The sequence below is a fragment of the Nitrospira sp. T9 genome (assembly GCF_052156535.1).
Lineage (GTDB): Bacteria > Nitrospirota > Nitrospiria > Nitrospirales > UBA8639 > Nitrospira_E.
Genome location: NZ_JBQKUP010000029.1, coordinates 173,014 through 288,195, shown reverse-complemented (window position 1 = coordinate 288,195; position 115,182 = coordinate 173,014). Strand labels below are relative to the sequence as shown.

The window sequence follows — 115,182 nt, the reverse complement described above, 5'->3', positions numbered from 1 at the left end:
AAGAAGTAATGGAGGATCATGTGCATATATTTCTTTCGGTCCCCCCATGCTATAGTCCTGCCCAGGTAGCGCAGAGGTTGAAAAGTATTTCGGCCCGCAAAGTTTTCCAGGAGTTTCCCGAGGTGAAGCAGCAATTGTGGGGTGGGGAATTGTGGAACGATGGTTATTTTGTCCGAAGTGTAGGGGACCAAGTAACGGCAGAGGTGATTCGTCGGTATATCACGCATCAACATGATCCCAAACAACTGAAATTAGATTTCTAAATCTTAAATGCCTCCCAGCTTGCTGGGGGGTTCTTTACTCTTTCTGATTGGCTATCCATCGTAAAATGACTTGAGAACCTAAAATTTCGCCAATGATAAATCCACCAATCCCTCCAACGATAAGCAGCATAATTCTTACCCACTCAGGGGCAGAGGCAAAGAAAATTTGAAAAATTTGCATGGTAGCCACGATCATCGCTATCCAAATAAAAAGTGAAGTCGTTATAAACAAAAAATATTTTGAGCCGGGCAAATAAAGTATCTGTTTACAGTGTCGGCACCTTACAAAACTCTCTGGTGAGGCCATCATCTGAAAAACCAGAAAATTACCGAAGGGGCTACCACAAGATGGGCAAAACGCTTTCCTTAAAGGCGACTTCATTGTTTGCTATCTCCCGCCCCTTCTTCAATTCCCATTACATATTGTTGAGAGAGGTTAGGGTGTCAAAAGAAAAACATGTTGTAGAATAACAGGCCGGCCTTTTAGTCAATACAATCATGGTGTTTGAACGATTTATGGGGAATATGGAATTCCTGCATAGGTTTCACTGCGGAAGTTCTGATTTCCCAGAAAAAATGCTGTGACCGACAGACATTCCATACCGAACGGCAAATAGCCGGCATAACCGAGGATCGGCATTTCCCCCATCGGGAGTGCGTGGACGTAGGGAATTGAATATTCCCAATGGACCAGGCTGTGGGCATTCCACAATTCCCAAAAGTCTCCACAGACCAGAGCTGCCAGAGCGGAAAGAACCACGGGACTCCAGTTTCCTTTGGTCAATGGGGAGAGTATGGTTGGAACCCTCCGTATTATTTGTATGCCTAACATGATCAGAAGCGGGCTCACCCAGAGAAGAGAAAACAGCAGCGTGGGCCAGATCCCAATCATCAGAAGCCCGAAACAACCAAGGCTGAACATCAGCCATCCGGTGTTCGGGGCATTCACTGAGGAGATGGCCAGCCAATTTTCAAATGGTCCCCTTATCCAGGAAATGGAAGACAGGTATTCATAGGTACCCAGAACGGCGGGTAGAACCGTCGAAAATGAAAGAGTGAACCAGGCATAGGTCAGAGGCGATGAGGTTGATGCCAGGCCCACATAGTGCCAGTTTTGTACATATTGATTAAGGTATTCGAACATCCACCAGAAGCCCGCGCTGAGGAGAAAGAGTTTGAAAAGATAAGCGGGCTGATTGGTGATCATGCACCTGCCGGTTTGAGAAAAGCTTAAGGCGTTGATGACCACGATGTAGCCGAGCCAGAGCAGGGGGAACGTGTAGGGTTGCCATTCTAGGAACCAGGAAAAACGCGTCCAGGAGAGGATTGAAGCGAAAGTCGTCCATACTACGGCCATCCAACCCCACCAGGGAAACCGTTTGCCGGAAGTGGGAGGAAATGTGTTGTGACGCACGCCTGTGCTCAAACGCAAAAGAAAAGGTGTCAGCGTTCCAAGAATGATCAGGGTCGACAGTCCAAATATGGGCCAGGAAAGAGAGGCGTATCCCGGCTGTAGGGGAATGGGTAAAAGAGTCAAATCGTGGGGAAGAGCCTGGCCAGATAAGACCATACCCAGAGGAGGCAGCCCAAGAAGCAAAAAAATAAAGATGGTGCCGTTGATGACCCTTGTGGAAGACATGGGGGTGTAATAAAGATATCTGCGTGTAGCGATTACAAGCACAGATGAAGCCTTGGTTCAGCTTAAACCAGACCGGCCTCCGGAGCCAACGGTAAAGAATCTGAGTCAAGATGGAATAGTCTTGGTTGGACCCGGCTGAATTCTTTTACCGCCTTTCCAGCCCGCACTTCCAGCATGTGGTGAATTCTTTTTGATGCAATTCCCCGCATCCGGAGCAGGTCCATTGTGTTGTTTCAAGAGGTTTAGCCTGCTCCCAGTCTTTGAGTAAAGTCCGGGCGCGTTCAAAGTCCTCGTCTTTCAGCACCCACAATTCGGGGAAAACTTCAACAAATGGGACTTCCCCTCCCAGCATCGCTGAGCGTTGGTTCTTGATCGTGGCCGGTATCCGGGCCTGATCCAACAGTTCCTTTCGGGATTCCACGTCGATGAGGCTTTGCGAGACGTACAGTTTTTTCATGGTTCCATTATATGCCTGGGGTTATCAATAATGAGTGAGTGGGGATTTGCGAGCATTCAAATTTAGGAATTTATTCGTTCTTTGGATGAGGGATAAATTCAAAAAGATAGATTCCACGAAAACCGGCACTAGCAAAGCAAAGGCCTATGGGGATTTCACCCTATGCTATAGGTCCATCCACTCGAATAAGTGCAGTCATTTTTCCATTGGAAAATTCCCACACCCGGATCCCCCATCCCCGGCTCCCAAGACCACCCACAGGCCCGTCGGATCAATGGCACAGCTCGTAACCCAGTTCGTATGGCCCTCCAGCGTCCCTCCTTGGGCCGGATCAGACAGATTCGGCATCGGCCACAGCGACTTGAGATGCGGAAAATCAAATGTTTTTTCAATCCGCTTCGTTTCCTCCTGTAAGAGTGGTTCTCTTGTACCCGGCTTAACAGCGTTGTGTGTACCCCTTCCCAAAATGGTTGTCTAACTAAGAGATGTGCCGATTGCGGAATCAACCGTTGCAGACGTTGGAGACCTTGGTCCTGTTCAGCATCCTGTACGGTGCTCTTGATATCTCCTTCAAAAAGATAAGGAGCTTTTCCAGGCAGGCCTTATCCCGATGGCTATAACTCACAAAGATGAGATCGCGTGTCCCCTGCGGCATAGAAGGTCAGAGAAAAACATTGAAGGGATTGAAACGGTGAACAAGCTGTGGAAGGCAGATTACCGTGAAGGACGAAAATTCACAACATTTAGGAAGAAGTTTGTGAGGGAAAAAGGGAGGCCGATAAATGGCAGTTAGAGTATAGACTCTCCTCCAGTCATACTGCTTTACCTAATGCCCCAACGAATCTGATAAGACAAATCATAACCCCAATCATTGTGTGTCCCTCCCAATACCGATCCGCTGAACGAAATACGATAGAGCCCACTTTCTTGAATGGGAAATGTTATTGTGCCTCTCCCGGATTGAGAAACCATCTTATGGTAGGGCGTGTCCCCAGATGGCACAGTTCCAATTTTATACAGGTTGATGACGAGGGACCCTTTGTGTATCACCGTCTCATACTCAGCGAAAAAATCCTGGCCTTTTACAAAATAAAATGTGTTAAGGCCCCAGGAATAGCCTGATTGAGTATTTGTAAGTCCGTTTCCATTGATGTTACGAGATTCATAGCCCAAGGTCTCCATTATGCCGGTGGCCAACGCCAAAACCATCCCAACTACTAACATGAACAAAACTACAAATCCGCCGAACACGACTTTTCCAGAAATTTGGTTTTGCTTTTCTAGAACAATATTTTCCATATTTATGCCATTTTGAAGTTGGTCTGCCTTTTTCCCATGTCAGATTCCCTGGCTTTTAGGAATTATCGGCCCCATCCCCTACATCCTTAATCTCCACACGGCAATGCCTATGCGGTTCCGGACCAAGGGGGTGGGCGAGGGGACTATCCCGTGATTGCTTGGTTCAGAGCCGAGGGAGGGTCGTGAAGACCAAGAATTTGATGGGTTGGGTTTGAACGGGGCAGGCGACAGCCCTACGATTCTGAATAAAATACGAATGGCACCCCGATAGTCATGACAAAGAGGGCCCACAGGATTTTGAAAATGAAAGGCTTGGGGATACGGTATGGGTGGAGACCTGTGACCTGGACAGGTCCCCTCCACCGAACCAGGCCAGGCCGCTAGCCAAGGAACCCATGATATTGTGCGGGTTCTGTATGTGATGGACTTTCGGATGGGGGCCGTGCATATGGGTGAACAGCATTATGTCACCTATTACCGCAAATCCGGGTAACAGTGTCCGCCGGAACAGGTGAATGAGGTATAAACGTGGCGGGAGTTGTTGCTCTTGCTTATGCACTGTAAAGTTGGAAGAACAACAAAATATTTTGTGTAGATTTCTTCCCGAGCATCAATCATCCCCGTTCGTACCGTGGAACACCATGAGGTCTTTATCAATGTCAAATCCCCACAGGAGGTGGTCCCGAGGTCCCCAGTGTCTATTTCTCTTTATAAGCCAGTCGCAGCAAATCCCGTCCCTATCTTTGTCCTGGATACGTGTATGGACTTAGAGGTGTTACACCTCAATCCCATATTCTTTGATTTTATATTGGAGCGATCTCACACTAATCCCAAGGAGTTTTGCAGCCTGTTCACGATGATGGGTAACTTCCACGAGGGTTCGGCGGATGACTTCCCGTTCAATGTCTTCGAGAGGAGTTCCAAGGGAGATCACCATCCTGCTTCCGGGATTGACACTCGTTCGAATTTCTTCTGGAAGATGATCGGGCTGAATAGCGTGCTCCTTCACCGTCACGACCAGACGTTCAATAACATTCCGGAGTTGACGGATATTACCCGGCCATTGGTACTGAACCAGAAACCTCATGGAGGCGGGAGAGAGGGTTTTAAGGGAAATTCGGTGCTTCCGGGCAAATTCCTTAAGAAAAAAGTCGAGCAGAACGGGAATATCCTCACGACGCTCTCTCAAGGGTGGGAGATGAATCGGCACCACATTGATGCGATAAAAAAGATCTTCGCGGAATTGCCCGGTTTCAACCAACTGCGGCAAATTGCGGTTGGTGGCGGCAATAATCCGGGTATTGACGGTGATCAGGTTTTTCCCTCCCAGTCGCCGGAATTCACCGGTCTCTAAGACCCGGAGAAAATCCACTTGGGCTTTTAAGGGAAGTTCGCCTAACTCATCAAGAAAGAGGGTTCCCTCATCGGCCATCTCAAATCGACCGGGTTTGGTTCCAACCGCCCCGGAAAATGCCCCTTTTTCATATCCAAATAATTCGCTTTCGAAAAGAGACTCTGGAAGGGCACCACAATTCATCGTGATAAATGGGCCATTGGACCGCTGGCTTTGTTGATGAATGGCACGTGCCACCAATTCTTTTCCTGTTCCGCTCTCCCCACCGATTAAAATCGTGACATCATTTTTGGCAACCATTCCAATAACATGGTGTATTCGACGCATTGCTTCACTTTCGCCGATCATCTCCTCGATACGATTTCGTGTCTCGAGTTGGTGACGCAAATCCTGATTTTCGGCGGCAAGCCTGTGACGCTCCAGGGCCTTTTCCACCACAATGGAGAATCGTTCGCGGTCGATAGGCTTGGTGAGAAAATCGTAAGCTCCCAGCCGCATGGCTTCAACGGCCGTTTCGATGGACCCATAGGCGGTGATGACAACAACCTCTGTGGCAGGCCAATGGGATTTTATTTGGGGAACGAGGGCTATGCCCCCGATACCGGGCATTTTTACATCCGTGATGAGAAGGTCACTGGGCGACTCTTTCATGAGGGCCAGCGCGGATTCCGCAGAGTCCGCGGCTCGGGCGAAGTAACCTGCCTTTTCCAATATCGTCACTAATGCATTACGAATATTGATTTCGTCATCGACAACCAGAATGCGAGTTTCTTGTTTCACACATCCTCCACGGGGATGGCTCGGGCATTTACGCATACGGGTAAACTCAATGTGACCGAGGTGCCATTGCCGGGAAGAGCAGTCACGTCAATTCGGCCTCCATGATTTTGTAATATTCGATGTGCCACGGCGAGGCCAAGGCCGGTCCCGGTTTCTTTTGTCGTGTAAAAAGGGTCGAAGATATGGACAAGCGATTGTGGATCAATTCCTTGTCCGGTATCGTGAACCGCAATTTCTACCCAGCGTCGCTCCTGTCGGGCGCGTTCCTGGACGATAATACGGCAGATCCCGCCTACCGACATGGCCTGAAACGCATTAATCACGATATTGATCAGAGCCTGTGCGATCTGTGTTTCATCACCCTGAACATCGGGAAGGTTCGTGGGTACGGAAACCTGAAGCTTCTGATTCCTGTCCTCGGCTTCAAGTTGTAATAACTGCGCGACATGCGACACGAGCGACTGAATGTTGACTTCCTGAAATTTTGAAGGCCGTGATTGGGCATATCGCATAATATTATCCAAAATAGCCGACAGCCGGCTTAATTCGGTGTTCAGTACTTTGAAATAGTCATTGGTCCGACTGGACAAGGCGGTTGTTTCTCGGAGTTCTTCTTCAAGTAAATGAAGATTGAGATCCAGAGCGCTGAGAGGATTGCGAAGTTCATGGGCGACACCGGCTGACAACGTATGCAGTGCAGTCAGCCGTTGGGCTTCATTCACCCGTTTCTCCAGGGCCAGCCACTCGGTCACATCGTGCAGTTGAAAAAGCATCCCTGCTGGTTTTCCATCGTCTCCGGTCAAATTAACATTGCTAATACGGATGGTCCGGACCTCTCCCTTTTTGGAGTCGAAGGTAATCTCCTTGGAACGCATGGATCCGCCATGGTTCAGGATTTGAGCCAGGATCACCTGAATGGGATGCCCTTCCCCAAACACCACACCGTAATGCTTGCCCAAGAGGGAATCCGCCGTGCGCTCGAGAATGGTTTCGGCTGTGGGATTGGCTGCGGTGATAACCCCATCTTCACTAACCGTCAACACACCGGTCGGGATACTTTCCAGGATATGCCGGGCCAACCCCTTGACTTCTTCAAGATTTTCTTTGGTGTTGGCGTAATGCAGGTAGGTCACGACCGCAGTAATGCCTGCCCCTCCGACGAAGAACAGCAGAAGAGTGATGGTAATCAAATTCCGACGGGAATCCCCGACTGCGGCACTCAATGCAGAGGATCCCTCCCGGCCTTCCGTCAGGCTCTCTATGAGGCTTTGATGGTCCAGACTGAACACCAGCAATATGCCAACTACCATGGCCAGAATCAGAAGAGTAGCCAGGATCTGGCGAATGAAAACATGTTGGAAAAACGGTGTCTCTGGTCCAGGACGAAACATCTTTACTTTCTTCTTTTAAAGAGTCCTTCAAGAAACCCCTTTGAAATCCCTATCTATTTCCTCACTAACACCATAGGCCAAGGAAGAGGAGAGGCGCAATGTGAGGCTTTGTGGCCAGGGACGTGTGAATCGGCGGGTCGTTTCGAATCCATATCGGGAAACGTAAGCCTTGTTCCCGAATCGGTTTATGCACGACCCCAAAAGCATCGCGCGCATTTTCCTACCCTTACCTTTGGTTGGTCGCGGCGATGTCGCCTTCGTCGAATATGGTTGCTGGGTCCCATGCGAAACTTGCTCATGACGGCTTTGGCCATAAGGTTATCCGGGTAGATGTTCAGGATGCGTTCACATTCTTCCCTGGCCTTTTCATACCTTCGATTGGCCAAGAGGAGAAACACGAGAAAATAACGATATTGGATCACCGTACAATTTCTGTTGATCACTCTACGAAGCATCGCTTCCTGGCTATTGACCCAGGCTGCATACAAGGGATTCATGTTAAAAGGTGAGAGCATGGTCTTTCCCTTTCTGAGATAAACCAGATCCTTCCCGGACCATGAAGAAGTCGCTTCATAGTGTATGTGGGATTCCTGTTCATTCCTGCTTGTTGCATATAGGTCTCATGAGTCAGGCTTTTGGGTGAGAAATTTCATCACCCGGGTCACCAGCTGATGAAGGTCACAGGTCTTGTTGAGCACCAGGGATGCACCGGCCTTCATAGCCTGTCTATGTAAGGCGTCATCCTCATCGCTGGTCATCATGATGACCAGAGGAGAGTCGCCTGAGTTCTGCCGTTCGGTCAACTGCTTGAGGAATTCCATTCCATCCATCAACGGCATGTGGTAATCCGTGAGAATGAGGTCGAAATGCTCATCCTTGAGTTGTTCAAGAGCCGAAGCGCCGTCCACAGCCTGACGGCATTCGCATCCTTCTGCCCGCAGGGCCCGGCAAATCGACTGCCGGATGGAAAAGGTATCATCAACCACTAGCACATGTTTGGCGGAATAATACACTGCCAAAATTTTCAACCTTCCTTGCCGTCATCCCTTCCTTGAGGGATGACTCATGAACAAGTGTTTAAAGAGCTTGTGATGATTCCACAGTTAGGGCTTCCGGCTGAGGTGTTTGGAGAAACGAGGGCGAGTGGAACCGGATTTGATGACCTGCACCTCCACCTCGTCGTTTTTCAGAAATTCCAGGGCCATAAATCCCGCATGGCTGTCGGCAAAGATCGTATCGGGGCCTGACCCGACAGGTGTGAGTTTGCGACCGGAGCCTCCGCCGCTTACCAACAATAATCCGGCAAAGGTATTCCCGTCTAAAATTTGCAGGCTGTGGTCGTGTCCCGATGCGTACACCAGCGGAGGATAGTGGGAAAAGACGCTTTTTAACTCTTCCACCATGTTCTCATAGTTGTCCCCGCCGAGATCCTGATTGCCGGGGAACAGCCATTTTGTGAAGGCCTTGAGAGGATGAGGGGCAAACCCTCCATGGGGACCATGGGACGCAAGCGGGTGATGGCCCATCACTATCACAGGCCGGCGTTCTGCCTGGGACAAGAGGCGGGTGAGTTCAGCCTGGATCGAGGGGTGGTCGGAAATAGCACATCCGGGATTGTGTTTGTTGTCATTGTCTTCCAACCACCATTCCGTATCGAGAAAAATGAGGCGAACGGGGGCGATATCCAGACTGTCCGGGCCGGGGCATCCCGGTTGTGGCAGGACCTGGCCCGCTCCTCCCAAAAAGTGCTGAATGAAGGCGGTCAGGTCCCGCAGGCGGTCGAAGCCGTTCGCCGAGCCTTTGGCCCAATCATGGTTTCCGGGAATAAAGATCGCGTGTGCCCGACTGTGTTTGATCATGGTTAGTTGACGCATCAGGCGTCGTTCGGCCTCTGGCCGATTCGGGTCTGTCGGTGGTGGCAGCCCCCGGTCATAAATGGTATCCCCGAGGAAAATCAACACGGTCGTCACTTGGGACAATTCGGTCCAAGCCGAGAGCGTGCGTAGTACCGCTTCCTGCGGTTCGGGATCGCCTGTGTCTCCAATGAGCGCGAGGCGAAGGACGACCGGCTGATTGGTATCGGGCGATACAAAGGCTGATGATAACGGGAGTTCAGGAAGGGGCTGAAAGCAAGCGGTCAGTCCAATGCCGTAGAGGGCGAGAAAGGCAAGGCCAGTCACGAAGAACCGGGAATAATGCAGGAGTTGAGTGCGTGTGGTAAACAAGAGATTCCAATTCGAAAATTTTTGCCGGTTGTAGAAAAATTATCGTTGAGAAAAACCTTTTGAATTGATCACCTGTGATTGTATGTTCGGAGAGGAGGCCCTCTACCGATCGAAAGCACAGACCATCAGGCTCATCGTTCCGGTTGTTGCGTCGAACAATTTCTCGCATCCTCTCTTATGGTCCTCATTGACGTTCCCCTAAAGCGTTCTTGACCGTTTCGAGCATTATCCAAAGCAACGGACGTGCCAAATGGCATAGTGAAGGGTAGAGCGTTGTCCGATTAAGCGGGAATGCATTTTTCCGCCTGTTGAACGGATTGAATGCTTTCCTCAGGGGACACTATTGAAAGGATTCATGCAAAATTTGCATGAGACGATGTGGCTTGTGAGGAGAAATTTTAATAAAAACCATGCATTTCCATAAAAATCTGCCAAGTTAGGCTGACAGTTAAACATGCAAAATCTGCATCTTCTCTAGGGAGGTTCTCCATAAACGAACTCTAATTACCTTCCCTTTCCCTCGTATCGCCTTCTTGGGAGTGACGGTCACAGTCTTATATTGAAATGTAGAGTCATGAGTAGGGGTAGTGATCGCTTCCCGTTGGGAAAGGGTGGCCGGGCTATCGGAGGTAAATGAGAGCATGACCATCCGCACAGGTTGTTTTGTCGTACCCGCCTCAAAATCTTTCGCAGATCAGGTTGCCGAATTATCTCCGCAAGAATCTGCAAGCTTTGCAGATTGGGAAATACAAATATTGATATTTTGAGAATATCCCAATTGAACACACTCCTCTTAATATGAGGATTTTTGGCTGAAGTGTTGAAGGAAATTAGTGTGATCGCCGTAAAAATTTTGAAGGTATGCCTTTTGCACTTCTTTGCCTTTTACAACACGTTTTTCGACAAGACAGAAAATGCCAAATATTTACATATACAGAAGAGTCAGTGGGAGGGATGATCAATGAATCTTCAATCAGCCACAACGGAACAACGGATTATCGATGTGGGGCCTGCCGGATATTTTGTTCCTTCGGCGATGGAAATGGGCGTGACTCATCCGGATTCCGGGAAAGGCCTCCTCTATGGAGTATCGGCGCCTGAAGACACTGTGATAGAGGAAGCAGCCCGCCAACTCCTGACCCGAAAAAATCCGACTATTTTCCCCGGTCCGCTCTATCTTTGGGCTTGGGATAAGGAATGGATGACCAAAGGACAATCGCTGCTTCGCCTTGCGGCGGAAATTCCAGGCATCATGATTATTCCCATGCCAGACTATCGTCCGAAGTATCCCAAGGTGGACCCGCAAGAGGCCATTAATCCAAATCACCCCAACCTGACAATCTGTGGGAATAAAATTGAGGTAGCCTTATTCATTGGCATTCATTGTCATTATGCCAATCTGGCGCTTCGAATGGTACGGATGGGGACCAACTGCCTCACGGTCGCGTTTTGCCACGATATCCACGAAGACGCCATGTTGAGCGTTCAAGATTTGGATGTGCCGAAGTTCTCACACATGATCAGCATTTTCAGAAAAGTCCGGAAAGAATTGGGTATCAAATTGCCTGCCGATGGAAAAACCATTTCTTTGACCGGAACTCAAAGCCGCGCCAACCAAGGGAAAAAATGCTTGTCACCGCTCGCGTGTCTCACGGAGGCCGGCGCAGGACAGGTCTGATCAAACTCCGATGGAAAACCGAAAAAGCAGCATTCCAAACGAAAAATCTCCCGAAAAGGAACCATCTCACATTGTTCCAGGAAGGAGGGAAATGAGGAATCCTTGCCTCTGCGTGCCCCTGCCGCGAGGGAAGTCGGCTATGTTGACCTTCAACCGTAAGACGCGTTCATTCGTGACGAACCAGGAAGGATTCTTTCGGATTTTTTTGAAAAGAGGTGTTATGGATTTTGAAGGACATCGTCGTTGCCAAAATGACGGGGATGAGTTTCTGGCCGCGTTGTACGATTGGCTGTTTCTACGCGGCTATCGTGTCATGTGGAAATGGGGCGGACTTCCTGAAGACGGGCACAATCCCCGTCGTTTCTCGAATTAGGCATTTCTTATGTCACCCTTCACCAAATGGCTTCCCAGCCAACAAGAATGTGGCTCTGACCTGATCGTGCAACTGGCTGGAGGGTCCCTCCAAGGGCTTGAAAAAGCCCGAAAAACCATTGAACGGGGACTAGCCCATTTTGGACTTGAAATTGGTGTGCAAGCAGGGGGTGGAGATTTTATAAATCTCCCGGCCGTTCGTCTCAGAATTTCAAATACCCCAATGGCATCCATGGGTCACGGGTGTGATGTGCTGGCCTATTTGGGACCGAGGTTGCCCGAGGGGAATCCGTTCGGGCTTCAAGCCCAAAGCGTACTGTTGAATGAAATCCAGGGGGAGGAAGATGCGATGGGTGTGGGATTTCCTGACGAAGTCATTCGGTACCATGTGCCTTTTTCGGAATTGAACCGCAAATGCGGGTCTATACGGGGCAAGGGGCTGATTGCGGCCGGCGTGCTCACCAAACTTCTGGAGATTCCCCAAGAAACGATGAGGCCGTGGGTCAGACCGGTCAAAGGGGGTCGGCATTTTGATGCAGGGTTTGATTTTGCGACGAAATATCTTCCTAAAAAAGATGTTTATGGACTTCCTGTTCCTGACACCGGGACTACCCGTCTCCTGTTAAATGTCGATCAAGCATTGGTGCTGGGCCTGGGAATCGAAAGTTGTCGTTGCGATGCGGCTTGCATGAAGGAGTTACATCAAGGAGCGGGGGAAGACTGGGTAATGTCCCATGCGCGAGCGGCCTGGCAGGTGGTGATCCCGGTCAGGCAACCCGACGACCCTTCATGTGTATCGAGATTGCAAGGACTTCACCGTCATGTGACGGGAGTGTTGGGCATTCCCGATCCGACAAGCCTGGTCGGAAAGAAGTCCAAAAACCATGGGCTTATCCTGGTTCCGGCTGATGTCTTGGATGTGTTCCGACTCACGAGTCTGTCCCGGTTCCTTCCGACAACATCCAACTCGGTTCATCAGATTGTGATAGACCCCGGTCTCTTCAACCGTTCTCAAACGGTGTCATCGAAGCATGTTGCCGAGTGTATTCGTGAGACGTGTGATGCCAACCGCAAGGCGTCTCTCCGGGCGAGCGTCTTGACAAAGGGGCTGCGTGCCCAACGAGAAGGAGAGATGGCGGCCGATGTAGGCTTTGTGGCTTGGGGGTCAACACAGGGCGCCGTGCGTGAAGCAATCGGGCTGTGCCGAAAATTTGGGATGAATGTCGCCGCGTTATATCCGAAAGTTCTCTGGCCCCTCCCGACCGACGAATTAAAGACATTTGCAACCACAGTCAAGCAACTGGTGGTGGTCGAGCCCAATCGAATGGGGAGCCTGACTCGCCTGATTCAATCCGCGACCGCTCTCCGCCCATTGCAGATTGTTCCGGAAATAGGGCAGCAACTCAATCTTATGGATATTTTTCTCAAGGAAGGGTTTCAGGGACATTTTGCCTGAGCCAAAAGATTACATTATGACAAGAAAGGAGCATTGCGCGACATGGAAACGTTTGAAATGAAACTCGGCCCGGAAGGGTTCCTCCCTCCCTCCGTTTCAACCTTAGGGGTCATCGGTCCCTCGCCGGGACAGGGGCTTGTTCTGGGAAAGCGCGTCCACATGGATCAAGCGATTGAAGAAGCAGCCCGCCGATTGCTCCAGGCCAAAAACCCGACCATTTTCCCGGGGCCGCTCGTCTTATGGGCGTGGAGCGAACAAGCTAAGCAGGAAGCCAAGGCGGTGAAGGCCCTGGCGGAAGCCGTGCCGGCAAAACTGATTCCGATGGCCGATTACCGGCCGAAATATCCGAAAATATATCCCGAGCGTGAAATTAATCCAAATCATCCCAATCTCACCATTTGGCAAAACAATATCGATGTCTGCCTATTTGTGGGTGTCCATTGTCATCAATCGAATATTGCCCTCAAAATCATCCGAGGGGGAAGCAGTTGTTTTACCATTGCGTTGTGCACCTTTAGCGGAGACGACGAAGCCCATTTGACCATCCGTGACCTGACGGCCGAGAAGGTCTGGAAAATAGTTGAGGCGGTAAAACGACTCCAATCTTTATCCTGAAAATTTCCTCAAAAATTTTGGTCTCTTGTTGGAATAGGCAACCTGCCTTTAAACGTTCTCTGTCCATGTGGTGGAAGGAAGGGCTGCTGTAATTAAGGAATGACAATACTTCTGCTATTTGCTCTGCTTCTGGCCTATGTGTCTGGAATGCTTCTTCCGCTCTGCTTTTCAGGTCGACCGCATATTCAGAATGTGATTGCGCATGGATCAGCTGCCGTGGCCGGCGGCCTGGGAATAGTCCTTGGTCTGGTTGGGCTCTTGGCTTCTGAGCCGCTGGTTTGGTTCCTGCCGTCTTCTATTCCTCTTCTGACGTTTTCTCTCCGGCTCGATTCCCTGAGTGGCTTTTTTGTCTTGACGATTTCCCTTGTGGGATTTGCGGTATCCGTATTTGCCAGTGGCTACGTCCGGGAATTTTACGGACGAATTCCTGTCAGTCTTCTTGGCTTCCTTTATAACGGGTTTCTCCTGTCCATGTTGTTGGTTGTCACGGCGGATAATGCCTTTTTCTTTTTAATCGTCTGGGAATTGATGTCCCTCCTCTCATATTTTCTCGTGGTAGCGGAACATGAAAAACCGGACGTCCGTTTTGCCGGATTATTTTATTTAATTATGACCCATGTGGGCACGGCATTTATTCTGGTGACGTTTCTCATGTTTTACCAGGAGACGGGTTCGTTTGCCTTTGAGGCATTTCGAAGCGCCGACCAATCCCTGCAGGAAGGGTTGCGGACCCTGGTTTTTTGGACAGCGCTCATCGGTTTTGGAACCAAAGCGGGCATTGTGCCACTTCATGTCTGGTTGCCCTATGCCCATCCTGCCGCACCGTCTCATGTCTCCGCGCTGATGTCGGGTGTCATGATTAAAACCGCAATTTATGGCCTCCTTCGCGTATATTTTGATTTTCTTGGAGGACCGTTTCCCTGGTGGTGGGGATTTGTGGTCTTGTTGGTGGGCACTGTGTCCGCGCTTCTCGGAGTGATGTATGCGTTGATGGAACATGACCTGAAAAGTCTTTTAGCCTTTCACAGCGTTGAAAACATCGGCATTATTTTAATGGGAATAGGAACAGGCATGGTGTTCTATGCCTATGATATGCCCCATCTGGCAGCATTGGGAATCATCGCAGGGCTCTACCACACTCTCAATCACGCGGTGTTTAAGTCCTTGCTCTTTATGGGCGCGGGTTCACTCCTATATGCCACCCACACCCGGAACATGGAAGAATATGGAGGACTCCTTCGTCGGATGCCCTGGACCGGCCTGTTCTTCTTAATTGGGGCCGTTTCCATTTCCGCCCTCCCACCGACCAATGGATTTGTCAGTGAGTGGCTGGTGTTTCAGGGGCTCTTTTTAAGCTTGGAACTCCCCTCTCTGTTTTTGAAATTGATGCTTCCCATCGCTGGAGCTCTGCTTGCGCTTACCGGCGCGTTGGCTCTGGCATGTTTTGTCAAGGCGTTTGGTATTTCATTCCTGGCTCTTCCGCGAAGCTCCCACGCACGAAAAGCCCTAGAGGTTCCTGTCCCTATGCGCGTCGGGATGGGATTCCTAGCCGGCCTTTGTCTGGTTTTAGGATTGGGCCCCGCAGTCGTGGTGCCCCTCCTTGATCGGGTGAGTGAACCTTTTGTGGGGATATCAATTGCCGGGAGGGTGTTTGAAATGGGTGGCTGGACACTCGCACCGGTAAGCGGAGAGTTTTCAAGTCTCTCCACCCCAGTTCTGGCGATTGTCTTGGCCGGTCTCACCGGATTGGGATGGGGACTCGCCTATGTTCTAGGAGGGAAGGGGAAAACGCGATTCTATAAAACATGGGGGTGTGGGTTGAATGTGACCGCACGAATGGAATACACCGCCACCGGTTTCGTCCAGCCCATTAAGCGGGTGTTTAGCACCATTTATCAACCGACGGTCAAGCTTGAAACAGAATTTCTTGAAGAATCGCATTATTTCGCCAAGCGGAGACACTTCGAATTTTCCATCGAACCCATTTTCCTCAAGTATTTGTATCATCCGATCCTAGAATTTTTTTCAACCCTGGCGGATCGTTCTCGTGTGATCCAAGGCGGAAATTTGTCCTTGTACCTGGCCTATATTTTTGTGACGTTGGTGTTTTTATTGATGGTGATGGGATAAAGCGTACTCATGAGCACAATCGATTTCCTGCTGATTATTTTTCAAATGCTTCTGGTCTTAGGGCTTTCTCCCTTGATTGTGGGAGTCATCCGAAGAGTTAAAGCCCACCAGCAATGTCGACATGGGGCGAGCGTGTTCCAGCCCTACTCGGATCTTGCCAAACTCTTTCGCAAAGAACCGGTAATCTCTACCACCGCCTCGTGGATCTTCCCAGCCACGCCGTACATTTTGTTTTCCTCAACCTTGACTGCCAGTCTGCTTGTCCCGACCATTATCGCGCCCATGCCGCTCAATTTTGCGGGAAACATTATTGCCCTGGTCTATCTTCTGGCCTTAGGGACCTTTTTCCTGATGCTGGCGGGCCTGGATGCCGGATCCGCCTTTGGTGGAATGGGCAGCAGCCGTGAAGCCATCGTTGCTTCCCTGACCGAACCGGCCTTGATTCTGTCCTTGTTTGCCCTGGCTCTCACGGCGGGCTCGGCCAATATCAGCGCCATCGTGTACAAGACTGCGATCTTGCAGGGTATTGTGTTGGACCCTCCGCCTCACTTAATGGCATTGGTGGCACTGTTTATCATTACGCTGGCCGAAACCGGCCGTGTGCCTGTGGATAATCCGGCGACGCATTTGGAATTGACCATGATTCATGAAGCAATGATTTTGGAATACTCCGGGCGATATCTGGCCCTGGTTGAGTGGGCAGCCGGAATGAAACTCATGATTTTTTTGACCTTACTGGCCAACATTTTTGCACCTTGGGGCATTGCCACAACTTTGTCCCCGTCAGCTCTGGGATTGGGGTTGGTGGTTTTTGTGGGGAAAATTGTGGGGTTGGCCGTCGTGGTTGGTGTGTTTGAATGTATGTTTGCCAAATTGCGGTTGTTTCGCGTGACGGAATTACTTGGGGCGGCCTTTATTCTGTCATTATTAGCTCTGGTGTTTTTTTATATCCTGCGGGTGTGACATGCCAACTCTCCCAATCAATATCGGTTCATATCTGGTCAACTTATGTTCGGCCCTCCTGTTGCTGACGTGTTTTGCCATCGTCGCACAACGACGCCTGATGGCCTGCGTGGACTTGTTCGCGTTGCAGTCAGTGTTTTTAGCAGTGACGGCCACGTTAGTGGCGTATTTGACCGGCATTCACCATATTTACCTGGCGGCAGTACTCACCATCGCGATTAAAGCCATGATCCTGCCACGGATTTTAAAGAAGATCGTGAGGCAGTTAAATGTTCAGCGCGAGGTCAGCATGTATGTGAACATCCCAACAGGTTTGTTGATCTGTGGAGGATTAGTGATTCTCGCATTTTTTATTACGCAACCGATTGTTCATCTCGGATTCCTTCTGACTCAGGATTCCCTGGCGATTGCCCTGGCCATCGTGCTAATCGGATTTTTTATCATGGTGTCCAGGTTAAAAGCCGTTACGCAAGTGATCGGGTTTCTCGTGATTGAAAACGGGCTATTTCTCGCAGCCACTGCTGCCGCCTATGGGATGCCGTTGATCGTGGAATTGGGAATCTTTTTCGATGTGCTGGTCGCGGGCTTGATCGTCGGTATTTATACCCATCAAATTCAGGAGGCCTTCGGCAGTGTGGATACCAGTCGAATGAAGGCCCTCAAAGAATAAGTCTCATGATTTGGCCAATTATCTTGCTCATTGCGACCCCGTTCCTCATTGGTGTCAGCGGGCTTGTCGTACGTAATCGGCAGACGCTGGATGTCCTGCATTGCGTGCAAGCCGGCATCATGGTGGTTTCGTCAATATTATTGATCGATGAGGTGTCCGTGAGCGGACCCGTTTCTTTTTTCTATTTCCTTCATGCCGATGCCATCAGCGCATGGTTTGATTTGGTGATCGGGATCGTGGCAGGGACGGGAACCTTATATGCCGTAGGGTATGTGGGGGAGCAGTATGACCGCGGGCATGTGTCCCTCAAACGGTTTCGTCAATTTTTTCTGTTATTCGATCTGTATTTGGGCGTCATGCTGCTGGCCGTCAATGTTGAAAATCTTGGGATAATGTGGATTGCCATTGAAGGGGCGACCTTGTCGGCCGCCTTATTGATCGGATTTGAGCGGAGCAAGGGAGCCCTTGAGGCGGGATGGAAATTTGTGATTCTTAGTTCAGTCGGTATTGCTTTGGCTCTTTTTGGGACGATCCTCGTGTATTACTCCTCGGAGCAACTGCTTGGGATTACCGAAGAGGCGCTGCATTGGGCGAAATTGTACGAGGTCGGGGACCAACTCGATCCTTCCGTGATGAAAATTGCTTTTATTTTTATTTTGGTTGGGTACGGGACCAAAGCGGGTCTCGTCCCGATGCATACGTGGTTACCCGATGCGCATGGAGAAGCACCCACTCCGGTGAGTGCGATGCTTTCCGCCAATATGTTGACCATGGCGATCTATGCGATTCTCCGGTTTAAGATCCTGACCGATCAATCGGTAGGGACAGAGTTCACAGGAATTTTGCTCCTGGGATTTGGATTTTTCTCCGTCGCGCTCTCCGTGATTGTCCTGTTACTTCAAGAGGATTTTAAACGACTGTTAGCCTTTTCCAGTATCGAGCATATCGGTATCGCATTAATTGGCTTTGGTCTCGGCGGCTTGGGAGTATTTGGAGGATTGTGGCATCTGCTCAATCATGCATTGGCAAAATCTGCTGCGTTCTATGGCGCCGGCCTTGTACTGATTACCCATGAACATAAGTTTATCGCTCGTGTCCCCGGTCTGTTACGTGAGCATCCAGCTGCGGGAGTGGCCTTGTTCGTCGCAGGGCTTGTTCTTGCCGGCATGCCTCCCTTCGGATTATTCGTGAGTGAAATCACGATCGCCGCGAATGCCATGGCCACGGCCCCTACGATTGCGTATGCTTTTCTCGGTCTATTGACAGTGGCCTTTGCCACGTTGTTGTTTCAAATCTTGCGAATGGTCTTAGGCGTGCCTCTGGAAACGCAAACCTCCACCGTGGGGCCACGGTGCCGGGCCTTTTCGACCGCCGCGATAGCGGTAAACCTGGGCGCTCTGATTTTCTTGGGCCTGCATGTCCCCGATGGTCTTCATAATCTCATTGGAGCTGTTCTGCCATTTTTTCATGCGGAAGGAGAGTATTTCTAAATGCCGGACCAGAATCATGTTTCGTTGATGATCCTGGCTGCACCGGTTGGTGCCGCAACACTCAGTCTCTTCATCAAAAATATTCGTATGCTTCACGGCTTGAACGTCATGACTATGGTGATTCTGGTGGTGGCCGATCTGGTTCTCTGGGCCACCGTGGTTCGGGAGGAATCCTTTACGGCACTCGGAAATGTGGTGTTTGTTGACAGTCTCTCGATTTTCATCCTCTCAATCGTCGTAGGTGTTGGTTTTTCCTGTTCGATTTATCTGTGGTCGTATTTTGATGATGAGGCGATTCAACAGTTGATCCAGCTTCGTCGCCTCTGGACCTTTTTCCCTCTCTACCACGTATTTATGTTTGCCATGATTGTCGCGACCCTGGCAAACAGTCTCGGTGTGCAATGGGTTGCCGTAGAGGCGACGACGCTGGCGACCGTGTTCCTCATTACATTTTTTAAAAGTCGGGAAAGTTTGGAGGCCGGATGGAAATATCTCATTCTCTGCTCTGTCGGCATTGCCCTCGCTTTATTCGGAACGGTCCTGACGTATTATTCGTCTATTCGTGTACTTGGAGAAGAAAACGCTGCGTTGAACCTGACCAGCCTGTTACCCGTGGCTGCTCAAATGGATGGACACGTGCTGAAGTTGGCTTTCATCTTTATTCTGGTCGGGTACGGTACGAAGATTGGTCTTGTCCCGATGCATACCTGGTTGCCTGAGGCCTATAGCGAAGCCCCGGCCCCGGTCACTGCCATGCTTGCCGGAGTGCTTGAAACCGTTGCGGTGTATGCCGTCATCCGGAGTAAATCCATTGTAGATCAGGCCGTTTTTCCAGGGTTTACAGGGAATCTCTTGATTTTGATCGGATTGATCTCGTTTGGAACGGCAGCGCTATTAATCCTGATTCAACGTGACTACAAACGCCTTTTTGCGTACTCCAGTATCGAGCATATGGGCCTGGCCATGTTGGGGTTTGGTATCGGCGGACCATTAGGAACCTTCGGCGGGCTTTGGCATCTCCTCAATCATGCCTTGGCCAAATCGCTGGGATTTTTTGCCGTCGGGAATATTTTTCGCCGGTATCGAACCCGACAGATTCATGAGGTTCAGGGCATGGCCAAAGTCCAACCCATTACTGCTATCGCATTTCTTGCCGGGGGATTGGCTCTGGTGGGAATGCCCCCGTTTTCACTCTTTAATAGTGAACTACTAATGATCACTTCGCTGGCTCAAATGACCTTTCAATTTGATTCGTTTCACCTGGGACGGTTTCTGACCATTACGGTATCCCATGAAATTCGAAGCCTTGGAATCATCATGGTGATCGTCCTGCTATCGGTAGCGTTATTTGGAGGATTTATCTACCGGCTGACCGGCATGGTATGGGGTACACCACCTGCAGGAATCAGGCAAGGTGAGGCCTGGCACATCGGGCAACTCCCATTTGCCTTATCGGTCTTCGCGTTGGTGTGGATGGGGTTTTATCTTCCCGCCCAGGTTGAAACTCTTTTACAACGGGCCTCCTACGTGGTGATAGGAAGGTAGCCAAACATGGAACCGGTATTTAATCCAGTTGAACTCTTGCAACGCATATTTGGTCCGGCGATTAACCGTGTATCCACTAACCACGGGATTCCTGTCGTCCATGTGCACACTAATCAGATTTCGGCGATTACCAGATTTATTCATGCCAACGAAGAACTTAAAGGAACCCTTTCTTTACTATGGGCTGTGGATCGCCGTCCTCGTGACTTACGCTACGAACTCCGGTACTTGTTTACTCTCGGTGAACACAAGGACTGGCTTATTGTCTCCACGAATCTCCCGGGGGAAGAACGGCTCTTTGAGTCCATCACACCCAAAATTCATGCGGCCAACTGGTATGAGCGGGAAATCCGGGATATGTTCGGTCTGATCGCCCAAGGGCATCCGGACCTTCGGCGCCTGGTCCGGCACAATCATTGGCCCAAGGGTGTTCACCCGTTACACAAAAATTTCCCATGGAATTCGATCTTGCAATGGCGCCAGCCTCCCGGATCGGTCGATGGTCATTTTATTCATGGGGAAGGCGTGTTCGAAGTGCCCGTGGGTCCCATTCATGCGGGAATCATTGAACCCGGGCACTTCCGGTTTACTGTGGCCGGAGAACCTATCATGCACCTCGATCTCCAACACTTTTGGAAACATCGTGGTGTGGAAAAGGTGTTTGAACAACAGACGTTATCTGGTGGAGTGGCATTGGCTGAGCGAATATCAGGGGACACTACCCTTGGCCATAGCCTCGCCTATTGCCAGGCCGTAGAAACGTTATGGGAGATTCACGTCCCTCGTCGGGCAAGATTTCTCAGAAGTGTGTTCCTGGAATTGGAGCGCCTCCACAATCACATTGGTGATGTGGGAGGTATTTGCAATGACACGGCCTATGCGTTAGCCCATGCTCACTGCAGTCGGTTGAAAGAACGGGTGATGCAACTGAATGATCGACTGACGGGTTCGAGATTTCTTCGAGGGGTGAATTGTGTGGGAGGGGTAGGCATTGACCTTTCGACGGATCAGTTTTCCGACCTGGTCACCGAACTGGAACACATTGAAAAAGATTTTACCGAACTGGAACAAATTATCGCCGTCAATGCGTCGTTGATCGACCGGTTTGAGAGTACGGGGATTCTCAAGAAGCAGACCGCTTGGGACCATGGGGTCGTCGGAGTGGTTGGTCGGGCTTCGGGCATCGATCGGGACCTCCGAAGAGATCGGCCCTTTGCAGCCTATGATGAGCTTTCGGTATGTGTGGCCGGGTCTTCACATGGGGATGTGCGAGCCAGAGTTCAGGTCCGGGTGAGTGAAATTCATGAATCAATCCGGCTTATTCGCGAGATTCAACCCATGCTTCCTGATGGTCCGCTGAAGGGTGATCGCCAGGTGGTTCCTGACCCCGGAGCGTGGGCGCTTTCTGCGGTTGAGGGTTGGCGTGGTGAAATTTTGTATTTCCTGATGATTGGCGAACATGAACAAATTCATCGCTGTAAGGTCCGTGATCCCTCGTTTGTCAATTGGCCGGCCATTCAAATGGCGGTGATCGGGAATATTATTCCCGATTTTCCTCTCATCAATAAAAGCTTCAGTCTTTCTTATGCCGGGAATGATTTGTAAGAAATTACAAGAGGTGCAACGTGAAGGGTCGGGGATGGGTGGTAAGCAGGAAACACAAGCAGCGTGATGACAGGAAGGAGGGACAGGGGACTCCTATTTTCCACCTGACGTCTCAGAGGGTTATGAGCCGCAACAATGAGGAGAGACCATGTTTAAGATTCTCAAAAAAAGTTTCAAGACAGGAATAGTGACAGGACAATATCCCCCTGCTCCTGCCGGGCAGAAATTTTCTGTTGCGCCGACAGCGCAAAAGAAGGCCGAACTGTTTCGAAAGTCACTAACCATTCGTGAAGTGGATACCGGTTCATGTAATGCCTGTGAGATGGAAATGAATGCCTTAGCCAATCCGGTCTATGACATCGAACGCCTCGGAATTCATATTGCCGCGTCTCCTCGTCACGCGGATGCCTTGGTGGTGACCGGTCCGGTTACGGTGAACATGGAAGGTCCGCTGAAGGATGTGTTTAAAACCACGCCCAATCCAAAATTAGTCATTGCCTTAGGTGATTGTGCCATCAATTGTGGAATCTTCAAAGGAAGCTATGCGGTGACCGGTCCGGTCGACCAACATATTCCGGTTGATGTTCGCATCCCCGGATGTCCTCCGCGCCCGGCTGAAATTATTGAGGCCTTGACCGAACTTCGAAAAGGCGTCACGACGTTTACCAGGTGGTTCAAAAAACTCTCCGGGGAGTCATGAGGAATTTGTGAGTCACGGGCAACTGATTCTTGAGGCGTTTTGTCTGTGACCGGAAATCGACTTTTAATAATGGACCGGTAATGGCCGGTTGCCGGATTTAGGAATCTCTAGCGTTTGGGAGATTATCATGAAGTTATCATTACCCTTACTTGCCATGTTTTTAATTCTTACGGTAGGTCCGTCCTGGGCCTACGAAGAAGTCCACGTCCTTAATGGAGGCACGATTTCCGGAAAGGTGATTATTGAAGGAGAGAAGCCGAGAGCGATGGCCTTTAATTTGGTCACGATTCCTGATCCCGTATATTGCGGGAGAATTTCCACGGGAACCGGTTGGCGTCTGGTGGAAGATTTCTTCATTGGGCCTGATGCGGCTCTCAAGGATGTCGTCGTCGTTCTCAAAGAGGTTTTAAAAGGCAAACCTTTTAAGGGAATGTCAACCCGGATTGAGGCCATTGATTGTGATTTTTCCCCGTTTGTAAATGTGGTACGGGATCAAATGGAAATTACGGTGGTCAATATGGATCCCATCGAACATGATATCCAGGGGTATGAAACTGCTCGCACTCGCGGTGCGCGGGTCCTCTTTAACCGGCCGTTACCCATGAACCCTTTTCATAAAGTCGCAGGGGTTTTGGGTCACCAACATTTGGCCGGGGAGCCCATGGTGGAATCGATTCATCTCAGAAAAGGCCGCAATGTCTTTGTCATGCAATGCGGATTTCATCCTTATATGTTCTCCTGGGGTTTGGTCGTGGATAATCCGTACTATGGCATCACGGGAGAGGATGGGAAATTTGAAATCGGTGATATCCCGCCGGGAGAATTCACACTTTCCGCCTGGCACCCCGGTGTCAATACCTTCATTGAGCAATTCGTTACGGTAAAAGCCAATCAGTCGGTTTCAGTTCAGATAGCATTTGAGACTCCCAAGGGGAGAAGGAGTGTTCATGAAATGGCCGAGAATCCACGATTCGGCCTGGAACTCCTCGGAGAAGAAGAAATTCATCCATCGCTTCGTGTGCAAAAACCATAAGCTGCTTATCGATGACTTCCAGAAAAGATCTCCTCATGCCCCATTCAATCCCTCTCCCCGAAGGAGCATCTTTAAATAACCATATCAGACCCAGGAATTCTCTTTCTGGCTGGTTCAAGAGGTAAATTTATGTCCGTTGGTTGGAATAAAGTTCGAACGGCCTTGGCGGATTTTAATCCCTGGCCACGGATCCGTCTCATGTCTACAAATATCGTCCCGGACATTTTATCGGGAATTACCGTAGCGTTTATTGCGCTGCCGTTGGCACTCGGTTTTGGAGTTGCCTCAGGACTTGGGGCCATTGCAGGCATGTATGGAGCGATTGCCGGCGGGCTGTTGGGGGGACTCTTTGGGGGATCAAATGTCGGAGTCAGCGGACCCACGGGTCCCAAAACCGTCCAATTGGCTCTTATTCTACAGGAACATCAGCTTCCCGATGGAACGCCCGATATCACCTTTGCTTTTGGTTGCGTTCTTTTAAGCGGACTTATCATGATTGCACTGGCCTTTATGAAGGTAGGACGATTTATTTATTACACACCCTACTCGGTGATTTCAGGATTCATGTGCGCCATCGGGGCCATTTTACTCATTCAACAATTCCGCCCGTTCATCGGATTGCCCATTCTTCCTGATATCAGGGAGGCTTTCGTCAACATACCTTCGGATGTGTTGAACTTCCAGGGAGAAGCCTTATTGGTTTCTTTGGTCACCTTGACCGTCATTCTTTTATGGCCCAGATTTGTCAAAAACGTATGGCTCCCGTCTCCGCTCATTGCACTGTTGGCGGGAACGCTGCTCGCGCAGGTGTTTCACTTTACCGTTCCGTACATTCCCGAAGTTCCTACTGGTTTACCAAGTTTTCATATTCCCACTCTAGATATGGTTGGAGCGATGTTTGTTCCGGCGGCAGCACTTGCCGGTCTGGCGGTGTACGACTCGCTGCTCACCTGCATTGTGCTTGATCAAAAAACCTCCGAGCGTCACAACAGCGATCAGGAAATCTTCGGCCAGGGGGTAGCCAACACGGCAGCAGGATTAATGGGGGGACTCACTACTGCGACGGCCACTATTCGCAGTTTGACGGTGATTGCCTGCAATGGAAAAACCATTTTGTCGACTATGACCCATGGGATCATCCTCTTGTCATTGGTGTTAGGATTAGCACCCCTAGCCACCGCAATTCCCCTTGCTAGCCTTGCTGCCATTCTCTTCAAGGTTGGATGGGATATTTTGGATTGGAGATTTTTCCCGGTATTACGCCGGGTGTCCCGAACCGACAAGATTTGTTTTTGGTCGACATTCCTCGTCACGATGACCGTCGATTTATTGGTCGCTGTCGGAATAGGTTTGTCCATTGCATTTTTCCGGTTTGTCAAAGAAATGAGTGAATTAGGGGAACCCCAAATAGTCAGTCTTCAAGATCCAAAGGATCCATACCCTGGTAGTCATATGTTGGAGGCAGGGCTCCGCAGTCGCATCGGAGTCGTACAACCGGAAGGTCCTCTTTTTTTTGGTGTAGCCGATAAAGTATTTCGCATGAGTGAATTTTTTGGTCCGTATGAAGTCGTCATTCTGTCATTGAAACGTGTGCCGATCATGGATATATCGGGAGCCTTCGCCTTAGACGATTTAGTCGAATATGCCCTCAATCGTAAAACGAAAGTGCTCATCACGGAAATGATAGAACCTATTCAACAGCAGATGGAGAATTTGGGGATCCTCAAAAAAATCGGACAGCAGGCATGTTTTGACAACTTCAACGAGGCGCTGCAACAGGCCATCAATCTGCTTCACGAAAGGGATCATCCTTCTTATCTACCTGAAAATTCTGAGCCAAAATCTACCGGTCTCCAATAATGTGAACAAGAAACCGTATGTATTCTTATTTTCTTGGTGACCAGAATCACATGGGGGAGTCAGCATGTCCAATTTTTTGGTTGTGAGATCTTCAAAGGAACCTAGGCGGTGATCTGTCCGGTCGACCGGCACCTTTTCTTTGGTTTTCAGGTGCCTGGCTGCCTGGCGTGTCCGGCGGAGATCCATAAGGTCTTGGTCGAAATGAAAAATCGTCAACAAGGTGAAATAGTCAAAAACCAGATAACGAAGGAGAGCGATGTTTTCCTCGAATGTCGATATTAAGGCCATTCTCGGAGATTTTGTCATCGAAGGGATGATGTTCCGCTACAGCAGCTTTATGGGACGTCTGTACAATTTTTGTAGAACGTTGGGACTTGAGAAAGGGAAGATGCTTCCATCCCGTGCTTTCTGTTCGGACGAAAACCAAGGCTACCCGATTATTTTAATGGCAAAACATTTTGGAACCTTTCCCTTTAATCACGGTCGCGTGGGAGGTATTGTTTCGACCGATCGACATGGCCCCTATGCCGAGCATGGCAAGGATCTCGTGCTCATTCATGCAAGCCATGTCGGGTATGATCCTGGTACTCACGCCTTTGGACCATACCGACGCTTGCAGACGGAATTTTCTGAAACGCGACCTACCTGTGGGAAGATCGAGAATGTCCTGCAATGGTATGGGAATGAGTATACCTTTGCGAAGGAAAATATTTTTCTGGAACGTCATGACGAATATTTTATGGTCACTATCGATAATCAGTTGCTTCGGGAAAACAGGCGTGAGGGAATTTTTCTCAATATGGAGAAAATCGTTCTGCCGGACAATAGGGGAGAATGTCATCCTCTTAAATCCTACAGCACGTCAAAATGTTATCCGGCTTCCGAGGAATTTCGTGGACTGCTCGGAGAATCCAGGTGGCCCGTCAGTGGCCGTCGAACCATTGGTGATTGGCTATTGCCGGAACTCTTCCGATTTAAACGGGACATTCCTGATGATCCGGAAACGCATGGCTATCTTGAGCAAAATCTGCTCAATCCCATGTCTCAAATCGTGACTTCTCAATTCCCTTTGTTGACCGCGGCCCAAGTCAATACACAAGTCGAGTTCGATCGGACATATCGGACTCTTGTCAAAGCTGACGGCTATTCGGGTAAACAGGCGATTCTTATCTCAGGATTAAATATTGATATTTCGCCGAGAGAAGGGCAGGTTTTTCCCCTCACAAAATTCCTCCCTTGGGCTGCCTTCGTCAAAGAGAAAAATGGGAAGGGGCATCTATTCGAGCAAAAGGAACTCTTTAATGAATTGCTCAATCAAAGGGAAGACAACCCGGATGAAGTTGACCTCGAGGGCGCTATCCAAAAAATGGAAGACGAAGATGAAATCAAAATAAAAATTTCTGGCTGATACGACCGAATTTTAGATTGCCATTGGGGTCCGTTTCCAAAAGGGATCCATTTGATTGTTTGTTTTGATGCCATCTTTCATTCCTCGGGAAAACGAAGAATCCATGAACCCTAAAAAATGCTCCGAATGATTTCCCCGGAGTATTACCCCAAGTTAAAATTTTAGATTGGTGGGAGAATCCCGGAAATTCATGGTGTTCGGATTGTGTCCTGATCCTCATGGTGAGTGGGGGGTTGCATCTTTATGGTGTGGAGGATGCAGGGTGAAGGGGGTCCTGGTTGAGAATACGAGACGGTATTGGGCGCTCATCAGACTGCCTTTGAATTTGGCGTTGGTCCCCATCGTCAGTTCATGCGCCGAATGATGTCACGCATTAGCGGTGTTGGTATGCGGTATGAGGTTTATCAAGGAGTGGGTTCCTCTTTATTTCTATGTGGCGAGGGAATTTCATTAGGACTCTGAGTAGAAAATTAATTGTACGCCGATGGTAATGACCAGGAGAGCCCAGAGGATTTTCAATGCAAATTGGATGTGAGAGGTGGTCTGTAACGCCGCATGGGATCGTGGTATGAGCTCGCCGGCAAACCAGGCTAGGCCACCCGCCAAGGCCAATGTGCCCATGATGTTATGGTGAGTCTGAATGTCGTGGCCACCTGGATGGAGGCCATGCATGTGGCGAAACAACATAAGGCCACCGACCAGTGCAAAACCCGGCAGAAGTGATCGCCAGAACAGGTGAGAAAATTTCCCAGCCCGAAGGAACCCTTCCACCAGGCCGACAGTTAGGGCCAGGATACCGAATATTTTGTGTTGCAGCATTTCAGGATCTTTCCCGGATAAGGTTTCGGCTAATGTCCATGAGCCAATGGGCCATGCCAAATGATCGCTCCAGATCAACAGAAAGATTCCTGATCCAATTAGTGAACCCGGCAAGAGCCAACGAACCCACATTAATGCCTGCCAGCCCATTACTCTTTGCCATTCACTGAGACCCATCAGTAGGACACCGACTCCAACGAACGCATGGTTAAATTCGCTATAGGCAATCCCTTCCGGGGAGCCTTCCCATTGCCCGACCTGCGGAGCAGCGTCCTGATGGTGGACGGTGTGATTGTGGTGAATTTCTTCCTCCGAAATGCTGTGTGGTTCGGCCCAGGCGGAAGGTAGTCCAAGGTGCAGTTCGTGGTTTATTGGTTCCCATAGGCCTTGAATTAACAGTAACCCGACAAAAATTCGATAGAGCCAGGTAAACAGGACGGTAGAAGGCATGATGCTCACGTGTTCCTCACTGAAGAATTTCCTTGGGTTATGGTTTTTCCAATGTAGGAGGGTTGGAGAATGATCTCTTGCTGAAACTAGAAAGTAGGATTCGAGCATTTCGCTAAATATGATTGGTCATATCGCTTATTCAGAGTAAGGAGGTAATCATCTGATGGTGTGCGGTGATTTTAACGTGTGAAGAGGCATTCTAAAGTGGTGCCCTTCGATCCATCCGTTCTGCATGGGAGAAGGTGACCAATTCCTTCCCTTCTAGGCTTTGCTGAACCAGCTTGGGAATGTCGAGGGCTTGCTCGACTTTGAGGATATGGGATAGCTGGCATCGTGTTTGTGGATGTTTTGGGACAAAGAGGGTGCAGCAGTCTTGGTCCGGTTCGATGGAGGTCTCGAACGATCCCAGCGCTTGAGCCTGTTGCGTGATTTCCAACTTATCCATTCCGATGAGCGGACGAAGAATGGGAAGTGACGTGGATTCGTTAATGACAGAAATATTTTCCGGCGTTTGGGACGCCACTTGACCCAGACTGTCTCCGGTCGTGAGGGCCCATGCCTCCTCCTGCTCGGCAATGCGTGCAGCGATGCGGAGCATCAAGCGACGGTAAAGCACGACGCGCACGGGTGGCGGCGTGCTGATGACGATTTGGCTTTGAATATCCCCAAAGGGAATGAGGTGAAGACGGGAAGACAGTTGGTATTTCGTGAGCAACGCGACCTGATCGCGGACTTTTTCCTCAGAAACCCGTGAAAGATATGGCCGACCGTGAAAATGTACAAAGACGGCTTTACAGCCACGTTTCATCATGCGATAGGCTGCCACTGGAGAATCGATACCCCCGGATATGAGGCAGATGACTTTTCCTCCGGTTCCCGTCGGTAGGCCCCCGGGTCCCGCGTCCCGTTGACAGGAGTAGTAGGCGTAGGGCGGGACTAACTCTACCAAAATCGTCATATCGGGGTGTGAAAGGTTGACTCGCTTGCCGGTATGGTCGGCGACGGCGGCCCCGATTTCTCGTTCCACGTCCATTGAAGTTTTGACGAATCGCTTGTCTGCCCGTTTAACACTGACCCGAAAGGTGGCATAGGGATGAGTGGGCAGGTGCGCAACGATCGCGTCTTTGAGAACCGTGAGATCGGATTGGTCGTAAGCCAATGGCACGGCTCTGGTCAAAGAAAAATTGACGATACCGAATACGCGCTTGATCTGTTCCTGCAAGCGAGGCCACGCCGTCTCATCCTCGAAGCTCACCCGTATTCGCCCCTGGAGTGCTTCGACATGCACATGTGCCAGGGGTTTCAGGGCTCCTCGCAGATGGTGGACTAACCGGTATTCGAAATGTTTCCGGTTTCCTCCCTTGAGAGCGAGTTCATGATAATGCACTAAGACATGAAGCATTAGTGGAGTGATTCTAGATATTTCTCGGCGTCGATCGCTGCCATGCATCCCGATCCGGCCGCCGTAATGGCCTGGCGATAATGTGAATCCTGCACATCACCTGATGCAAAAACGCCGGGGATGTTGGTGGTAGACCGATTTGGCTGAGTGCGGATGTAGCCTTGCTCGTCCATATCGATGATTCCGGTAAACAGGCTGGTGTTCGGTGTATGGCCGATGGCAACGAAGACGCCAGATACCGGAATCTCTTCAACCTGGTTGGTTTGTACGTTGCGGACCCGGATTCCTTTCACGACGTCATCACCCAGGACCTCTTCAAGAGCACTATTCCATTGAAAGGCGATCTTTTCATTGTTGATGGCCCGGTCCTGCATAATTTTTGATGCGCGCAATTTATCGCGACGATGAACGAGGGTGACTTTTGTAGCGAATTTGGTCAGAAATGTCGCTTCTTCCACGGCACTATCACCGCCGCCGATGACCGCAATCTCCTTGCCACGGAAAAAGAATCCGTCGCAGGTGGCACATGTCGAGACGCCATGACCCATGAGACGGCTTTCGGAGGGCAGGCCCAGTAAATTGGCCGAGGCTCCGGTCGCAATTATCAGGGTTCGGGTTTCCAGAGTGACTTCGTCGTCAACCGTGACCTGAAAGGGGCGCACCTGGAGATCTACCTTGGTGACATGCCCCTGGCGAAATTGCGTGCCGAATCGTTCGGCTTGGGCCCGCATATCTTGAATGAGTTGAGGTCCCATGATGCCTTTGGGGAATCCGGGAAAATTTTCCACATCGGTGGTGATGGTTAATTGTCCGCCGGGCTGCGAACCATCAATGAGCAAGGGGGAAAGATTGGCTCGAGCGGTATAGACGGCGGCGGTTAATCCAGCCGGGCCCGATCCCAGAATAATGACGTCATGCACCATGCGTGGACTCCTTATAGTTAGACATGTAGGTGAACGGTCTATGGGGTATTGAGGCTGCGGCGGGCCGTTTGTGACCTCGCCTCACTGACATATGTCCTATACAATGACTCGACCGCATGGCGCAACCGGGTATGTGACCATGTTCCATCCAATACGGCGTCGGCATAGTCGAGTTTGTGACGAAGGGGCATTTGTTGTCTGATTCGCCGGAGGGCTTGGGCCTTGGTCAGGCCATCACGCCGGCAGGCGCGGGCGAGTTGAGTGGCCCGGTCGGCGGTGACCACGATGACATGATCCATACGCCGGTGTGCACCGGCTTCCAATAATAACGCAGCATCATAAATGATAACCGCATGGGGATCTTCGTGTCGCATGCTTTTAACCTGTTTGGCCTGTTCTCGGGCGACACGGGGATGAATGATCGCTTGCAGAACGTGTAATTTCTTAGGGGATTTAAACACGATATCGGCGAGAGCTTGGCGATTGATGGTGCGGTCTTTGGCAAGCACTTGTGTCCCGAATTCCTTGACGATATCCCTCCAAGCCGGTTTTCCAGGTTGGACAACGGCTCTGGCCAGTTCGTCGGCGTCAATGATACTTGCTCCAAGTGATTGAAATATCTTGGCGACGGTCGTTTTTCCTGATGCCAATCCTCCAGTTAACCCGACGACGACCATAGCCAACCATAGCATAGGGGGTTGGGAGCAACAATAAATGAGGAAAAATTTTGGCACCAGCTTGACCCTGCCAAACCCCTTGGGTTATTGACTCGAGGAGAGTCCTTTCCTTTGGGTGAGCCGATCGACGGCCAAGAGCATGACAGGGGAGAATGAACACCGTGAGAGTTCAAGACGTGCCGACCACCATTCGACCAGTTTTCTTTTTATGTGCCCTGATTCTGTGTGTCCTGCCTGGATTGGCGTCTGCCAATATGGAGGAACTTGCCCCCTCTGAGGCCGTTGTCTCGTCGGTATGGCAGGTTGCCCTGGATGGATCAGGGCATTTCACCTCGATTCAAGAAGCGATTGATCAGGCTGCATCAGGTGATACGATTTTGATTAAACGGGGAGCCTATGCCGAGGATGTTACTGTGCATAGCAAGGAGGGTTTGTCGATTATCGGTGAAGGCATGGACCTGGTCGTTTTGACCGGGAAAAAGCGTGTCGGCACTCTTCATATTGGTAAATGGCCCTATGGGGCAACGAACGTGACGATTCAAGATCTGTCCGTGATTCAACATGGAGGATTGGGCGTTGGGATTTTTAATGGCAGTGGCGTGCGATTAACACGGATTCGTGTCAATGGAATGGTGTTTAGTCAACAGGTGCAGGATGTTCTTTTGGAAGATTGTGTGATTGGTGACAGTGAGACAACAGGTGTGGCATTTGCGGATTCTACAGGCACCCTATCGGGCAATCTGATTTACCATAATGACCATGGCGTGGCTATCGGAGGCAACTCTGATGTGACCCTCCGACAGAATGTGATAACCCGAAGTCTGTATGAAGCCGTGTTAATGACTGATCAGTCCAAAGCCCGGTTGATTCAAAATACCCTGGCTCAGAACGGAGGTGGGGCGGCTTTTCATGACGATGCGCAAGCCGATGTGCAGGGAAATATTATTAGTCAGAGCGCAGTAGGCTTTTTATTTTTTCCGGGAAGTCACACCACGCTGGCCTTTAATGCCTTGTCGGGCAACCAGGGGGATTATGTCATGCCCGGCACTCCACCCACACCGGCTCCGGATCGGGCAGGGAAAACCGATGTACAATTTCCCCCAGGCTTTGTCAGTCCTGAAAAAGGTGATTTTCGTCTTCAGTCCGATTCTTCCATGATCCAAGTTGGTGCCTTTCCATATTTAGGGGCTCTGCCTCCGGTTACTTCCAACCCATAAATCCCTATTCAGCTCCACCTGTCAAAGTGTCTGCGGCCTTCTCTTCGAGAGGTCTCACTGCATGATTGGACGAGTCTTTTTCAACACTCCATGAATTTTCTTCGGTTGGTTTTTGTCACCCATGCGTGAATGAGAAGATGAGAAGACCGAATATTTACAACCTTTGAGAGTCCCCTTTGTGGAGGGACATCATTGGCGCAGGAATCTATAACCTACCCCTCGCTCGTCTCGCACCAAGGCTTTGCCACACAGATCCGGGGATTCTGCACATCCCGGAACTACAATGTTTTGGATTAGGGTTTTTGCTTGGGACGGAGAATCAATTGAGCATGCTCCGCATCCAGCGTAACGAGAAAGTGTTTAAGGAAGGACATGCCGAGCAGACCCTCGATGTGTTCCGGAATATCCGGGAGATCGTGAAGTGCTACGGCGACATTGGTGGCCCGTGCGGTTCCGACCGTGATGGAAGAGAGATAATTCATGTTGACTTGGACTGACCCTCCTGCGGTATTGACGGTCAAGAGTTCATTGTCGGTTGTTCCCAGGATTCCGAGATCAATGGCGACCTGAGTCGAGAGGACTGTCATGGAAGCACCGGTATCCACAATGAGTTGGGCCGGTCGTTCTTGATTCAACATGACAGGAACGACAAATGACCCTCCACTTTTGGTGAGGGGTATGGTGATTTCCTGATTGACAGGTCTGTCCTGCTCTTCCTCATTCAACGAAGACACCTGAGTAGAAATCTGGGTGTCAGGAGGTGCCGGGTCGGGAATGGATTTGGGGATTTCTTGAAGTGTTGCAGGCGTGGATGACGCTTGATTACTGAGAGAAGGACTTTGTGTTGGCAATAGCGTGCAGTTAAATAATTGGGCTGGATTGTCTGTTAACACGCGTGTTCCGGATTCATCAAAACAGTCATATGTCTCTGAATGCCCTGGAGACACCAATAGGGCAGTGTATATCATCAATCCTGGCACCCACCAAAAGGTGGTGTGGTGAGGATTCCTAAGAAACGAAACACGGCGCCATTCATACATAACGGGAAAAGAATACCAAGATGCGAGGGGAAAAGGCTATGAAGGCAATTAACCGCTGGTATCGGGTGTTAAGGGAATGGTGGCCTGCACATGCGAGCCGGTTTCCAACACCTGGGTGGACAGAACTACAGTTTCTGGTTCGATCCTGTTCACCTGCACCCGACCTTCCAACATCTCTCCCTGTTTGACGATATAGATGGCCTCTCCATTGGTGAGGAAGGCCTGACTTTCACCCCCTTTGGTTAAATACCCCAGGAACCGGAATTGGTTAAGTTGTTCCCTGGCCCGTTGCCCTGCAAGGTCGGCCATGGAGGGACCTGGGGGTGACGGTTGGGGCGGAGCCGGGGAGGGCGCTGTTTCGGAAGGGCGAGAAGCGGGGGCTTTGGCAATTTTTTTTTCGTGGGCGACTTGGGACATGCCTAGAGGTGCAAAGATGTTGCGGGGTAGAGAGAATTTTGCGGTTTGGCGAGGGTTAGAAAATTCCGGATCTAACTTCAGGTCTTTAATCGGGGGAAGTGGGACTCCTGACGTGGCAGAGGAAAGCAGGGGATCTGTTGGCGTAGAATCCCACATTTGGAAGATCGTCACCATTCCCCAGGCCAATAATAAGCCTCCTAACACCAGCCATTTTCGTTGATTCGTCATTAGGCTTTTGTTTTTTTACCCGGTTCAGGAAATTCTTTCAGAAAGGTGGAGACCTTCAGTTTAAAGATAACCCCTTTCTGTTTTTTAGATGTTTCAACGGACAGTTTTTCGATAAAGAGATAGGGCCAGCGTTGCTCCAGTTCGAAAATGAATTTTCGAATAGCTTCATAGGGGCCTGCAGCTTCAAACGCAAACGTGCCTTTTGTGGCCAGTTTATGGGCGAGGGGCTTGAAATCATATCCCATGCCAGGAATTTGTACGTGATTTTGTTTCGCCAAATCGGCAATGTCTAAACTTAAATCTGTGAATTCACCGGAATCCGGAAGCGCATTCCACATGGTGGATAGAATGGTTTGGGTCTGCCGGGCTGTCTGCATGGTTGTCTGTGTATGCAAGGACGCTTGATTCAAGGCCGTGATGTGTTGAAAACGGTCCTGGGCGGGGTAAAAGATAAAGGCAAACATCCCGACCGATGACAATCCGGCAAGGACCGTCACGATAAACAGCGGACCTAAATATTTTGAAATCCGGATCGTCGTCTTTGATCCCTGTATGATCTGGAAAGAATTCATCGTTGTTTGGGAACCCCTGTCAGGTGAGAAGTTGGGTGTCGGGCATCATAGGTGACGGTGAGCGAAAATACGCTATGTGAGTCCACTTGCTCCTCTTTGGTCGTTTTTGTGGAATGCTGCGATAGCAACACATTCTGAAAGGCTGCGTGCTTCTCTAACTGGTGAATGAGTCGATTGAGGTCTGGTAAAGATGCTGCCGATCCTTGGAGAAGGATGGTGTCGGTTTTTTCATTGAGAGACACTGAATTCAGGGTGATATCTGAAGGAATCGCTGTTTCCAGATCCGTCAATAATTGTGTCCAGGAAAATCCCACCCGTTCACGAACCTGTTTCACAAAAGTGACTTTTGAGGGAATACTTCGAATGGCCTGGTGCGAAAGGTCAAGCCCGGCCGCCCTGGCTTGGGCGACCAATTGTTGGTTGGCCGTCTCGACACCCGCGGCTTGCTCTTCTAGGACATCAATCTGTTCATGTAATGCGTTTCCTTCCCACCAGAGTGAAGCCGTAAGGGCGAGGGCACCGGCGGTGAGAAGGGTGAGTCCGAATTGAGACAATTGAAGAAGAGGAATACCGGGTGCAGATAAATTCCTATGTACACGTGGGATCATCATGCCACCATGAGACTGGCATAGCCTGGCAATGCCGCTTCTTCCAGGTGGCTCACCGCCAGGTGTGTATTTAAGAGATGAAAATGTGAGGCCGGGGATAGTGAGGTAATTCGAATGTGAGGCACATGTCCTCCACTGGCCTTAAGGGTCTGTTGAATGTGGTCGAGAGGCGGCATAAGGCTCTGTCCGAGGGTTAGATCAGTGGTCATGAACAGATTAACCGGGGAAGATGCCGTGGCAGCAGATACGGGAAACATCTCGAAATAATATTGCAGTGTGGCCAGAATTTCCTTTTCCACCTTCATAGCGGTGTATGAAGGGTAGGGAGAATTTTTTGTGGCGCAATTTTGATGGGTGTCAGAAGAGGGATCTTCTGACGATCTCGAAGGATGATCTCTGGTCTCCCTGTGCTTCTCCGACTCAGGATCCAGTGAAGGCTCCTGATGATCATGGGTCTCCGTTTTGATGGCAAGAGCCTTTGTGCGAATGAAGCGTGGGCTGCCATCCTGAAAGGCCAAAAATGAAAATCCCCAATGACTGATGAAGAGGAACATGAATGTTGGGGGAGGAGAGGTCCGAGAAGAGTTTTCAGCCGTGAGCCGGTCCTGGATGTTGGGGCGGTACAGATCAAAGACATCGAGCCCCGACATTCCAACCGAAGTTGGAATGAGATCTGCCTCTAAGCACAGGTTCTCATATTGTTCAATAATTTCATGGCGAATGGCCGTGCCTAACACTCTGACATGTTCTGTGGTATCCGGGGGAAGAGAATCCCTGACCGAGGCGGACACATAGAGACCGAAGGCCAGCCGTGATTGGGAGGTATCCAGTTTGAGGTCCTGTTGAAAACGCCAATTCACGAGTGCCGTCTGCTCCGGTTTTTTTGTGGGAAAGGATGCAAAATCAAAAATGCTCGTCCTGGCGCATATATCCGGAAGACTGAGTGCAATGGAAATTGGGCGACGATAGGGCTTGGCCAGCGCCTTGAGTTGAGTAAGAAACTCATCGGTATTGGCAATATTGAGTTTGGTCGAAGAGAGGGTAAGGACTCCCGGGGAAAGCGGGAGTCTGGCGATGTGTCGGAGCGAACTTTTACGCCAATGTTTTTTAATTTCCACCAGGCATAGCTCTTCATCTGAAAGAGAGAGTGCGACGGTGGGGGCGGAGATGGGGAAAAAATGCATTAGATTTCCTCGATCGGAGTGACCCGATTAATTTCTTTGAGCGTCGTTTCTCCTCGGTAGACTTTTTCAAGAGCTGCTTGCCGTAGCGAGGTCATCCCCTGAGCCATAGCGGCCGTGCGAATTTCTGAAATAGATTTCTCGTTTAAAATCATTTCCTTGATGGAGTCGGTCATATCCAAAAATTCTGTAATGGCTTTTCGACCTCGGAAACCTAAACCGTGGCATTCATTGCATCCTTTCCCTTCGAAAAAGGTCAGGTGTTTCACGTCTTCATATTCAATGCCGGATTCCTGGCATTGCTCAGGATGTATCTGAACGGGGATCCGGCAGGTTGGGCAAATGGATCGCACCAGGCGTTGGGCGAGAATACAACTCAAGGAAGCTACAAAATTGTACGACTCAATGCCCATATTCACAAACCGGCTAATGACATCAAAGGCATTATTCGCATGCACGGTAGAAAAGACCAAATGCCCGGTGAGTGCCGATTGAATGGCAATTTGTGCCGTCTCTAAATCCCGAATTTCTCCGACCATAATTTTATCAGGATCATGCCGCAAAATGGATCGAAGCCCTCTGGCAAACGTGAGCCCCTTTTTTTCATTGACGGGAATTTGTACGATCCCCTTTAATTGATATTCCACCGGATCTTCAATGGTAATGATCTTATCTTCGTCGGAGTGCACCTCATTGATCGCGGCATACAGGGTTGTTGTTTTTCCGCTTCCTGTGGGTCCGGTCACCAGCACCATGCCATAGGGGCGGGTGATGGCTCGCCGGAATCGCCGAAGGTCTTCTCCGGTATACCCAAGGGCTTCCAGGCGCAGCCCCTGGACCCCTGCGGATATATGTTGTTTATCCAGAATTCTGATGACCACCGATTCTCCGTACACACTTGGCAATATGGAGACCCGGAAATCAATGGTTCGGTGATTCAGCAGCAGCTTGAACCGACCATCTTGCGGTGTACGACGTTCCGCAATATCGAGTTCCGACATGATTTTAAGCCTGGATATGAGAGAGGGGTGAATGCCGGTATCAAAAGGATCCATGGCTAAATAGAGGACGCCATCAATCCGGAACTTGACCTCCACCGTGCGTTCCGTGGGCTCAATATGAATATCACTCGCCTGCTTTTGCAGGGCGGTTAAGATAATCGTATTGACCAGTTTGACGACCGGGCTGAGGTCCTTGGTGATCCGTTCAACGGAGAGGATTTCTTCGCCTTTCTCGTCTTCTTTAATCAGCACTGGATCCAATTCCGCTTTGATGCGTGTGAGCACTTGGCTATTGCCTTCACTATTGCTCAAGGCTTCAACGATAGCCGAGTGAGATGTCACCACTAATCGCAACTCAAATCCCAATTGGTGCTCCAATTCATCGATCATACGCAGGTCTTGTGGTTTTGCGAGAGCGATGGTCAGAATCTGGCCTTCTTGTTCAATGGGCACGAATTCATACCGATGCATGAGTTCGACCGGAATGGACTCCATGAGCGGTGAGGGGATACGAAATTCCTTAAGCGTATTCCATGGTAAACCATATTGATCAGCCAGGACCTGGCCGATCACCTCTTCTGTGTGGGTGCCTCGTTCTAACAAAATGGTGGGAATAGTCTGATTGGTTGATCGGGCCGTTTCGATCAACGTCTCTTTTTCCCGTTCCAGGATGAGCCCCTTTTCCACCAGGAGGTCTTCGAAGGGCATGCGTTTAACTGGTGTGGTCATGGTTTTTTTCTCGTCGAGGTCACTGGGTCGTTACACCGCTCCTGCCATTTGGAAAATAGGAAGATAGAGGGCAATGACCACACCTCCTAAAATAACGCCAATCACAATGATGAACATAGGCTCGATCCATGTCATCAATCGGGATAATTGAAAATCCAATTCTCCTTCATGAAATTCGGCCACCTCAAAAAGCATGGCTTCCAGTGAACCGGTCGTTTCACCGACTTCAACCATTTCCAGGGTGAGGCGAGGGAGAAAGTTTTCTTTTTTTAATGCCGCGGAGAGGCTGGTACCTTCCCGAACATGAACAATGACTGATTGGAGCGCTTTGGCAAAGACTTTATTGGGCATGGATTTCGCTGTGACTTGCAGGGCCGATAGCAACGGGATTCCGCCTCCAAGAATGGTTGACAGCGTTCTGGCTAACCGAATCACTTGATTTTTTAAAAACAAGGGCCCAAGTATCGGAGCGTGGAGAAATAACCAATGTATTTGCCATTGACCTTGAGGGGTGTTTTTCCACCAATAGATCACTATCCCCGCAAGCCCGATGAAAATCAGCAGTCCGATCATCCATTGAGTGGCGGAATGGGTCAGATCAATCAAGAGCTGGGTGGCCCAGGGCAATTCCACGCGACTTTCTTGATAGACTTCCGCAAATGAGGGAAGCACAAAAAATAACAGACCCACGGTCACCAGGAGACCAAACCCCAATAAAAATATAGGGTAAATGGTCGCTTTCACGACTTTTTCCCGAACCCCAATAAGCATTTTTAAATACGCAATATATCGGCTTAGGACTTCAGGAAGGTTGCCAGCCTGTTCCCCGGCTCGTAAGGAAGCTTGATAGAGTTCTGGAAAGTAGGTTGGGTGATGGGTCATGGCTTCTGAAATGGCCGATCCTCCTCGAATATGCTCTCGTACGGATTGCAGAGCTTGTTGAAACCCCGCCTGGGTGTTTCGTTCTGCCAGAAGATCAAAGCACCGCAACATGGGCAATCCGGCTTTGAGCAGAGCTAAGAATTCCTGATTGAAAATCAGGAAATCTCTAAGTGCTAAAGGACGCGGCCGTTTTTTTCGTGAGACGATCTGCCTGGCGCCAGAGCCTGCCAGGTCAAGAACCAGCAGTCCTTGAGCCTCAAGTTGAGAGCGAAGGCTTTGAGATGTCTCGCCGTCCCCATCGGTTTCAATAATCGTTCCATCCGGACGAGCGGCTTTGTAATGAAACCGGGGCACTAGGGTGACTCAGGTAAATGAGGATTGCCAAGTGAGAGTATATGTTTTGGCTCAGGGGCACTTTCCACACGATTGTCCTGTATGGGAAGCCTTTCATGTTGTACCGGTTCAGCCAGGGCCTCTGGGATGGCAGAAGAATCGGCTGGCTCGCTTGGATGACTCGAAGTGCTTACCGCATTCGGCTGAGATGCCATGGGGGAGGTGACCTGAATTTTGAATCCGGTCATAATCACATCAGAATCGAGGTCATTCCATTCATGTAATTGGGCAATGGAGACATCATACATTTGGGATAATTTCCAGAGGGAGTCGCCACTTTGAATGACGATCCGTCCTTGGGAATCCGGCACGCGTTTATCCCGCGAAGAGGATGGTGGTTTGGGGATTGAGAGTTTCGTTTGCAGGGGTTGTCCTTTACCTGATGACTTGTGGAGTTCCTGTTTAATCAGCGTGATATCAGTGGAAAGCTGTTTCATGCTCGTCATAATTTGCTGGAATGATTGGTTGAGGATTTGAATATCTGACACGAGCTGCGTGGTATCCGGCATGCTGGCAACCTGGCCCTCAAGTTCCATGTTGTGCTTTCGCAGTTGATCTCGCTCGGCCTGAGTGTCCAGAAGTTCTCCACGAATATGTTGCAGTTCAAGCCCTTGATCCTGTTCCCGATGCTGAATGGATTGCGTACGACCTTTCAGCGATTGCAGTTCACCCGCTTGTTTGGCCATGAGAATTTTCAATGCCCCTATTTCAGCTCGCAAATTTTCATTTTCTAGCCTTGCCTCTTGAAGGAGAACCTGTTGGTGAGAAGTCTGGGAGGCATACTCTATCGATGAATCGACCGCGACCGGTTTGGTCGGTTTTTGAGCACAGCCGCCTAAAATCAGGATAAATGTTCCGCTCAGAATCATGTGCGTCCAATGATTACATTTCATTTCCTACCTACCATTCTGTATAGGGAGTGCCATTCAGCGATTGACCGTCACTCCCACTTTTAACATCAAATATTCCAGCAGGAGAGTCCTCGCCCTCCTCCTGTTCTTCATAAATTTCGGTCCATGTGGTCGAGGAGTGGGTAAAGGGATCCACGGGGATGGCTCGAAGATACTTCTCTTCCACCAGGTCCTCTAAGGTCGCCGGATATTCCTTTCTATCCGCATAAAATTGATCAATGACCGCTCGCATTGTGAATAAATTTTGCTTCAGAGCAGCTTCCTTGGCTTTTATTGCCGTATGTTGAAACGTGGGAATCGCGATAGAAACCAGAATCCCCACGATTGCCACGACAATCATGAGCTCCAGCAAAGTGTAGCCCTTTTTGCCAAAAACTACAAAGTGGGTCATTACCATTCACGATAGGGGGTGCCATCAATTGCCTTTTTTTCGCTGGTGGTATAGATGTCAAAGACATCTTCCCCGCACCACCGGGATTCGTCTGGTTCATCCTGGAAACACCGTAGCCCCCATTCAGTGGTCTCTGTTATGGGATCAAAGGGGATTTTCCGGAGGTATCGTCGAATTTTTGGTCCCTCACCGAGTTGGGCTTCGTCGCCGGTTAATTCAACCTTTAAAAGGGTCTCAAGCGTTTTGGGATACCCCGTTATCCCGGTTTCCTCTTTGCAAGTTAATTTATTTTTGACACATAACGGTCCCAGGAGGGTAGCGCCATCTCTCGCCCAATCTAGTTGAAATGCATCAATAGCAGTTCGTACCGTTCGTAAGGTGTGGCGAAGCTCCAACTCTTGCGACCGTTTAATGCCGACTTTCGCAATGGGTAGGGCGACGGAGGCTAATATGAACATAATGACCAACGTGACCAGGAGTTCGATTAAGGTTACCCCCCTTTGAGCTGACGAGGGTTTATTCCACCAACACTCTGCCATGTTCCACCATGACCGGGATAGATTGGCCATTGGCTCCCAAGAACGTTGATTGTTGAATGTGAATGTTTGAGGTTCCCGGCCCCGTGGCTTCAAAAACCACCGTGGCAAGTGAGCCGCTTCCTTGGACGGCTGTTCCTTCCTGACCCATCTGGAGAACCAGTTGTCCTAAATGTGGCACGGCGGAGACGGTCATACTTGGAACCATTTGCTGAGATGTCCATACTGTTCCTTCATTGGCCTGCGCAAAGGAGAGGACCGCTGGGTCATAGGTCAGCGTGAGAGAGGTTTTTCCGACCGATGACAGGTTTTCCCCTTGAATGGTGATGGATATTTGCTCTCCGACTTTAACTGACGCAGCGGTCGGCAGGACTTGTAGGCGAGACCTATCGGTCACAGGCTGCGATGCATCCGCCGAGCCTGGTTCCACGGATGTTGAATCGGATGTCATTCCATCAGTTAATGAGAAATCTTTGGGGAACGCTGCCGATTCGGAAGAATCGGTCGTGTCTGTGAGCAAGTCCTGGGTGTTCAGAAGAGACACAGCCGGGTCGGGTTGTGAAAACATCGGCTTGGTGGTGTACTGATTGGCCGTGCCGGACCAGAGAGTCTGTTTCGCTAACTGCTGAGGTTGGACGTTTCGGACAATATGAGGGGTAATCACCAAAATGACCTCGGTCGTAATTTTTTCCTTATTAGTGTTACTGAGGAGGTCACCAAGCCCGGGAATGTCATCGACCCCGGGAACGGAATCCCGCGTCTTTGAGTCCTCCTCTGAAAGGAGCCCGCCGAGCACGACGGTCTCACCATCCCGCATATTGAGGGCGGTGTCCGCGGTACGGGTTCCAAACTTGAATTGGGTAATTAAGGGAGAGACTTGAAGTATTTCCCTAGCTCCCAGGCGGGTGACTTCTATCTGTAATCGCAGGGAAATGGTGTTGTTCAAGTGGATGGTCGGCTCAACGGTGACTTTGATGCCCGTATCCTTAAACTCAATGGAGGTCACGGTCGATGTGGTAGGTGTTCCTCCCGTGGTGGCTTGACCCGGTAAGACATTGGTCGTTGAGAGAAGAATGGGCTGTTTATCCCCGACATTGATGGAGGCCTTTTGATTATTGAGCACTCTGAGTTTAGGCGAAGCCAGGGTTTTTGCCTGGGACTCCTGTTTGAAAAAATTCAGCAACACACTGCTGGGAAAACGAAACAGATAAGAGCTTTGACCAATGCTCGTGAGTTCCTGGAATGTCCATGATGTTGCAAGTGTGTCAAAGGTTCCTTTTATAGGTCTAGTAGGATCCGTTGAATCGAAATTTGGCGGAAAAACTCCAAAGCCAGCTTCTTTGGCAAACTGTAAACCCAGGTTTTGTCTGTCGGTGCGGTTGACTTCCAGGACTTCCACTTCAAACAGGACTTCCGAGTCGCTACGATCATTGGCCAGGATGATTTGCTCCGCCAGAGTGACCTTGGCCGGTTCGTCCCGTATGACCACGGTGTTCAAGGGCTCGTTCACATAGACGCGCTTTGTTTCCAGAATCGTCCGAAGCAGATTCGCGATATCTTTGGCTTTGGCATTGGAAAGATAAAACGTGCGGATTTGCAGGTCATCATATTGCTCCCGTTTTTGCTTGGTATCGGGGATGACCAGGAGTCGATCAGGGCCCACGCGTTTGGCAAACAATTGGTTGGTCGTCAAGATGAGATTTAAGGCTTCATCAAAGGGTGTGTCCTTAGTGAAAATGGTGACGAGGTCATCCCGAACATCCTTATCGAATAGAATATCGATGTTGGCGGTTCTCGCTAAAATTTCAAAGACCTGTTTAAGACGGGTATTCTGGAATCGAAGAGTCACGGGCTCGGCGGAGCCACCGATGGCTTGAGTAGCTTTCTGCAGTTGAACCACTCTGGTGATGCCTTCAACAGCCTCGGACAGGGAGGGGTCCAATTCCACGGCTGATTCATAGAGCGCCATGGCTTCGTCGTATCGACCAAGGCCTTCCATTTTGTTGGCATCCAAAAAGGTTTGATGAGCACTCTTTAAGCGCCAGACATCGTTGAGGGCCGTATGGTGTTCTTTATTTTGTGGATCCAGCCCCACTGCTATTTGAAATTCCTGAAGGGCTTCGCCCATTTTCCGCTCTTTCACCATTTGTCTTCCACGGGAGAAATGTTGATTTGCCGCACGAATTTTCACCGCTTTGAATTTTTCATCAATTTCCTTATTGAAGGGGTCTTTTCTTAGGGCCTCCCGATAAGCCGCCACGGCCCCATCAAAATCGCCCTTTTGTTCAAGTTCATCCCCAAGTTGTGTTTCACGAAGAGTGCAGGACATCAGAGCCATCATAAAGACCATGGCCAACACGCAAAACGGATTTAATCTATGCATTGGAACCTTCGCAATTTAATGAGAATGACGGGGGGGTAAGACAGAAGAAATCAAAAATCCTCCTGAACATAGCACATCTGTCAAGTTCGAGCTAGAGATACCTGCTCGTTTCTTTAAGCTACTCTAGTTTCTGTATCGGATATTCCTTCGTCAATATTGAGCCTGAAAATTTTGTCAGAGAATAAAAGAAGGGTGTTCGGTTAAGCCCAAAGGGAGGTACGAATAGGAGCATTATCATACATAATCGTTATGGAAAATCTAATGGTTTAATCTTACTGGAAAATTTGGATATCCTCTGCCGGGGCTTCTGTTGATGGAGCTTGAACCGGGGAAGTTGTCGAAGGAGTATCCCCTAGGGAAGTTTCCCCTGAAGGAAGTGCGTTCCCTGCGGGAGCACAGTTGGCCGGCGCATTCGGATTGAGCGGGTTGACCTGGCAGTTGGTGCTTCCCTTGGCTTCGAAGCGGATGGCTTGGTACGTCTTGGCACCCTTGAAGATATCCTGGTTGTACGGGGTCTCGGTGCTGGTACTTCTGACTCCATGAATCTCCTGGCCAATTTTTATAAGCGCAAACTTGTTTCCGGTCATGGGATCAGCGTAGGCCTTCCGGAGATACCGTTTGGGTGACTTCTTCGTTAATTCTTCAAGGGTTCGCGGCCATTGGTTGGGGCGTGTGGCTTTTTGAATTTCCCAGTCCGCCACAAACCGTTCAATGGCTTTCGCAATACTGGTCCCACGAAATTGTAGCTCAGCCTCTCGATCCCGTTGCATGATGACCGACCATGGTTGAGTGACTTCCATCGTGGCAATGGACATGACGACCACCAGCATCATGACGAAAAGGTAGGTGACCCCATTCTGGTTTGTGAGAGAGGCCATCCGGCTTTCCGAATATTCCTTGAAAGATTTCCTCATTGAATGATGCTGTCTGTGTGTGAGGGTGCCGGCATCAGTTTCATGACCACTGCGCCATGGAGTTGAGTGAGGGTTACTTGTGGATAATCAGCCGTCTTCGTCCTTTCTCTGTTAGGAGCACCCAACCAAAAATTAAAAATGCGGCGCCAAAGGTATCGGCAACGAGATCCAAAATGTCAGCCTGACGCTGGGGGACAAACCATTGATGGATCTCATCGGAAATTCCGAATGCGATGACGCAGATGATGGCGAGGCCCATATTCCCCGCGTTCGGGGTTGTATATTTTAATGCGCGATAGAGCAAAATCCCGAGGACGCCATATTCGCAGGCATGTAAAAATTTATCATTAATATTGAATATAAAGGAAGGGAGGTGGAGTTGTTGGGCAGGATTTGATTGAGAGGACAGATACACAATAGCGAGCGCATAGAGGACTACTGGTCCCCAATACTTCAATATCACGAATGGTTTTGATATGGTTTGGGTCGGAGAAATCTGACACGTCCTTTTTGAATGGTGGCTTAATTGTTGGATAATAATCAGTTTGGCCGTGTAATGAAATACCGTACGTCTTCGATTTGCACGACGGGCAAGATCATCCCGTCCCCTTTCTGATCATGAGAAAAACTATAGATGAGTGATTCATCGGCAACCAGAGTACCAAAAAAAAGGACGCCGATGGCAATTTGCTCACCCTTTTGTTGCTGACTCCGAATTTGCTTGGCCGATTCAAGAGAGGGGAGGGCCACCAGATAGTCTGGCAATCCCATGGGCTTAAAGCGAACAATACCCCATGATGTGGATGTGAGTTCTGGGCCAAGGGCCACCAAAAATCCCTGATATTCTGGCATATATCTTCGGAGAAAGCCTGACCACAAGAAGGCAATGGGCTGTTGCAGGATGTCCTTGTGAATAAGGCGGGCCTCGTCTCGTGTGCGATTTAGTTGGAACAGGCGCTCACTTTGCTCCGTGTGATCCAGGCTCTGTAAGGTATGCCAATCCGGCGGGTGGCCTTCAAGTTCCTGAAGGAATTGTTCCTGTTCTTTTGGAAGCAGGAGGGGTCGGATACTCTTAGGAATTAGTTGGTGCAAAGACTGGCTTTCCAGTTGGATAAGAGGTTGGATTCCTTTGGCCATGGGAGGTTGTCCGTTGACCTGATCCGGAAACTGAAGCCCTGCACAAAAACTGAATAACGCAAGAAAATACAATAAGGGGTTTTGGCTTCGTTTCATGGGTTTGCGTTCTCGAAGACAGGTGTTGGGTGAAGGAAAGCGCAGAGTGTTGGAATGGGTGAATTCAGCCCAGGCCATATTATTAAAAGATAAATACACCCCATCGGCTATATGGGCCATTTTTCTTCCCGCCAGGCCATATCCCAAAACATCCATTCATATTGCGAACTGATGAGAAAGGCTTCCTCCATCCTGCCTTTTTCTGCCCTGCCTGCGGTTTTCGCGCAGCGATCGACGACTTCGCGCAGCCATCGGGTGACTTCTGCAAATTCGGGTGACCCATACAGCTGCAACCATTCATAATACGGATGAGAGGGTTTGGGTGCTGCCTTTTCCAAGAGGTGGTGTCCGATTTCACAATAGACCCATGCACAGGGAAGAGTTACCACCGTAATTTCCCCGAGTGTCCCGGTTTGTGCAACGCTTCTCATATGGCGACAATAGGCATAATTTGTTGGAGAAAGGGGAGTGGATCGCATGTCCTTGGGGGAAAGAGCCCATTGTTTTCCATACGATTCATGAAGCCCTCGTTCGACGGTTATCGTGTCTTCAACGAGTTTGGCAAAGCGAAGGGCCGTATCTCCATCCGTCGCTTTGGCCGATCCTAGAGCAAAAACTCTGGCCAATTCTTCTAAATACCTCGCATCTTGTAGGATGTAATATTGAAACTTTTTTGCCGGTAACGTGCCTTTGCCCAATGCCAGGACGAAGGGATGTTTTAACTGGGCTGCCCAAATAGGGGCTGCACGATTTCGTAATTGTTCTGAAAACGTCATGAGAGTCCGTGGTGAATTTTTCTCAACGTGTGTGGTGCCACTAGTTTTGTAGAACGGAGCGAGCCACTTGAAATGCTCTATCCATATCCGGCATATGGCCGAGATCCGGAGTGACCTGGAGATAGCGGATCACATTATTCGCATCGACGACCATGACGGCTCGTGCCAGGACATGCGGCCCCTCCAACAGTAATCCGTGGGAAGACCCAAACTCTCCGCCTCGAAAATCAGACAGAAATTCAACATTGGTAATGCCCGCTTCTTTCGCAAATCGTTCTTGAGCGAAAGGGGTATCGATACTAATGGTGATCAGTTGCACTTGTTGATCAAGACCCTGGTTTTTCTCACTCAGATAATGCGTTTGTTGTTCGCACACCTTGGTATCCAGGGAAGGCACAATATTGATAATGCGGACTTTCCCTTGCGTTTCATGAATGTTTACGAGTGATAAATCGCCTTTTGCCAATGGGACCGCACGAAGAGTCTCTCCGGCTTTCACTTCAATACCACTCAGCGGCAAAGGAGTGCCTCGAAATAGAATGGTCGAACCCTCTCCTGTTCCGGCGCTTTCTTTATCAACTGGAATGTTTTTATAGGAGAAATCGTGTCCTGATTGATCATTAAAGGTCGAACAACCCGGTAATGGCACAGCCGTTAAGATGAGAAATAACGAAATAATCGAAATTCTTGGCATAATAATGCTCCTTCTATCCGGATCGGTAATCCGAGCTTGAGGTGCCGTGGTGTGTAAAAACTATCATTTTCTTTCAAGCTTAGGGTGATAGCCTGTTGGAAAATGTTTCGTCAGGATTTTCGTTCTAAAAATGAGAGGATGTATTGGTTCACGATAGTGGGTGCTTCCCATTGTGCAAGGTGTCCGGCCTCAGGGATGACATGCCATTCAACATGCGGTAACTGGTCTTTTACCCGTTCACCGACTTTGAGTGGAAACACCCGATCATGCTCCCCCCACAAGAGGAGGACCTGATGAGAAATCTTTTGAAGCCTATTTCCATATTGTCCCTCCCATGTCTTGATATTGTCCATTAAAGAATAGAGGGGGGCAAGAAAGTCGCCCCGTTGGCGATTATGAAATGAACGATCAATGATCGTAGGGGAAATGAGTGCTGGATTATAAATGATTTCTTTGAGAATATGTTCCGTGGTCCTTTTTCCTGCCATCCAATTTCCCAATTTTGCGAGCCAGAGGGGAGGGCGGTGATAGAGAAAGCTTTGGTAATGCGGGGAAGCGATACTATTTTCAACCTGGGCAGGAAATCCTGATATGAGCACAAGTCGTTCCACACGTTCCGGGTAGTCAAGGGCCATGGCCATTGCCAACCCCGCTCCCATGGAATTCCCAACTAAAGTGGCTCGTGGAATATTGAGGGTATCCATGAATTCCCGAAAAAACTCCAAGAGGTATTTTGGTGTGTACGCGGCTTCCGGTTTATCAGAGAGCCCAGAGCCGAGCAAATCCAGGATGATGACCCGATGAGTATGGGCCAGAACAGAATATTGATGTTCCCATTGCCACATCGACCCGCCAAATCCATGGATAAGGATGAGCGGTGGACCTTGCCCGACGTCAAGATAGGCAATGCGATGGGTGTTGACTCTGGTGATCTGATAGGGCACACGTTGGATTAGTTCGATTCCGGAAGGGAGTGCCCTGAGAGAGGAGCAACCCAAGATCGTCAAGCATCCAAGTGAGACCATGAAAAGGAGAAATGATCGGAAGTGAGAGCGGCCCTGCATTATTATTCCAGATGAATCAGAGTTTCATCAGGATTCACTTCATCTCCTTCTCTCACGTAGATGGTGATGACGGACCCGGCAATAGGCGATTGGACGCGATTCTCCATTTTCATGGCTTCTACCACCAAAAGGGAATCACCCACGTTGACACTTGAACCCTCGGTAACGAGGACCTTGACCACGCGGCCAGGCATGGGTGTGGTCACGTCTCCAGGTTGTGATGGCTTGGGACGTTTTTCCCTCTTTGATGTCTGGGATGGTGGAGGGTCAGGTGAGCCGGCTAAGACTTCCTGAATCGGTTCGAGATACACTTCTTCAAGTTTGTCATTCACCTTAATATAATAGGGTTTCACGCCGTCAACCGTCTGCCCGGATCCCGACACGCGAATGTGATAGGCCTCGCCGTGAACCGTCACGTTAAATTCTACCGGGGCTAAATGAAGATCGTGAGCCACAGCCGGTCCACTCTCCGAGGAGTCATGCAGGGGCTCGGGTTTTAGTTCCCCTCGCTCCCGTTCATCAAAAAATTGCAACGCCACTGATGGGAGGAGTGCATAGGAGACAATGTCTTCTTCAGCCATCTCTCGCCCAACGAGTTCCTGTTTTGCATCGTCCAGTTCAGGGTCAAGGTTGTCAGCGGGACGACCGGACACGGGGACGTCGCCTTCCAAGGCTTTTTGCCGAATCTTGGAGTTGAGGGTGCCAGGTGGTTTCCCATACAAGCCTTGAAAATAATTTTTGGTTTCATTGGTAATCACTTTATAGCGTTCACCGGTTAAAATATTCAGTGTCGCTTGCGTTCCGACAATTTGGCTGGTGGGGGTGACGAGAGGAGGATACCCCATGTCCTTTCGCACGCGCGGGATTTCTTCCAGCACTTCTTTGATTTTCCCCAGGGCATTTTGCTCGGCCAATTGGGCTGCCAAATTCGAGAGCATTCCACCAGGCACTTGGGAGAGAAGAATGTCCGTGTCGACACCGGTAAAATCGCTTTCAAATTGGCGATAGCGTTTTCGTGCCTTGCGTAATTTATCCGCAGCCGGAGCGATCTGCTCAAGATTCAATTTCGTGTCATACGGTGTATTCCGCAGGGCGGCAATAAACGATTCGGTTGGAGGATGGGAGGTACCGCCGGAAAGGGGAGATAAGGCGGTATCCAGAATATCCAACCCGCCCATAATCGCCATCAGGGAAGACATGGAAGCCATACCGGAGGTGTAATGTGTGTGCAGGTGAATCGGGACTCGAACCGTGGCCTTTAATCGTGAAATCAGTTCATAGGCTTCAAAGGGAGGTAGGAGTCCGGCCATATCTTTAATGCAAATGGTGTCTGCCCCAAGATCTTCGAGTTGTTTGGCTTGTTCCACAAAATGATTCAGGCTGTGGACCGGACTGACGGTATAACAAATGGTTGCTTCGATATGCTTGCCGCAAGCCTTCACCACTTCCATGGCCGGCCTGATATTTCTGATGTCATTCAGCGCATCAAAGATCCTGAAGACATCAATGCCGTTTTGAGCCGACAATTCAATGAATTTTTCAAGGACGTCGTCAGCATAGTGTCGATATCCCACAAGGTTTTGCCCACGCAAGAGCATTTGAAGACGGGTTTTCGGCATGGCCTCCCGGAAAGCTCGTAGGCGCTCCCAGGGGTCTTCCTTAAGAAACCGGAGGCATGAATCGAAGGTGGCACCACCCCACACTTCTAGTGACCAAAATCCGACTTCGTCTAATTCGGATGCCACGGATAAGAGATCCTCTGTGCGCATGCGGGTCGCCAACAGAGATTGGTGTCCATCCCGTAGAGCCACATCGGTTAAAAAGACCTGGCGCTTCGGAGATGCTTCGATATCCAGAGCGGGAGCGGCATCCAATTTTGTCCGGGTAGGGACGGGACGACTGGGTTTCCTGCTTTTATCAGAGTGTGCGGTTTTTCGTGACATAAGGCGACCTTTCACATGTGCAACGGGATCACAACGTTATCGTGACGGTTGTTATAATCCTTCAAACGCGGCGATGGCTGCGGACAGGGCAATAACCAGATCCTCCGGTTCTTCTGCTTCCTCATATTCAAAGAGTTCTGGATGGCGTTCAAGATAGGAGGTGTCAAATCGCCCGGCTCGAAAATCCGGTTCTTCCATGAGCTTTGTCATAAATGGAATAGTGGTTTTGACACCCCGCAGGACAAATTCTTCGAGTGAGCGATGAGTTCGGCGAACCGTTTCGTCCCAGGTTCGACCATGAACCGTCAACTTGGCTAACAGGGCATCATAATACGGAGGGACGGTATAATCTTTGTACACCGCTCCGTCAATGCGGACTCCAACGCCGCCAGGGGATAAATAAGCCGTGATTTTTCCCGAGGAGGGTCGAAATCCGTTTTGGGGATCTTCCGCATTCACCCGACATTGAATGGCATAGCCCTGGAGATTGACCTCATGCTGCCCGAAGACCAGAGGGCGTCCTGCGGCAATCCATAGTTGGGATTGCACAATATCAACGGTGGTAATCTGTTCCGTGACAGTGTGTTCCACTTGAATGCGAGGGTTCATTTCCATGAAATAGTATCGTCCATCGGGATCCAACAAAAACTCCACGGTCCCGGCATTATAAAACTGGGCGGCGCGAGCCATGGCGATGGCCGCTTCCCCCATTTCCGCCCGTAGTCGTGGGGTTAACACAAGTGACGGGGCGATTTCTATGAGTTTTTGATGGCGCCGCTGAATCGAACAATCGCGTTCTCCCAGATGAATCACATAGCCGTTTTTGTCTGCCAGTAATTGAAATTCAATATGGTGGGGTCGTTCCACATATTTTTCAAGAAATAATTCCCCGTTTCCAAAGGCTGCCAGGGCTTCACGGGCTCCCGCCTCCATGGCCTCTTGTAATTCATCGTCCGAACGCACGACGCGGAGGCCTCGCCCTCCACCCCCGGCGCTGGCTTTGACCATAACCGGGTATCCCGCCTTATGGGAGAACGTCAGGGCCTCTTCTAGGGTACTCACACTGCCATCTGTCCCTGGAACAACAGGGACGCCAATTTTTATGGCCAGTGCTCGAGCCTGGACCTTATCGCCCAGTAGTTCGAGTGAATGGGGAGATGGACCAATAAAAAGAATACCGGCTTCTTCGCAGAGCCGGGCAAAATCGGCGTTTTCTGCTAAAAATCCATATCCTGGGTGAATGGCATCCGCTCGAATCCGCTTCGCCAATCCTACAATTTGTCGAGCATCAAGGTAGCCTTGTACAGGGCCTGGACCGACTAAATACGCTTCATTGGCTTTTTTGACGTAAATGGCGGTGGCGTCACTTTCTGAATAAATCGCCGCCGTGGCAATGCCGAATTCTCGACATGCCCGGATGACCCGCATCGCAATTTCTCCTCGATTGGCAACTAAAACTTTTTTTAACATTCGATTCTAGTGTTGTGTCGTAATAATTTGAGATAAATGACCGTGCAGGTGATGCTCCGGTCTTTTTCACGAGGCTGAGATGGTATCAGAAGATGGACAACCGAATCAGGGTTTTTCCGTCAATTATTGACCGGTAAGAAGTGGATAAAATTTCCCTTTTCGCATCAGGTTTTGGCCTTCCCGTGAGAGAGCAAATTGTTCAAAGGCCAGGGCCTGAGGTGAAGGTTGGGCATTCGTGATGAGCATCACGGGTCGTTGGAGTGGATAGCGATTATCCAGTACCGTTTGTACTTCAGGCTCCACGCGATTAATAAACAGAAGATTGATCGCGACTCCGTCTTCTTTCGCCCTGAGAGCCGGAGTCATGGATACAAACGTGATGGCCTCAAGTTTTCCACTTACTGCTTTAATGGCCTCATCCTCGGTTCCTGCTCTATAGGCGGAACGCGGGATCCCATCTGGAATACGTAATATCTTTTCGAAACCTTGTCGAATATTTTCATTCGTGGTTCGATTGATGAGCACGATTTTGGTTTGAGGGGCTTCCTCATAAACTTGAGACCAATACCGGATTTTTCCAGAAAAGACATCCGCAACTTGCTGGGTGGTCATTTCTTTCACCGGGTTTGAAAAATTGGTTAAGACAGCGATGCCGTCTCTGGCAATTGGCGTAGATCTGAGAGAAGGAACCTCTTCCCCCGTGATCCCAATGTCGGCTTCGTTGAGTTCGATAGTTCGGATAGGCTTGGCATTGGGATGCCAAAAAATATCGACGGAAACAGAGGGATGGCGGGATTCAAACTCCGCAGCCAGAATTTCCAGGAGATAACGCTCTGGTCCATTTCCAACGATAAGAATGGTCCCTGAAATCGGAGTTGGAACCGTAAGGGGAGGATCTGAATTAGGTGATTCTTTTGAATGCCCAAGGGCCACTGAAAGAATGAGTCCCCAGAGAAAACCTATCCCGACCACACAAAAAACCTTGCCAACAATATTGTTAAAGAGCCGGGTGGCCGCCATATTTCTTAGGTTCCTTAGCAAGAACAACCGTTGCGCAAGTGGTCGAAACTACAGAAAAAGTTATCACCAAGAATAAAAAACGGGCACATCTTTCCGGTTTATGGAAATAAATGTCAAGGGGAGAGGAATGGGGAAGTGAGAAAATCTTGGGCGATCACCATTCAAAGGGCCGCCCAAGCTTTACCCTATTCTCCTCCGGAGGGTTGGGAATTGGCTTCGGTCGGGGCCGCGCGCTGGCCCATAATTGGGGGGAGTTTGGAAAACTTATCCATTCGTTCATTCAGCATATTATAGGCTTTGCCTTCAGCGAATCCTGGTTTATGTGTTCCCACAATTTTTGACGCAAACGAGGACATAATTCGTCGGCTTTGGGTAGTATTGCATTTTGGGCAAAGCGTTTCTTCCGGTTTGACGCTCAGGGCTTGCATGGCCTCATAATGATGATCGCACCCTTCACAGACATATTCATACAATGGCATACATAACTCCTTTGAAATTATACGAGGATGAACATGAATGATATCTCCGTCAAAGTTTGAGTATATCGAAGATTATATTGACGTGGCCAATAGCTAATTGAGGTGTGTCTAAAATTGTTCAGAAAAGATTGACGGCAAGTTTATGATTTCACTATAATTTTTCGTTGGTCTTTTTACAGACAATTTTTGGAGGAATGAGTCATGTCGGTGTTAATTCGGAAATTTAAATTGCCCACTGGAATGGTCAAGGAGGAGCGCATTGACGATCCAGATCGCATTGAGCGGTATATGCAGTTTTTTGATAAAGAGCAGCAAGCCAAGCTTGATGCCGGCCAAAAAGTTTTTTTAGACAAAGATGAATGGCAATTTGTTGATAATTGAATTCCTGCAGGGCAGGCTCCCTCTCCGTTATATTCCGACCAGGTTGTCCCCACGTCAGATTTTGATCGTGTCTGTGGGGCAGGCTCGGCTTACCACTCAGTGAAGGAGCATCACGACTATGGGGTATTGGATCCATTTGAAACGATCACTTGATGAAGCGATGATCCATCGGGATCGTTGCCCGGAGGTGCCTTCAGGCCCGCATCGGTCTGATTTTTGGGAGGGTGGGTGGACCGAATATCCGGATAAGGATACGGCTCTGGAATATTTGGAAAATACTGACGCTTCCCTCCAACTCAAATGTCCCTTATGTAAACCGTAATTCGTGTTTGCGGATAATCGGTTCATCAGTCCGTGAACAGGATTCTTCCTTATTTTTTAATAATTTTTTTGTATGGCTGAGAAATTTGCGAATGCCCGGTGGGTGAAGGAGGGCTTTTTAGACAATCGGATTGTCGGATCCGTTATTGGGCAAATTACCTTTGCCGGGCTTGAGGCCGTGGATGTGTATTTAGTAGGTGATTTTGTTGGAGAGATTGCCGGAAAGGTGATTGGTTTTCGTAATCCGCGCTTTTTAGATGATCCTCAGGCAGGAGAATCGTTATATGATTTTTCCGTCCCTCAATTAGGAAAAGTCAGTCTCATGTCGTTTGATCCGCATCCTCTCCTTGAACCCCATCCCTACTTTGAATGGTTTTCTACTCATCAACAACATTATCGCATTGAGCTGCAGCCGGATGAGGCGTGGCTCCTGTCTGAAGTTGAACAAGATGCTGTGGAGGACCAGGCTCAGCGGATCCGGCAAGAGCTAACACCTCTCCTGCCATGAACAGATGCGAGTTTGTGTTGTGTCCTTGTGTTACCCTAAGGCCAGGGAAAAAATTTCATGGTAATAGGTGGTCTCAGGAAAATGATCTGTGCATATTGACCAGTCACGCCACCTGTGTTCGTTATTGATTGATTGACTCACTCTTTTTCCATTCGTAAAATGCCCGCCATGAATGATCGATTTTTAAAAGCCTGCTTGCGTCAGCCCGTAGACCGAACCCCTGTTTGGTTTATGCGGCAAGCGGGCCGATACATGGAAGAATACCAGGCTATCCGACGCAAGCATTCTATTTTGGAGGTATGCAAAACGCCTGCGTTAGCTGCCGAGGTCACGCTGCAACCTATCAATCGCTTTGATCTGGATGCGGCGATCATTTTTGCGGATATTTTATTGCCCCTCCAAGCCATGGGATTAAACCTGGAATTTATTGAGGGGAAGGGTCCGGTCATTGATAACCCGATACGCGGTGAGATGGGTATTGTGGATCTGCGTCCGGTCGATGGCGAGGCGTTTGCCTATGCCGGAGAAGCCATTCGCCAGACACTTCAGGCTCTCGATAATCGAGTTCCGTTATTGGGATTTGCCGGAGCGCCGTTTACATTAGCCAGTTACGCAATTGAAGGCGGAAGCTCGCGGGACTATGCCCGAACCAAGAACTTAATGTTCTCCCAGCCGACCGTGTGGCATCAATTGATGTCCAAACTGTCCGTGGTTGTCGTGGAGTATTTACGAGTACAAAGTCGAGCAGGCGCACAAGCCATTCAACTCTTTGACAGTTGGGTCGGTTGTTTAAGTCCTGGCGATTATGAAGAATACGTCCTTCCTCATGTGCAAAATATTTTTTCTGCCTTACGGGTTGAGGGAATTCCCCTCATCTATTTTGGAACGGGAACGACCGGTCTTCTTCCGCTGATGCGAAAGGCGGGAAGCGATGTGATGGGTGTCGACTGGCGAGTTCGTTTGGATGAAGCATGGGGCACTATCGGGTTTGATGTGAGTATTCAAGGTAATCTGGATCCCCTGGTTCTGTTCGCCCCGGAAAAAGAAATTGAGCGTCGGGTGAAGGATATTATGCTGCAAGCTGGCGGCAGACCCGGTCACATTTTTAATTTGGGTCACGGCATTCTTCCTAATACTCCTTTACACAGCGTTGAGTTTGCCATTGAATGTGTTCGCCGGTATTCATCGGCTTCTTCACGTGAATGATGTAGCGGTACTTTTCCCCCGTCGGATTTTTCCCTCCCCATGAACACCTGTTTATTTCAATGTCTTAGCCACATACATGCATTTCCTTTCTGATTGCTTGGGACTTCATGAGGAAAATTCCATACCAAGTGGTGATTGTCGGAGGGGGAATATCCGGACTGGCCACGGCATATGCTCTCAGGGAGGAGAGTGCGACAACACAGACACCCGTGCAATGCACAGTCGTGGAACGAGAGCCTCGGTGGGGTGGAAAAATTCTGACACATGTGACGGACAACTATCTGATCGAAGGTGGACCTGACTCGTTCCTGACTTCCAAACCATGGGCTCTAGAATTGTGTCGCACGTTAGGACTTCAGGATCAGTTGATTTCTACCAACCTCCAACACAATCAGACATTTTCATTTTGCCGTGGAGCATTGCGAGAACTCCCACAAGGTTTATTGGCCTTTCGACCCAGACGGGTTGATACGCTTGTTTCCAGCGGGCTCCTAACCTGGGGGGGGATGCTTCGCATGGCTGCCGAACGGTTTTGGCCAAAGCAGAATCCTCGGCCGGCAGATGAATCTTTGGGAGATTTTTTTCGTCGACGATTTGGCACCGAAGCCTTCGAGTATGTAATCGAACCATTGGTGGCAGGCATCTATGCCGGGGATGCCGATGAACTCAGTATTGAGTCGACCTTTCCACGATTCCGCGAATTAGAGCGGGAACATGGCAGTGTCATTAAGGGAATGCGAAAGGCTCTGGCCAGTGCGCCACCAGCCCCGAGTTCCTCCGGCGCAGCCACCACCATGTTTATGTCGCTTCGTGGTGGATTAAGTGAACTCATTCAGGCCCTGGTGGAGGCATTGCGCAAACGTGGAGTAGGGTTGATGGCAGGGGTCGGGTGTCTGGAAATTCAATCTCCGAATCTGGAGTCAGGGGAATTTCAGGTCATGTTGGAGGATGGAAATCGGCTTCCAGCTGATGCGGTCGTGTTGGCCACTCCGGCATATCAGACCGCTCGGTTACTTCGTACAGTTCGTCCCGAAACAGCGAGTCTGTTAGATGGGATTCCCTATGCTTCGACCGCGACGATTTCTATGGCCTATTCCGTTGAGTCTATTGCTTCACAGATTCGAGGATTCGGATTTGTGGTGCCTCGAAAAGAACAACGCCCATTGCTAGCCGCAACCTGGACTTCGTTGAAGTGGCCCGATCGGAGCCGGGCTGGAGAAACTCTGATCCGTTGTTATATTGGAGGTCGAGGGCGAGAGACGATTGTGGAGCAGGATGATCGCACCCTTGTGAAATGTGTTCGGGGAGAATTACTCTCTATGGTGGGAATCACGGCTGCCCCGACCTATACAGAAGTCCATCGATGGCGGCAGGGGATGCCTCAATATGTGCTCGGACATCGGGATCGGTTGGCTAAGGTTCAGGAACAGTTAGCCCGTTCGCCAGGCCTGTATATCACGGGAGCAGGTTTGTATGGCATCGGTATCCCCGATTGTATACGGGAAGGCACAAAGGTTGGAAAGCAACTGCTACAGGATTATGCCGCGAATCATGGAATAAAAAATTCTGGAAGCACAGAATCCGGTGGAAGGGGCCAGATCGGATAACGTGGAAGAGCAAATGGACGCGATTATTCGGGCTCATGCCTGGGTTAGCGGAAAAGTTCAAGGAGTCGGGTTTCGAGCGTTTGTGCAAATGCAGGCCAACCAAATGGCATTACATGGGTGGGTGCGAAACCGTGCTGAAGGAGGAGTCGAATTGGAAGTTGAAGGGCCTCAAGCATCAGTTCATACCTTTCTTGAAACCATTCACAAAGGACCTCCTCTCTCTCAAGTTCTTCAGGTAACGGTTGACTGGAAAGACCCAAACAGGCAAACTGAAGGGTTTCATGTCCTTCGTACTTCTCTGTAGGGGATAGGGGCATTGGAATCCGGTTATTCCGATCTCAAAACCGGAACCATGCACGGTCGTTATCAATGTTGAGTCGTTATTCCATGAACTATAAAGCACATATTCGTGAGGTTCCCGATTTTCCTAAGCCGGGTATCCTTTTTTACGATATTACGCCCTTATTAAATAATCCTGTTTGTTTTCGTTCCATCATCGATGAGTGCCTACGTCACTATCAGGATGCCGGTATTACCAGAGTGGTGGGCATTGAATCGCGAGGATTCATTTTGGGAAGCCCATTGGCCTATCACTTGAAAGCCGGTTTTGTTCCGGTTCGGAAGCCCGGCAAATTGCCGGCCGATGTGTTTGAAGTCAATTATAATTTAGAGTATGGCTCGACGACTTTGGCGATTCATCGGGATGCGATTCAAAAGGGAGAGCGAGTGCTTGTGGTTGATGACCTTCTTGCCACTGGAGGAACGGCCGGGGCGACTGTCCACCTGATTCGGCAATTAGGTGGCGATATTGCCGGCGTGGTATTTCTTGTCGAATTGCTGAAACTCGATGGACGAAACAAATTGAACGGGTGTGACATCCACTCCCTAATTACTTATGAGTAAGTACATGGACGATCCTATTACCGCATGATTCACCGGGGAAGATGTTTGCAATGAGTTTTCCTGTCGTGTGAGAGAATGGTTAACTTTGGAAGGAAGAAAGGAAAGTAGTATGGCCGAAAGACCAGTCAAGAAAGAAACAAAAACAACGGCCTCCGCCGGAACAAAAAAAGGGCCGGCTAAAGGCCCATCAAAAGCCACTTCTCCAACCCCCGCATCGCGGAAGCCGGCGAAAGCTCCAACGGAAGATCGTCATGTCGCGTTAAAGGAAATTCTTTTGGCCAAACGAGAGGCGTTGATTCAAGAAATCAAACAACAGCTTGGACAATCAGTGACAGAAGAACAACAACGGCGGCTGGAAGCGGCCATGGATAGCGGGGACCAGGCGCTGGTGGATTTGGATCGCGAAATGGGGATTTCTCTTCAGGAAATGCGAAACCGTGAACGACAATTGATTGATGACGCCTTGGATAGTTTGGATGAAGGCACCTATGGCGTGTGCGCGGAATGTGGGGGAGAGATCAATGAAAAGCGTTTGCAAGCGCTTCCGTTTGCCCGTTTATGCGTCGAGTGTAAATCCAAACGTGAACTGATGGAAAAGATTGAACGATCGGAACAGCGGCAATAATATCATCAGGTTTGCCGCTTCTGTTCTTTCACCGTGTCTAGCTGGGATTGGCATATACCCATCCAATTTGGCAATGGTGTTTTTTGCCTTCAACGGTCCTACCACCAACACTTGAGCCTGTGACCGATCATTCCTTTACAAAAAAATCCAGATCCATCTAATAGGCGGGAAAAAGGGGTCAAGGACGGCCTTCGTAAGCTCATGTCAAAGATTGTTGTTCTGGCAAGTGGCGGGTTGGATTCAACGGTGACGGCTGCCATTGCCAAATCAGAAGGATATGAGCTGTATTTCCTGACTATTGATTATGGGCAACGCCATCGAACGGAAATTGATTGTGCGCAAAAAATTTCTGAATATCTTGAGGTCAAAGAACACAAAATAATCCCATTGGACTTGCGAACCTTTGGTGGATCCGCGCTAACCGATCAGATTCCTGTCCCCACCAATCGAACCGTACGGGATCGTGAACAGCAGATTCCCGTCACCTATGTTCCAGCCAGGAATACCATTTTCTTGAGTCTAGCGCTGGCCTATGCCGAGGTGTTGGGTGCCTCCAGCATATTTTTTGGGGCCAATATTCGTGACTATTCCGGTTATCCGGATTGCCGACCGGAATTTATTCAAGCCTTCAAGGAAGTGGCTCGTCTTGGCACCCGAATGGGATTGGAAGGCCAACCGGTCGACATTCTCGCCCCGCTACTTTTTTTGACCAAACGTGAGATAATTCAAAAAGGCCATGCCTTAGGGGTGCCTTTTCAATGGACTAATAGTTGTTATAATCCAGGTCAACAAAATCAACCCTGTGGCCATTGTGATAGTTGCATGATTCGTCAAGAAGGATTTAAGGAAGCACAACTTCCTGATCCGCTATTCGCCGGATAAATTTGGGGCCGTGGCCCGGTCTGAATGCGATCGAGTCTGATATAAAGGAACGTGGACATGAACAAGCAACCAAGACGAATAATTCTCAGAGGTGTGGCAGGGGTTCTTTGTTGGTTTATTGTTGGATGCTCTGAGAATGGGACGAGTGCCGGGGAATCATCTCCTTCCGCAACCATCGCCCAGGTATCGGCCGAGAAAGACCTGCCAACAGAATTCAAAGAGGGCGAAGAAAAATTCAATGCATTTTGTTCCCCTTGCCATGGAGTGCAGGCCGTGGGAACGGCTCAAGGTCCCCCCTTGGTGCATAAAATCTATGAGCCCAGTCACCATGCGGATTTCGCTTTTCAGCGGGCTGCGGCTCAAGGGGTCAAGGCCCACCATTGGAAGTTCGGGAACATGCCGAAGATCGAAGGCGTGACTGCAGATGACGTCACGCAGATTATTGGATATATCCGGTGGCTCCAGCGCCAGGCTGGAATTTTCTAGACAATACCGGATGTTGCCCGGTTCAGCCACCTTCCATATGGGTGGCCATCACGTCAAAACTGACTTTTGTTTGCTTACCAATGGTTTACCCCGTTTTGGAGGCAAATCCTTCACGGCATACTTCGTTCCAATTCATGAACCAGCCCCTGGATCCGTGTAAATCCCGCCTGCCAGAATGCCGTGGAGTTGATATCTACCTGTAGGGGTTTGAGCAGGTCTTGAGGACTGGCCGACCCACCTCCTGATAGCAATTGTAGGTATCGAGGCACGAACGAGGGCCCTTCTGCTTGATAGCGTTGAAACAACGACAGGACTAATAGACTCCCAAAGCTATAGGCGTAGCAATAAAACGGACTGGCAAAGATATGAGGAATGGCGAGCCATTCCCATTGAAACTCCTTGTCCACGGGGAAGCGAGGCCCGAACTGCTCCCGAAGGAGGCTCAGGTAGGTTTGAGCGAGCGCATCGACGGTCGCGCCTTGTTGAACCATGTGATGGGCTTCCCGTTCAAATTGAACAAAGTAGGCCTGTCGCATAATGGTGGCATACGCATCGTCGAGTTGATCGACAAGGAGCCCCGCCCTGACCTTGGGATCTTTTTCCTGTTGGAGAAGTAAATCGGAAAGCAGGTGCTCGCCAAACACAGAGGCCGTTTCCGCAAGAGGAAGCGACGAATGAAACGTGAAGATGGAATGCTCCTTTGCCATCATCGCGTGGACAGCATGACCCAGTTCATGCGCCAAGGTCGAAACATCACGGGGCTCGCCGGTGAAATTCACCAGGACATAAGGAGTCTGCGTGGGGAGCACGCTATAGCAAAAAGCCCCGCCCATTTTGCCGGGTCGAATCGCAGCATCAAGGTGATTCTCTTCAAGAACCCGCTTCGCCCGTTCGGCCAATTCCGGTGAAAAGGCTTGATACGCTTCCATCACCAACTCTTTCGCCCTGGCAAAAGAATATTTCGATTTCTTCGCCGCGAAGGGCGCATACAGATCGTAACGTTGAAACTGTTTGATCTTCAGTAACCGTGCCTTTAACCGAAAATATTCCTGGAAAATAACGGCATTCTTTCGACAGGTTTTCAGCAGAGCATCAACGGCTTTTTCGGGGACATCATTTGTGACATTACGCACGGCCATCGGAGAAGCGTAATGGCGCAAGGTGAGGCCTTCATTTCCCCAATCCTGAACCAGGCTTTTATACATTTCTCCAAGGACATCCCGGTGTTCACCATAGACTTTGAATAGCGCGTGGTAGGCTCCTCGACGAACCGAAGCCAAGGGATGCCGGACATATCCCATGAGTTGTTCGCGGGTCAGACGGGTCGTCCGGCCTTTCATTTTCATGGGAAATGTCAAGCTATTCGTGGTGACGCCATACAATGTTTCGAGAGCCTGACGACCGGTCGTACTCTTAATGGTTAAAATTCGTTCCTCAGATTCACTCAAGGTGTGCGGTGTGAAACGAGTCAGGGTCTCCAGATGATACCGAAACCGCTCGGCCTTTTCCGTCAACCGGGCCGCGTTGGTGGAATCCAGGCTTTGCCACCAGAGATCAAGGAACACCAGTCGATTGGAGCAGTCTGTCAGTCTGTTCCGTACTTGAGTGTCAAACGCCCGGGCTTCTTGGTTTTTTGTATTTTCTGAAAACCATAAAAACGAAAAAGCCCGCAACGTCGTCATGTGCTCGGTGACGGTTTCGTATTGCTCCCAGATTTTTTTGAAACGGGTAGCAGAAATATCCGGGGATAAGTCCGGTCGTACGGCCTCGAGTTCGGAAATGAGGGAGTCAAGCTTTTTGGTGATCCGCTTGAAGTCTTTGGTCGGATGGCGCAGGAGACCTTGAAGGTCCCAGGATGGAAGAGTCTTCGACATGTGTACTCCTTATAAGGATATAGTGAAGAGTATATTTTATTGTCTTTATCCAGTATGAGTAAAAAATATTGCCCCTTCGTGCCTTCGCGTTGCTCCGGTCACCGCATGAAGGGGAAATATCCCGATTACCACAGTCTTTTCTTGGCGAATGCTCTTCCTGACCCGGTTTTGTGGTAGCGTTCGAACGCAAGGGCTTTTGAGTCCTCAGAAAAGCCATAAAGGTTATGAGCTTCCAAGGTTTGACCTTCGACGTATGAACAGGTCCGCCACCGTTGTGAATGGCCAGTCGTTTTTTAAATCGGAAGTAAAGTTCTCCGCCCAAAGGGCGGGGCTTCCACGTTCGTTTTAGTGATACCGTTGTAACTCTGCTTAGGATGTGATTCGCTTTTGATGAGATACACATACTTCATTGTGGAAGAGTGTTTGTGTCCTCCTTCGCTGAAGCTTTGGCGGACAGCCTTCGCTCTCTTCTGTACTGGCCTGCCAGCCGTAGCCATCGCGAAGGCTGGCGGTGTGCGCAGTCAACAGCGAATTTCTCTCCGATGTTAACTAACCCTACCAATTAAATCTATCAGTTTTCCCTGACTTACCGCCTGCGGGGTAGTCATTGTCCTTTCAATTGCCATTTCCGTCTTTAACAGGGAAAATGCAGGGAATTTATTTCGTTTTAGAGGGAGACTTGTGGACCATAATGGCATAACTCTCCATAAAAATAAGGTGTTCAGGAAGTCCTATTTCTCAGCTACAATTCAAGAACAGGGAATTGGGTTCCCTGAAATTATATTCTTGGAAAACCCGGTGAGATTTTTACCCCAAAAGACAGCTTGGTAAAATTCGTTTATTGGCCCTCTGGCAGCATCATTAATAATTTGCCATGCACTTGGGCCCATCCCTCCACCCAATATATCCACTATTTTTTGGGGAATTCTTTCAGTAAGGCTTGAAGAAAGGCGTGAATTTCTGGAGAACTCCTTTCAATGCTCTGAATCCCGGTGATCGAAAGTTCGATAAACTGAACGTTTTTCACATTGAGCCTATGGAATTTTTTAGGATCGTCTGCTACGAACTCCACAACAGGAATCACGGCGTGATTGGTATCCTTGCCGGCTTTGATCATGACAGGTCCAAGAGTTGAAACGAAAAAACCCTTTGTTTGTCGGACGTGTTCCGGAAACGCCCAAATACTCCATGAATCCCATTCAATATTCAGCGTGTTCCTAGGTAAAAGAGCCTGACGTGTCCACCGCTGGCGCTCTCCCACCTTTTGAAGCGACGCCCTCATGTTTAGGACATCATAAAACCCACCTGTCTCCTCTTTGGAAGGGGGAAAGTCATGCTGGTTTCTTTGCAGGAACACATTCTCAGATACGACTCCTGGGGCGTGTTCTGGAACTCCTCTTACCGGGAAGAGCACTTCCCTCCTTAACCTTTCTTGATAGTGAAGAGGACCAATTGCCATAGAATTTTCAATCCACTGGGTATCTTTTTTGTATCGTTCGTTAAAAAGGAAAATAGGAATTATTTCGAAGACTTCCAAATCCTCGTTTGTCATGTGCATTCGGATTTTCCACTTATTAGGACTCAGGGGAAAGTCCGTCCAGCCGCCGACTCCAGGGTAATTCTTGTATGTTTGATATTCAAAACCAATCGACGTGGTTAACGCCAACTCGTGGTTGCCCCATACAACCAAGCGCGTGTCTTTTTCAGGAATTTGATTGTGAAAGTATTCAGGACTGGAGTCGATGGTTTGGCCACAACCAACTAAGAAAAACATCACAATGCATACTATCCATAGCTTTAGCATAAAAATATGAATCCTGTGGGTCTCGAATTCCTAATTATGCCCCCTCGTGCCTTCGCTAGGCTCCGGTCACCCCATGAAGGGGAAATATCCCGATTACCGCAGTCTTTTCTTGGCGAATGCCCTTCCTTACCCGGTTTTGAGATAGCGTTCGAACGCAAGGGCTTTTGAGTCCTCAGGAAAAGCCATAACGGTTATGAGCTTCCAAGATTTGAATTTCGAGGTATGGGTGTAGCCGGATAATGGGCAGTGGTTCTGACTCCTATTTTTTATCTGCCCTGCAAGAACTGGGAATTGGTGAGTTTCGCTTTTTAGCGGTTATTGTAAATCTAGGAAATTTGGCATTCTCAATAATACACGAAGTTGGAACAAAGGCTTAGGCGTGAAAGGATAAGAGGGGCAGATGCCTTTTTGTTCGGGGGTTTGGGGATAAGTCTGTTGAACCGTCTTTGACAAGGAAATCATTCGAGATACTCGAGATCGGCTAAGTCTTTATGTCGTCCGCTGGCTTTTTTATTGAGAATAAGATGTTTCAAGCTGATGATGTCCACAGCTACATCCTCCCACTGGTGTACTTCCCGGTCCCTGTAGCATTCTTCGAACGTGACTCCGGAGACTGAGGTTAGCACTTCGATTCTGAGGGGTGGAACGCCCATTCGAATGACCTGATCGTTCTCTAAAAATAGGTTGGGGGTGAGGTCTGGAACATCAAACCCAAAGTTTCTGAGGACGGTCACCAAACGGTATGCATTTTGAGGATTGGATAGAATCCATATATCCATGTCGGCCGTGGCTCGGACATAGCCAGGATATCCTACGGCGTATCCTCCAACCAGCAGATATTTTACTTCATGGGCATTGAGTAATTTCAAAAACGCGCTGAAGTCTTCCGGTAGTGGAATGTTCGCCATATAAGATTCGCCGGGTTTGTTCCAAGGCCTCGAGACGTTGGTGGGGAGTTTTGTCTCGCCAGTATGTAGCGTCCAATAGGTCTTGCTCTTTTATCGAGAGAACGCTAAATGCTTGACGGTCTATGTGGGGTGAAAATTGTGCCATAGGTTCTTTTCGTTTACTGTACCGTAGGTCATTAGTAATTTCCATGGTGCGAGGAGAGAATGTTTCCCAGGACCTCCCATCTAGTTGATGCCAGGAAGGATCCTAAGGATATTGTCAAGTTGAGCGGGTTTTGGCAGACGCTGTCGATGAACCCTTATTCACCCAGCTAGCAAGGTTTTCGTTTTCCCTCCCAAATCATCAGTCACTGATGAGATAGACGTATTTCAATGAGAGGGGAATAGTGTGGTCACTATATCCTGCTTGCTACTAAATAACCAAATTCTAGAGCGAAAGTAAACTGAGCTATCGATTGTTAGTAGCAAAACTTCGGCGGACAGCCTCCGCATCCTTTTCTGTGCTGGCCTGCCAGCCGTAGCCCTTGCGAAGGCTGGCGGAGGGGGTGGGGATTCGAAGTCGTGCGGGGCTTGCAACCCCGCACTCCCACAAGGGGGCCATGCCCCCTCGTGCCTTCGCATGGCTGCGGTCACCCCATGAAGGGGGCACACCCCCTTCAAAACCCCTGGTTCGAACCCCACCCAGTTATTGAGTGGATCTTGTGCTATTTGATGATTTTAGAATTTTGTGTGTCGTTTGGTTAATGGCGGAGGGGGTGGGATTCGAACCCACGGTCGCTTTCACGACGCCGGTTTTCAAGACCGGTCTATTCGACCACTCTAGCACCCCTCCGAATTTTTTAGAGTCAAAAGCTTGAGGATTGTTGGTAGGACTGATTCTCACCCAATTGCGGCCCTAACTCCAATTACCTGATAAGACCTTCCATTTGGTACGGGATACAATGATTTTCACAAGGCTTATCTCCATGCAAGCTTATAGTAGCCGACTGTGGCAGGAATGTGAACTATGCATAGTGAAATTTGGTGGGAGCCTATGGAATTTTTCTGTCATCCACGAGCTCGAAGATCCCTCATGGGTATAGGGTTCATCAAACTATCATTTATGGAAAAGCAATCGGAGGGATGACGCTGACTCCATTCATATAGGGTTGCAAGGCTTCAGGAATATGCACGGTCCCATCGGCTTGTTGATAGTTTTCCAAAATGGCGACCACGGTGCGTCCAATGGCCAGGCCTGAGCCATTGAGCGTGTGCAAAAATTGAGGCTTGTCCTTTTTGGAGCGGAATCGAATATTGGCTCGACGGGCTTGAAACGCATCAAAATTACTACAGGACGAAATCTCCCGATAGCGTTGTTGCGAAGGAAGCCAGACTTCAAGATCATATGTCTTTGCGGCGGAAAATCCCAGGTCACCGGAGCATAATGCGACGACACGATAGGGAAGCCCCAATTTTTGGAGAATGGATTCCGCGGCTTGTGTCAGGCGTTCCAGCTGGTCATAGGAGTCCTCCGGACGAACAAAGTTGACCAGTTCCACTTTTTGGAATTGGTGCATGCGAATCAGGCCTCGGGTGTCCTTACCATAGGATCCAGCCTCCCGTCGAAAACAGGAGGTATAGGCGACAAGGCGTACTGGGAGTTGTTCTGCGTCCAGGATTTCCTCTCGCAACAGGTTGGTCACGGGAACTTCAGCCGTGGGAATGAGAAAGAAATCTTCTTCAGGAAGATGAAAGAGGTCCTCAGCAAACTTTGGTAACTGGCCGGTTCCGGTCATGGAGGGCCGGTTGACGAGCATAGGCGGAAGCACTTCCGTGTAGCCATGTTCCTGGGTATGACAATCAAGCATGAAATTGGCCAGCGCCCGTTCCAATTGCGCGCCCAGGCCCATCGATACGCAAAATCTGGCTCCGGCAATTTTTGTGGCCCGTTTAAAATCGAGGATGCCGAGGGCTTCTCCCAGGTCATGATGGGATTTGACTGGAAAGGAAAATTCCGGAAGGGTGCCCCATTGTCGCACCTCAACATTCTCGTGTTCGTCCTTCCCCGGCGGAACCGATTCGTGAGGAATATTAGGGATTCTGAGGGCCTGGTCTTGTAATCGTTCTTCGGTGGTGCGCAATTCCAGGTCCATGGTCTGGATGCGGTCGCGGATTTCCCGAAGCGCGGTTGTGGCATCCTCGCATGGTTGTTTGTTACGCTTCAGTTCGGCAATCTGATCCGATCCTTTTTTGAGCTGGTGGCGAAGCTCCTCGGTTTGGGTGATGAGGACACGTCGTTGGTCTGCTAGGGTCTGGACGGTTTCCCATGGAATATCGCCAGCCCGTGCACCGAGTTGGGAGCGGAGAGAGTCGAGTTGGTCGCTAAGGATTCGGATATCGTGCATGGTGGCCTGGCAGGGAGACCGAATCTATCATGAGTCCCTATCTCAGTCAATGAATGCAACCCGAAAAACCCTGGTCATTTCGGCCGAAGCCTAGCATCCATGCCCTATCTCTTTCCTCATGAAGACGTGTTTGTTGTCCTGGTGAGTGTGATCATTGCGGGCTTGCTGTTCTTACGCTGGTATGTCGTTCAGGATCGTAAAAAATGATTCATCTGGTTATCTAAGATTCAATATGCAGATTTCGGGTCATCGCCATCCAAATAGATCAGCCATTCTTTCAACCTCATGTGGACAAGGTGACTGGTGCATTTGTGTTTTGCAGGAGCCCTCTTTATAATTCAACCCCTTTTTTTAATGTGAGGAATAATGTTACCGACACTTAGTATCCCGCGTACAGATAATCGACGGGCGGATGAACTTCGGCCTGTCAAAATTACCCGCCCCTTTACCAAATATGCCGAAGGATCGGTGCTTATTGAAATGGGAGAGACCAAGGTCGTGTGTACGGCCTCGGTGGAAGAAAAAGTGCCGCCCTTTTTACGGGACAAAGGACAAGGCTGGATTACCGCTGAGTACGGGATGTTGCCACGTTCAACCCATGATCGGATGTCCCGTGAAGCCAGCAAAGGCAAGCAGGGCGGACGAACCCTGGAAATTCAACGGCTGGTGGGGCGATCGCTCCGGGCTGTCACGGATATGCATCAAATGGGAGAACGCTCCATTTGGATTGATTGTGATGTGATTCAAGCTGATGGGGGAACACGGACCGCCTCGATCACGGGAGCCTATATTGCCCTGGCTGATGCCTTTTCGACCTTGAAAGAAAAAGGGCTGATCAAACAATGCCCGCTTCTGGATTATTTGGCGGCCATCAGTATTGGAAAGATTGCCGGGGAAATCCGGTTAGACCTAGCCTACGACGAAGACTCTCAAGCGGACGTGGATATGAATTTAGTCATGACCGGGAATGGGCGGATGGTCGAGGTGCAGGGAACCGCCGAACAATCTCCATTTTCCAAAAAAGATCTGGATGATTTTTTGGCAATGGGATGGGAAGGGATTCAACGCTTGATTGCCTTGCAGAAGGAGCTTATCGGCTCTATTGCCTAAGTCGGATAAGGGTGATGGTCATTGATTCGTTAGTTCTGGCAACCGGGAATCGGCATAAAGTTGAGGAAATTCAATCCATTCTCAATGATGTGGGCATTCCCATGCTCACCTTGAAAGAATTTCCTGATTTTCCGGCTATTGATGAGGATGGGCTTACCTGTCAGGCCAATGCCGTGAAAAAGGCCGTGGCCACAGCCAAATTTACCGGACACTGGGCCTTGGCGGACGATACCGGGTTGGAAGTGGATGCGTTACAGGGACGTCCAGGGGTCTATGCGGCCCGATACGCCGGCGAGCATGCAACTTACGAAGATAACTGTCAAAAACTGTTGCAGGAATTACACGGGGTGCCTTCCGACCAGCGAACCGCCCGTTTTATCACCGTGATGGCGCTGGCCAATCCGGCTGGTGAGACGGAAACCGTTGAAGGCGTGTTAGAGGGAATTATTACCCAGGAGTTTCATGGAACGGGTGGATTCGGGTATGATCCGGTATTCTATGTTCCTCAACTAGGAAAAACACTAGCCGAGATGACCTTTGCAGAAAAAAATCGAATAAGCCATCGCGCTCAAGCGGTGACCAATGCCAAGAGTCTTCTCACCACACATCGCCATTTAGCATAAGAGTCGGGGCGTAGCGCAGCCCGGTAGCGCGCCTGCTTTGGGAGCAGGATGTCGGAGGTTCAAATCCTCTCGCCCCGACCAAATACTCCGTTAAGCCACCCTCTCCTCGTATCACTCCACAAATTTTTAACAGCAAGCTTGGCGCCTGTCGCTCAGTTCAATAGACCAGTTTGAACAAACCAGGCGTTGTGTTGGTATGACTCCTCTAATTATATCTCCTATGTTGGGGACGAGAGAGATCGCTCGCTCGCCGTGGGCTAGCCAATTGAGGTAGGATGACACTGTCCTGACTTGATGTGCCGTGATTTCATCGCCTGCTGGAGCTTGAGGATATCATCCATACACCAACAAACATTACCACCCATGTCTACAATTTCTAGTATTGCTGTTCGGTCTTCCGTTTTTGCCAAGTATCAACCGATCATCGATATCACCTCCAATCGAATTGTGGGTTGTGAAGCCCTTGCTCGGTGGCGAGGGGACGATGGCTGCGAGACCAGCATTGAACCCGTCATTGATGAACTCGAATCGCAGGAGGATTTAGCCTTAGAGTTAACCACCTGCATGTTTACGTGCCTTAAGGCGGATTTAGGCTCCCTGCTGGTCGAACATCCTACATTTTCCGTGAGCGTGAATCTGCCTCCTATTGTGATGGGGAAAAACAAGATCTTGCCGGTGCTGGAAAAATTAGGGTTAATACCCCATCTCCCACAGCTCACAGGTGAAATCACTGAACGGCAAGCACTCAATAAGAAAGGCCGGGATGCCATCCGCCTGGCTCGGCAATTGGGTGCCAGAGTGGCCATTGATGATTTCGGCACCGGGCATTCAGGGTTGCAACAACTCATCGACTTGGAAGTGGATACCCTTAAAATTGACCAATCCTTTATCCGGCAGTTGGGAACCAATGTTGCGGCGGAACGCCTGGTGCGTGGAATTGCAGCCTTGGCCACTATTCTCAAGGTGGATATTGTTGCCGAGGGCATTGAGACTCCAGAGCAAGCGGCCTTTCTTCGGGCTATTGGGATCGAAAAAGGACAAGGATGGTTGTGGGCGAAAGCCCTCGACGCCAATGAATTATACGAGTGGCTGGACTAGCGCTGCTAAGTATCGTGTACATTCATAAGCAAAGAGAAGTCACCCTTCCCTTAACGGTCCGGATTGTTTCTTTGGAAGTTCTCCTCACTTTCCCTTGGCGGTAAGCCGACCGGATCCTCCTCATTTCATCCTGGGTAAACAATTTATTCGGCTAGCAAAGATGTGTTGAAAAGCTGTCGTGGGGCAGGAAGTGACCGAAGCGGCGTGTCACTTTACCGTACTTTTGGCCTGGTCTATACTCAACAACTGTCAAGCAGGGGAGTGTTGAATAATAAGGATGTTCAAGGGCAAATTTGCCCAGGATTAGATTACTTATCAAAGGCTCCGGGTCGGTTCAAAAAAGTCCGTCCAGCAAGGCCGCAGCCGTTTTTACGCGCGGAGCCTACGCTTAGTAGGTGAGCCCGGGAAAATGGCGAGAACGCCGCTGGCGGCTTTTTTCAACAGACCCAACAGAGGTAGGTGATCGGTCAAGGAAAGGGGCTTGTTATGGTCCGCACAGGTCTATCTGAATGGAGGATTCCTGTCTTTCTACTCGCTCTCACAATCGTGGTGCTTTTTTCGCCGTTCCCGTTCGCCTTTGCAGCAGAGGCAGAAGGCAATCCTATGAAGGTGACGGATGTCATCCACGGAGATCCAGCCGCAAAGTTTCTTCACAGGGGGACGCTTCCATCGGTCGATGATGTGCCTGCCGGGCCGAAGGGCGAGGCCATTCGGTATGGATTTGAACTTATTGTCCACACGCAGCAGCATGTAAAAGAGTATGTCGGAAACAGTCTGACGTGTCAGAATTGCCACCTTGGTGCCGGACGAACTCCCCATGCCGCCCCATTCGTAGGCCTACATTCTCTATATCCCATCTATCGAACAAAGAATGACAAGGTCACGACCCTCGAAATGCGTATTAATTCCTGCTTCCGACGCAGCATGAATGGCAAGCCTCTTCCGTATGACAGCAAAGAGATGACGGCACTGGTGAGTTACATGGCCTGGCTGTCTGAGGGGATTCCAGTTGGGATTGAAATTCCAGAACGCGGGTTTCCACGAATTGAGCCAACCCGCCCGCCGGATCCAACCCAAGGAAAGACACTGTTTACGGCGAAGTGTGCGGTGTGTCATGGGCTTCATAACGAAGAAACCGCGGTTGCCCCTCACTTGTGGGGTCCATATTCTTTTAACAATGGGGCTGGGATGGCACGGATGCCCACGCTAGCGGCATTCATCAGACAGAACATGCCGCGAGACCAGGGGGACACGCTTTCGAAGGATGAGGCCTATGATCTAGCCGCATTTATTTTGAGCCAGCCTCGTCCGGATTTTTCCGATCGAATTCATGACTATCCGAAAGGGCATGACCCGGACAAGGCGCCCCTGTTCTGATTCAGAATCCAATGGGCCTGGCCCCTTCAGGTGGGCAACAAGCTGTTTCTTGCCTCCGGTTTTTACAAGCAAATCAAACGACCGCCTTTTGCCCTCGAAGGGCATTCCGCCCTGACAGCATTAAAACGTCAATGTCGTTGAAACGTAGAAATAGGTTGAATTCTTGTTATTGGGTTTTCCCGGTTGTTGCAGATTTTCAATAAAACTTCCTTTCAATAGATACGCCAAGCCCGTTTCGAATACCACGTTTTCTGTCGCGATCCAATGAGCTCGTGTCTCGAAGTGTTGTCCCAGAAATTTTCCAGCCTTGCCTGAGCGATCTTGTAGGCCTGTCCCGACCCATTGGTCCTTGGCTTGGGCAAGCCAGAAAATACGATGCGCCACAAAGAAGGAAAAATCCTTACTGGGTGTCAGGTGCAAACGATACCCGGGCGAGTTGATATTCGACCGTCGAAAGGGGCCCCAAATACCAGCCGGATTTAATTCGAAGTTCACACCTCCAAAGAGGGTATCGAATCGTTCATCCTTATTGTCGTTGGGATTGCGGTCACCGCTGGCATAATCATATTGGACCAAAAAGCGGGGAGTCCAAGGGATGTCGATGGTATAGCCGATCTCGAAATGCTGGAAATGTGCAAAATGATCAAGCGTCTGAGAGCTCCCAGGTGCTTCCGCCAGATTCCCGAATTGCCAGATTGATTCAATTTCGTAATCCATCTGTCCTACGGCATTCGGCTTAAAAATGCGTAACCCGGGTGTCTGGAAATGACGTCTTCGACTATCGGTATTGGGGGGGCGATCTGTTTCATTGAGAAAATACACATACAGATCGCTATGGAGCCAAGAGATCTGTCGCTGTCCAAGAAAAAATCCCCAGAACATCGTTCCGTGTTCTTCAGTATCGCCTTTATTCTCATACTGGAATACCGGTTCGACGACAAAGCTTCGGAGATGAAATTCTTCTTCTCCCAGGGCCAAATGCAGTCCGGTGAATGAAACCGGGACATTCCGGAAGTTTCCTCTTCTGATCAATCGTCGGTTACCGAAATCCATGGTGAACCGCCCAACCGTGAGTTCGGCCGGGACTCCGAGTCCGAGGAGATTCGACGAGCCCAAGCCCCCATAGAGTTGGAGGATGTCTGTTTGATCTTCAGTCCCGCTCGGAATGGTGGACCCGTTGTCGGTTAAGAAGGCGCGGGCGTCGATAAATTCCGTAAAGAAACGGATCGGATCATATCGGATTCCCAATCGCACGAGGGTATGAAGGGGGAGTTGCTGATCGCTGCCAACCTGATTCAGTCGAAACGGCTCATTATAGGTTTCGTACCGCGTGCGATGTTCAACGCCCAAATGCAGCCATCGAGGTCCGTCAATCGTGTTTTCGATGGTAAAAGGACTTTTTCGCAGCACGCGTATAGATCCATCAGGTCGCATGATCGCGCGTTGTTCGGTGGTTCCTTGTTCTAAAATTTCCCGGTTTAACCCCGGAGACTTCTCAACGGGTGGACCTGACTGTTTGGTCGGCGTTGTGACAGAGGGGACTCCGATCAGCGGACCGCCTTCAGTTCCTCCGAGTGCAGCGCCTTGAATGAAAGAGAGGAGGACTGTGATCGTGGAGCCGATCAACACGGTCGTTCCGGCTTTCCGTACTACCTCAAACACGCCAACATCACTTTCTTGGCCTGATGGGGCCGATGGAAGGTAACGGGCCACTTTCCTTGAGACATGTCAAAATGTCATTCACTCTCGATATGGTTGTATGATGGCGCCATTGTTCATAACGCAACCAGTCTGGTGGGTCCTTTTTCGCCACAGAGGAGAGCTGGAGTCAATGTCCTCCGAATATCTGAGTCTATTTTTGGTGTGGTGCCAAGTCAATGAGACCATGAAGAATGATGATTGCGTTGTGGATGTGGACACATGTCTCTGTCTTGTTGCGTGCCCTTAATTGCTCTGGAGCGAAAGAACACCCTTTCATTGGGTTCTGTAAATCCTTATGATGGTCATCTCATGAGGCCGAGGATCTCATGCGTGGAGCAATCCGCAGTGCCCACATGCTGCGTATGGGCTAACCAGGAAAAGGAGGGGTGGCGATGGGACTGAAATCGTGGTGGGACAGGTGGCTGCGGGCTATTCACTTCACAGGTTTTATGGTGTTGGCGATGGTACTTGATGGATCGGCCTTCGCCAAAACGCAGCCGGTCAGAGATTTTACCGTGGTGGTTCAGGAAAAGACCATTGAACTGTTACACCAACCCAAAAAAGAGGTGACCGTCTGGGCATTTGGCTTGGAAGGTCAGGAAGCCACGGTTCCGGGTCCGGTCATTCGAGTACCAATGGGGTCACGGGTTCGAGTCCATTTTAAGAATACGCATGTGTTGCCTCATAGTATGCACTTTCATGGGATACATCCCTTCAATATGGATGGGAACGGTATCCGGGAATTGGGCAAGGAACAGTTACAAATGCCCGGAGAGAGCTACACCTATGAATGGACTCCCGCCGCACCAGGCTATTATCTCTACCACTGTCACTTCGATACGGCCAATCATATGGACCATGGGATGTATGGTTTTTTCATTGTCGAAGATCCTGCCTGGCCTACGGTGGACCGGGAAATACTGACGATTTGGGACGAGTGGGACATAGATGGCGATGGACGGTACGACACGCATACGATCAATTCCAAATCCACGCCGGACGAAGAACCCTTGACCGCCAAGGTTGGAGAGACGGTTCGTCTCGTCATGGCCAATGTCGGTGCGGAGGTCCATGCGCCCCACATGCACGGTGTCAAATGGACCGTCCTGGACCCGGATGATCTGACTCCTATTGACAAGGATTATAATGGGGTTATCAGCCTGACTTCCGCTCAGATAAAAGTGGTCGAATTCATCCCATCAAATTTAGGCACGTGGCTCTTCCATTGCCATGTGTTGCCCCATGTGGCGGATGATGGACTCTATCATCGAGGAATGCTCACCCGGCTCAACGTCCTGAAAGGACCATCGTAAATAATTCAGTCTAAAATTCGCTTTGTCACCGTCAGTTAAATTAAGTTTCGGCGTAAGTATGACATTCGGATCCTGTCCCTCATATATGGCCGGGCCATCTCCAGGTGAATAATCTCTCTATGGGTCTGTTGAAAAAAGCCGTCAGCGGCGTTCTCGCCATTTTCCCGTGCTCACGTACTAAGCGTACGCTCCGCGCGTAAAAACGGCTGCGGCCTTGCTGGACGGACTTTTTTGAACCGACCCGGAGCCTTTGATGAGTAATCTAATCCTGCGCAAATTTGCCCTTGAACATCCTTATTATTCAACACTCCCTCTATGGTCGTGAGGTTAACCGGACCCTAATTGTTCTCTAATTATTTTCAAAGATCGGAGGGGCCTCCATATCGGTCTTTCTCCAGTTGAAAAAGAAAAATGCCGTATAGACCGTTTGAGTGACCGATCCTACCTGTGGCTCCGTTGAGGCAACAAAACGACCGGATGCTCTTTCGAAAATATCAAAATAAAAGCGCACATAGCCCTGGCTTTGCACACGTTTATAGAAAGCCAATTCGGGTGTGGCGATGGGAAATATCGTTGCCTGGGTGGCTGGCAGTCCCAACAACCTCGCGTTTTGGGTCGTTCCTATAGACTCAACGATTAAATGCACACGGTACGTCGCCTCGTTTGCCTCTTCCCTAATGATCACTCCTTGTTGCCCTAGCCACCCGGCAACGACCTGCTTCATATGCTGATTAATGACATCTCCATTTAAACTCTGGTCCACCCTCAGATCTGTAGCGGTCAGGAGTATGGATGCCCCTTTGAGGATGCTCACATCATAATTCTTCAGGCCTTTGTTGATCGCTGAGCTGAATAACAATTGCTCGGTGGGTGTAAGGGGATCCGTAGACTTCTTTGAAGGTATGGCGCAGCCGGATACACTCAAAATGAGCCAACAAATCATAATGTTTCGCACGGTCTTTAATCTGTTCATCTTCCCTTACTTTCTCATTTTAAAGTGATGATCTAACGTAAGTTCATCATACGAAAAGGTTTGCACATGCAAGTGAGATCATGAACGTCAGCACAACCAATATTGTCTATACATGCTTTGGATAAACCGGTCTCCGCTAAATGGCACTGCAGTCCGCGAGCAATTCTTGAATCGTTTGGTCAACCCCCTTGCCCGGCAAATCGTTGACCCAGCACGGCTGATCAGAGGCGGCAAGACATTGCTGCATAAATGCCCAATGTGCGACCTGGGTTGACTGAGTTCCAGATGCCATTTGCATCAGGAACATCCATGAGCCACGCTGTTTGACCATTTCGCCCGTGCCAGTCGTAATGGTTGGGCTTTTTGGGCCGGGAAGCTCCGTTATGCCATTGAAGGAGATTTCCACTCGCCCGCCTGGTTGACCTGGTGTATTCGGTGGTCCCGGTGTCACCGATCCGATCATGTATTGACAGATGGGTGGCTGGCCTTCGAATTTGACAACCACAGGTCCGAAGAAGAATCCGTCATCGAATTTCTCGATATGCCAGACCGTCTGGTCCTCGATTGGCTCAGTCGTATTTGGATTGCTGGGATCATTCGTGTCCCACGTGTACGCCTTGAGATACTCAGATGGCACGTACCAATAGGTGCCACCGTTCTCTCCGAGCCAGGCCCACTGAGAAGTTGGTGGCTCCGATTTAGGATTCTTCCCCGCGACCTCAGGAGATAATCCCGTGGTGATCATGATGAAAGACGTCACCATGGCAACAAGATATTTCCCTGGTAACATTTCGTCCCCCCAGGCTTTTTCCGCGACACGTTTTCATTTGTGCTTGATTGGATAACGTCCCTCTACCTCCAGACTCTGTTCGCGTAATCATTTATCCTTTCTGAATAAATGACAGCTAATCTAGTTACCACAGAGGGTATTATTAAGAACACATTGGGTCATAATGCCGGCGCCAGTCTGTTCGGCATTGAGGTTCACGATCGCCGCATTGGTCTGTGCGTTGATATTATTGCATCCACAAATTTGGCTGGCACAGCAACTACATTCGGCTAGGGCCTCGACCAACGTGATCTCTGTCAATCCATTCATATTCTGGATGCCGCTGCAGGCCTCTCCCAATAACTGAGCTTCAGTTTGATAGTCCGGCGGGGGGCCGTCCTGTCCGATACCCACGGTGGTGCAGAGTGTTGCATCGCAGGAATAGCCCAACTGAATGTTGGGATCATTGGGATTATTGGCATTACTTGCCCCATAATAACCGCAGACACTTTGACAGAGCGCCCCATCAGGATCAATGTGGTAGTCTGTTCCCGCTTCATACAAAGGGCAACCACTATCCCCTGGTGAATCAGGGATGCAGGGGAGTTCGGTGAGTATGATAGGCCCACCGGCGGGGTTATAGGCGGCCGACCAGACATTATCGCCTCGTCCATGCCGCTTTTTCTTACGGGAGGACCTGGTCTTGGGAGGAGGGTCGTTGGCATTGCAACTTTGATCTCCTTGACCAATTTGGAACGGTCCATCATAGACCGGGCATTTGCACTCCACGAGGTTACGGCCATCCGCATCCGTTAATCCCGTGCGGTAGCAAGGCGCTGTCATGCAGCCCGCATAAACACCTTGATCCCTTTTATCTGTACATTCTGTCGAGGTGGCTTCCCCCTTGCTCACGTAATCGCGTTTGTACCGTTCTGAATACACGGATATCAGGTCGGCGCCGGGAACCAGCAGATTGGTATTAATCGCTTCACACACCGGTGGGATTCTGCCGCTATTCAGACATTCTGCTCCTTGGTCTCCGCATGCTTCAACCGTCTCCTGATAGATATCAAGATTGGAAATGGCATGAAGATCGACAAGGTAGGGGATCTTAGGAGATACCTCATCCGTAGATATTTCGAAACACGTGCAATTGGCTAATGTTCCATCAGGGGAAAGCGTGCAGGGCAGAGAGGGGTTTTCATCACTATCCCCTGTCGGGGCATCGGGTCCTGAGTAATAGCACAGGGCATAAGAAAATGGTCTGCCGGATGGCGGGGTACATTGCAGGAAATTCGCCGAGGACGTCCAGACATTCGCATACGCAGGACCAAAAGCTGTGGTTTCCGTATCATTGAACGTATACACATCACTGAGTCTCACGCCACGGAGGATCGACTGACTATATCGATGCCCATAGTTGCTCGGATTGGTTTTGGGAGAAAACTTTTCACGGTGATCCCTGTCGCCGGCATAAAGATTATTGCCACTCGTCAGGATTATAGCCAAGGGTAGACCCAAACAGAGGAGTACGTGGGCCACTGTCCGTAAGCGCGAGCATGTAATGATGTGTATCATGATCAATCTCCATTAGGACATTTCTAAGAACTCTAACGCTTCGAAATGCTTCCGGTTTTTGTGGACCACTTCCTTGTTTCCACAGCGTGTATTCCATAAAACGGATCCGTTGGCTCCAGATCCGATGCGGACCCGGATTTTTATCTCGACAATACCCATCAGGCTTTTCCTGTTGGTCTATTGGCGTGTATCTGCGACTGGGCACCGCCTCTGATGTGATTCCGTCCCTGTTAGTTCATCTACCGGACCAGAACAAACCGGATGATTTTTAATCGGGCAGCCAAAAAAGTCAAGGAAATTCTCTTCGAGCTCGCTTTCTCGTGGTTGTGTAATCGGTGTTGAACAATCTCATGGAATCCCTCGATCTTCAGTCCATGATTTGTTACCTTCTCTTTGAAAGTGGATTTTGATCGAGATGGGCTGTGATAAAATTTGCACGGCAGGCTGTGCGATGAATAAATGGCAACTATTTTTGAATGGTATTGAAAGGCGGACATGAATCGACAAATTCAGGCAATTGAGAAACCGGAGAACAGCTCAGGAGGAACTAGCAGACTCGTCCGGGGACTGATCGGCCTGCTGGTGTGTGTCGGTTTGCTCATGATCAACCCTGGACCGGGTCGGGCCGTCGTTGAAGAAGATGTCCGGGCCCTTCGCGAGGATATGGAGCAGGTGAAGAAGGATCTTGCTGAAATTAAGAGCATCCTTCAGAGTGCGACAAAACGGCAAAGACCGGAGAAAAGTACAGGCACTGTGGGTGTGACCGGGGGTGCGGTGCTGGGGGAAGTCGATGCCCCGGTCACGATCGTGGAATTCTCAGACTATCAATGTCCTTTTTGTCGACGGTATTCATTAACGGTGTTTCCTGTACTTAAACGTGAGTATATCGATACGGGAAAAGTTCGGTATGTATTCAGAGATTTTCCTTTGACCAGTATTCATCAACAGGCAGAAAAGGCCCATGAAAGCGCGCACTGCGCCGGGGAATCCAATAAATACTGGGAAATGCATGATATGTTGTTTGAAAAGCAGAATGATCTCATGGTTCCCTCGTTGAAACAATATGCCGGGGAACTCGGACTGGATTCCACGACGTTCGAGGAATGCTTAGATAGCGGGAAATATCAAGTGGCTATTCAAAAGGACGTTGATGATGGCGGAGCTGCGGGAATTAGAGGAACCCCGTCATTCTTTGTCGGGAAAAGTGGTTCCGGAGATTCTATAACCGGTACGATCATCCGGGGAGCTCAACCGCTGGTGAATTTTCAAACTATCATCAATCAGCTCCTGAGTGATCATGCGTCGGACGCTGGTGTCTCCCCTGAATCCGATGACAGGGCACCCGTTCGGCTACCGTAAGCCCACAATGGAGGCTATTCGGTCATTCAACCACTCGTGAGTTCACTATCCCCAAGTAACCAACTCACCCAATTCGTGATCATAAATGCAAGCTTCCGTTGTTCAGTCAAATACCGCATCGGCATGCTCATGTAATTTTTACTAAACAATACACATCCTAGTTGGTGCCGCCTTTCAACCGAGTCAATCGATCTTCTTTTAATTCAATCCAGAGCGACTTCTCTCTTTCCACCGTGACAGAACCGGGTTTGAAGTCTTTGCCTTTTTTAACGAATTTTCGCAACGTATAAATCACTTCACCTTTCCCGCTTTTTCGTAAGTCACTAAACCACAGGGTCAACGTCGCCGCATCCTTTAATGTCTCTGGGGGCACCATGGCGCCTTTTTCCAGGCGGACAACCACGTGCGAACCCGGTGTCCCTCGAGCATGAAGCCACAGATCATCCGGATTGGCGACCTTCAAAGTCAGATGATCATTATCCTTCGCCGTTTTCCCGACTAAAATAGTAAGTCCATCGGCAGAGGTATACGTCCGGTAGCCCTGGGCTGGAGCCGGTCGGCCTTTGTTGGATGCCCTCGTCCTCTGTGGAATCGAGGGACCTGCTTTTTTTGTCGTTCTGGGTAAACCCTCAGGATCCACAATCCCTTGTTCCAACTGAGCCAATTTTCCCTCCAATCGGGCCACCTCTTTGTGGGCCTCGTCCACACGGGGTTGGAGATGTTCCTGAGCCCCGATGTATTTATGATATTTCCGAAAGTAATCTTCCATATTCCACACCGCATCTTTAGCGGGGTCAAGAGGGAGCGTCAGGGTAGGCAGGGCCGGATCATAATAATCAACCATGGTGATGGTCTCTTGTCCCTTTTTGATCTCATGGAGATGACTTTTCAATAGTTCTCCATATCGGGCATATTCCCGAAACCGCTCGGTCTTTTTGAAATCTTCCTGTAGCGCCTGAATTTTTCGTTTGGCATGTTTCAGTGCTTTTCGAGCCTGCGCCAGTTGCTGTTCAAGGATGGTATCCCGGCCTTCCTCCTGTTCTCGCTGCCCATATCGGGTTTCCAGTTCCGCCGACACCGGAAACATTTCGCCAAAGGTACCTGTTTCTTGAGTAGCAGCTTCAGAAAGCGGTTCACGAATTTTCCCTTCCTGGGTCATAACAATCTCGTCCTGAGGGACGAGACCATCCATGGCGGAAGGAGGGAGAGCCTCCTGGAAGGGCACTGGTCGCACCGATGGGGGCGTATACAGCTCTCCCACCTTCACACGGGAATCCCGTAAGGATCTCAAGACCAGTTTTTTCTCATTGAGGACATGCACATTCGACCGATTGCCGGTCAACGCAATCACCAAAACAGATATCTGCCCGGCTTTTGCTATGGTGATATACACAATCCGGTCTTCTGGCTCCTGGCTGACCTCCGCAATGCGTCCACCCTCCACATGAGAACGTAGAAAGGCACAAAAGGGCGGGGGAGTCGGCGGATTCTCAAACTTTTGAGAAGTCAGATGCAGGCGGGCAAACCGGGGCTCCACGCACACAAGTAAGTGGCTTGTCTGTGCCTGGGCGCGAATATCGAGGGTTAAGGCCAATTCCCGGGGTTGGTGGATTTTCTGAACCCACCCACCCACCAGAGACTTGCGTAATTCCCTGACAATGGACTCACATTCAGAAAGAGAAAGAGCCATAGTTACGTGGTGCCGGCTCGAAAAAGATTGCAGACAGAAGAATTGAATATGTCAATTTCTTCTGGAACATCCCAGACAGCGGTCGTGCCGTTTGCAAAGATTGATCTGGAGATATGAGGTCTTAGATCACGTTGGGACACCATCCCTTATTCTGGATTCTTTCCAATCAAATAGGCAATCCATGAGGGGTCGGAATCACCTTTCTCGACGCGATGATAGGTGCCGGTCCCTTCATTCGCTTCTGCATTGAGGCCTTCCCAGAGAAAGTGCACGTCCTCAAAACCGGCCTCTTGCAGGAGTTCCCTGACCTCGGGAATCGTCCACAAGCGCCAATCATAGACAAAGGCATTACGAAGCTCACTGCCATCGCGGAAGAGAAAATGAATCCGGGTTGTACAGAAATACGTGGAGGGTTCAAAGACATCCTGATCCCACACGAAGATGAAATCGCCAATGCCGTCGTCAGCAGGATTGTCGATGTCTCGATGCTCCTCCTGTTCCACCTGCGTTTCGCTGCCTCCCCAGATATCCAGCACAAACAACCCGCCGGGCCGAAGCGACCGCCTGGCATTCCTGAAGTATTCTAAAAGGGTCGGTCGATCACGGAACACCATATAACTAAAATTCATGGCGACTGTGAGTTGTGAGAGAGGGTGTTGGACGTTCAAGACATTGTCATTCACTAATGTGAGCCGCTGCTGTTGCCCGGGAGTCAGATGAGCAATGTTGTGTTTGATACCCCAATTCAGCGTAGGCCAATCCAGGTCAATGCCCAGGGCATGATTGTCGGGATGTCGGGTTACGAAATGGGAGGATAAAAAGGCGGTACCGCAGAAATCCTCCCGAAAATGGCGGAGCGAAGTGTTGGTATAGCTCTCGAAATATTCGGTGAGGAACGGTATATCCAATTCAGGGCTTTGCACGCTCTTTTGGTAAAGAAGATGGACATCGGCCAATTGAGCCATTGAAACTGGTTGGGGAGAGTCATATTCAGGAGAAGTCATTAAAACCTCGTTTCTATTTAGAAGAGTGAATTCATTTTACGATTTCGCCAAACAGTCGGGTGGGGTATTATTGAAATGAGATCTCACAAATTATTGCTCGTTGTGCTGGGCAATATTACGTGAATGCGGAGGTCTCTTTCCAGGGATAGGGGCCAGGAAGGATTGAATCTCTTTATACTCATTCCATGCTCACCATTTTTCTCCTTTATGAGCGGTATGGTTTTTGGGATGAAGGAAGGTAAAAAGGGATTTTGCACATCACCTGTTCCAATTGAATACGCAGTTGGCATCCAACTGCGCGGTTCTTTGTTCCCGTTGATTTTTTTGGTTCACATAAGATCGAAAAGGAAAATTTACATGGATGGTACATCGGTAGCGATTATTGCGAGTGGGGTATTAGTGGGTATGGGTGCCTCCTTCACCGGGCTCGGAGGCGGATTCTTGATGGTCCCCCTGCTCTTATTTCTCGGCTTTACGGCACAAAAAGCCGTCGGCACCTCATTCGTCGGGATCCTGGTGATTGCGGTCTCGGCCTTGATTGCCCACGGGAGGATGGCCAACGTGGATTACAAATATGGCCTTCTGCTCGGTCTGGGCGGAATCATCGGAGCACAAATCGGTGCGCGCCTTGTTGAAGATCTTCCCACTGAACTGTTCAAGAAAATCTTCGCGGTCATGCTCATTGGCCTGGCGATATATCTCTTTGTGAAGAAATAGGACCAAGTCGAGACACCGTCCCATCATCAGGGGACATCGGCGCGTCGTTGGTTTTCGCTTCCGGATATCCCGTGAACGGTACAATCAATTTTTGCTGAAATGGCTATTTTCAATACATATCTCTTGCCAATAGATCATACTTAATAGTAACTATGAATGGGGGTGGCTTCTCTTTGGCGGCATGTTTGACTCCAGTGGGCATGACCGTCCGTCAATTGTGATGAGCTTTCCCAAGATGGATTTTGGAGGACCGACGCCATAGGCTGAAATCTGTGGCGACCGGCCAATGTAACGCCACAACCACGACATTCCAGTATGGCATTGTGTTTGCGGAAAAACTCTCATGATTGAGCCGATTTTTCTCCAGTCTCTTTTTTTACTCGGAACAGCTGTCGTCGTGGTGGTTGTATTCCACAGACTTCATATCCCCTCACCACTTGCCTACCTGCTCGTTGGCGTGTTGCTTGGTTCATACACCCCGGGGCCGGTCATCGAGGCACAACCGGTTCGTGCCCTGGCGGAATTCGGAATTGTCTTCTTATTGTTTACGATCGGCCTGAATTTTTCGATGCCGCAAATCCATGCCTTGCGTCATCAGTTACTGGGTCTGGGAACGGGGCAGGTCCTACTCACGACTATCGCGGTGGGCCTCCTGGCTTGGCTCGTGGACTTACCCATTGCCGCAGCCTTTGTCGTAGGAGCGGTGTTCGCGCAGTCCTCCACGACGATTATCAGCAAGCAACTCATCGAACAGGGAGAGGAGCATAGTCGGCACGGACGATTGGGGATCGCTATGTCCGTTTTTCAGGATGTGACAGCCGTCCCATTCGTGGTCGTCATCCCTGTGCTCGCAATGGCGAATACGGAGGTTGTGGTTCTGGCCGGTTCCCTCGGGATGGCGTTTGCAAAGGCAGCCCTGGCGTTCGGACTGGTCTTTCTGGCCGGACGATGGGTGATGCGTCCCTTATTTTATCTGGTTGCAGAGCTACGCTCCACGGAAGTGTTCACCCTGACAGTCCTGTTTGTGTCATTGGTTTCGGCATGGACCACGAGCAGTCTTGGCCTGTCTATGGCGTTCGGTGCCTTCCTGGCAGGGATGATGCTGGGTGAGACCGAATTCCGACATCAGGTGGAATCTACCATTCGCCCTTTCCGCGATGTGTTACTTGGTCTGTTCTTTATCGGGATCGGCATGCTGGTCGACCCGTCGTCAATCCCGGGCATTTGGCACTGGGCATTAATGGGAGCCACGGTCTTATTGCTCATCAAGGCTGTCCTGGTGGCGCTGATGGTACGATTATCGGGGATGGACACCTTGACTGCCTGGCGGACCGGATGGTTATTGGCGGTGGGAGGTGAGTTCGGGTTTGCTCTTCTCTCCATTGCACTGGATGTGGGTGTGATCCAAGCAAAAATCGGTCAGATTGTGTTGACCTCTGTGTTATTTTCTATGATTGTTGCCCCCTTTCTCATCCGGTACAATCAAGTACTTGCCCGCTGGTGCGCACCTCGTCCGGCCCGTGAGGGGAAGGACGCGGTGCCCCAAGTCAGTATCGATACCCTCGGGCCTCTTCGTGATCATGTCATTATTTGCGGGTACGGGCGCATCGGCCAGAGTGTGGCCCACCTTCTTGAAGAAGAAAAAATTCCTTATGTGGCATTGGATCTGGATCCGTCCAGAGTCAAGGACGCGAATATCGCCGGGGAGAGCGTCTTTTACGGGGATGCTTCGGAACGCACCATTCTTGAAGGGGTTGGTGTCGGCACGGCCCGGCTGGTCGTGATCGCCCATGCCGATGTGGCCTCCGCTCATAAAACGCTGCATCACCTTCGCGCCTTACGTCCGGATCTTCCGATCATGGTCCGCACTCGCGATGAAACCCATGTCGATGAATTGCGTGCGGCTGGTGCGACGGAGGTGGTGCCGGAGACACTGGAAGCAGGTCTTATGATCGCCGCCCATGCCTTGGTGTTGCTGAATGTGCCTATCTCCCGTGTGGCCCGCCGTATGCGGGAACAGCGAAATGGGCGGTATCATTTATTACGTGAGTTTTTTCTGGGCGATAGCTTGTTGGCCTACACGAGGCAGGAACACAACGTCGACCGCCTTCGCCCGGTGGTTCTGCCACCGGACAGTTCTTTTGTGGGACACACATTAAATGAACTGAATCTCAATGGCGTCGCGATTGCCGCTTTGGTTCGGGAAGGGCAACGGCAACTCATGCCGTCAGGTGAGACCAGGTTGGAGGCTTGGGATGTCCTCGTGTTATTCGGCTCCCCTGATGATCTACAGCGCGCTGAACGCGCCCTGCTCGGATGACGGGGATAGGAACCAAGCGGCGTTATCGACTGAATTCGTCATGGAAGCCTTACCCAATTCTGTATTTAACCTCTCCTGAGCTTCATCGCCAAGTCTTTGACAAACGTCTATATTTTCAGCATATTGCTTTTAGTACTTCATCCGACCTAACAGATCTTTATTGTTGTGAGGCATTTCTATGGCAACATGGCTCATTCCGGCACTAAAAGCCGTTCTCCCACATATCGGGACAATTATTTCGGCCACCGCACCTGCATTTACAAAAAAAGGAACGGCTCCCACCACCGATCAGACGCATCTGTTGCAGCAACAGATCAGCGAATTACAGGCAGCCGCCTCTCAAAACGCCACGCATGTCAAAGAACTCGCCGAACAATTGCAACGCACCGTTGCGGCCATCGAACAGGCCGCGTCAGTGGCCACATCCAATCAGCAGCGCGCCCTGCAACTTAGTCTTGCGGCGATCGCCCTTTCCGCCATCTCCCTCTGTGCGGTGCTCTTGCATGTTCTCTTCCGCTAAGACCGCAGCAGTCCCAAAAAGTATCCGCCATACCACTGAACGGTGATAGAGTTCTGAGTGATGCTCAGATTTTTGATACAATAATAGGCTTTGGTAACATGTGAGAACAAAGGAAACAATTCCTCCATTGCACAAAAAAGGAGATTGAGTTCTGAAAAAAATCTATTTTGTCATATTTATAAGTTTGGTCTTGATGGGTTATTCCTCGGTAGAAGCGGAATTTATTAATCAACCAATCCGGATGGAACATTTTCCTCCCTATTATTATCCGCATGAAGCCGTCGTCTGGGCCGGTGTTCCCATTCAATGGATTAATGCGACCGCGTCTCCTCATACCGTCCAGCATGATGATTGTGGAACAGAGAAACCGTGTCTATTCGATTCCGGGAAGGTCGCACCCGGAAAGACGTACACTCTTCCAGGGCTGCCCCCTGGACGCTATTCATACCACTGTCAAATCCATCCGATTATGGGCGGAACGTTAATCGTCGAGGATCCGAAGGGCAGAACTGCTTCTCCGCAATAGCGTTGCACTCTCTTTCAAGTTGTTGTCCATGATATTTTTATTGGAAAAAATTGACGAGACAATCTAACCGAGGAGCTCGCATGCCCGATGAAACCTGGTTCGATGTCGGTGGTGCAGACGAGTTGAAACATCAGCCGGTGCAGCAAGTGCTGATCGGACGAACACCAGTGGCGTTAACTTACTGCAATGAGCAGTTCGGAGCGATCAATGGCGCGTGCAACCATGTGGGCGGGCCGTTGGGTGAAGGTACATTGGAGGGAGAGTACGTGGTCTGCCCTTGGCATTATTGGAAGTTTCATTATCGGACCGGCAAAGGGGAACCCGGGTATGAAGAAGACGCAGTGCCGGCCTATGACGTGAAAGTAGAGAACGGGCGTGTTTTGATTCGATCCACGGCAATTTCGAAACGAACGCGTCAAGCACATGAGCCCCATCCGCTTGCTCGAACTCCAAACAGGGAGGACGGTCCGATTCGGGTTCTCGGACTTTCCACGACCGTCATGACGCCTGATCACCCGCGCTACAGTACTTCAGAAGATTTGCTTGAAATCGGGCTGAAGCATGCTCGGACAATCTAGAATGTGAAACGCGGTTGTTGCGTCTTCGGGATCTGTCCTTTCGCCCCTGCGAGGGTTTTTATTCCAAATCATCACGGGCTTGTACCTGGCCCTGTTCGATTACGCAGATGGATCCCCAAGATGAGATGGACCAGGTCTACGAAGGACTGGTGCATTGGGCTGATGTCCTGGTTCTGGCCACTCCCATTCGATGGGGGGCCGCAAGCAGCCTCTATTTCAAGATGGTTGAGCGGATGAACTGTATACAGAATCAAGAAACGATTTCAGATACACATCTGCTTCATAATAAAGTAGGCGGGTTTATCATTACCGGTGGGCAGGATAATATTCAGGCCGTGGCCGGGCAACTACTCGGATTTTTCGCCGAAATCGGTGTGCAGTTTCCGCAGTTTCCCTATATTGCTCATTCCCGGGGATGGAGCGCGGAGGACATGCAAAATAATATGCGCTATGTGCAGAAGTCCCGATCACTGCGGGAAGGCGCGATTGCCCTGGTAGAACGCTGTGTTCAAATGGCCAGCCTGCTGGTACACGGAGATTTAGGGGAATGCCGGACGGCGAGAGGAGGGCGAAAAGCCCACGAGCTGGATACCAGGGCTCAGCTGCATGGCTTTACAAATACCAAAAAGGACCCATCGGTCAAGCCGGATTAAATTTCGGATAGGATAACAGCCCTTCTCTGTCAATGTTGAAGTTTGGTCCAATCCTTTTTTATTGGACAACAGACAACCCACCGATGGTTTTTATCGCAAGGTATCTCAGCTTTTATGAGATTTCAAATATGATATTGACGCATGTAGCATCAGTGCAGTGAAGTTGAATGCCTACAATATTCTTACACGGATCCCATGCGTCTTTTTTCAGGTAGAGGCCGCTGTTGCCAAAATTCTGATACAAGCATCTTATTTGGTGGAGATTTTGGATGAAACACAAATCTGGCTCCGCTCTCAGTTATCCACAACCGTTGCATTAAGGGGCTGTTGAGAAAAGCCGCCAACGACGTTCTCGCCATTTTCCCGTGCTCACGTACTGGAAGTACGCTCTGCTTTAATTCTGAACTTTTTTGTCAAGAATCATCGGATAATATTTAAAGTTTGGGTTCAACGCTTTATAATAGGACCCCGTTGTTCCGACGAGAAGTTTTTCCCATGTATGCGTCCCAATCCCTCCATACGCCTCTTGATCAATTGTTCAGTTTTTATCGGAAACAGGTGGTGATCTCTCTGAAGCCGTTAGTGCTGGAGTATTATCCCGACCTGTTTAACCAACGGCAGGACGAATACCGGAAGATGATGGAATTGAGTGCCAAAATGACTGTTGTGGGCCATGCCTGCGCAGAGATTGCCGGATTTCCCTATGATGCGCGTCGGCAAATGATCGGCAGTTTATTCGGCGGCTGTTGTTTTCTGGCGGACAGTTTTATTGATGACTTTGGTTTGGACGTTGCCAATTCCTATATTGATCGGATGGATGACCTGTTGACCAAGGGATGGTTTGAGATTCAGACGGATCGGGAAAAACTGTTTTATGTGATTATTGCGCGTTTATTTGCTGAACGGGATGTCTTGGATCCTCTCCTGCGGCAAGCCATACTGTTGCTCTTTCAGGCACAAAAACGGGATGTGGCTTTCCGTTCTGATCCGGAGAGCATTCGCTCACGTCCCCGCCGAGAACAATTGCGAATCTTACGGGAAAGTGCCAGGAACCGAAGCGGCCATGCGATTTTAGTTCTCACAGGATTTTTAGTCCCAGCAGTTCCTCTGCATTATGTCAGTATGATCTTTCTTGCAGGCTCCTTGATCATGCATATCGACGATCACGGGGATTGCTATTCAGACTTGCATTATCATCGGGTGACTTATCTCAATCAGGTTGCCGACCCCGAACGCACGCTTCGTCGGATCTTTCAAGGGCATATTGCCCGTTTGCGGCAGGGGCTACCGGAAGGCTCGGGGCGGGATTTGCTGATTGCCTTTTTGACCAAATATTTTGCCACACGTCTCAAAAAGCATCGTTTACAAAAAACGCATCGGGAGTTGGCCTGGGCGGTCTATGATTAAGCTCCCAGGCAGAATCATCTCGACCGTGGTGGAAGTGGTGTGTCCTGTTGGTCGTATCTTCGCGGAGGCACACGTTCAAGGAAGAGGAGGCCCGGTGGTCAGGCGCACTTAAAAATATGGGACGTTCTCCTGAGGATACAATGGGAACCACAGATGTGTATTGGGGTGATGTGTTTGCGATTGCCCTTCAGGAGCTACGGTCTCAGGGAAAGGTCAGCGATGCGCGCCCCCTGTTACGCATTGATGGCCAGGCCGAAGCAGCCATGGCCCCGTATCAATTCGATCCGGTTTATGGGAAACTTCATCGTCGGGGATGTTCGAATATTGCTGACGATTCCCGGTCGGCGCTTTTTGCCAGATGGAGCATGGGAAGGGATGAACAGTTCCTGGCCTGTTCCCATTGCCGTCCGCACCCCTATCCTCGCGGCCAGGAAGCACAGGACGTAACGTTGGATATTTTATTTGGTGTGATCTCCATTCTGGATCAGTTCGGAACTGTTCTGCGGGAACGTGGCAAAGAATATCGCACTTCCAGTGACGGGCAGGAACTTGAACGAAAACTTGAAGATTTATACCAAAACCTTGATCGACAACAAAAAGACACGATTGAAGTGATGTTGCATTCCATGGACCAGATGGTGAAATTCCTGCGAGAGGCGGATAGAAACCTGAGTCAGGTGCACGACAAGCCGGTTAATGGTCACGTGCAGCCGAATGGCCACGGGATGGCGAAAAAAAAGGCCAATGGGACCGGAACGATGAAAGCCGGGAATGGAAACGGCAAGCGTCCGGTACGTCGCCAGGATTCAAGGAAGTCGAAATAATCAAGGGTGAGTATGCCCACGTTAAATTCAGGGGAAGCAAGGAATTGAAAGGAACGCCCTTATTTGGGTACCCCGGTTTCATTTTTTACCAAAGGTGATAGAATGGCGGCCAATATGGTCCTTCGAATTAAACTCGGTCCCTTTGTCTCGTTTGAGATTGAAGGGGAGAACTGTGAAGAAATTTGTCAATCCTTGAAGGGGTTTGAGCAGTTGAATGAACGGATTGATGCGATGTGTAGTGATCTGGCCGAGCGGGTCTATCCAGATGGGATGACGGCTCAACAAACAGGACAGGAGGAGGCAAGGTGAATTTTAAAGGCCACCTGGGTATGGAGAGTTGCCCGGATTTTTCTGTCCAGGCCAAAACCGAACCAATCGCCTTTGCCACGAAGGCCAAAGGATCGTTGGTCGCACAGGTGAGTGCAATCTCGGTACGGGTAGGGGAGATTCCGATCAACCTGTCGATTCCCTTTCTTCGGCGTGCCGGTGGAATCCATACGGTGGCTTCGATTGGCAGTTTTGGAATTAAACTTTCTCCATTTACCGTCGCCGTCGAAGGGGCCAATGTGCAATTAGCGGGGGTCCTGGGCACAAAAGGTATCACCACACAACTGGAGGGGAAGGTTGGATGTAAATCAAAGCTAAGTTTCAATGGCAAGCTGTTCGGGAAGATTGCCAATTGCTCCGTTGATCTCCCGGACGATGACTTTGAGGATCACGTCGACACGATGTAGCTGTCAGCGTGAAAATGTGATTGAGAAAGGTCTGACCGTGTCAGTTTATCCTGCCCCATGCCGTCACTCCCATACGACTTACCAGGTCTACCATCAGGTCGTCTGTCAGCATCAAATCGAAGTGGAGGTCTGGCCGGCCAACGCTGAAGTGTATTTTCGCGATGAACGATATGCCGATCCTGTGAATACCCAGGTCCGGTTTCACGCTTCGGTATATAACGGGATGAGCAGTAAGGTGAATTGGGCTGTTCAGGATCCTGCAGGAAATCCCGGGGCTGGTTCGATTGATCCAACCGGCTTATATCTTGCTCCTCCGAAAGGCAGTCTTTCTCACGGGATAACCGACATCATTATTGCTACAGCGGCAGAAAGCCCTTTTCGGAAAGCCTATGCCTTTGTCACGTTGATGGGAAATGGACCAGAGCCGCTTCCTCAACCAATTCTTGAAGTTTTCCCCAAGCAGGCGTATCTCTATTATCCTCAAGGTCATGATAACGCCTATATCGATCAGAGCAACACCCAACAATTATTTCGGGCGACGATTCGGCACAGTTCAGGGATGGCTGTTCAGTGGCTTGTGGATTCAGTGGTACAGAGCGGGGCGGGCACCGTTCCCTGGTTTCTTTATCAGCTTACCGGGTCGGGTGCTTCCAAAGTCGTGACGATTTCAGCCCGATTACAAACCCAGCCGGCCATTCTCGATGAGGCCAAGGCCATTCACATAAACTATAGCTGGCCAGGACTTGTGTAGCATCCGCCAGGGAAGGGCATCCATATGGGCGACATAAAAATTAAAGAGGCAAAAAATCTCGATAAATTGCGGATCAGTGAACTGAGTAATGTTGATCCGCTTGTGATCAGCGAAGTTCGACATATTGCTCCGGCCGCCGTACACATTAAAGAACTGAATCATATTGATCCCCTGACGATTGAATCCCTCCGCATCAATGAAGTTCGCAACCTGGATCCGATCCGTGTTGAACAGTTCAATGTGACCAACCTGCCTACCGTCAATTTGTCTCTCCGGCAACTTCCTGCGGTTGATATGAATATCCGGCGCTTGCCCCCTGTGTCGATCGGACTTCATCAGGATTTTTGTCTTCCCTCCAGCTACACGTTACGCGCACGGTTATTAGGGATTGAATTCCTCCGCCTCAATCTGGAGGGACGGACCATGGTTTCCCCAAGGGATAAGGTCAGGCGTGAGCAATCGCGTATACCCGGACAAAGCTTTCCTCAGGTGGTGGCAGCCGGCAATCCGGGTATTCCATCTCGATCCGTTACCAAAGGCTCGCGGGTTGTGGTTACAGGATCACCGTGTCAGCCCATGCCTTTGTCTCATCAGTCAAAACCCGGGACCTCTGCGAGGCGACCTATAAGCAGAGAGGGGTTCAGACCTGGAGGTGAGTACGGAGGGGGGAGACAAGCCTCTTCGGGTGGATTAAAAGTGGGAAATATCCCTTCTCGTACCTTTCCGATGACGAAGGCCGGGTCTCAGATGGATTCCATGGATAGTGCTGTCAGCAGCGGGGAGGATTAATCTATGTCCTGTGAACATTCGCAATGCTCATACTCAAAGCATGGACACGATGGGGCTACTATAATGGGACAGACCACTGGTCAGGCTATTGGCCTGGCCTTCCATCTGGTCGGTACTGGTGCCCAATTGTTCCGGCAATTCATGCACGGGCTCATCTGGCAGGAGCCACCATGTCCACACGGATGCGCCTGTCCGATGCGTCGTGAGTGTGGACCGGTTGTCCAGCACCATTATTGTGTGCAGTGCCAACCTTCACCCTGTACGTGCCATTCATGTTGTTAATTCGCACATTGTCTTTGGAGTCAAGAGCATGAAGTCCGGGAGCAAGGCAACTGCCAGTAAAAACAGTAAGAAAAAATCTCCGTCACGGCGATCTTCAACTCAAAGAAAGTCGACAGCCCAAGCGTCTGCTCACGCGGACCAAAACACCAAATCGGAGGATTCGATGTTCGGGCATGGCGATCAAATCGGCACGACGTTTGCGAAAGGATTGGATCTGGCTGAAGCGGGTTTAAGTTTGGGCTTGACCCTCATCAACCGTTTTGGAACGATGATGCAGGATTCCGTGCTGGAGAAATTTTCCGGCGTCATGGGCGCCGCCACCGCTTCATCCGAGGAATCCGCTTCCTCGTCTTCCAGATCACAAGATTCGACTGCTCCGGGGCCCTCCTCGACACATCCCGAAGGTATCGAACCGCAGGATCCCGCCTATTACATCGCGAATCGTTTACCGCTTACTCCCGGGCAATCTGTGCATGTGTCCTTTTCTATTAATAATGATTCGATGGACTCGGCCAAGAACGTCAAGTTGAAGGTCGACGGATTTATCGGATCGACTCAAGGACAGGTATTTCCTTGTAAAGGCTTCACGGTTAGCCCTGGAACAAAAACGATTGAGCCGATGGATTTTGAAAAATTTATTTTGAAGGGCGTAATTCCCGCCGGCCTTCCGCCGGACGTTTATCATGGACGTATTGTTGTGATGTCCGAACAGGCAATCGAAATCCCGGTGAAATTATTGGTGACCTCGGCAACGTAAAGGGGGAGAAGCTCTCGAATAAGGGTTATTCTACCCATAGGGATGTTTGACGGGAGAACCTATGACGTACGATGTGATTGTAGTTGGGGCCGGACCGGGAGGGAGCAGCACCGCAGCGTTTACGGCACGGAAGGGGCTATCGACCTTAATCCTTGATCGAACCGATTTTCCCCGGGATAAGGTCTGTGGGGATGGGTTGACCCCTCAAGCTTTATATTGGCTGGACCAGTTGGGCTGTATCGACGAAGTGCTGACTCACACCAAATCCTGTATTAAAACCTGCGACCTCTTTATTAACGGCGAATTACTGCTGACCGGGGGATTTCCGAATACCACTCACTATCCTGATTTTTGCGTGTTGTTGGATCGCCGGCGTTTTGATCACATTCTTCTTCAACATGCCGTGGCCTCCGGAGCCGAATTCCAAGCGTACTCCCTTGTTCGAGAGATTCACCAGACGCCCGATCATGCCAGCGTCGTCCTGGATCATAAAGGGCAGCGCATGGAAGTACAGGGAAAAATTGTTATCGGGGCAGACGGCGTGAGTTCCGTCGTGTCCCGCTCTATCGGGAATGTCTTGAAAAATGGAGCGACGGCCCTTTCACTGCGTGCCTATTACCAAAATGTGGATGCTGAAGGCGCTCAAATCAAGGTGTATTTCGATGAGCGTTTTTTCCCCGGGTATGCCTGGGTCTTTGTGGACGATGACGGCTTTGCCAATATCGGGTTGGGGTACGCGTTTGATAAACCGTTTCCCATGATCCCGAATCTGAAGCAGGTGTTCCAAGATTTTCTCGATCAGGATTTGGGCCACCTCTTGCGTCATGCCTCACGGTGCGGAGCCGTTTCAGGTGGGGCTGTCTCATTTTTTAAACCCAAGGCCATCGTGGCTGATCGGGTGATGCTGGTGGGTGACGCGGCCAATCAAGCCGATCCGCTCAATGGCGGAGGTATTCATAAGGCGATGGAAGGGGCGTATTTAGCTGCCGAAACCGCGCATCAGGCCGTATTGAGTGGGGATTGTTCTGTCCGTGCTCTTCAACAATACCAAACGCAATGGGAACAACAATTTGAGTTAGACTGGCGGACGGGGGAATTATTTTTATCCGTAGCCAAAAATCCCGATTTGAAAGAATTCTGCCTGTTTGTCCTTGCCAACATTGCTCGGATGACCACCCATGACCGGCAATTTCAAGAGTTTTGTAGTGGAGTGTTCAGTGGGGTCCTTTCTCAAAATATCTGTCTTGTCCCGCAAGCCTTGTTTCATGCCATGCCACGGAATCCTGAGGCCTGGATGGCTATGTTACAATTAGACGAAAAAGGACTAGTGACCGGGCCCCTGAGTCTGGCCATCGACGCCTTGACCAGTAGTGCGAAGGCGTCAAGCCGCATGCTGATGAGTCCCTGGCAAAGCTTAAACTGGAGCCTCGAGGTGATGACCAAAGTTCTTCGGCTTGCCAGGGGCCATGCGGAAGGATCATTCACACCGTCAGGCCCCGCAATGGTAAAATGTTCTATTTGATCACCGGCAGGGATTCTAACCCGTCCGGAGAAAGGTACACGACATGGCCACCGTTATAGAATCCGTCAACAAAGTCATTAATCAGACTTCCACACAAATTCTAGAGAATCACATCCCTCAAAAAATGGCCGACATGGTCAATACCGTGGTCAATACGGGTTTCCAGATTGTGGAAGATGTGTTGAAGATTACCCAGGATTTGACGAAAGCATCGGACTCTAACCAAGGAGATTCCTAATGCATCACCATTTACCGCATTGCTGTGTCTCGATGTCCCACCATTCGTCACCCCATTATCATACGACCGGTCATCGCAGCGTGGCTCCAATTGGGTATCCGGTCCTGATGCCGATGCCATATTACCCGTCAGTCGGATATCCCGCATACGGCTGGGGAACTCAGGCCAGCCATTCCATGCCTCTTCCTCAAGAAGTCAGTGTGGACAGCGCAGCCGGCATGAAAGAAGTGTTGATCGGAGGAACCACCAACGCCTCATTGACCCTGGAATACGCGCCGGATGCCGGGGCGGCTTCGCCCTTGGTCAAGGTCACGGTGGACCTTGATGGGAGCACCTCAACCTGGCAGGAAACCTCAATGACGGACGGTTATCATGTGAAATCGCATTTGCTATCCATCGAGCCAGGAGCCAAGGTGACGTTGGAAGTGACAGAAGCGATGGCCCGATTGCGCTGGTGCGAAACAGTCTGTTTTTGATCGGATGAGGAGACCTTAAGCGTAGGCGTATTGTCTTTTTGAACGGCTATTCAATTTGAGGCAAGAATAAGGAAGGGTACACCAATGAATTACACTCAGCCGATGTTTTCTGGAATTCCCACTCATGCGTATCCTGGTGCCGGAGCCTTTTCCGGACCACACTTTCAGCATGGGGGCACCGGGTTTTGTCCTGGTTGTAGCCACCCCAGGGCCAAATGTTGCTGTGGGCATCGGGAATGCCGGAAGGAAGCCAAGGAATTGCTTGTTGAAGCGGACATTAGTGTCGACGGAAAGACGGATTCCAATTCCATGGTCCTCCAACGAGTCCGGGCAATGGCCATGTTCACGGCTCCGGTTGAGATGTCAGCCGGCGAGACAAGTGGCAGGAACGCAGAAACGAAGGCAGCCGTGGCTCCGATTGTCGGTGAGGTGGATGTGCGAGGAAAAGCCGGAATCGGCAAGGCCTTTATCGGGGGAGGATGTTGCGTGCATCTTTCCATCGAATATACCCCGACGAATGCGGCATCGACTGCACCCGCTTTAGTTTTCGTGGTCGTACAGGACAGCGAAAAAACGACTCTAGGCTGGATGAAGCAGGCCGACCCTCAGGATGGCTATCAAATTAAAGAAGGAATTATCACCACCAAGCCAGGTGCCCACCTGACGGTCCTGGTCGTCAATCTGACTTCCAGGGTTCGATGGTGTGAAGTCTTTAGTTGTTAACCGGTTTAACCAGGAGATGATGATGGCGGCAACCCCAAAAGGTTCTTCAAAAGAGAAAAAGGCCGGCGCAGCGAACAAAGCTAAAGCAGAATTCCAGGAATATAAAAAGCGAATCGAACGCGCTCCAGGAATGGAAACCCGTGGTGGCCCTCAGTTTGGCACGAGTGCGGCAGGAATGCCTCACATGCCGATGGGATGGCCACTTCCTCCTATGACCGGTTTCTTACCCCAGATTCCCCAGGTGCCTGGTTTGAATCCCGACTCAGGCCAAACTGCCGGCGAGACAAGTGGGGAGATCGCTAACCGGGTAGGGGAGACCTTGAAATTGGGTATGGATCTTTTGAATTCTGGGTTGGGGGTCGGGTTACGATTCCTTCAGGGGCTAGCTGGTCCTGAATATCATCACGGACACCCTGGATGGGGCCATACTCACGGGGCCAGGGACCATTTTCATGGATCTCACGGATATGAGTGCCAAATGGCCTGTGGCTGCGATTGTGTGGATTGTTGTCAGTCCCTCGGGTGTGCATCCTCCTGTGGGTGTGCTCCCAGCGTAGGCTCGTGTTGTTAAACGTCAGTTTTGAAAGATTGCCAGCGGATTTTTTCCTCTTCCTCTAGCCCGGAGTTTCTTGTGACTCCGGGTTTCGTGCTTGTTTTTTGCACACCAATGTCCAGATCCTATCCGTGAACGAGTTTCTGATTGTATATCTATGAAATGTCATCAACCCGTTTCCGACATTTCCTGGACTCGTGACGCCATAATCTATCAAATCTTTCCTGACCGGTTTGCAGGAGATAGCCAACAGCTCAAGCCCGGATCTGGTTTCGTGCCCTGGAGATCCAAGCCTACAGCTCACGGATTTATGGGAGGGACTCTGCGAGGAATTACTGAACATCTCGATTACCTCCTGGACCTTGGTGTCAATTTGATTTACCTGGCCCCCATTTTTTTTGCCTCGGCCAATCATCGATACAACACCTACGATTATTATAGGATTGATCCTCGCCTTGGGACATTGGCTGACTTTCAGACTCTGATATCCAGGGCTCACGCGAATGGCATTCGCGTATTATTGGATGGCGTATTCAATCATTGCGGCCGGGGATTTTTTCCCTTTTATGATGTCATGGAACGTGGGCCGGCATCCCCCTTCACCTCCTGGTTTTTCATCACACGATTTCCGGTTAATGCGTTCGGGAAATTTCGTTATCGCGGTTGGCAGGAACGGCCTCTCATGCCCATTCTCAACTTAGCCAATCCTGCCACACGACGGTATTTTCTGGACGTCGCAGCCTATTGGACGAGTCAGGGTATAGATGGATGGCGGTTGGATGCAGTGGCTGATGTCCGGGGCCATCAGTTTTGGAAGGCGCTCTGGCAGAAGGTGAAGACCATAAATCCGTCGTCGTATATGGTGGCAGAAATCTGGGGTTCTGGTCGTTCTTGGATTCGGGATGGACAATTTGACGGAGGAACGAACTATCTACTCCGTCAGATCGTCTTGGACTACTTTATTCACGGTTCCATTTCAACCAGGCAATTTGTGTCCCGCGTGAATAAACTTCTTCGGATGTATCCATGGGAAACGACCTTAGCAATGGTGAACATGTTAGGGTCCCATGACACTGAACGCCTGTATGCTTTAGCCCGGGGAAATATTTTACGACTGAAGTTGGCCATGCTGTTTCAGTTTGTTTTTCCGGGGATACCGGCCGTGTATTATGGGGATGAAATCGGGATGAGGGGAGGGAAGGACCCTGACAATCGTCGGGGCATGGAATGGAATCAGAGGAATTGGAATCACGAGTTGCGGGATTTCACCAAGCAGCTTATTGCAATCCGGAAATCTCTTCCAATGTTACGCGAAGGGGATTGGACCGTGGTTCAGGTATTCTCTGAGCAACAGTGTTGTGTCTTTGTGAGAAAGACGCAAAGAACCTGTGTCTTTATTCTTTTTCATAATGATGATCACCCCATCTCTATTCAGATTGATATCGCCCCGTGGGTGGGGAAGACCGCTCGATGGCTTGAGGACCAGCTTACTGGACACAGGTTCAAGTGTGAACAAGGAAAGGTTGTCTTATCCGATCTGGGGCCACGCTCAGGAATGCTACTGACTCCGGTGAAACCGGCTGTCCTGTGAAAAAGGTGAGTGGTCGTCCCGTGGGAGGCTGAGGACCAATTTTTCCGAAATGAATCTATTTCAATTATTGTAAGAGCAGGTGGAATTCCCTGACCATCAACAGTTTCCTTACCCGTGGTTTCTCCACATTCGGCCGTCCCTGGCCAGCAAGGCATCGGCTTCCGGCGGTCCCCAGCTCCCTGAGCTATAGGGACGAATGGCATGCGAGCCCAGGCTCTCCCACACTTTGACAATGGGATCGACGATACTCCAGCCAACCTCGACGCTATCACTTCGTTGAAATAGGGTTGCGTCTCCAGCCATCACGTCGTGCAGGAGTGTCTCATAGCCTGTGCTCGGCGCATCACCGAAATATTCCGCATATTGGAAATCCATATCTACCGTCCCGACCTTGACCTTGGGTCCTGGAATTTTGGCTCCAAAACTTAGGGAAATGCCTTCATCCGGTTGAATGCGAATGACCAACACATTCGGCGTGAGCTTGTCGACTGGAGTCTTACGAAATAACATCAGCGGGGCAGATTTAAACTGAATGACCACTTCGGTCACTCGGGTGTGTAACCGTTTGCCGGTCCGAAGGTAAAAGGGCACGCCTTCCCAACGCCAACTTTCAATACCTAAGGTCATTGCGGCAAAGGTTTCAGTCAGGGAGGCTGGATTGACATCCTTTTCCATTCGATAAGGAAGGACACTGTGACCATTAATCGATCCGGCCTCATATTGTCCGGCAACCGTTGATTGTAAGACCTCGACGGGGTTCATGGGCTGGATGGCGCGGAGCACCTTGGCTTTCTCGTTCCGGACCGCTTCGGGATCAAACGTATTCGGTGGTTCCATCGCCACGAACGCCAAGATTTGCAGGAGGTGATTGGAGACCATGTCACGGAGCGCACCGGCTTTTTCATAATAGGCCCCACGATGCTCAACCCCTAACGTTTCCGCAACAGTGATTTGGACATGATCAATATATTGACGGTTCCAGATTGGTTCAAAAATGCCATTCGCAAAGCGAAAAATTAAAATATTTTGAACGGTTTCTTTGCCAAGATAATGATCGATCCGGTAAATCTGACTTTCATCGAGCACCTGTCTCAGGGCTTGATTGAGTGATCGAGCCGATGGCAAATCATGACCGAAGGGTTTCTCAATGACGATACGACGGGAAAAATCTTTTCGATGTTCGACTAATCCTTTGGCGCCCAGTTGCGCAACGATTTCCGCAAAAAATGTTGGAGCCGTGGCCATGTAATAGAGGTAATTCCCCTGAGTCCCATGTGTCGTATTTAACTGTGTCAGCAAAGAATGAAGGCGGTCGTAGGTTTGAGAATCCCGAAAATCTCCTGCCAGGTAATGCAGGCGATCAAGGAGCCATTCTTTGATGTTGGCATCGATGGGACGGGGACATAATTCATCGATGTCCTGACGTATCTTTTCCCGAAAGTCATCCGTATGCATGGGAATCCCATCTATCCCAAGGATGGCAAATTCTTGAGGGAGATGATGACTTGAGGCCAGGTTGTATAACGCGGGAATCAATTTTCTCTTCGTGAGATCTCCCTGGGCCCCAAATATGATAAATAACGTCGGGGGTCGCGTTTGACCATTACTGGGTTGTTGGAAGAGGGCACCCTCTTTTAGTTCATCGGCGTGGTCGAACACAGGATGGGACGTTTTCACTGACTCTTTTACCTTTCCGGACATGTCATTCGCATCGGGTCCATGGAGAACATAATCCAACCGAGGAATGCGACTTGATTCCTTATAATAGTCTTTGCCTGATAAAAAAGGCTGCGACAATGCGCCGCAGCCTTTACAACCGTGACTGGTCTCTTTATTACTATACCATTTCCAGGGATAAGCGCTATCCAAATGGGTCTGTTGAAAAAAGCCGCCAGTGGCGTTCCCTGCCTTCGCCGGAGCGGCTTCGCGCAGGCAGGTCGCCATTTTCCCGTGCTCACCTACTAAGCGTAGGCTCCGCGCGTAAAAACGGCTGCGGCCTTTCCTTCGAGAAGCCTCAGGACAGGACTGGACGGACCCTTCGGGAAGACTCAGGGCATGCTTTTTTGAACCGACCCGAAGCCTTTAATGAGTAATCTAATCCTGGGCAAATTTTCCCTTGAACATCTTTATTATTCAACACTCCCCAAATGACTGTCCGGATACACCATACGGGATTGAGAAACACAGGCGTTTCCCGAATGGAGGGATCATTCCAAAAAATCTCGTTCGACTGATGCACGGAAGTTTTAATACGTCAAAAACGGGGTGGTCAGGTTCTTGTATTAGAGATAGATCTTTACTGTTGGTTGAGTAGAACGATCCAGTTGGCTGTGGGTAGCCCCAACATTCTCAGACAAGTTCCTCCAGACAGGTGGCGGGGCGGGCATCTTAATATTATTCAGAACGCCATGTTGGACATATGCCTCTTATGCTATGATAAGTATAAAGATTTTTATTTTACGCAATTCTGTTTAGGCCTATGCCGCCTTTTCAGTCATTTCCTTTTCTTCCTTCCAAAACAGGCTTTTGGAAAGACGCCTGGACGCATTCCATATTATTCCCCGGCTATTTGAGTGCGTTAGCGCTTGTAATTTTGCTTGGGGATTTCGTAGCAGGCCCAACCATTCAGTTTCCTATTTTGTATCTCATTCCAGTGTCGCTCGCCTCCTGGTATAGGGGATTTTCCTGGGGGCTGACATGTGCCGTGGCATTGTCTCTTATTAGATTACTTTTTAATATACAGTTTTGGTCGGTTTCCCTCACCCTATTAGATGCCTCCATTAACACGGTGATCCGAATTCTTGTTCTTGGTGGGGCGGCTTTCCTTGTCAATCGAACCGCTAGGCAAACGCGAGCCTTAGCCAACAGAGTCAATATTTTGGAGGGCTGTCTTCCTATTTGCAGTTTTTGCAAAAAGATTCGTGACGACAATAATAACTGGCAACCGCTCGAACGATTTATTAGTGATCGATCTAATGCCCAATTTACGCATGGGTTTTGTCCAGAGTGTGGCTTACGCCATTACGGGGAATTTTTTAAAACGGGTGATCAACCGACAATAGATTCCTGATTCGCAGGATGAGAATATCGAAAATAAGAGAGAGAGAAGATGATCGGGATTATTTCTGATACGCATGGGCTGGTGCGCCCTCAAGTGATTGCAGCTTTGACCGGTGCGAAATTGATTATCCACGCCGGAGACATCGGAAGCCCTGAGGTCCTGAAGACACTGGAGGCGATCGCTCCGGTGATCGCCGTTCGTGGGAATAATGATCAGGACTCTTGGGCTGCGCAGATTCCCCTGACGAATGTCGTCGAACATCAATCGTATGTTTTATATGTTGTGCATGAACTGGATCACTTAGATTTAGATCCGGTTGCCGCCGAATTTTCTGCGGTCATTTTTGGGCATTCCCATCGTGCCTCTGCCGAGAGACGCAAGGGAGTACTCTACCTCAATCCTGGCAGTGCCGGCCCTCGTCGATTTACTCTCCCGATTTCCGTGGCCCGTCTTCATTTGACTGATACCGGCCTTACACCTGAAATCATTGAGATTGCCCAATAAAGGAATAGAGGGGATACGCGATGAGTCTTCTGAAAGTAGCCTGGTCGACTCTTATAAAACCCTTGAGACTTGAGTGCTTTGCCGGTTGCTTTCTGGTCAAAGGGGTTCGCTTGGCCAGAACCTTTGGAGATGTGAACATGAAACCAGGATAAGACCATAGAGTTGAGCTATTGGCGTAATGCAAGAAAGCATTGAGAAAGTGAATTCGTGATTAGGTTTCTAGATATAAACGAAGGGTATTTTCATGTCCCAACGTGACATGTCCGACTTTGCATTCTCCACTCAGGGAACAGGTGCGTTTGATCGCCAGCACGACCGCCGGGCTTTCATCAGAGCGATAAATGACATCTTCAATGCGAATTTCCACCGCTTTTTCTTGATCTTCCTTGTCTAAGTATTCGGTTTCACCCATGAACAACCCCTTGTTAATTATGGACGTTTTAGCATGTGCCTGCCTTCCAATAGACCAAGAACCGTGCCAGAAATTCCTGAAAAGAAATGGGTGAAATGCTTGAAAACCATGTAAGTTTTAGCTTTATTGTGCTGTGGGGATTTTGACACCGGGCAAGGTTTGCCAGGGCTAGGTAAAAACGATTTGCTGGATTTTCCATGGAAAATGACAACAGGAAGAGGGCCGATATTTTCCTTTGCTCCGAAAGTAGCCAAATGTAATAGGGCATTGGCCAGCAATCTACCGGTTCATTGTTCTTGAGTTCATCATCAGAGAATGCAAAGTGGTTTGTTCCCAAAGGTCTTCAGCTCAGGGTGTCTGCGTGCAGGGCCCCATCGGAAATCGACCTAATAAAGCGGGCTGCCCTACGCCCAGATGGGCTGAGTCATTGCCCAGGGGTGTGACAACCTGGCAAACGAAGATTGGGCGGTTCGTCTGGTTATAGTGAAAGTCCGAATAGGATCGTGGGACATTTTCAATACGTGTTGGGAGTCTCGGGATATCTGAACTTGTTTCCCTCTAACCGGTTGCGTGGTGTTCGAAACGGCGAGGAATCAGTGGAAGATGCAGGGCGCCCCTGACTGACTCCTCCCTTGCGGACCTTTGAGTGAAATGTTTGCGAAATTTTCTCTGGCGGGTATTTTAAGGATATAAACTATCCCTGGGTGGGAAAGATCAGTCCAGGAATGAGGAAGGGGTGATTCAGTTCCGAGACATCGTGGTAGTAAAAGCCACGGAAAAATAAGAAAGGAGGATGTGGATTATGAGCATTGAAGGTATTAGTTGAAACCAGTCAGCATTTATGAAGGCCGGGGAACATTTTGCTTTTTGACTCAGCATGGGTGACGGTTTTGCTGTGACAGGCTAGAGAACCGATTTCCATTGTTGTGCCATGCCCTGGATATCGGTGAGAAAAGTCTGGGCGGAATGGTGTTCATTAATGTATCGAACCAGGGCGCTTCCAACAATGACCCCATCCGCAAATTGTCCAACTTCTCTGGCTTGCTCGGGGGAAGCAATTCCAAATCCCACTGCCACAGGTTTCCGTGAGGCTCGTTGAAGCTGTTGGACGCTTTGGCGCACCAGACTGAGATCGGTCAGCTTTGCACCGGTAATACCGGTAAGAGAGACATAATAGATAAAGCCATGTGATCGCTTGATCACCGCACGTCGTCGTTCCGCTGTGCTGGTGGGAGCCAGCAGGAAAATACTTACCGGTCCTCCCGCCGCTTGAGTGGCATGATAAAGAAGGTCAGATTCCTCCGGAGGCAAATCCGGCACGATGAGTCCATCGACGCCCGCGTCAACGGCATTGGCACAAAAATCCTTAATCCCCATGGCCATGAGGCTGTTGTAATAGGTCATCAAAATAAGGGGAATAGATGTTGTTTTTCTCAGGTTGGCGACAGTGGCAAGGATATTTTTAAGAGTTGTCCCAGAGTGCAGGGCCCTTTCTGCTGCTTGTTGAATCACCGGACCATCGGCGATAGGATCCGAAAATGGCACACCCAATTCGATCAGGTCGGCACCACCCTGTTCCAACGCTAATACAAGAGATTTCGTCATTGCTAAGGTCGGATCGCCAGCCATAATGTATGGGATAAGGGCTTTTTTACCCTTGGCGTGGAGTTGTGCAAATGTGGCTTGAATGCGATTGCTCATATCAGAACATTTCAAATGTGATGGGAGACCTGGCGGCCTTCCTGGCCTGATGATTCTCTGGCCACTGAGTATGCCCTCTCCTAGAGAGGAATTCCGCGCATTTTGGCTAATTGTTGAACATCTTTATCTCCGCGCCCGGAGAGATTCATGATTAAGATCTGTGACTTTTTCATCGTGGGCGCCAGCTTGACGACTTCTGCAACTGCATGGGCACTTTCTAGTGCGGGAATGATGCCTTCTTCCTTAGCGAGTAAGTCGAACGCGGCTAAGGCCTCAGCATCCGTTGCGGAGGTGTACTGGATTCGTCCGGAATCATGATAGTAACTGTGTTCAGGACCGACTGCCGGATAATCCAATCCGGCAGACACTGAATGTGTGGGATTGACTTGACCGTCCTCATTCTGGAGAAGATAGGTCATCGTGCCATGCAAAACGCCGGGTGTTCCTCCTGCAAAGCGCGCGGCATGTTTCCCGCTTTCTATCCCGTGCCCGCCGGCTTCCACGCCGACCATCTTGACTTGAGTATCTTTGACGAACGGATAGAATAATCCAATGCTATTGCTGCCACCGCCGACACAGGCGACAAGACAGTGAGGCAACCGACCTTCCAGTGCAAGGATTTGCTTCCGGGTTTCTCGACCAATCACGGATTGAAAATCCCGTACCATCATGGGGTAGGGATGAGGGCCCAGGACCGATCCAAGCAAATAGTGAGTCGTGCTTACATTGGTGGTCCAGTCACGCATCGCCTCACTGATGGCATCCTTGAGTGTGCGACTTCCAGAACTCACCCCCGTCACTTTTGATCCAAGTAACCGCATTCGGAAGACATTCAATGCCTGTCGTTCCATATCCTCGGTGCCCATGTAAATTTCGGCCTTTAGACCGAACATGGCCGCTACAGTCGCTACCGCTACGCCATGTTGTCCGGCACCGGTTTCAGCAATGACACGTTTCTTTTTCATTCGTCTGGTGAGCAAGGCCTGCCCGACGGTATTGTTGATCTTGTGGGCACCGGTATGACACAGGTCTTCTCGTTTGAGGTAAATCTTGGCTCCACCAAGTGTTTTGGTGAGACGTTCGGCGAAGAAAAGGGAAGTGGGACGACCGACAAATTGTTTCAGGCAATTCAGAAATTCCTGCTGGAAGGGCCGGCTTTTCCTAGCCGCACGATACGCCTGTTCCAATTCATGGATGGCGGGCATCAAAATTTCCGGAGCATACTTGCCTCCGAATTGCCCAAAGCGCCCGCGTTTATCAGGTATGATTGCCATGAAATGTTCTTCTGAAAGAGGACGTAAAAAGAAAAGAGTATAGCGATGGAATGGCTAACACACAAGACGAACCGATTGGATAAAATCCCGAATTTTGGACGGATCTTTACGCCCAGGACTCTGTTCCACACCGCTACTCACATCGACCCCATAGGGTTGCACTTGGCAAATGGCTTCTTGAACATTTTCAGGAGTTAATCCTCCTGCCAACAGCATGGGAACGGCTTTGGCTACTTCGCCCGCAAGTGACCAATCGGTCGTGTGCCCGGTTCCTCCGTAAGCGGTAGGAGAAAATGCATCAATGATAAATCCTTTCACGCCTATCCGCCCTTTCCATTCTGCCAATGCGAGATAGCTGCTTCTATCCCTTAGTCGAATGGCGCGTAGCACCGGACGCTGTAACGATTCACAAAAACCGGGAGATTCGTCACCGTGAAGTTGTGCCAGACTCAATCCGCAGTCATCAAATACGCGCTTCACCATATCGAGATCGTGGTTGACGAAAACACCCACCGTCACCACAAAAGGGGGAAGGCTGGCAATGATATGTTGGGCGGTCGCAGGTTGGACATATCGAGGGCTTTGGGCGTAAAACACAAAACCCAACGCGTCTGCCCCTTCCTGAACTGCGAATTCGGCATCTTTCGGATTCGTAATGCCGCAAATTTTTATTTTTGTGGCCATAAGAACATTCGCCGTTTGTTGGGGAGGTTCGTAAGCACCACGGTATATGGCTTCAGGCTCATTTTTTTTCTTGTCTAGAGGGGATTCTCAGTAATTTGACCGGTCTTTCGCAAAGAGAATAGGTACCGTCGAGAGTCCCCCTACCATCGAATCCTAAACCCAACGAGTGGTGGATGCTTCTTGTTTTGGAGATGGCGGGGGATGTAATAATTCCTGAATTTTGGTTTGAATCGAGTCTGCGCGCAATAACGACTCACCGATCAACATGGCTTTGGCTCCGGCTTCCAGTACCCGCACAACATGCTCGCGGTTGTGGATACCACTTTCACTGACAATTAATGTGTCTGCCGGCATACGTTTGGCCAGCCGCTCGGTGACACTTAAATCTGTTTGAAAGGTTTTGAGATCCCGGTTGTTGATGCCGATAAGTCTGGCCAAGGGCACCCTTTCAAGGACGGTATCTAATTCCCGTTCATTATGAATTTCAAAGAGCACATCAAGTGACAAGTCTTGCGCAACTGTAAAAAAGTCTTCAAGCTGGAATCGATCCAACGCGGCCGCAATCAGTAACACACAGTCCGCTCCATAGGCTCGCGCTTCATAAAATTGAATCTCCTCAACCATAAATTCTTTATTGAGCGTAGGAAGGTGAACCGCCTCTTTGACATTGTGCAAATACTCCAAGTTCCCTTGAAAGAAATCCTGATCGGTGAGGACGGATAAGGCACTTGCTCCATGCTCTCGATATTGAGAGGCGATGGTCACCGGCTCAAATTGATCGTGAAATTCCGGTCGCATCAGGCCCTGACTGGGTGAAGCTTTTTTGACTTCGGCAATTAATGCCGGAGCTGTTGACGTCCGCCCTGCCTCTAATGCTTGAATAAAACCCAGAGGTCGAGTTCGATCATCAATGCGGCCCTTGAGTTCAGCCAGGTACCCCCGACTCTGTTTTCGACGCAATTCGGCTTTTTTATGTTCGAGAATACGCGAAAGAATCATGCCGCCAACTTTTTGGTCAGGGAAATGAGTTTGTCCAACTTTTCGAATGCGGCTCCGTTGTCCACCACACGACCGGCTTCTTCATATCCTTCTTTCAACGAGGTCGCTTTCTGGCAGGCGATAAAGGCCGGTGCGGCATTCATCAACACAATATCCCGTTTGGGACCCTTTCGTCCTCGAAAAATATCGCGAATGATCTGGGCATTGTCTTCCGGGTTTCCTCCCAACAGTTCTTTGGGCGTAACCGGGTGAAGACCGAAATCTTCCGGCCCGATGGAATAGCTCAGTACTCGTCCTTTTTTTCCTTCAGCAATCCCGGTGCGACTGGTTAATGAAATTTCATCCAAACCGTCCATCCCATGAAGGACAAAGCAATGTTGTGTGCCCAACCTTACTAGAACCTGAGCCAACTTTTCGTTGAGGGCTAGATCATACACTCCCAGAATCTGAATCGTAGCTCGTGCCGGATTGGCCAGCGGTCCCATGATATTCATCAAGGTACGGATCCCCAATTCCGACCGAGGTTTGGCGCAATACTTCATGGCCCCGTGATACAGTGGTGCGAAAAGGAACCCAATGCCAATTTCATTGATGCAATCGGCAACTTTTTCAGGGGACAAGTCGATATTCACACCAAGGGCGGCCAACACGTCCGCACTCCCTGATTGAGAGGACACGGAGCGATTTCCATGTTTGGCAACCGTCATCCCCCCTCCAGCCACGACAAAGGCGGCAGCCGTAGAGATATTGAACGTGTGGCTTTTGTCCCCACCGGTTCCACACGTATCCACTACCTGAGGATCGGCAATTGGGATCCGAATCGCCCGTTCGCGCATGGCTCGCACTGATCCGGTGATTTCATCGATCGTTTCGCCTTTCATGCGTAACCCCATTAAGTAGGCTGAAATTTGGGCTTCAGTGGCCCCTCCTTGCATGATTTCCCGCATGGCTTCTTCCGCTTCGAGTTCTGAGAGGTCGAGGCCCTCGGCTAATTTGGCGATGTGGTCTTTGAGTAGGGGCATGTGAACAGGCTCATGGACAGATGACTGAAAAGTCTTGGATTTAGTGGTCGGTTGAAGAGCAGACGGGTAATAATAAAAAATTCCGCAAAAGGTCCATCCCTGACGTGGTGAGAATCGACTCGGGATGAAATTGCACACCTTCCGCTCCGGTTGGGGTATGTCGAAGTCCCATGATTTCGCCTTCTACGGTTTCGGCTGAAATTTCAAAGTCCGTGGGCAAGGTTTCACGCTTGACGATTAAGGAATGATATCGGGTGGCTTCAAAGGGATTCGGGAGGCCTTCAAAAATTGTTTTTCCGTCATGATGAACCATGGAGGTTTTCCCGTGCATAAGTCTTGGGGCTCGAATAATTTGACCTCCAAACGCATAGGCCAGGGATTGATGCCCGAGACAGACACCAAAGAGGGGAAGACGGCCGGCAAAACGCTTGATGATCGCAACAGAAATGCCCGCCTCGTTTGGCGTGCAGGGGCCGGGGGAGATTAATATTCGCTCAGGTGCCAGGCGGTGAATGTCATCAATAGTGAGGGCATCATTTCGAAAAATCTTAAGATCGGCTCCCAACTCTCCAAGATATTGGACAAGATTGTAGGTAAACGAATCGTAATTGTCGATGACCAGAATCATAGGGTTCTTCTCAAGCCTTTTTACGCGAGACCACGTTCGGCCATTTCGATGGCTCTCATCATGGCGCCGGCTTTTGTTCGAGTTTCTTCATATTCGCGGGTAGGGTCAGAATCCGCGACAATTCCGGCACCGGCCTGAATATACGCCTTTTGTCCTTGAACGACGACCGTACGAATATTGATACAGGTATCCATATTCCCGGAAAAACTAAAATATCCGACCGCTCCCGCATAAGGTCCCCGACGAGTGGGTTCCAATTCCTCAATGATTTGCATGGCTCGGATTTTCGGCGCACCGGACACGGTGCCGGCCGGAAAACACGCCTTCATAACATCATAGGCTGTGTATCGCGGATCTAATTCTCCCTTGACTTGAGACACAATGTGCATGACATGGGAATACCGTTCAACTTTCTTGAACCGTTCAACTTTGACTGTTCCGGCTTTGGCCACTCGACCCACATCATTGCGGCCTAAATCCACCAACATGACATGTTCGGCTAATTCCTTGTGATCAGATAAGAGATCCTGCTCCAATGAGTTGTCAGCTTCTGGCGTTTGGCCACGGGGACGGGTTCCGGCAATGGGTCGCACCACAATGTTGCCTTCTTCGCATCGCACAAGGATTTCCGGAGAAGATCCCACGAGTTCGATGCCGGCAATGCGTAAATAGAACATGTAGGGTGAGGGATTGAGGACCCTCAAGGCTCGATAAATCTCCAGGGGATCAGTGTGGATGGTGGTTTGCCAGCGTTGGGACATGACACCCTGGATGATGTCCCCGGCCTGAATATATTCCTTCGTCCGAAGCACCATTTTTTCAAAGTCCTCAGGAGACAGGTTGGATTGAAATTTGAGTGGCGCACGTCGAATCGAGGCCGTAGGTCGCCTGGTTGGTTTATGAAGTCTGGCAATGATTGATTCAATCCGCTTGATAGCGTCTTGATAGATCTGGCGAAGTTGGGTCTTTTTTGCAGAAGTAATATGGGCATTGGCCACGACTTTGAGGGTATGGGCGACATTGTCAAAAATGAGTAAGGTGTCCGTAATGCAAAACGCAAAGAGGGGAGTTTTAATCCCGGGTTTCGCTCGAGACGGAACCGGTTCAAAAGACCTGACCACGTCATAACCCAAATAACCCACTGCACCACCAACAAATCGTGGTAAACCGGGTACGACAACCGGATGATACTCTGCCATGGTATTCTGAATATGGTCCAAGGGGTTGTCCTGCAGCGGGACACGGTGTTGTTTCCGGCCTTTTTGGGTGATTACTTCCCCATTCTCCTCCCACAACATGACGGAAGGGTGACTACCCAAGAAGGAATATCGTGCCCAGTTTTCCCCCCCTTCGATACTTTCAAATAAAAAGGCATTAGGTCCCATATTAATTTTTGAAAATGCGGATACAGGCGTCTCGAAATCCGCCAGAATTTCTCGATAAAGGGGGATGAGGTTTCCTTGTGAGGCGAATTGGCAAAATTCCTCAAAACTCACTGAATAATAAGCATTTTTCATGGTTTTGACGGTAGCATATGGCCTATGAGGTGTCAACGAAAGTGCCAGTGAGACACACGTCTTCTCGAGGGTAGAACAAGAAAAGGCCGGAACCGAAGGAAGCGGCTTTCCTTGGGATTCCGACCTTAGCTTGAAGAATGAATGGAGCTGAAATTACTGACCGCTGACAATAAGCTTTTGTCCAACGTGAATGGTGTTATCCGTCAACTGATTCCAGGCTTTGAGATCGGCGATTGACACGCCGTACTCTTTGGAGATCCGGTAGAGGGTCTCGCCTTTAGCTACAATATGTGACCCTTCATCAAGACTTCCCATGGTATCCATACTCGGTGAATCTAAAGGAATGCTGTCCCCCAAATTCAAGTCCGAATCAAGTTTCGTCATATCTGAATCTTGAAAGTCAAGATCATTCAGCCCAAATTCCGAGATCGAAGGTTCGGAAAGTTTCAAATCATCTGATTTTCCCATCCCTCCCTCTCTTACACGCGAAAGTTCGTCATGGGAACGGTTCAATTGGTCGCGCAACGCTTCTAATTCGGCATTTAAATCTCGGTTTTGCGATTCCAATGACCCCAGTTGTCGTTGCGTGTCTTGATACTTCACATTTAATTCACCGGTTCGTTTTTCTTCTTGCGCTAAAAGCCTTTGGAAATTTAACGCGCGTGCCTTCTCGGCTTCAAACTTTTCTGTGCTGACGCATCCGGTCAAGACTCCACTACAGACCAGTACGCCAGCTGCAATTTTCAGGTATCCAAACCAGCCCGATGATTGGGGATCTCCTTGATGTCCCCCGAACAATGGTTGCACCATATTATGCGTTCCTCCTCTGAGGTTCATATGTATCCCTCCTTTAGGGACAGTGGTCAATAACGAAAAGGCGAACATCTTCACCATCTGGTCACCTTTTGCTACACAATAATTCGGAATAGGGATAATGTCAAACAACTATTTTGCACACCGGCAGGAGTTGCCGAACACCACGATTCATTGACCATAGAAAAATGGCTGTGATAATTTCACTTACTATTTGTCTTCGTCCTTTTCTATGACCTCTCCATTTTCACATTCTGCGGATTCTTCGGTAATGCACATCGGGCAGGTTGCGGTTCGCCTGGCCCGTCCCCTCACACACACGCAAGCCTGGATGGGCGATCAAGAAATTTTACGTCAGCTTCTCGCCTGTTGGATTATCGTTGATGAAAAAGATGTGCCTTTATCACCGAGAATTATCGGTCAACCGGGTGTGGGGAAGACCACACTCGCCATGGCGGCCACTCAGGAGCGGAAGCAGGAACTCTTCATCTATCAATGTACGGCTGATACCAGGCCGGAAGACCTTCTCGTCTCCCCGGTCATTTCTGAGGGAGGCACGATTACCTATCAAGCCTCTCCCTTAGTCACAGCTATGATGACCGGCCATGTTTGTCTGCTTGATGAAGGCAACCGGATGAATGAAAAGAGTTGGGCCTCCCTTGCCTCCCTGCTTGATCATCGACGCTCGGTCGATTCGGTCGTGGCGGGTGTTCAAATTCATGCGCATGAAAATTTTCGGTGTTGTGTCACGATGAATGAAGATGCCTCAACCTACGAGGTGCCGGATTATATTCTGTCTCGCCTGCAACCGACGTTGAAAGTTGAATTCCCTAACAAGGAACATGAATTGGCCATTTTGCGGTATCACCTCCCGTTTGCCTCTGCGGAATTAATCACGCTCACGGTGAATTTTCTTCAAAAAGCGCATCAACTAGATCTCCCGTTCTCCATTCGGGACGGGATGCACATGGTGCAATACGCGATGAAACGGATGGCCCAAGACCCTCACCATCCCGTGGCCCGTGACCCGGCTTGGCAGGAAGCCCTGATCAATGTTTTGGGGGAAGAAGCACAGGATCTGGAGGTGTTAGCGAAACGCCGGTCCCAAACATTGCACGGGCATGCTCTCCCGAAAGGATTGGGGGATTTCTTCTTTGAAGAGGACCATCCCCTGCACCCTGACCAGTAGGCTTTCGGACCTGTAACCCTTGGTGACCCTGATGCATGGCCCATCCTCTAATTCTTGAGTGTGGAAGCCGCCCAGCTTTTCCTCCAGGACGCACCATGACTCTCTCCTCGTTGACTCCAGACACAATTTTTGCCCTCTCCTCTAATATTCACGTCCTACCTGTCGTGCATGGAAGTGGAGATATGGCTCATGTCGTCCGCGAGATTATTGTGTCCCGCCACATTGATTGTGTGGTCCTTCCTCTCCCACCATCGGTGCAATCCCTTGTGGAAAAGGGGATTGACCAGTTGCCTGTTATCAGTCTGGTGGTTCTTCCAGAACAACATGACGATGGAATCTCGAGCTGCTCTTATGTGTCGATTGATCCCTGCCAACCGGTGATTATGGGGATTCGATCAGCCATGTCGGAAATGATCCCGCGAGCCTATGTTGATCGTGAGGTCCGGCGCTACCATCCCGTTTCCTGGGTCGGGCCTGATCCCTATACCTTAAAGGCTGTGCCTTTGGCAGCCTTCTCTGCTGCCACCATTCCTTTTTTGCCGCCTCCTCAAGACTCATCTTCTCGTTGGGAACGCATCCGTTGGATGGCCTTTCGACTTCATGAACTCGAACTGGACTTTTCGGCCATTCTTTTTCTCTGCCCAATGACGGATTGGCCCTGGGTGCGTCAGGCCTATCACGAGCGGATGCCGTATATTTCACCCGAGCAGAACATAAGTCTTCCCGAGTGGTGGAAGGTCGAACCATCTTCCCTCTACTTTGCGTTGAGCGAATTACCCTATGTCACCCATCTCTATGAACAACGAAGGGAAGAAGCCCGCGCCGATACGCATTTGGCTATTGATGCCATCAAAGAACTGGTTCTGGAAGCACGGGCCCGGTGGCTGGCGTCTCGTTCCACGACCATCGCGCACGAAACCAATTGGGTCACTCCACAATTATTGCAACGCTATTTTCAATATGTGCGGAACCTGACACTTCTCGAGCATCGGCTTAAACCGGATTTGTATACCTTGGTTCTAGCTGCCAAGCAAATGGCTGGAGATGAATTTGCCCTCAGGCTATTGGAAACCGCCAAAACCTATGACTACCAAACTCAACCATCCATATTGGATACCAGGCCTGATGTGTTGATGGGAATTGGCGAACTTCAAGACCCTGGTGGCAACATTCTCCCCGCTGTGAATCGGCTGCAAGGTGACCCTTTGGTTTGGCGCCGTGTCACCCTCCGGCCTGATCCCTCAAGACCCAAAACACAAGCTTGGGCACAACAATGGAATCCTTCCCGCCAGTGTTCCTGGCCTCCGGAAGATCAGCGCATTGAATCTTTTGCATCGCATGTTCGACAGCATAGTCGACAGGTCTTGGGGGCAGATTTAGGCAGGATTGAACGATTTAACAACTCGCTGGAAGATGGAATTGATCTGCGGGCGACTTTGCGCCAGTGGGCTATTTCCCCACAACGATCCGTGCGCGATATTCATGTCAAAGTGATTCCTCCCATGCGAGGAACCATTGAAGCGTTGGTGTTTTTCTTTGAGGTGCCGGCTGATCCCCAGAAGTTTTCCTGGCAAACGACCTGGTATGCCGAACATCAGGAAGAGTCCACTCTCAGTTTTTACGCAACCCCCTTTTCGCCGAACATGGTCGGTCCAGGAATCGGGCAGGCATGCTATGGAGGCGCACTGTTCCTGTTTCCCCCTCGCCTTATTCCTGATATATGGGAAAATCCCTTATTCGATTTTGCGACATCGCTCGAAGAACGATTGCTGGCGGGAGCCTGCGCCCATTCACAAGAACCCGTTGTAGCTGTCGTCTCGCCGGTTCCGTTGACTTGGGCCTGGCGAAAGATGGCCCGTCGCTTCGGCCGGAAGCTCCTGCCCATTCCCTTACATCGGTTTTCAGGGCAGACGATTGCTCGTCTACGCCAATTTCATGTGTTAAATGGGCACGAAATCCGAAGTTATGCAGCCAAATTTATTCGAGAATAATCCTGACGAGGCAGGAGGAGAGGATTCTTCCAAGGCTCCTCCATCTCGTGCTGTGCCACACGCAAAGGTTCAACTGAAGCTTGATAAGTTAAAACATGCCATCCGTCGACATGATGAATTGTATTATGTTCGAAGCCGACCGGAAATCTCTGATGCTGAATATGACCACCTTTTTCGAGAACTGCAAGACTTAGAGAGCCAATACCCGGACCTCAGGACACCCGATTCGCCAACCCAGCGGGTGGGGGGGGCGCCACTTGCCCAATTCAGTAAAATTACACACGAATTTCCTCTTCTTAGTTTGGACTCGGAAATGGATGAAGAGCGCGTATTGGCGTTCGATCAGCGGGTTTGCCGGGAATTAGACGTGCAAAAGCCGAGCTATTCGGCTGAACCCAAATACGATGGATTATCTGTGGCCCTCACTTACGACCATGGCATATTTGTGCGAGGAGCTACGCGAGGAAATGGGGCTATAGGGGAGGACGTGACACGCAATCTTCGTACGATTCGCGCCCTGCCATTACAGTTGAAGGAAGGTGGGGCTTTTCCCTCCCATATGGTGGTGCGGGGTGAAGTGTTTATGAAGCTCCAGGATTTTCACAGATTGAATCGAAGCTTAACCGAACAAGGGGAAGAACCCTTTGCCAATCCGCGTAATGCGTCATCCGGAACATTACGCCAATTGGACCCGGCTATTACCGCGACCCGCCCGCTGAACATCACCTGCTACGATTTCATGAGCCCTGGGTCAATTAGACCCAGCACCCATTATGAAGCGGTCACGTGCCTAGAGGCATGGGGATTGCCCGTCCCTCAATTTCGTCGGCACTGCCCCTCCATTCAGGAAGCTCTGGACTTTCATCGGGAAATGTTTGAACGACGGGACGTCCTGCCGTTTGAAATTGACGGTATCGTCATCAAAATTGACCGGTTCGATTGGCAAAGGGCTCTTGGCGAAAAGTCACGCAGTCCCCGATGGGCCATTGCCTTCAAATTTCCTCCAAGAAAGGAACTGACCAAAGTTCAGGAGATTGCCATGTCGGTTGGTCGGACCGGGGCGCTCACCCCCATTGCCATATTGGATCCGGTGGAAATCGGTGGTGTGACGGTGAGTCGGGCCTCACTGCATAATGTGGAGGAAGTCGCCCGTAAAGATGTCAGGGTGGGTGATACCGTAAAAGTCGAACGGGCAGGGGACGTCATTCCAGATGTGGTGGAACGCGTGCCTGTGCCGGGTGAAGAGCGTGGAGCTCCTTTTCAGCCGCCAACGACCTGTCCGGTGTGTCAGTCCCATACCATTCAGGAAGGGCCAATTCTGTACTGTACCGGCCAAACGGTATGTTCAGCGCAACTCAAAGGATCGCTTGAACATTTTTCATCAAAAGGCGCCTTGAATATCGAAGGCCTTGGAAAAAAAACGGTAGCACAGTTGGTCGACAAGGGCTTCGTCAAGGATTTATCTGATTTGTATACATTAGGTATTGACGACCTTCTTCAATTAGAAGGGTTTGCAGACAAATCCGCGAGTCAACTTTTGGAAGAAATCGAAAGGAGTAAGGAGGTTCCCTTCGCGCGCCTTCTGATTGGCCTCGGCATACGTCATGTGGGGACTCATATCGCCAGAGTTTTGGCCAAAAATTTTGGTTCACTCGA

The 115,182-nt window shown here is 49.9% G+C and carries 114 protein-coding genes, 2 tRNA genes and 1 pseudogene (1 of these 117 only partly in view); 57 read left to right on the top strand and 60 right to left on the bottom strand.

Annotated features, from left to right (window positions below):
- Positions 1-263: IS200/IS605 family transposase (gene tnpA, locus ACTRXD_RS06470; RefSeq protein WP_442431015.1), on the top strand; the 263-nt coding region annotated here is incomplete at its 5' end.
- Between the two features lie 34 nt (positions 264-297).
- Here the strand turns inward: tnpA and ACTRXD_RS06465 are convergent.
- The 9 genes from ACTRXD_RS06465 to ACTRXD_RS06425 form a co-directional block, all read right to left on the bottom strand.
- Complete coding sequence (locus ACTRXD_RS06465; protein WP_442431014.1) at positions 298-453, bottom strand: hypothetical protein; 156 nt, start codon at positions 451-453, stop codon at positions 298-300.
- Between the two features lie 324 nt (positions 454-777).
- On the bottom strand, positions 778-1,902 hold the full coding sequence (locus ACTRXD_RS06460) for a hypothetical protein (protein ID WP_442431013.1): 1,125 nt from the start codon (positions 1,900-1,902) through the stop codon (positions 778-780).
- Between the two features lie 145 nt (positions 1,903-2,047).
- The gene (locus tag ACTRXD_RS06455; protein WP_442431012.1) at positions 2,048-2,359 is read right to left on the bottom strand and encodes a putative signal transducing protein; all 312 of its coding nucleotides are present in this window, start codon (positions 2,357-2,359) and stop codon (positions 2,048-2,050) included.
- An 822-nt stretch (positions 2,360-3,181) separates the two neighbouring features.
- Positions 3,182-3,658 carry a hypothetical protein gene (locus ACTRXD_RS06450; protein ID WP_442431011.1) on the bottom strand — a complete coding sequence of 159 codons (477 nt, stop codon included), beginning with the start codon at positions 3,656-3,658 and terminating at the stop codon, positions 3,182-3,184.
- 775 nt (positions 3,659-4,433) lie between these two features.
- Positions 4,434-5,792, bottom strand: a complete 1,359-nt coding sequence (locus ACTRXD_RS06445; RefSeq protein ID WP_442431010.1) for a sigma-54-dependent transcriptional regulator — start codon at positions 5,790-5,792, stop codon at positions 4,434-4,436.
- Entirely contained in the window at positions 5,789-7,183 is a 1,395-nt protein-coding gene (locus tag ACTRXD_RS06440) for a two-component system sensor histidine kinase NtrB (protein WP_442431009.1), read from the bottom strand. Before ACTRXD_RS06440 ends, ACTRXD_RS06445 begins: the two co-directional genes overlap by 4 nt.
- 185 nt (positions 7,184-7,368) lie before the next feature.
- Positions 7,369-7,698, bottom strand: coding sequence for a tetratricopeptide repeat protein (locus ACTRXD_RS06435; RefSeq protein ID WP_442431008.1), 330 nt, complete (start codon positions 7,696-7,698; stop codon positions 7,369-7,371).
- 105 nt (positions 7,699-7,803) lie between these two features.
- Complete coding sequence (locus ACTRXD_RS06430) at positions 7,804-8,211, bottom strand: response regulator (RefSeq protein ID WP_442431007.1); 408 nt, start codon at positions 8,209-8,211, stop codon at positions 7,804-7,806.
- A 75-nt stretch (positions 8,212-8,286) separates the two neighbouring features.
- Positions 8,287-9,408: a metallophosphoesterase gene (locus ACTRXD_RS06425; protein ID WP_442431006.1), complete on the bottom strand. Its 1,122-nt coding sequence runs from the start codon at positions 9,406-9,408 to the stop codon at positions 8,287-8,289.
- Between the two features lie 961 nt (positions 9,409-10,369).
- On the opposite strand from ACTRXD_RS06425, the gene ACTRXD_RS06420 reads away from it, so the two are divergent.
- The 14 genes from ACTRXD_RS06420 to ACTRXD_RS06355 all read left to right on the top strand — a co-directional run bounded on the left by ACTRXD_RS06420 (position 10,370) and on the right by ACTRXD_RS06355 (position 26,933).
- Positions 10,370-11,086: a carbon monoxide dehydrogenase beta subunit family protein gene (locus ACTRXD_RS06420; RefSeq protein WP_442431005.1), complete on the top strand. Its 717-nt coding sequence runs from the start codon at positions 10,370-10,372 to the stop codon at positions 11,084-11,086.
- Between the two features lie 220 nt (positions 11,087-11,306).
- Positions 11,307-11,459 (top strand): hypothetical protein, encoded by a 153-nt coding sequence (locus ACTRXD_RS06415; RefSeq protein ID WP_442431004.1) that lies wholly within the window; start codon positions 11,307-11,309, stop codon positions 11,457-11,459.
- 9 nt (positions 11,460-11,468) lie between these two features.
- Positions 11,469-12,914, top strand: a complete 1,446-nt coding sequence (locus ACTRXD_RS06410; RefSeq protein ID WP_442431003.1) for a hypothetical protein — start codon at positions 11,469-11,471, stop codon at positions 12,912-12,914.
- Positions 12,915-12,956: 42 nt separating this feature from the next.
- Positions 12,957-13,529, top strand: coding sequence for a carbon monoxide dehydrogenase beta subunit family protein (locus ACTRXD_RS06405; protein ID WP_442431002.1), 573 nt, complete (start codon positions 12,957-12,959; stop codon positions 13,527-13,529).
- A 99-nt stretch (positions 13,530-13,628) separates the two neighbouring features.
- Positions 13,629-15,659, top strand: coding sequence for a hydrogenase 4 subunit B (gene hyfB / locus ACTRXD_RS06400; protein WP_442431001.1), 2,031 nt, complete (start codon positions 13,629-13,631; stop codon positions 15,657-15,659).
- 9 nt (positions 15,660-15,668) lie between these two features.
- The gene (locus tag ACTRXD_RS06395; protein ID WP_442431000.1) at positions 15,669-16,622 is read left to right on the top strand and encodes a respiratory chain complex I subunit 1 family protein; all 954 of its coding nucleotides are present in this window, start codon (positions 15,669-15,671) and stop codon (positions 16,620-16,622) included.
- 1 nt (position 16,623) lies between these two features.
- Entirely contained in the window at positions 16,624-17,292 is a 669-nt protein-coding gene (locus tag ACTRXD_RS06390; RefSeq protein ID WP_442430999.1) for a hydrogenase, read from the top strand.
- 5 nt (positions 17,293-17,297) lie between these two features.
- Positions 17,298-18,782 carry a proton-conducting transporter transmembrane domain-containing protein gene (locus ACTRXD_RS06385; RefSeq protein WP_442430998.1) on the top strand — a complete coding sequence of 495 codons (1,485 nt, stop codon included), beginning with the start codon at positions 17,298-17,300 and terminating at the stop codon, positions 18,780-18,782.
- A complete protein-coding gene (locus tag ACTRXD_RS06380; RefSeq protein WP_442430997.1) occupies positions 18,783-20,327 on the top strand; it encodes a hydrogenase 4 subunit F in 1,545 nt (514 codons plus the stop codon). It abuts the gene before it with no gap.
- Positions 20,328-20,333: 6 nt separating this feature from the next.
- Complete coding sequence (locus tag ACTRXD_RS06375; RefSeq protein ID WP_442430996.1) at positions 20,334-21,932, top strand: hydrogenase large subunit; 1,599 nt, start codon at positions 20,334-20,336, stop codon at positions 21,930-21,932.
- Positions 21,933-22,080: 148 nt separating this feature from the next.
- Positions 22,081-22,632, top strand: coding sequence for an NADH-quinone oxidoreductase subunit NuoB (nuoB, locus tag ACTRXD_RS06370; protein ID WP_442430995.1), 552 nt, complete (start codon positions 22,081-22,083; stop codon positions 22,630-22,632).
- Positions 22,633-22,759: 127 nt separating this feature from the next.
- Entirely contained in the window at positions 22,760-23,665 is a 906-nt protein-coding gene (locus ACTRXD_RS06365; RefSeq protein WP_442430994.1) for a carboxypeptidase-like regulatory domain-containing protein, read from the top strand.
- Positions 23,666-23,863: 198 nt separating this feature from the next.
- Positions 23,864-25,525, top strand: coding sequence for a SulP family inorganic anion transporter (locus tag ACTRXD_RS06360; protein ID WP_442430993.1), 1,662 nt, complete (start codon positions 23,864-23,866; stop codon positions 25,523-25,525).
- 256 nt (positions 25,526-25,781) lie between these two features.
- Positions 25,782-26,933, top strand: a complete 1,152-nt coding sequence (locus tag ACTRXD_RS06355; protein WP_442430992.1) for a hypothetical protein — start codon at positions 25,782-25,784, stop codon at positions 26,931-26,933.
- A gap of 450 nt (positions 26,934-27,383) precedes the next feature.
- On the opposite strand, the gene ACTRXD_RS06350 is transcribed toward ACTRXD_RS06355, so the two are convergent.
- The 4 genes from ACTRXD_RS06350 to coaE all read right to left on the bottom strand — a co-directional run bounded on the left by ACTRXD_RS06350 (position 27,384) and on the right by coaE (position 31,261).
- Entirely contained in the window at positions 27,384-28,202 is an 819-nt protein-coding gene (locus ACTRXD_RS06350) for a hypothetical protein (RefSeq protein ID WP_442430991.1), read from the bottom strand.
- 199 nt (positions 28,203-28,401) lie between these two features.
- Positions 28,402-29,604: a tRNA uracil 4-sulfurtransferase ThiI gene (gene thiI, locus ACTRXD_RS06345; RefSeq protein WP_442430990.1), complete on the bottom strand. Its 1,203-nt coding sequence runs from the start codon at positions 29,602-29,604 to the stop codon at positions 28,402-28,404.
- Positions 29,604-30,524, bottom strand: coding sequence for a thioredoxin-disulfide reductase (gene trxB, locus ACTRXD_RS06340; RefSeq protein ID WP_442431021.1), 921 nt, complete (start codon positions 30,522-30,524; stop codon positions 29,604-29,606). Before trxB ends, thiI begins: the two co-directional genes overlap by 1 nt.
- Before the next feature lie 41 nt (positions 30,525-30,565).
- Positions 30,566-31,261 (bottom strand): dephospho-CoA kinase, encoded by a 696-nt coding sequence (coaE, locus tag ACTRXD_RS06335; RefSeq protein WP_442430989.1) that lies wholly within the window; start codon positions 31,259-31,261, stop codon positions 30,566-30,568.
- Between the two features lie 95 nt (positions 31,262-31,356).
- Here coaE and ACTRXD_RS06330 point away from each other — a divergent pair, with 95 nt between their 5' ends.
- Complete coding sequence (locus tag ACTRXD_RS06330; protein WP_442430988.1) at positions 31,357-32,421, top strand: pectinesterase family protein; 1,065 nt, start codon at positions 31,357-31,359, stop codon at positions 32,419-32,421.
- Between the two features lie 293 nt (positions 32,422-32,714).
- Here the strand turns inward: ACTRXD_RS06330 and ACTRXD_RS06325 are convergent, their stop codons facing one another.
- The 22 genes and pseudogenes from ACTRXD_RS06325 to ACTRXD_RS06220 all read right to left on the bottom strand — a co-directional run bounded on the left by ACTRXD_RS06325 (position 32,715) and on the right by ACTRXD_RS06220 (position 53,286).
- Positions 32,715-33,389, bottom strand: coding sequence for a retropepsin-like aspartic protease family protein (locus ACTRXD_RS06325; protein ID WP_442430987.1), 675 nt, complete (start codon positions 33,387-33,389; stop codon positions 32,715-32,717).
- A 120-nt stretch (positions 33,390-33,509) separates the two neighbouring features.
- Positions 33,510-34,106, bottom strand: coding sequence for a hypothetical protein (locus ACTRXD_RS06320; protein ID WP_442430986.1), 597 nt, complete (start codon positions 34,104-34,106; stop codon positions 33,510-33,512).
- Complete coding sequence (locus tag ACTRXD_RS06315) at positions 34,106-34,678, bottom strand: hypothetical protein (protein WP_442430985.1); 573 nt, start codon at positions 34,676-34,678, stop codon at positions 34,106-34,108. The genes ACTRXD_RS06320 and ACTRXD_RS06315 overlap by 1 nt, the downstream gene beginning before the upstream one ends.
- Positions 34,675-35,289 carry a PilN domain-containing protein gene (locus ACTRXD_RS06310; RefSeq protein ID WP_442430984.1) on the bottom strand — a complete coding sequence of 205 codons (615 nt, stop codon included), beginning with the start codon at positions 35,287-35,289 and terminating at the stop codon, positions 34,675-34,677. Before ACTRXD_RS06310 ends, ACTRXD_RS06315 begins: the two co-directional genes overlap by 4 nt.
- Positions 35,286-36,470 carry a hypothetical protein gene (locus tag ACTRXD_RS06305; RefSeq protein WP_442430983.1) on the bottom strand — a complete coding sequence of 395 codons (1,185 nt, stop codon included), beginning with the start codon at positions 36,468-36,470 and terminating at the stop codon, positions 35,286-35,288. Before ACTRXD_RS06305 ends, ACTRXD_RS06310 begins: the two co-directional genes overlap by 4 nt.
- Positions 36,470-37,720: a GspE/PulE family protein gene (locus ACTRXD_RS06300; protein WP_442431020.1), complete on the bottom strand. Its 1,251-nt coding sequence runs from the start codon at positions 37,718-37,720 to the stop codon at positions 36,470-36,472. The genes ACTRXD_RS06305 and ACTRXD_RS06300 overlap by 1 nt, the downstream gene beginning before the upstream one ends.
- Before the next feature lie 54 nt (positions 37,721-37,774).
- Positions 37,775-38,176 (bottom strand): annotated as a pseudogene (locus ACTRXD_RS06295) (hypothetical protein); the annotation flags it as partial.
- A gap of 51 nt (positions 38,177-38,227) precedes the next feature.
- Entirely contained in the window at positions 38,228-39,433 is a 1,206-nt protein-coding gene (locus tag ACTRXD_RS06290) for a type II secretion system F family protein (protein WP_442430982.1), read from the bottom strand.
- Positions 39,433-40,365: a LysM peptidoglycan-binding domain-containing protein gene (locus ACTRXD_RS06285; protein WP_442430981.1), complete on the bottom strand. Its 933-nt coding sequence runs from the start codon at positions 40,363-40,365 to the stop codon at positions 39,433-39,435. The genes ACTRXD_RS06290 and ACTRXD_RS06285 overlap by 1 nt, the downstream gene beginning before the upstream one ends.
- Positions 40,366-40,372: 7 nt before the next feature.
- Entirely contained in the window at positions 40,373-40,774 is a 402-nt protein-coding gene (locus ACTRXD_RS06280) for a prepilin-type N-terminal cleavage/methylation domain-containing protein (protein ID WP_442430980.1), read from the bottom strand.
- Positions 40,774-41,313, bottom strand: coding sequence for a type II secretion system protein (locus ACTRXD_RS06275; RefSeq protein WP_442430979.1), 540 nt, complete (start codon positions 41,311-41,313; stop codon positions 40,774-40,776). The genes ACTRXD_RS06280 and ACTRXD_RS06275 overlap by 1 nt, the downstream gene beginning before the upstream one ends.
- Positions 41,291-43,693 carry a secretin N-terminal domain-containing protein gene (locus tag ACTRXD_RS06270; protein WP_442430978.1) on the bottom strand — a complete coding sequence of 801 codons (2,403 nt, stop codon included), beginning with the start codon at positions 43,691-43,693 and terminating at the stop codon, positions 41,291-41,293. The genes ACTRXD_RS06275 and ACTRXD_RS06270 overlap by 23 nt, the downstream gene beginning before the upstream one ends.
- 272 nt (positions 43,694-43,965) lie before the next feature.
- Positions 43,966-44,571, bottom strand: a complete 606-nt coding sequence (locus tag ACTRXD_RS06265; protein ID WP_442430977.1) for a hypothetical protein — start codon at positions 44,569-44,571, stop codon at positions 43,966-43,968.
- Between the two features lie 109 nt (positions 44,572-44,680).
- Entirely contained in the window at positions 44,681-45,070 is a 390-nt protein-coding gene (locus ACTRXD_RS06260) for a VanZ family protein (RefSeq protein WP_442430976.1), read from the bottom strand.
- Between the two features lie 77 nt (positions 45,071-45,147).
- Entirely contained in the window at positions 45,148-45,960 is an 813-nt protein-coding gene (locus ACTRXD_RS06255; RefSeq protein ID WP_442430975.1) for a hypothetical protein, read from the bottom strand.
- Complete coding sequence (gene tenA / locus ACTRXD_RS06250; RefSeq protein WP_442430974.1) at positions 45,948-46,616, bottom strand: thiaminase II; 669 nt, start codon at positions 46,614-46,616, stop codon at positions 45,948-45,950. The genes ACTRXD_RS06255 and tenA overlap by 13 nt, the downstream gene beginning before the upstream one ends.
- Before the next feature lie 40 nt (positions 46,617-46,656).
- Positions 46,657-47,310, bottom strand: a complete 654-nt coding sequence (gene tpx, locus ACTRXD_RS06245) for a thiol peroxidase (RefSeq protein ID WP_442430973.1) — start codon at positions 47,308-47,310, stop codon at positions 46,657-46,659.
- 110 nt (positions 47,311-47,420) lie between these two features.
- The gene (locus ACTRXD_RS06240) at positions 47,421-48,308 is read right to left on the bottom strand and encodes an alpha/beta fold hydrolase (RefSeq protein ID WP_442430972.1); all 888 of its coding nucleotides are present in this window, start codon (positions 48,306-48,308) and stop codon (positions 47,421-47,423) included.
- A 68-nt stretch (positions 48,309-48,376) separates the two neighbouring features.
- Entirely contained in the window at positions 48,377-50,317 is a 1,941-nt protein-coding gene (oadA, locus tag ACTRXD_RS06235) for a sodium-extruding oxaloacetate decarboxylase subunit alpha (RefSeq protein WP_442430971.1), read from the bottom strand.
- Positions 50,318-50,368: 51 nt separating this feature from the next.
- A complete protein-coding gene (locus ACTRXD_RS06230) occupies positions 50,369-51,787 on the bottom strand; it encodes an acetyl-CoA carboxylase biotin carboxylase subunit (RefSeq protein ID WP_442430970.1) in 1,419 nt (472 codons plus the stop codon).
- 123 nt (positions 51,788-51,910) lie between these two features.
- On the bottom strand, positions 51,911-52,807 hold the full coding sequence (locus ACTRXD_RS06225; protein ID WP_442430969.1) for a substrate-binding domain-containing protein: 897 nt from the start codon (positions 52,805-52,807) through the stop codon (positions 51,911-51,913).
- 185 nt (positions 52,808-52,992) lie between these two features.
- Positions 52,993-53,286: an FmdB family zinc ribbon protein gene (locus ACTRXD_RS06220; protein ID WP_312747467.1), complete on the bottom strand. Its 294-nt coding sequence runs from the start codon at positions 53,284-53,286 to the stop codon at positions 52,993-52,995.
- A 201-nt stretch (positions 53,287-53,487) separates the two neighbouring features.
- Between ACTRXD_RS06220 and ACTRXD_RS06215 the strand changes: the two genes are divergently transcribed.
- The 10 genes from ACTRXD_RS06215 to ACTRXD_RS06170 all read left to right on the top strand — a co-directional run bounded on the left by ACTRXD_RS06215 (position 53,488) and on the right by ACTRXD_RS06170 (position 60,205).
- Positions 53,488-53,667, top strand: a complete 180-nt coding sequence (locus ACTRXD_RS06215) for a hypothetical protein (protein WP_312641234.1) — start codon at positions 53,488-53,490, stop codon at positions 53,665-53,667.
- A 118-nt stretch (positions 53,668-53,785) separates the two neighbouring features.
- Entirely contained in the window at positions 53,786-53,989 is a 204-nt protein-coding gene (locus ACTRXD_RS06210) for a hypothetical protein (RefSeq protein ID WP_312641236.1), read from the top strand.
- Positions 53,990-54,061: 72 nt separating this feature from the next.
- Entirely contained in the window at positions 54,062-54,496 is a 435-nt protein-coding gene (locus ACTRXD_RS06205) for a hypothetical protein (protein WP_442430968.1), read from the top strand.
- Between the two features lie 168 nt (positions 54,497-54,664).
- Positions 54,665-55,702 (top strand): uroporphyrinogen decarboxylase, encoded by a 1,038-nt coding sequence (gene hemE, locus ACTRXD_RS06200; RefSeq protein ID WP_442430967.1) that lies wholly within the window; start codon positions 54,665-54,667, stop codon positions 55,700-55,702.
- A 107-nt stretch (positions 55,703-55,809) separates the two neighbouring features.
- Positions 55,810-57,309: a protoporphyrinogen oxidase gene (gene hemG / locus ACTRXD_RS06195; RefSeq protein ID WP_442430966.1), complete on the top strand. Its 1,500-nt coding sequence runs from the start codon at positions 55,810-55,812 to the stop codon at positions 57,307-57,309.
- Positions 57,310-57,322: 13 nt separating this feature from the next.
- On the top strand, positions 57,323-57,613 hold the full coding sequence (locus tag ACTRXD_RS06190; protein ID WP_442430965.1) for an acylphosphatase: 291 nt from the start codon (positions 57,323-57,325) through the stop codon (positions 57,611-57,613).
- A gap of 83 nt (positions 57,614-57,696) precedes the next feature.
- Positions 57,697-58,212 carry an adenine phosphoribosyltransferase gene (locus ACTRXD_RS06185; RefSeq protein ID WP_442430964.1) on the top strand — a complete coding sequence of 172 codons (516 nt, stop codon included), beginning with the start codon at positions 57,697-57,699 and terminating at the stop codon, positions 58,210-58,212.
- Between the two features lie 109 nt (positions 58,213-58,321).
- Positions 58,322-58,837, top strand: coding sequence for a TraR/DksA family transcriptional regulator (locus ACTRXD_RS06180; protein ID WP_312641248.1), 516 nt, complete (start codon positions 58,322-58,324; stop codon positions 58,835-58,837).
- 201 nt (positions 58,838-59,038) lie between these two features.
- The gene (queC, locus tag ACTRXD_RS06175; RefSeq protein ID WP_442430963.1) at positions 59,039-59,719 is read left to right on the top strand and encodes a 7-cyano-7-deazaguanine synthase QueC; all 681 of its coding nucleotides are present in this window, start codon (positions 59,039-59,041) and stop codon (positions 59,717-59,719) included.
- 57 nt (positions 59,720-59,776) lie between these two features.
- The gene (locus tag ACTRXD_RS06170; RefSeq protein ID WP_442430962.1) at positions 59,777-60,205 is read left to right on the top strand and encodes a c-type cytochrome; all 429 of its coding nucleotides are present in this window, start codon (positions 59,777-59,779) and stop codon (positions 60,203-60,205) included.
- Between the two features lie 110 nt (positions 60,206-60,315).
- Here the strand turns inward: ACTRXD_RS06170 and ACTRXD_RS06165 are convergent, their stop codons facing one another.
- From ACTRXD_RS06165 to serS, 7 genes are all read right to left on the bottom strand, one after another.
- A complete protein-coding gene (locus ACTRXD_RS06165) occupies positions 60,316-62,079 on the bottom strand; it encodes a M3 family oligoendopeptidase (protein WP_442430961.1) in 1,764 nt (587 codons plus the stop codon).
- Positions 62,080-62,989: 910 nt separating this feature from the next.
- A complete protein-coding gene (locus ACTRXD_RS06160; protein ID WP_442430960.1) occupies positions 62,990-63,856 on the bottom strand; it encodes a hypothetical protein in 867 nt (288 codons plus the stop codon).
- Positions 63,857-64,009: 153 nt separating this feature from the next.
- Positions 64,010-64,153 (bottom strand): GIY-YIG nuclease family protein, encoded by a 144-nt coding sequence (locus ACTRXD_RS06155; RefSeq protein WP_442431019.1) that lies wholly within the window; start codon positions 64,151-64,153, stop codon positions 64,010-64,012.
- Between the two features lie 188 nt (positions 64,154-64,341).
- Positions 64,342-64,791, bottom strand: a complete 450-nt coding sequence (locus ACTRXD_RS06150) for a hypothetical protein (RefSeq protein WP_442430959.1) — start codon at positions 64,789-64,791, stop codon at positions 64,342-64,344.
- Positions 64,792-65,239: 448 nt separating this feature from the next.
- The gene (locus tag ACTRXD_RS06145) at positions 65,240-65,392 is read right to left on the bottom strand and encodes a hypothetical protein (protein ID WP_442430958.1); all 153 of its coding nucleotides are present in this window, start codon (positions 65,390-65,392) and stop codon (positions 65,240-65,242) included.
- A gap of 143 nt (positions 65,393-65,535) precedes the next feature.
- Positions 65,536-65,623 (bottom strand) — tRNA-Ser (locus ACTRXD_RS06140).
- A gap of 268 nt (positions 65,624-65,891) precedes the next feature.
- Complete coding sequence (gene serS / locus ACTRXD_RS06135) at positions 65,892-67,175, bottom strand: serine--tRNA ligase (RefSeq protein ID WP_442430957.1); 1,284 nt, start codon at positions 67,173-67,175, stop codon at positions 65,892-65,894.
- Positions 67,176-67,559: 384 nt separating this feature from the next.
- Between serS and rph the strand changes: the two genes are divergently transcribed.
- The 5 genes from rph to ACTRXD_RS06110 all read left to right on the top strand — a co-directional run bounded on the left by rph (position 67,560) and on the right by ACTRXD_RS06110 (position 71,383).
- Entirely contained in the window at positions 67,560-68,285 is a 726-nt protein-coding gene (gene rph, locus ACTRXD_RS06130) for a ribonuclease PH (protein ID WP_442431018.1), read from the top strand.
- Between the two features lie 14 nt (positions 68,286-68,299).
- Positions 68,300-68,908 carry an XTP/dITP diphosphatase gene (locus ACTRXD_RS06125; RefSeq protein ID WP_442430956.1) on the top strand — a complete coding sequence of 203 codons (609 nt, stop codon included), beginning with the start codon at positions 68,300-68,302 and terminating at the stop codon, positions 68,906-68,908.
- Positions 68,909-68,912: 4 nt separating this feature from the next.
- A tRNA-Pro gene (locus tag ACTRXD_RS06120) sits at positions 68,913-68,989 on the top strand.
- 282 nt (positions 68,990-69,271) lie between these two features.
- On the top strand, positions 69,272-70,006 hold the full coding sequence (locus ACTRXD_RS06115) for an EAL domain-containing protein (protein WP_442430955.1): 735 nt from the start codon (positions 69,272-69,274) through the stop codon (positions 70,004-70,006).
- Between the two features lie 486 nt (positions 70,007-70,492).
- Complete coding sequence (locus tag ACTRXD_RS06110; RefSeq protein ID WP_442430954.1) at positions 70,493-71,383, top strand: c-type cytochrome; 891 nt, start codon at positions 70,493-70,495, stop codon at positions 71,381-71,383.
- 120 nt (positions 71,384-71,503) lie between these two features.
- On the opposite strand, the gene ACTRXD_RS06105 is transcribed toward ACTRXD_RS06110, so the two are convergent.
- Positions 71,504-73,045, bottom strand: coding sequence for an alginate export family protein (locus ACTRXD_RS06105; RefSeq protein ID WP_442430953.1), 1,542 nt, complete (start codon positions 73,043-73,045; stop codon positions 71,504-71,506).
- A 431-nt stretch (positions 73,046-73,476) separates the two neighbouring features.
- Here ACTRXD_RS06105 and ACTRXD_RS06100 point away from each other — a divergent pair, with 431 nt between their 5' ends.
- Positions 73,477-74,397, top strand: coding sequence for a multicopper oxidase domain-containing protein (locus ACTRXD_RS06100; protein WP_442430952.1), 921 nt, complete (start codon positions 73,477-73,479; stop codon positions 74,395-74,397).
- A 349-nt stretch (positions 74,398-74,746) separates the two neighbouring features.
- On the opposite strand, the gene ACTRXD_RS06095 is transcribed toward ACTRXD_RS06100, so the two are convergent.
- The 3 genes from ACTRXD_RS06095 to ACTRXD_RS06085 form a co-directional block, all read right to left on the bottom strand.
- Positions 74,747-75,370, bottom strand: a complete 624-nt coding sequence (locus ACTRXD_RS06095) for a hypothetical protein (protein ID WP_442430951.1) — start codon at positions 75,368-75,370, stop codon at positions 74,747-74,749.
- Positions 75,371-75,506: 136 nt separating this feature from the next.
- The gene (locus tag ACTRXD_RS06090; protein ID WP_442430950.1) at positions 75,507-76,160 is read right to left on the bottom strand and encodes a hypothetical protein; all 654 of its coding nucleotides are present in this window, start codon (positions 76,158-76,160) and stop codon (positions 75,507-75,509) included.
- 120 nt (positions 76,161-76,280) lie between these two features.
- On the bottom strand, positions 76,281-77,717 hold the full coding sequence (locus tag ACTRXD_RS06085) for a hypothetical protein (RefSeq protein ID WP_442430949.1): 1,437 nt from the start codon (positions 77,715-77,717) through the stop codon (positions 76,281-76,283).
- A gap of 495 nt (positions 77,718-78,212) precedes the next feature.
- On the opposite strand from ACTRXD_RS06085, the gene ACTRXD_RS06080 reads away from it, so the two are divergent.
- Positions 78,213-79,076 carry a DsbA family protein gene (locus tag ACTRXD_RS06080; protein ID WP_442430948.1) on the top strand — a complete coding sequence of 288 codons (864 nt, stop codon included), beginning with the start codon at positions 78,213-78,215 and terminating at the stop codon, positions 79,074-79,076.
- Positions 79,077-79,233: 157 nt separating this feature from the next.
- On the opposite strand, the gene ACTRXD_RS06075 is transcribed toward ACTRXD_RS06080, so the two are convergent.
- Both ACTRXD_RS06075 and ACTRXD_RS06070 read right to left on the bottom strand, forming a co-directional pair.
- On the bottom strand, positions 79,234-80,766 hold the full coding sequence (locus ACTRXD_RS06075; RefSeq protein WP_442430947.1) for an Rqc2 family fibronectin-binding protein: 1,533 nt from the start codon (positions 80,764-80,766) through the stop codon (positions 79,234-79,236).
- A gap of 146 nt (positions 80,767-80,912) precedes the next feature.
- On the bottom strand, positions 80,913-81,770 hold the full coding sequence (locus tag ACTRXD_RS06070; RefSeq protein ID WP_442430946.1) for a class I SAM-dependent methyltransferase: 858 nt from the start codon (positions 81,768-81,770) through the stop codon (positions 80,913-80,915).
- A 357-nt stretch (positions 81,771-82,127) separates the two neighbouring features.
- On the opposite strand from ACTRXD_RS06070, the gene ACTRXD_RS06065 reads away from it, so the two are divergent.
- From ACTRXD_RS06065 to ACTRXD_RS06010, 12 genes are all read left to right on the top strand, one after another.
- Positions 82,128-82,487 carry a sulfite exporter TauE/SafE family protein gene (locus ACTRXD_RS06065; RefSeq protein ID WP_442430945.1) on the top strand — a complete coding sequence of 120 codons (360 nt, stop codon included), beginning with the start codon at positions 82,128-82,130 and terminating at the stop codon, positions 82,485-82,487.
- A gap of 343 nt (positions 82,488-82,830) precedes the next feature.
- Positions 82,831-84,807 (top strand): cation:proton antiporter domain-containing protein, encoded by a 1,977-nt coding sequence (locus tag ACTRXD_RS06060; RefSeq protein WP_442430944.1) that lies wholly within the window; start codon positions 82,831-82,833, stop codon positions 84,805-84,807.
- Positions 84,808-84,985: 178 nt separating this feature from the next.
- Complete coding sequence (locus ACTRXD_RS06055; protein WP_442430943.1) at positions 84,986-85,327, top strand: hypothetical protein; 342 nt, start codon at positions 84,986-84,988, stop codon at positions 85,325-85,327.
- Between the two features lie 193 nt (positions 85,328-85,520).
- Positions 85,521-85,853 (top strand): cupredoxin domain-containing protein, encoded by a 333-nt coding sequence (locus tag ACTRXD_RS06050; protein WP_442430942.1) that lies wholly within the window; start codon positions 85,521-85,523, stop codon positions 85,851-85,853.
- Positions 85,854-85,933: 80 nt separating this feature from the next.
- Complete coding sequence (locus ACTRXD_RS06045) at positions 85,934-86,431, top strand: Rieske (2Fe-2S) protein (RefSeq protein ID WP_442430941.1); 498 nt, start codon at positions 85,934-85,936, stop codon at positions 86,429-86,431.
- Between the two features lie 14 nt (positions 86,432-86,445).
- Positions 86,446-87,084 (top strand): flavodoxin family protein, encoded by a 639-nt coding sequence (locus tag ACTRXD_RS06040; RefSeq protein ID WP_442430940.1) that lies wholly within the window; start codon positions 86,446-86,448, stop codon positions 87,082-87,084.
- Positions 87,085-87,579: 495 nt separating this feature from the next.
- Positions 87,580-88,491 carry a hypothetical protein gene (locus tag ACTRXD_RS06035; RefSeq protein ID WP_442430939.1) on the top strand — a complete coding sequence of 304 codons (912 nt, stop codon included), beginning with the start codon at positions 87,580-87,582 and terminating at the stop codon, positions 88,489-88,491.
- A 140-nt stretch (positions 88,492-88,631) separates the two neighbouring features.
- Positions 88,632-89,315 (top strand): hypothetical protein, encoded by a 684-nt coding sequence (locus tag ACTRXD_RS06030; protein ID WP_442430938.1) that lies wholly within the window; start codon positions 88,632-88,634, stop codon positions 89,313-89,315.
- Between the two features lie 102 nt (positions 89,316-89,417).
- Positions 89,418-89,624, top strand: a complete 207-nt coding sequence (locus ACTRXD_RS06025) for a hypothetical protein (RefSeq protein WP_442430937.1) — start codon at positions 89,418-89,420, stop codon at positions 89,622-89,624.
- Entirely contained in the window at positions 89,621-90,049 is a 429-nt protein-coding gene (locus ACTRXD_RS06020; RefSeq protein WP_442430936.1) for a hypothetical protein, read from the top strand. Before ACTRXD_RS06025 ends, ACTRXD_RS06020 begins: the two co-directional genes overlap by 4 nt.
- Positions 90,050-90,086: 37 nt before the next feature.
- Entirely contained in the window at positions 90,087-90,800 is a 714-nt protein-coding gene (locus ACTRXD_RS06015) for a hypothetical protein (protein WP_442430935.1), read from the top strand.
- A 24-nt stretch (positions 90,801-90,824) separates the two neighbouring features.
- A complete protein-coding gene (locus ACTRXD_RS06010) occupies positions 90,825-91,589 on the top strand; it encodes a hypothetical protein (protein ID WP_442430934.1) in 765 nt (254 codons plus the stop codon).
- Between the two features lie 33 nt (positions 91,590-91,622).
- Here ACTRXD_RS06010 and ACTRXD_RS06005 read toward each other — a convergent pair whose 3' ends face one another.
- Entirely contained in the window at positions 91,623-91,838 is a 216-nt protein-coding gene (locus ACTRXD_RS06005) for a hypothetical protein (RefSeq protein WP_442430933.1), read from the bottom strand.
- Between the two features lie 61 nt (positions 91,839-91,899).
- Between ACTRXD_RS06005 and ACTRXD_RS06000 the strand changes: the two genes are divergently transcribed.
- The 7 genes from ACTRXD_RS06000 (at position 91,900) to ACTRXD_RS05970 (ending at position 97,731) form a co-directional block, all read left to right on the top strand.
- A complete protein-coding gene (locus ACTRXD_RS06000; RefSeq protein WP_442430932.1) occupies positions 91,900-92,628 on the top strand; it encodes a hypothetical protein in 729 nt (242 codons plus the stop codon).
- Positions 92,629-92,689: 61 nt separating this feature from the next.
- Positions 92,690-94,150 (top strand): geranylgeranyl reductase family protein, encoded by a 1,461-nt coding sequence (locus tag ACTRXD_RS05995; RefSeq protein ID WP_442430931.1) that lies wholly within the window; start codon positions 92,690-92,692, stop codon positions 94,148-94,150.
- 43 nt (positions 94,151-94,193) lie between these two features.
- Positions 94,194-94,388, top strand: a complete 195-nt coding sequence (locus ACTRXD_RS05990; RefSeq protein ID WP_442430930.1) for a hypothetical protein — start codon at positions 94,194-94,196, stop codon at positions 94,386-94,388.
- Complete coding sequence (locus ACTRXD_RS05985) at positions 94,388-94,864, top strand: hypothetical protein (RefSeq protein WP_442430929.1); 477 nt, start codon at positions 94,388-94,390, stop codon at positions 94,862-94,864. Before ACTRXD_RS05990 ends, ACTRXD_RS05985 begins: the two co-directional genes overlap by 1 nt.
- Before the next feature lie 84 nt (positions 94,865-94,948).
- Positions 94,949-95,587: a hypothetical protein gene (locus tag ACTRXD_RS05980; protein ID WP_442430928.1), complete on the top strand. Its 639-nt coding sequence runs from the start codon at positions 94,949-94,951 to the stop codon at positions 95,585-95,587.
- A complete protein-coding gene (locus tag ACTRXD_RS05975; RefSeq protein ID WP_442430927.1) occupies positions 95,568-96,158 on the top strand; it encodes a hypothetical protein in 591 nt (196 codons plus the stop codon). Before ACTRXD_RS05980 ends, ACTRXD_RS05975 begins: the two co-directional genes overlap by 20 nt.
- Positions 96,159-96,297: 139 nt before the next feature.
- Positions 96,298-97,731, top strand: coding sequence for a glycoside hydrolase family 13 protein (locus ACTRXD_RS05970; protein WP_442430926.1), 1,434 nt, complete (start codon positions 96,298-96,300; stop codon positions 97,729-97,731).
- A 108-nt stretch (positions 97,732-97,839) separates the two neighbouring features.
- On the opposite strand, the gene zwf is transcribed toward ACTRXD_RS05970, so the two are convergent.
- A complete protein-coding gene (gene zwf / locus ACTRXD_RS05965) occupies positions 97,840-99,675 on the bottom strand; it encodes a glucose-6-phosphate dehydrogenase (protein WP_442430925.1) in 1,836 nt (611 codons plus the stop codon).
- A 535-nt stretch (positions 99,676-100,210) separates the two neighbouring features.
- On the opposite strand from zwf, the gene ACTRXD_RS05960 reads away from it, so the two are divergent.
- Positions 100,211-100,801 carry a hypothetical protein gene (locus ACTRXD_RS05960; protein WP_442430924.1) on the top strand — a complete coding sequence of 197 codons (591 nt, stop codon included), beginning with the start codon at positions 100,211-100,213 and terminating at the stop codon, positions 100,799-100,801.
- A gap of 39 nt (positions 100,802-100,840) precedes the next feature.
- Entirely contained in the window at positions 100,841-101,296 is a 456-nt protein-coding gene (locus ACTRXD_RS05955) for a metallophosphoesterase family protein (protein WP_442430923.1), read from the top strand.
- A gap of 211 nt (positions 101,297-101,507) precedes the next feature.
- On the opposite strand, the gene ACTRXD_RS05950 is transcribed toward ACTRXD_RS05955, so the two are convergent.
- From ACTRXD_RS05950 to ACTRXD_RS05905, 10 genes are all read right to left on the bottom strand, one after another.
- Positions 101,508-101,708: a hypothetical protein gene (locus ACTRXD_RS05950; RefSeq protein WP_312747588.1), complete on the bottom strand. Its 201-nt coding sequence runs from the start codon at positions 101,706-101,708 to the stop codon at positions 101,508-101,510.
- Positions 101,709-101,725: 17 nt separating this feature from the next.
- Positions 101,726-101,986, bottom strand: a complete 261-nt coding sequence (locus ACTRXD_RS05945) for a hypothetical protein (protein WP_442430922.1) — start codon at positions 101,984-101,986, stop codon at positions 101,726-101,728.
- A gap of 625 nt (positions 101,987-102,611) precedes the next feature.
- Positions 102,612-103,409: a tryptophan synthase subunit alpha gene (gene trpA / locus ACTRXD_RS05940; RefSeq protein ID WP_442430921.1), complete on the bottom strand. Its 798-nt coding sequence runs from the start codon at positions 103,407-103,409 to the stop codon at positions 102,612-102,614.
- Positions 103,410-103,489: 80 nt separating this feature from the next.
- Complete coding sequence (gene trpB, locus ACTRXD_RS05935) at positions 103,490-104,683, bottom strand: tryptophan synthase subunit beta (RefSeq protein WP_442430920.1); 1,194 nt, start codon at positions 104,681-104,683, stop codon at positions 103,490-103,492.
- Positions 104,684-104,737: 54 nt separating this feature from the next.
- A complete protein-coding gene (locus tag ACTRXD_RS05930) occupies positions 104,738-105,367 on the bottom strand; it encodes a phosphoribosylanthranilate isomerase (protein ID WP_442430919.1) in 630 nt (209 codons plus the stop codon).
- A gap of 153 nt (positions 105,368-105,520) precedes the next feature.
- A complete protein-coding gene (gene trpC / locus ACTRXD_RS05925) occupies positions 105,521-106,366 on the bottom strand; it encodes an indole-3-glycerol phosphate synthase TrpC (RefSeq protein ID WP_442430918.1) in 846 nt (281 codons plus the stop codon).
- Positions 106,363-107,388, bottom strand: coding sequence for an anthranilate phosphoribosyltransferase (gene trpD, locus ACTRXD_RS05920; RefSeq protein WP_442430917.1), 1,026 nt, complete (start codon positions 107,386-107,388; stop codon positions 106,363-106,365). Before trpD ends, trpC begins: the two co-directional genes overlap by 4 nt.
- 40 nt (positions 107,389-107,428) lie before the next feature.
- Entirely contained in the window at positions 107,429-108,016 is a 588-nt protein-coding gene (locus tag ACTRXD_RS05915) for an anthranilate synthase component II (RefSeq protein WP_442430916.1), read from the bottom strand.
- 20 nt (positions 108,017-108,036) lie between these two features.
- Positions 108,037-109,533 (bottom strand): anthranilate synthase component I, encoded by a 1,497-nt coding sequence (gene trpE / locus ACTRXD_RS05910; RefSeq protein ID WP_442430915.1) that lies wholly within the window; start codon positions 109,531-109,533, stop codon positions 108,037-108,039.
- Between the two features lie 153 nt (positions 109,534-109,686).
- Positions 109,687-110,370, bottom strand: coding sequence for a LysM peptidoglycan-binding domain-containing protein (locus ACTRXD_RS05905; RefSeq protein ID WP_442430914.1), 684 nt, complete (start codon positions 110,368-110,370; stop codon positions 109,687-109,689).
- A gap of 247 nt (positions 110,371-110,617) precedes the next feature.
- Between ACTRXD_RS05905 and ACTRXD_RS05900 the strand changes: the two genes are divergently transcribed.
- The 3 genes from ACTRXD_RS05900 to ligA form a co-directional block, all read left to right on the top strand.
- Positions 110,618-111,535: an AAA family ATPase gene (locus ACTRXD_RS05900; RefSeq protein WP_442430913.1), complete on the top strand. Its 918-nt coding sequence runs from the start codon at positions 110,618-110,620 to the stop codon at positions 111,533-111,535.
- A 95-nt stretch (positions 111,536-111,630) separates the two neighbouring features.
- The gene (locus ACTRXD_RS05895; protein WP_442430912.1) at positions 111,631-113,526 is read left to right on the top strand and encodes a hypothetical protein; all 1,896 of its coding nucleotides are present in this window, start codon (positions 111,631-111,633) and stop codon (positions 113,524-113,526) included.
- Positions 113,480-115,182 carry the 5' portion of an NAD-dependent DNA ligase LigA gene (gene ligA, locus ACTRXD_RS05890; RefSeq protein WP_442430911.1) on the top strand. It continues 436 nt past the right edge of the window, so only the first 1,703 of its 2,139 coding nucleotides appear in the window; the start codon lies at positions 113,480-113,482; its stop codon lies beyond the right edge, outside the window. The genes ACTRXD_RS05895 and ligA overlap by 47 nt, the downstream gene beginning before the upstream one ends.

Bases quoted from the DNA above. Each gene is read 5' to 3' on its own strand.
- ACTRXD_RS06460 (WP_442431013.1), bottom strand. From the start codon at position 1,902: ATGTCTTCCACAAGGGTCATCAACGGCACCATCTTTATTTTTTTGCTT.
- ACTRXD_RS06455 (WP_442431012.1), bottom strand. From the start codon at position 2,359: ATGAAAAAACTGTACGTCTCGCAAAGCCTCATCGACGTGGAATCCCGA.
- ACTRXD_RS06450 (WP_442431011.1), bottom strand. From the start codon at position 3,658: ATGGAAAATATTGTTCTAGAAAAGCAAAACCAAATTTCTGGAAAAGTC.
- ACTRXD_RS06440 (WP_442431009.1), bottom strand. From the start codon at position 7,183: ATGTTTCGTCCTGGACCAGAGACACCGTTTTTCCAACATGTTTTCATT.
- ACTRXD_RS06435 (WP_442431008.1), bottom strand. From the start codon at position 7,698: ATGCTCTCACCTTTTAACATGAATCCCTTGTATGCAGCCTGGGTCAAT.
- ACTRXD_RS06420 (WP_442431005.1), top strand. From the start codon at position 10,370: ATGAATCTTCAATCAGCCACAACGGAACAACGGATTATCGATGTGGGG.
- ACTRXD_RS06415 (WP_442431004.1), top strand. From the start codon at position 11,307: ATGGATTTTGAAGGACATCGTCGTTGCCAAAATGACGGGGATGAGTTT.
- ACTRXD_RS06410 (WP_442431003.1), top strand. From the start codon at position 11,469: ATGTCACCCTTCACCAAATGGCTTCCCAGCCAACAAGAATGTGGCTCT.
- ACTRXD_RS06405 (WP_442431002.1), top strand. From the start codon at position 12,957: ATGGAAACGTTTGAAATGAAACTCGGCCCGGAAGGGTTCCTCCCTCCC.
- hyfB (WP_442431001.1), top strand. From the start codon at position 13,629: ATGACAATACTTCTGCTATTTGCTCTGCTTCTGGCCTATGTGTCTGGA.
- ACTRXD_RS06395 (WP_442431000.1), top strand. From the start codon at position 15,669: ATGAGCACAATCGATTTCCTGCTGATTATTTTTCAAATGCTTCTGGTC.
- ACTRXD_RS06390 (WP_442430999.1), top strand. From the start codon at position 16,624: ATGCCAACTCTCCCAATCAATATCGGTTCATATCTGGTCAACTTATGT.
- ACTRXD_RS06385 (WP_442430998.1), top strand. From the start codon at position 17,298: ATGATTTGGCCAATTATCTTGCTCATTGCGACCCCGTTCCTCATTGGT.
- ACTRXD_RS06380 (WP_442430997.1), top strand. From the start codon at position 18,783: ATGCCGGACCAGAATCATGTTTCGTTGATGATCCTGGCTGCACCGGTT.
- ACTRXD_RS06375 (WP_442430996.1), top strand. From the start codon at position 20,334: ATGGAACCGGTATTTAATCCAGTTGAACTCTTGCAACGCATATTTGGT.
- nuoB (WP_442430995.1), top strand. From the start codon at position 22,081: ATGTTTAAGATTCTCAAAAAAAGTTTCAAGACAGGAATAGTGACAGGA.
- ACTRXD_RS06365 (WP_442430994.1), top strand. From the start codon at position 22,760: ATGAAGTTATCATTACCCTTACTTGCCATGTTTTTAATTCTTACGGTA.
- ACTRXD_RS06360 (WP_442430993.1), top strand. From the start codon at position 23,864: ATGTCTACAAATATCGTCCCGGACATTTTATCGGGAATTACCGTAGCG.
- ACTRXD_RS06355 (WP_442430992.1), top strand. From the start codon at position 25,782: ATGTTTTCCTCGAATGTCGATATTAAGGCCATTCTCGGAGATTTTGTC.
- ACTRXD_RS06350 (WP_442430991.1), bottom strand. From the start codon at position 28,202: ATGCCTTCTACCGTCCTGTTTACCTGGCTCTATCGAATTTTTGTCGGG.
- thiI (WP_442430990.1), bottom strand. From the start codon at position 29,604: ATGCTTCATGTCTTAGTGCATTATCATGAACTCGCTCTCAAGGGAGGA.
- ACTRXD_RS06330 (WP_442430988.1), top strand. From the start codon at position 31,357: ATGAACACCGTGAGAGTTCAAGACGTGCCGACCACCATTCGACCAGTT.
- ACTRXD_RS06325 (WP_442430987.1), bottom strand. From the start codon at position 33,389: ATGATATACACTGCCCTATTGGTGTCTCCAGGGCATTCAGAGACATAT.
- ACTRXD_RS06320 (WP_442430986.1), bottom strand. From the start codon at position 34,106: ATGACGAATCAACGAAAATGGCTGGTGTTAGGAGGCTTATTATTGGCC.
- ACTRXD_RS06315 (WP_442430985.1), bottom strand. From the start codon at position 34,678: ATGAATTCTTTCCAGATCATACAGGGATCAAAGACGACGATCCGGATT.
- ACTRXD_RS06310 (WP_442430984.1), bottom strand. From the start codon at position 35,289: ATGATGATCCCACGTGTACATAGGAATTTATCTGCACCCGGTATTCCT.
- ACTRXD_RS06305 (WP_442430983.1), bottom strand. From the start codon at position 36,470: ATGCATTTTTTCCCCATCTCCGCCCCCACCGTCGCACTCTCTCTTTCA.
- ACTRXD_RS06285 (WP_442430981.1), bottom strand. From the start codon at position 40,365: ATGAAATGTAATCATTGGACGCACATGATTCTGAGCGGAACATTTATC.
- ACTRXD_RS06280 (WP_442430980.1), bottom strand. From the start codon at position 40,774: ATGACCCACTTTGTAGTTTTTGGCAAAAAGGGCTACACTTTGCTGGAG.
- ACTRXD_RS06275 (WP_442430979.1), bottom strand. From the start codon at position 41,313: ATGGCAGAGTGTTGGTGGAATAAACCCTCGTCAGCTCAAAGGGGGGTA.
- ACTRXD_RS06270 (WP_442430978.1), bottom strand. From the start codon at position 43,693: ATGCATAGATTAAATCCGTTTTGCGTGTTGGCCATGGTCTTTATGATG.
- ACTRXD_RS06265 (WP_442430977.1), bottom strand. From the start codon at position 44,571: ATGGCCTCTCTCACAAACCAGAATGGGGTCACCTACCTTTTCGTCATG.
- ACTRXD_RS06255 (WP_442430975.1), bottom strand. From the start codon at position 45,960: ATGGCCCATATAGCCGATGGGGTGTATTTATCTTTTAATAATATGGCC.
- tenA (WP_442430974.1), bottom strand. From the start codon at position 46,616: ATGACGTTTTCAGAACAATTACGAAATCGTGCAGCCCCTATTTGGGCA.
- tpx (WP_442430973.1), bottom strand. From the start codon at position 47,310: ATGCCAAGAATTTCGATTATTTCGTTATTTCTCATCTTAACGGCTGTG.
- oadA (WP_442430971.1), bottom strand. From the start codon at position 50,317: ATGTCACGAAAAACCGCACACTCTGATAAAAGCAGGAAACCCAGTCGT.
- ACTRXD_RS06230 (WP_442430970.1), bottom strand. From the start codon at position 51,787: ATGTTAAAAAAAGTTTTAGTTGCCAATCGAGGAGAAATTGCGATGCGG.
- ACTRXD_RS06225 (WP_442430969.1), bottom strand. From the start codon at position 52,807: ATGGCGGCCACCCGGCTCTTTAACAATATTGTTGGCAAGGTTTTTTGT.
- ACTRXD_RS06220 (WP_312747467.1), bottom strand. From the start codon at position 53,286: ATGCCATTGTATGAATATGTCTGTGAAGGGTGCGATCATCATTATGAG.
- ACTRXD_RS06215 (WP_312641234.1), top strand. From the start codon at position 53,488: ATGTCGGTGTTAATTCGGAAATTTAAATTGCCCACTGGAATGGTCAAG.
- ACTRXD_RS06210 (WP_312641236.1), top strand. From the start codon at position 53,786: ATGGGGTATTGGATCCATTTGAAACGATCACTTGATGAAGCGATGATC.
- ACTRXD_RS06205 (WP_442430968.1), top strand. From the start codon at position 54,062: ATGGCTGAGAAATTTGCGAATGCCCGGTGGGTGAAGGAGGGCTTTTTA.
- hemE (WP_442430967.1), top strand. From the start codon at position 54,665: ATGAATGATCGATTTTTAAAAGCCTGCTTGCGTCAGCCCGTAGACCGA.
- hemG (WP_442430966.1), top strand. From the start codon at position 55,810: ATGAGGAAAATTCCATACCAAGTGGTGATTGTCGGAGGGGGAATATCC.
- ACTRXD_RS06190 (WP_442430965.1), top strand. From the start codon at position 57,323: ATGGACGCGATTATTCGGGCTCATGCCTGGGTTAGCGGAAAAGTTCAA.
- ACTRXD_RS06185 (WP_442430964.1), top strand. From the start codon at position 57,697: ATGAACTATAAAGCACATATTCGTGAGGTTCCCGATTTTCCTAAGCCG.
- ACTRXD_RS06180 (WP_312641248.1), top strand. From the start codon at position 58,322: ATGGCCGAAAGACCAGTCAAGAAAGAAACAAAAACAACGGCCTCCGCC.
- queC (WP_442430963.1), top strand. From the start codon at position 59,039: ATGTCAAAGATTGTTGTTCTGGCAAGTGGCGGGTTGGATTCAACGGTG.
- ACTRXD_RS06170 (WP_442430962.1), top strand. From the start codon at position 59,777: ATGAACAAGCAACCAAGACGAATAATTCTCAGAGGTGTGGCAGGGGTT.
- ACTRXD_RS06165 (WP_442430961.1), bottom strand. From the start codon at position 62,079: ATGTCGAAGACTCTTCCATCCTGGGACCTTCAAGGTCTCCTGCGCCAT.
- ACTRXD_RS06150 (WP_442430959.1), bottom strand. From the start codon at position 64,791: ATGGCGAACATTCCACTACCGGAAGACTTCAGCGCGTTTTTGAAATTA.
- ACTRXD_RS06145 (WP_442430958.1), bottom strand. From the start codon at position 65,392: ATGGCCCCCTTGTGGGAGTGCGGGGTTGCAAGCCCCGCACGACTTCGA.
- serS (WP_442430957.1), bottom strand. From the start codon at position 67,175: ATGCACGATATCCGAATCCTTAGCGACCAACTCGACTCTCTCCGCTCC.
- ACTRXD_RS06125 (WP_442430956.1), top strand. From the start codon at position 68,300: ATGGTCATTGATTCGTTAGTTCTGGCAACCGGGAATCGGCATAAAGTT.
- ACTRXD_RS06115 (WP_442430955.1), top strand. From the start codon at position 69,272: ATGTCTACAATTTCTAGTATTGCTGTTCGGTCTTCCGTTTTTGCCAAG.
- ACTRXD_RS06110 (WP_442430954.1), top strand. From the start codon at position 70,493: ATGGTCCGCACAGGTCTATCTGAATGGAGGATTCCTGTCTTTCTACTC.
- ACTRXD_RS06100 (WP_442430952.1), top strand. From the start codon at position 73,477: ATGGGACTGAAATCGTGGTGGGACAGGTGGCTGCGGGCTATTCACTTC.
- ACTRXD_RS06095 (WP_442430951.1), bottom strand. From the start codon at position 75,370: ATGAACAGATTAAAGACCGTGCGAAACATTATGATTTGTTGGCTCATT.
- ACTRXD_RS06090 (WP_442430950.1), bottom strand. From the start codon at position 76,160: ATGTTACCAGGGAAATATCTTGTTGCCATGGTGACGTCTTTCATCATG.
- ACTRXD_RS06085 (WP_442430949.1), bottom strand. From the start codon at position 77,717: ATGATACACATCATTACATGCTCGCGCTTACGGACAGTGGCCCACGTA.
- ACTRXD_RS06080 (WP_442430948.1), top strand. From the start codon at position 78,213: ATGAATCGACAAATTCAGGCAATTGAGAAACCGGAGAACAGCTCAGGA.
- ACTRXD_RS06075 (WP_442430947.1), bottom strand. From the start codon at position 80,766: ATGGCTCTTTCTCTTTCTGAATGTGAGTCCATTGTCAGGGAATTACGC.
- ACTRXD_RS06070 (WP_442430946.1), bottom strand. From the start codon at position 81,770: ATGACTTCTCCTGAATATGACTCTCCCCAACCAGTTTCAATGGCTCAA.
- ACTRXD_RS06065 (WP_442430945.1), top strand. From the start codon at position 82,128: ATGGATGGTACATCGGTAGCGATTATTGCGAGTGGGGTATTAGTGGGT.
- ACTRXD_RS06060 (WP_442430944.1), top strand. From the start codon at position 82,831: ATGATTGAGCCGATTTTTCTCCAGTCTCTTTTTTTACTCGGAACAGCT.
- ACTRXD_RS06055 (WP_442430943.1), top strand. From the start codon at position 84,986: ATGGCAACATGGCTCATTCCGGCACTAAAAGCCGTTCTCCCACATATC.
- ACTRXD_RS06050 (WP_442430942.1), top strand. From the start codon at position 85,521: ATGGGTTATTCCTCGGTAGAAGCGGAATTTATTAATCAACCAATCCGG.
- ACTRXD_RS06045 (WP_442430941.1), top strand. From the start codon at position 85,934: ATGCCCGATGAAACCTGGTTCGATGTCGGTGGTGCAGACGAGTTGAAA.
- ACTRXD_RS06035 (WP_442430939.1), top strand. From the start codon at position 87,580: ATGTATGCGTCCCAATCCCTCCATACGCCTCTTGATCAATTGTTCAGT.
- ACTRXD_RS06030 (WP_442430938.1), top strand. From the start codon at position 88,632: ATGGGAACCACAGATGTGTATTGGGGTGATGTGTTTGCGATTGCCCTT.
- ACTRXD_RS06025 (WP_442430937.1), top strand. From the start codon at position 89,418: ATGGCGGCCAATATGGTCCTTCGAATTAAACTCGGTCCCTTTGTCTCG.
- ACTRXD_RS06010 (WP_442430934.1), top strand. From the start codon at position 90,825: ATGGGCGACATAAAAATTAAAGAGGCAAAAAATCTCGATAAATTGCGG.
- ACTRXD_RS06000 (WP_442430932.1), top strand. From the start codon at position 91,900: ATGAAGTCCGGGAGCAAGGCAACTGCCAGTAAAAACAGTAAGAAAAAA.
- ACTRXD_RS05995 (WP_442430931.1), top strand. From the start codon at position 92,690: ATGACGTACGATGTGATTGTAGTTGGGGCCGGACCGGGAGGGAGCAGC.
- ACTRXD_RS05990 (WP_442430930.1), top strand. From the start codon at position 94,194: ATGGCCACCGTTATAGAATCCGTCAACAAAGTCATTAATCAGACTTCC.
- ACTRXD_RS05985 (WP_442430929.1), top strand. From the start codon at position 94,388: ATGCATCACCATTTACCGCATTGCTGTGTCTCGATGTCCCACCATTCG.
- ACTRXD_RS05980 (WP_442430928.1), top strand. From the start codon at position 94,949: ATGAATTACACTCAGCCGATGTTTTCTGGAATTCCCACTCATGCGTAT.
- ACTRXD_RS05970 (WP_442430926.1), top strand. From the start codon at position 96,298: ATGAAATGTCATCAACCCGTTTCCGACATTTCCTGGACTCGTGACGCC.
- zwf (WP_442430925.1), bottom strand. From the start codon at position 99,675: ATGGCGACCTGCCTGCGCGAAGCCGCTCCGGCGAAGGCAGGGAACGCC.
- ACTRXD_RS05960 (WP_442430924.1), top strand. From the start codon at position 100,211: ATGCCGCCTTTTCAGTCATTTCCTTTTCTTCCTTCCAAAACAGGCTTT.
- ACTRXD_RS05955 (WP_442430923.1), top strand. From the start codon at position 100,841: ATGATCGGGATTATTTCTGATACGCATGGGCTGGTGCGCCCTCAAGTG.
- ACTRXD_RS05950 (WP_312747588.1), bottom strand. From the start codon at position 101,708: ATGGGTGAAACCGAATACTTAGACAAGGAAGATCAAGAAAAAGCGGTG.
- trpA (WP_442430921.1), bottom strand. From the start codon at position 103,409: ATGAGCAATCGCATTCAAGCCACATTTGCACAACTCCACGCCAAGGGT.
- trpB (WP_442430920.1), bottom strand. From the start codon at position 104,683: ATGGCAATCATACCTGATAAACGCGGGCGCTTTGGGCAATTCGGAGGC.
- ACTRXD_RS05930 (WP_442430919.1), bottom strand. From the start codon at position 105,367: ATGGCCACAAAAATAAAAATTTGCGGCATTACGAATCCGAAAGATGCC.
- trpC (WP_442430918.1), bottom strand. From the start codon at position 106,366: ATGATTCTTTCGCGTATTCTCGAACATAAAAAAGCCGAATTGCGTCGA.
- trpD (WP_442430917.1), bottom strand. From the start codon at position 107,388: ATGCCCCTACTCAAAGACCACATCGCCAAATTAGCCGAGGGCCTCGAC.
- ACTRXD_RS05915 (WP_442430916.1), bottom strand. From the start codon at position 108,016: ATGATTCTGGTCATCGACAATTACGATTCGTTTACCTACAATCTTGTC.
- trpE (WP_442430915.1), bottom strand. From the start codon at position 109,533: ATGAAAAATGCTTATTATTCAGTGAGTTTTGAGGAATTTTGCCAATTC.
- ACTRXD_RS05905 (WP_442430914.1), bottom strand. From the start codon at position 110,370: ATGAACCTCAGAGGAGGAACGCATAATATGGTGCAACCATTGTTCGGG.
- ACTRXD_RS05900 (WP_442430913.1), top strand. From the start codon at position 110,618: ATGCACATCGGGCAGGTTGCGGTTCGCCTGGCCCGTCCCCTCACACAC.
- ACTRXD_RS05895 (WP_442430912.1), top strand. From the start codon at position 111,631: ATGACTCTCTCCTCGTTGACTCCAGACACAATTTTTGCCCTCTCCTCT.